This window comes from Trichocoleus sp. FACHB-591, from assembly GCF_014695845.1.
In the GTDB taxonomy this organism is placed as follows: Bacteria; Cyanobacteriota; Cyanobacteriia; order FACHB-46; family FACHB-46; genus Trichocoleus.
In genome coordinates, this window is sequence record NZ_JACJPA010000055.1 from 1 (window position 1) to 87,135 (window position 87,135).

76 protein-coding genes and 4 pseudogenes are annotated in these 87,135 nt (G+C 48.4%); 59 read left to right on the forward strand and 21 right to left on the reverse strand.

What is annotated here, in order from left to right; all coding sequences use genetic code 11:
* Positions 1–482: 482 nt before the first annotated feature.
* The 31 genes and pseudogenes from H6F90_RS11070 to H6F90_RS11200 all read left to right on the forward strand — a co-directional run bounded on the left by H6F90_RS11070 (position 483) and on the right by H6F90_RS11200 (position 29,522).
* Positions 483–1,664 carry a ScyD/ScyE family protein gene (locus tag H6F90_RS11070; RefSeq protein WP_190552596.1) on the forward strand — a complete coding sequence of 394 codons (1,182 nt, stop codon included), beginning with the start codon at positions 483–485 and terminating at the stop codon, positions 1,662–1,664.
* Positions 1,665–2,168: 504 nt separating this feature from the next.
* A complete protein-coding gene (locus H6F90_RS31490) occupies positions 2,169–2,261 on the forward strand; it encodes a transposase DNA-binding-containing protein (protein ID WP_190552597.1) in 93 nt (30 codons plus the stop codon).
* 12 nt (positions 2,262–2,273) lie between these two features.
* A complete protein-coding gene (locus H6F90_RS11080; RefSeq protein ID WP_190552539.1) occupies positions 2,274–2,762 on the forward strand; it encodes a hypothetical protein in 489 nt (162 codons plus the stop codon).
* Between the two features lie 581 nt (positions 2,763–3,343).
* The gene (locus H6F90_RS31495) at positions 3,344–3,616 is read left to right on the forward strand and encodes an IS1-like element transposase (protein WP_370587993.1); all 273 of its coding nucleotides are present in this window, start codon (positions 3,344–3,346) and stop codon (positions 3,614–3,616) included.
* Between the two features lie 37 nt (positions 3,617–3,653).
* A complete protein-coding gene (locus tag H6F90_RS30620) occupies positions 3,654–4,088 on the forward strand; it encodes an IS1 family transposase (protein ID WP_370587994.1) in 435 nt (144 codons plus the stop codon).
* Positions 4,066–4,977 carry a serine/threonine-protein kinase gene (locus H6F90_RS30000; protein ID WP_199295857.1) on the forward strand — a complete coding sequence of 304 codons (912 nt, stop codon included), beginning with the start codon at positions 4,066–4,068 and terminating at the stop codon, positions 4,975–4,977. The genes H6F90_RS30620 and H6F90_RS30000 overlap by 23 nt, the downstream gene beginning before the upstream one ends.
* Before the next feature lie 195 nt (positions 4,978–5,172).
* A pseudogene (locus H6F90_RS30010) lies at positions 5,173–6,765 on the forward strand (AAA family ATPase).
* Entirely contained in the window at positions 6,759–7,511 is a 753-nt protein-coding gene (locus tag H6F90_RS30015; protein WP_199295859.1) for a hypothetical protein, read from the forward strand. Before H6F90_RS30010 ends, H6F90_RS30015 begins: the two are co-directional and overlap by 7 nt.
* A 131-nt stretch (positions 7,512–7,642) precedes the next feature.
* Positions 7,643–10,183, forward strand: coding sequence for a PAS domain-containing protein (locus tag H6F90_RS30020; RefSeq protein WP_370587995.1), 2,541 nt, complete (start codon positions 7,643–7,645; stop codon positions 10,181–10,183).
* Positions 10,184–10,191: 8 nt separating this feature from the next.
* Entirely contained in the window at positions 10,192–10,821 is a 630-nt protein-coding gene (locus H6F90_RS11095; protein WP_190552540.1) for a response regulator transcription factor, read from the forward strand.
* A gap of 199 nt (positions 10,822–11,020) precedes the next feature.
* On the forward strand, positions 11,021–11,584 hold the full coding sequence (locus H6F90_RS11100) for a DsbA family protein (protein WP_190552541.1): 564 nt from the start codon (positions 11,021–11,023) through the stop codon (positions 11,582–11,584).
* A gap of 74 nt (positions 11,585–11,658) precedes the next feature.
* Positions 11,659–12,108: a cupin domain-containing protein gene (locus tag H6F90_RS11105; protein ID WP_190552542.1), complete on the forward strand. Its 450-nt coding sequence runs from the start codon at positions 11,659–11,661 to the stop codon at positions 12,106–12,108.
* A 112-nt stretch (positions 12,109–12,220) separates the two neighbouring features.
* Positions 12,221–12,688 carry a VOC family protein gene (locus H6F90_RS11110; protein WP_190552543.1) on the forward strand — a complete coding sequence of 156 codons (468 nt, stop codon included), beginning with the start codon at positions 12,221–12,223 and terminating at the stop codon, positions 12,686–12,688.
* Positions 12,689–12,749: 61 nt separating this feature from the next.
* Entirely contained in the window at positions 12,750–13,688 is a 939-nt protein-coding gene (locus H6F90_RS11115; RefSeq protein WP_190552544.1) for an NAD(P)-dependent oxidoreductase, read from the forward strand.
* An 80-nt stretch (positions 13,689–13,768) separates the two neighbouring features.
* A complete protein-coding gene (locus H6F90_RS11120; protein ID WP_190552545.1) occupies positions 13,769–14,353 on the forward strand; it encodes an NADPH-dependent FMN reductase in 585 nt (194 codons plus the stop codon).
* A 17-nt stretch (positions 14,354–14,370) separates the two neighbouring features.
* On the forward strand, positions 14,371–15,120 hold the full coding sequence (locus H6F90_RS11125; RefSeq protein WP_190552546.1) for an SDR family oxidoreductase: 750 nt from the start codon (positions 14,371–14,373) through the stop codon (positions 15,118–15,120).
* A 249-nt stretch (positions 15,121–15,369) separates the two neighbouring features.
* Complete coding sequence (locus tag H6F90_RS11130; protein WP_190442726.1) at positions 15,370–15,762, forward strand: cupin domain-containing protein; 393 nt, start codon at positions 15,370–15,372, stop codon at positions 15,760–15,762.
* Positions 15,763–15,875: 113 nt separating this feature from the next.
* A complete protein-coding gene (locus tag H6F90_RS11135; RefSeq protein WP_190442728.1) occupies positions 15,876–16,388 on the forward strand; it encodes a DUF2721 domain-containing protein in 513 nt (170 codons plus the stop codon).
* A gap of 311 nt (positions 16,389–16,699) precedes the next feature.
* Positions 16,700–17,566, forward strand: a complete 867-nt coding sequence (locus H6F90_RS11140) for an oxidoreductase (protein WP_190552547.1) — start codon at positions 16,700–16,702, stop codon at positions 17,564–17,566.
* Between the two features lie 52 nt (positions 17,567–17,618).
* Entirely contained in the window at positions 17,619–18,329 is a 711-nt protein-coding gene (locus H6F90_RS11145; protein WP_190552548.1) for an SDR family NAD(P)-dependent oxidoreductase, read from the forward strand.
* 4 nt (positions 18,330–18,333) lie between these two features.
* Entirely contained in the window at positions 18,334–18,663 is a 330-nt protein-coding gene (locus tag H6F90_RS11150; RefSeq protein WP_190552549.1) for an NIPSNAP family protein, read from the forward strand.
* A 91-nt stretch (positions 18,664–18,754) separates the two neighbouring features.
* Positions 18,755–19,063: a Rho-binding antiterminator gene (locus H6F90_RS11155; RefSeq protein ID WP_242024423.1), complete on the forward strand. Its 309-nt coding sequence runs from the start codon at positions 18,755–18,757 to the stop codon at positions 19,061–19,063.
* 96 nt (positions 19,064–19,159) lie between these two features.
* On the forward strand, positions 19,160–20,248 hold the full coding sequence (locus tag H6F90_RS11160) for a nitronate monooxygenase family protein (protein WP_190552550.1): 1,089 nt from the start codon (positions 19,160–19,162) through the stop codon (positions 20,246–20,248).
* 342 nt (positions 20,249–20,590) lie between these two features.
* The gene (locus H6F90_RS11165; RefSeq protein ID WP_242024427.1) at positions 20,591–21,241 is read left to right on the forward strand and encodes a VOC family protein; all 651 of its coding nucleotides are present in this window, start codon (positions 20,591–20,593) and stop codon (positions 21,239–21,241) included.
* Between the two features lie 217 nt (positions 21,242–21,458).
* Positions 21,459–22,766: an epoxide hydrolase family protein gene (locus H6F90_RS11170; RefSeq protein ID WP_190552599.1), complete on the forward strand. Its 1,308-nt coding sequence runs from the start codon at positions 21,459–21,461 to the stop codon at positions 22,764–22,766.
* An 83-nt stretch (positions 22,767–22,849) separates the two neighbouring features.
* Entirely contained in the window at positions 22,850–23,941 is a 1,092-nt protein-coding gene (locus H6F90_RS11175; protein WP_199295861.1) for a thioredoxin family protein, read from the forward strand.
* 66 nt (positions 23,942–24,007) lie between these two features.
* A complete protein-coding gene (locus H6F90_RS11180; protein ID WP_190552600.1) occupies positions 24,008–24,937 on the forward strand; it encodes an SDR family NAD(P)-dependent oxidoreductase in 930 nt (309 codons plus the stop codon).
* A 59-nt stretch (positions 24,938–24,996) separates the two neighbouring features.
* Positions 24,997–25,593, forward strand: a complete 597-nt coding sequence (locus H6F90_RS11185) for a redoxin domain-containing protein (protein ID WP_190552553.1) — start codon at positions 24,997–24,999, stop codon at positions 25,591–25,593.
* Between the two features lie 143 nt (positions 25,594–25,736).
* Positions 25,737–26,657 carry an alpha/beta fold hydrolase gene (locus H6F90_RS11190; RefSeq protein WP_199295863.1) on the forward strand — a complete coding sequence of 307 codons (921 nt, stop codon included), beginning with the start codon at positions 25,737–25,739 and terminating at the stop codon, positions 26,655–26,657.
* Between the two features lie 52 nt (positions 26,658–26,709).
* On the forward strand, positions 26,710–28,086 hold the full coding sequence (locus H6F90_RS11195; RefSeq protein WP_199295864.1) for an epoxide hydrolase family protein: 1,377 nt from the start codon (positions 26,710–26,712) through the stop codon (positions 28,084–28,086).
* A gap of 59 nt (positions 28,087–28,145) precedes the next feature.
* Positions 28,146–29,522, forward strand: coding sequence for an NAD(P)/FAD-dependent oxidoreductase (locus tag H6F90_RS11200; RefSeq protein WP_190552554.1), 1,377 nt, complete (start codon positions 28,146–28,148; stop codon positions 29,520–29,522).
* A gap of 296 nt (positions 29,523–29,818) precedes the next feature.
* On the opposite strand, the gene H6F90_RS11205 is transcribed toward H6F90_RS11200, so the two are convergent.
* From H6F90_RS11205 to H6F90_RS11220, 3 genes are all read right to left on the reverse strand, one after another.
* The gene (locus tag H6F90_RS11205) at positions 29,819–30,103 is read right to left on the reverse strand and encodes a hypothetical protein (RefSeq protein ID WP_190552555.1); all 285 of its coding nucleotides are present in this window, start codon (positions 30,101–30,103) and stop codon (positions 29,819–29,821) included.
* A gap of 6 nt (positions 30,104–30,109) precedes the next feature.
* A complete protein-coding gene (locus tag H6F90_RS11210; protein WP_206756171.1) occupies positions 30,110–31,381 on the reverse strand; it encodes a hypothetical protein in 1,272 nt (423 codons plus the stop codon).
* 565 nt (positions 31,382–31,946) lie between these two features.
* On the reverse strand, positions 31,947–32,117 hold the full coding sequence (locus tag H6F90_RS11220) for a transposase (protein ID WP_190552558.1): 171 nt from the start codon (positions 32,115–32,117) through the stop codon (positions 31,947–31,949).
* 178 nt (positions 32,118–32,295) lie between these two features.
* On the opposite strand from H6F90_RS11220, the gene fabG reads away from it, so the two are divergent.
* The 9 genes from fabG to pgl all read left to right on the forward strand — a co-directional run bounded on the left by fabG (position 32,296) and on the right by pgl (position 45,054).
* Positions 32,296–32,991, forward strand: a complete 696-nt coding sequence (gene fabG / locus H6F90_RS11225) for a 3-oxoacyl-ACP reductase FabG (protein ID WP_190552559.1) — start codon at positions 32,296–32,298, stop codon at positions 32,989–32,991.
* A gap of 77 nt (positions 32,992–33,068) precedes the next feature.
* Complete coding sequence (locus tag H6F90_RS11230; RefSeq protein ID WP_190552560.1) at positions 33,069–33,353, forward strand: hypothetical protein; 285 nt, start codon at positions 33,069–33,071, stop codon at positions 33,351–33,353.
* A gap of 692 nt (positions 33,354–34,045) precedes the next feature.
* Complete coding sequence (gene tkt, locus H6F90_RS11235; RefSeq protein WP_370587996.1) at positions 34,046–36,121, forward strand: transketolase; 2,076 nt, start codon at positions 34,046–34,048, stop codon at positions 36,119–36,121.
* Between the two features lie 477 nt (positions 36,122–36,598).
* Positions 36,599–39,478: a bifunctional transaldolase/phosoglucose isomerase gene (locus H6F90_RS11240; protein ID WP_190552561.1), complete on the forward strand. Its 2,880-nt coding sequence runs from the start codon at positions 36,599–36,601 to the stop codon at positions 39,476–39,478.
* Positions 39,479–39,558: 80 nt separating this feature from the next.
* On the forward strand, positions 39,559–40,626 hold the full coding sequence (gnd, locus tag H6F90_RS11245) for a phosphogluconate dehydrogenase (NAD(+)-dependent, decarboxylating) (protein WP_255524988.1): 1,068 nt from the start codon (positions 39,559–39,561) through the stop codon (positions 40,624–40,626).
* Positions 40,623–42,161 carry a glucose-6-phosphate dehydrogenase gene (zwf, locus tag H6F90_RS11250; RefSeq protein ID WP_190443439.1) on the forward strand — a complete coding sequence of 513 codons (1,539 nt, stop codon included), beginning with the start codon at positions 40,623–40,625 and terminating at the stop codon, positions 42,159–42,161. The genes gnd and zwf overlap by 4 nt, the downstream gene beginning before the upstream one ends.
* 70 nt (positions 42,162–42,231) lie before the next feature.
* Complete coding sequence (locus tag H6F90_RS11255) at positions 42,232–43,140, forward strand: Cof-type HAD-IIB family hydrolase (protein WP_190552562.1); 909 nt, start codon at positions 42,232–42,234, stop codon at positions 43,138–43,140.
* A gap of 166 nt (positions 43,141–43,306) precedes the next feature.
* Complete coding sequence (locus H6F90_RS11260; protein WP_190552563.1) at positions 43,307–44,254, forward strand: class I fructose-bisphosphate aldolase; 948 nt, start codon at positions 43,307–43,309, stop codon at positions 44,252–44,254.
* An 8-nt stretch (positions 44,255–44,262) separates the two neighbouring features.
* Positions 44,263–45,054 carry a 6-phosphogluconolactonase gene (gene pgl / locus H6F90_RS11265; RefSeq protein ID WP_206756172.1) on the forward strand — a complete coding sequence of 264 codons (792 nt, stop codon included), beginning with the start codon at positions 44,263–44,265 and terminating at the stop codon, positions 45,052–45,054.
* A gap of 14 nt (positions 45,055–45,068) precedes the next feature.
* Here pgl and H6F90_RS11270 read toward each other — a convergent pair whose 3' ends face one another.
* Entirely contained in the window at positions 45,069–45,212 is a 144-nt protein-coding gene (locus H6F90_RS11270; protein WP_190552607.1) for a hypothetical protein, read from the reverse strand.
* Position 45,213: 1 nt separating this feature from the next.
* A pseudogene (locus H6F90_RS30625) lies at positions 45,214–45,375 on the reverse strand (Tn3 family transposase); the annotation flags it as partial.
* Positions 45,376–45,528: 153 nt separating this feature from the next.
* Between H6F90_RS30625 and H6F90_RS11280 the strand changes: the two are divergent.
* The 5 genes from H6F90_RS11280 to H6F90_RS11300 all read left to right on the forward strand — a co-directional run bounded on the left by H6F90_RS11280 (position 45,529) and on the right by H6F90_RS11300 (position 53,557).
* Positions 45,529–46,311, forward strand: a complete 783-nt coding sequence (locus tag H6F90_RS11280) for a glucose 1-dehydrogenase (protein ID WP_190552566.1) — start codon at positions 45,529–45,531, stop codon at positions 46,309–46,311.
* A gap of 2 nt (positions 46,312–46,313) precedes the next feature.
* Positions 46,314–48,971, forward strand: a complete 2,658-nt coding sequence (locus H6F90_RS11285; protein ID WP_190552567.1) for a glucosidase — start codon at positions 46,314–46,316, stop codon at positions 48,969–48,971.
* Position 48,972: 1 nt separating this feature from the next.
* Complete coding sequence (locus tag H6F90_RS11290; protein ID WP_370587997.1) at positions 48,973–49,794, forward strand: MIP/aquaporin family protein; 822 nt, start codon at positions 48,973–48,975, stop codon at positions 49,792–49,794.
* Between the two features lie 113 nt (positions 49,795–49,907).
* Entirely contained in the window at positions 49,908–51,479 is a 1,572-nt protein-coding gene (locus H6F90_RS11295; protein ID WP_190552568.1) for a GMC oxidoreductase, read from the forward strand.
* A 44-nt stretch (positions 51,480–51,523) separates the two neighbouring features.
* On the forward strand, positions 51,524–53,557 hold the full coding sequence (locus H6F90_RS11300; RefSeq protein WP_190552569.1) for an amylo-alpha-1,6-glucosidase: 2,034 nt from the start codon (positions 51,524–51,526) through the stop codon (positions 53,555–53,557).
* 442 nt (positions 53,558–53,999) lie between these two features.
* Here the strand turns inward: H6F90_RS11300 and H6F90_RS11305 are convergent, their stop codons facing one another.
* The 5 genes and pseudogenes from H6F90_RS11305 to H6F90_RS11325 all read right to left on the reverse strand — a co-directional run bounded on the left by H6F90_RS11305 (position 54,000) and on the right by H6F90_RS11325 (position 56,405).
* Positions 54,000–54,485 carry a DUF1622 domain-containing protein gene (locus tag H6F90_RS11305; RefSeq protein WP_190552570.1) on the reverse strand — a complete coding sequence of 162 codons (486 nt, stop codon included), beginning with the start codon at positions 54,483–54,485 and terminating at the stop codon, positions 54,000–54,002.
* A gap of 264 nt (positions 54,486–54,749) precedes the next feature.
* Positions 54,750–54,947: pseudogene (locus H6F90_RS30630) on the reverse strand (LuxR C-terminal-related transcriptional regulator); the annotation flags it as partial.
* Positions 54,948–55,379: 432 nt separating this feature from the next.
* The gene (locus H6F90_RS11315; RefSeq protein WP_190552572.1) at positions 55,380–55,916 is read right to left on the reverse strand and encodes a hypothetical protein; all 537 of its coding nucleotides are present in this window, start codon (positions 55,914–55,916) and stop codon (positions 55,380–55,382) included.
* Positions 55,917–55,945: 29 nt separating this feature from the next.
* Positions 55,946–56,113, reverse strand: coding sequence for a hypothetical protein (locus H6F90_RS11320; protein ID WP_190552573.1), 168 nt, complete (start codon positions 56,111–56,113; stop codon positions 55,946–55,948).
* Between the two features lie 82 nt (positions 56,114–56,195).
* Positions 56,196–56,405 carry a hypothetical protein gene (locus H6F90_RS11325; RefSeq protein WP_190552574.1) on the reverse strand — a complete coding sequence of 70 codons (210 nt, stop codon included), beginning with the start codon at positions 56,403–56,405 and terminating at the stop codon, positions 56,196–56,198.
* A gap of 831 nt (positions 56,406–57,236) precedes the next feature.
* Here H6F90_RS11325 and H6F90_RS11330 point away from each other — a divergent pair.
* Positions 57,237–57,719: a DUF2721 domain-containing protein gene (locus H6F90_RS11330; protein WP_190552575.1), complete on the forward strand. Its 483-nt coding sequence runs from the start codon at positions 57,237–57,239 to the stop codon at positions 57,717–57,719.
* Between the two features lie 21 nt (positions 57,720–57,740).
* On the opposite strand, the pseudogene H6F90_RS11335 reads toward H6F90_RS11330, so the two are convergent.
* From H6F90_RS11335 to H6F90_RS11380, 10 genes and pseudogenes are all read right to left on the reverse strand, one after another.
* Positions 57,741–58,523: pseudogene (locus tag H6F90_RS11335) on the reverse strand (glycoside hydrolase 100 family protein).
* A gap of 181 nt (positions 58,524–58,704) precedes the next feature.
* Complete coding sequence (locus H6F90_RS11340; RefSeq protein ID WP_190552576.1) at positions 58,705–59,031, reverse strand: hypothetical protein; 327 nt, start codon at positions 59,029–59,031, stop codon at positions 58,705–58,707.
* 102 nt (positions 59,032–59,133) lie between these two features.
* On the reverse strand, positions 59,134–60,522 hold the full coding sequence (locus H6F90_RS11345) for a mercuric reductase (protein ID WP_199295866.1): 1,389 nt from the start codon (positions 60,520–60,522) through the stop codon (positions 59,134–59,136).
* Positions 60,523–60,567: 45 nt separating this feature from the next.
* Positions 60,568–60,729 carry a hypothetical protein gene (locus H6F90_RS11350; RefSeq protein ID WP_190552577.1) on the reverse strand — a complete coding sequence of 54 codons (162 nt, stop codon included), beginning with the start codon at positions 60,727–60,729 and terminating at the stop codon, positions 60,568–60,570.
* Between the two features lie 153 nt (positions 60,730–60,882).
* Positions 60,883–61,272 (reverse strand): flavodoxin domain-containing protein, encoded by a 390-nt coding sequence (locus tag H6F90_RS11355; RefSeq protein ID WP_370587998.1) that lies wholly within the window; start codon positions 61,270–61,272, stop codon positions 60,883–60,885.
* 62 nt (positions 61,273–61,334) lie between these two features.
* Positions 61,335–62,036: a dienelactone hydrolase family protein gene (locus H6F90_RS11360; protein WP_190552579.1), complete on the reverse strand. Its 702-nt coding sequence runs from the start codon at positions 62,034–62,036 to the stop codon at positions 61,335–61,337.
* Between the two features lie 38 nt (positions 62,037–62,074).
* On the reverse strand, positions 62,075–62,947 hold the full coding sequence (locus H6F90_RS11365; protein WP_190552580.1) for an alpha/beta fold hydrolase: 873 nt from the start codon (positions 62,945–62,947) through the stop codon (positions 62,075–62,077).
* Between the two features lie 62 nt (positions 62,948–63,009).
* Positions 63,010–63,579: a DUF981 family protein gene (locus tag H6F90_RS11370; protein ID WP_190552581.1), complete on the reverse strand. Its 570-nt coding sequence runs from the start codon at positions 63,577–63,579 to the stop codon at positions 63,010–63,012.
* A gap of 58 nt (positions 63,580–63,637) precedes the next feature.
* Positions 63,638–64,243, reverse strand: a complete 606-nt coding sequence (locus H6F90_RS11375; RefSeq protein ID WP_242024424.1) for a thioredoxin domain-containing protein — start codon at positions 64,241–64,243, stop codon at positions 63,638–63,640.
* A 198-nt stretch (positions 64,244–64,441) separates the two neighbouring features.
* Positions 64,442–65,053, reverse strand: coding sequence for a TetR/AcrR family transcriptional regulator (locus H6F90_RS11380; protein WP_190552582.1), 612 nt, complete (start codon positions 65,051–65,053; stop codon positions 64,442–64,444).
* An 89-nt stretch (positions 65,054–65,142) separates the two neighbouring features.
* Between H6F90_RS11380 and H6F90_RS11385 the strand changes: the two genes are divergently transcribed.
* From H6F90_RS11385 to H6F90_RS11445, 13 genes are all read left to right on the forward strand, one after another.
* Positions 65,143–71,121, forward strand: coding sequence for an AAA family ATPase (locus H6F90_RS11385; protein ID WP_190552583.1), 5,979 nt, complete (start codon positions 65,143–65,145; stop codon positions 71,119–71,121).
* 7 nt (positions 71,122–71,128) lie between these two features.
* The gene (locus H6F90_RS11390; protein ID WP_190443082.1) at positions 71,129–71,758 is read left to right on the forward strand and encodes a response regulator transcription factor; all 630 of its coding nucleotides are present in this window, start codon (positions 71,129–71,131) and stop codon (positions 71,756–71,758) included.
* 242 nt (positions 71,759–72,000) lie between these two features.
* Positions 72,001–72,654 (forward strand): MOSC domain-containing protein, encoded by a 654-nt coding sequence (locus H6F90_RS11395; protein ID WP_190552584.1) that lies wholly within the window; start codon positions 72,001–72,003, stop codon positions 72,652–72,654.
* A 53-nt stretch (positions 72,655–72,707) separates the two neighbouring features.
* Positions 72,708–73,283 carry a DUF981 family protein gene (locus H6F90_RS11400; RefSeq protein WP_190552585.1) on the forward strand — a complete coding sequence of 192 codons (576 nt, stop codon included), beginning with the start codon at positions 72,708–72,710 and terminating at the stop codon, positions 73,281–73,283.
* Positions 73,284–73,323: 40 nt separating this feature from the next.
* The gene (locus tag H6F90_RS11405) at positions 73,324–73,701 is read left to right on the forward strand and encodes a hypothetical protein (protein WP_190552586.1); all 378 of its coding nucleotides are present in this window, start codon (positions 73,324–73,326) and stop codon (positions 73,699–73,701) included.
* A 76-nt stretch (positions 73,702–73,777) separates the two neighbouring features.
* Positions 73,778–74,650 carry an alpha/beta fold hydrolase gene (locus tag H6F90_RS11410; RefSeq protein WP_190552587.1) on the forward strand — a complete coding sequence of 291 codons (873 nt, stop codon included), beginning with the start codon at positions 73,778–73,780 and terminating at the stop codon, positions 74,648–74,650.
* A 73-nt stretch (positions 74,651–74,723) separates the two neighbouring features.
* Positions 74,724–75,473: an SDR family oxidoreductase gene (locus tag H6F90_RS11415; protein WP_190552588.1), complete on the forward strand. Its 750-nt coding sequence runs from the start codon at positions 74,724–74,726 to the stop codon at positions 75,471–75,473.
* 63 nt (positions 75,474–75,536) lie between these two features.
* Positions 75,537–75,737: an SDR family oxidoreductase gene (locus H6F90_RS11420; RefSeq protein WP_370588000.1), complete on the forward strand. Its 201-nt coding sequence runs from the start codon at positions 75,537–75,539 to the stop codon at positions 75,735–75,737.
* A gap of 39 nt (positions 75,738–75,776) precedes the next feature.
* Positions 75,777–76,424 carry an isochorismatase family protein gene (locus H6F90_RS11425; protein ID WP_190552590.1) on the forward strand — a complete coding sequence of 216 codons (648 nt, stop codon included), beginning with the start codon at positions 75,777–75,779 and terminating at the stop codon, positions 76,422–76,424.
* Between the two features lie 7 nt (positions 76,425–76,431).
* Positions 76,432–79,089: a filamentous hemagglutinin N-terminal domain-containing protein gene (locus H6F90_RS11430; protein ID WP_190552591.1), complete on the forward strand. Its 2,658-nt coding sequence runs from the start codon at positions 76,432–76,434 to the stop codon at positions 79,087–79,089.
* A gap of 132 nt (positions 79,090–79,221) precedes the next feature.
* Positions 79,222–81,948: a CHAT domain-containing protein gene (locus H6F90_RS11435; RefSeq protein ID WP_190552592.1), complete on the forward strand. Its 2,727-nt coding sequence runs from the start codon at positions 79,222–79,224 to the stop codon at positions 81,946–81,948.
* Positions 81,949–81,988: 40 nt separating this feature from the next.
* Entirely contained in the window at positions 81,989–82,780 is a 792-nt protein-coding gene (locus H6F90_RS11440) for a DUF928 domain-containing protein (RefSeq protein ID WP_190552593.1), read from the forward strand.
* Positions 82,781–82,782: 2 nt separating this feature from the next.
* On the forward strand, positions 82,783–85,065 hold the full coding sequence (locus H6F90_RS11445; protein WP_190552594.1) for a CHASE2 domain-containing protein: 2,283 nt from the start codon (positions 82,783–82,785) through the stop codon (positions 85,063–85,065).
* Positions 85,066–85,126: 61 nt separating this feature from the next.
* Here the strand turns inward: H6F90_RS11445 and H6F90_RS11450 are convergent, their stop codons facing one another.
* Positions 85,127–86,869: a ShlB/FhaC/HecB family hemolysin secretion/activation protein gene (locus tag H6F90_RS11450; RefSeq protein ID WP_190552595.1), complete on the reverse strand. Its 1,743-nt coding sequence runs from the start codon at positions 86,867–86,869 to the stop codon at positions 85,127–85,129.
* Positions 86,870–87,135: the final 266 nt, after the last annotated feature.

The window sequence follows — 87,135 nt, forward strand, 5'->3', positions numbered from 1 at the left end:
GCAAAGCTTGCAGGCTTTGACGTTGGTAGGGAGTCGGCATCCCATCGAGCAAGTGATAGATTAGTTCTTGGGCGTGGGCAAGAATGTCCATTGTTCTTGCGGTCTATTAGTTTCACGCCCTTTCTGCCACCTTTTAAGCCTTGGTGCAAGATCTGAGATTTAGTCATCCTTACCCAATCACTTGTTTTTCTCAGACTTATGAGCTTTATGAGAGGGCTCCTCCTGCACCTCACATATTTGGCTGAGCTGCGAGCTGGTACGTATAGATACGTAATAAATACTTCATCAAAACTTTAAATAGTTATTATTTTAATCAAATATACTGATACAAGCAGAATTATTTGATAGTGGGTAGACAGGCCCTCTCTAATATTCATCTTTCCAAAAGGGCGATCGCCCTAATTTTTCGGTGATTTGCTCAGTGAAGCAAGTGCAAGCAGATTCAAAAAACATACTGAAACGTCGCACTTTGGAGATTATCTATGTTGAAGCACCTAACTGCCACAATCGGAGCAACTATTGTCGCTCTTAGTTTTGGAGACACAGCTCTGGCTGCGACCCTTAAAGTCATTGCAAGTAATTTAGATAACCCTAGAGGATTAACCATTGGCTCGAACGGTGCTCTCTATGTCACTGAAGCAGGACGGGGTGGTACGGGGCCGTGTATTCCCTCTCCAACAAATCCAAGCGCATCAGTTTGTTACGGCTCTACAGGAGCACTTACTCGCATTGAAAATGGCGTAGTGACTAGAGTCGTAACCGGATTGCCATCACTAGCAGCAGCCGATGGGAGCGAGGCAACCGGTGCCCATGATATTGCTTTTGATGCGACTGACCAACCTTATGTTCTCATTGGGCTGGGTAGTAATCCTGCTGTGCGGAGTACTTTAGGAGTGCCAGAGTTTGGACAATTGTTGAAAATTAATGCCCTTGATGGTGGCTCTAATTGGACTGCGATCGCTGACGTTGCAGCCTTTGAGAAAACTGAAAATCCTGATGGAGGCAGAGTAGATTCCAACCCTTACAGCTTTGTCATTCAAAACAACACCGCTTACGTTGCTGATGCAGGTGCTAACGCTCTGCTGAAGGCTAATCTGAATAATGGGGAAGTTGATCTAGCCTCAGTCTTTGATACTCGTCTAGTGACGAACCCATTTGGAGGTTCTGACATTCCGATGGAATCTGTACCCAATGCCGTGGCTAGTGGTTCTGATGGGACAGTCTATGTCGGTGAATTGACCGGATTTCCATTTCCCGTAGACGGTGCACGAGTCTATCGCGTTGCCAATGGTGTTCCTGAGGTTTTTGCCGAAGGCTTTACCAACATTATTGACTTAGATTTTGATGACAATGGAAATTTGTATGTTTTAGAGTATGCCACAAATGGTTTATTGTCCGGTGACCTCACAGGTGCATTAACTCGCCTCAACTCAGATGGAACACGCACAACCCTTTTGAGCGAGGGGTTGTTTGCCCCCACTTCATTCACGTTTGGAGAGAATGGGAATATCTTTATCGCGAACCGAGGAATTGCTGCGGGTCAAGGAGAAATCATCCAATTCAATTCCAATGATGATTCTCAATCGGTTCCTGAACCCTCAAGCTGGATTGGGTTGCTAGCGATCGCCTCTGTGGGAGGATTCTTGAAAGTGAGCCGACGCTAGAAGACAGTGATTGTCGGGATGCTTAATTTAGGTGCTATCCATTGTCACATCTTTTTTTACAAGTAGAATAATTCTAAAAAGGCTTACATGACATAGGGTTGAGCGATCGCTCCTCTCCCCCTACCGCCTTTGAGCGACCGCAAATTTAAGGAAAGTACATGCTTTCCATGACAAACCATCACGGCAGTTTCGCTAATCGAAGAGATATAGAGATCGCTTCAAGAAACCCCTAATGCTGACAGAAAGCGGTTGAATGTCTTTAGTTGTAAGGGTTTGAGGCCAATTGAGAAGAGTGGACTTTAACAAAAGTTCGTACTTTTGAGAGCGATCGCTTTCGGAAGTCGGGGATGCTGCCTAAAAAAGCTGAATAAGGATGGAAGTTTTGTGCGGTATGTTGTGGCAGTTGTTGCTGCACTCGGCATGTTCAATGCATATGCAATCCAATTCTGGGCTTATATCTAGGGTGTCAGTTGTGGTTAAGCGGGTGGAAGGAGTTAGAAATGAATTGGGGTCGCTGAGGAGTTATGGGATGTAGATTTAGGCGATGCGCGGCGAAATCGGAGGCTGGTGGGGATCGTGGAGGACTTAGTGGCATAGCCGAACGAAAGTGTGGCGCAAGCGAGTCGAGATGAAGCGGCGGTGCAAGGCGTGTATGAGTTTTGGGACAATGCGCGAGTCAGCGACCGTGAGATATTGAGCCCGCATCAGAGACTGACGGTCGAACGGACAGCAGGGCATCAAACCGTTTTAGCGATTCAGGATACGAGTGAAATGGATTATAGCGATCGCAAGGCGACGCGGGGATTAGGACCGATTAGTAATGCGAAAGCGCGCGGGTTGAAAGTGCATACGGTTTTGGCGGCAAGTGGCGAGGGAGTGCCGCTGGGGCTGTTGGGGCAGGAGGTGTCGGCACGATCGCTCAAAGGAGTTGGGAAGGAAGCGCGGAGTAGAGCGATTGCCGACAAAGAGAGTAAGAGATGGATCGAGAGTTTGGAGCTGAGCCAGACGTTAGTCCCGGCAGAGAAACAGTTAATTGCGATCGCGGATCGGGAGGCGGATATTTATGAGCTCTTCGCACATCCGCATCTGTTTTTCTAGGGCTTTTCAACCCGAACCCGAAGGCGATCGCTCTTCCAAATGCAAACTTTTGTTGCAATCTCGTCTCCCTAACTGGCTCTAAACCCTTACGCCTTTTGACATTCAACCCTTTTTGGGTACGCTCGTCTCATTTGTAACGCGATTTCAATCTCTCTTCTAGTTGCGAAACATACAGTCACGATCTTTCACATAAATCCTATACTTTCGTAAAATTTACGCTCGCTATAAGGGAAATTGGAAGAGGGCGCGATCGCTCAATTACCAGCTACGTAAGCATTTTGGTCATTATTTTATTTGTGAAGAAAGATGTGACGATGCATAGCTAATTGCGAAAAATACAGTCACATCCCTTCGCATAAATCCTGTACTTTCATAAAATTTGCCATCCCGGCCACCTGAGCGGATGAAGTGAAGAAAGATACGACAATGCACAGTTTTTTTTATTCATAATGGAATTCATGTAATTAACGGTATTACTCACGGCTTTCATTTGGAGAGAACTTTATGATTGCCTTGGTAGTGTTCTAGACTTGTGGATTTGGGCCAGAATGAAATCAGCTCACTTGCTCTAAATTCTAGCGATGGTCCTAGAGCCTATTTACTGTCCAAGTTGCACTAGCACTAACATTGTCAAACACGGAAAATCAACACAAGGAAAACAGCGATACAAGTGTCGCAACTTGGATTGCTCCCGTTCTACCTTCATCTTGAGATACTCCTACCTGGGCTATTTGCCTGAGGTCAAGCAAAGGATTAGTGAGATGGCAATCAATGGTAGTGGTATCCGCGATACAGCACGAGTGCTCAAGATTAGCCCCACGACGGTGATCGAAGAATTAAAAAAAAGATCGTGATCTCGAACAGGTGAATCGCTCGCTGTTGGAACAGAAGGTGAATTGCCCCCAGTCTGTGATGGTGGTGAAAGTGGATGAAGCGCAAATGGACGAAATGTGGAGCTTTGTGCAGTCTAAGAAACAGCAGCGCTGGCTTTGGTCAGCAATTGACCACCGAAGTGGCAAGATGCTGGCTTATGTCCTAGCCCCTCATGAGGATGCTGCTCTAGCCAAGCTCAGACAGCTTTTGCGTCCGTTTGGGTTAACCCACTTTTACACAGATGCTTGGGGGGCTTACTTACGATTACTTGACCCCCAAGAGCACACGGTGGGCAAAGCCAACACTCAGAAGATTGAACGCAAGCATTTGACCTTGAGAACTCGGATTAAGCGCTTAGCTCGTAAAACGATTTGTTTCTCCAAATCCATCTGGCTACATGATGTGGTCATTGGATTGTTCATTAATCGTCATGAGTTTGGTCGAGCCATTTGACTACTTCCACAGTTCTAGAACACTACCGATTGCCTTATCTGGAATTACTATCCAAAGCAAGACTTATGAGAGCTCAGCATCTTTAGTTTATAGAGGCTTCAGAGAGGAAGATAGTCAGGCAATCGTCATCAAACTGCTCAAGGAAAATTATCCTTCTCCTCAGGAATTAACACGCTACAGGCAGGAATATACCATTACCCGATCACTAGATGTAGAAGGTGTAATCAGAACCTACAGTCAAGAGGACTATCAACGTACGCTCGTCATTCTTCTAGAAGATTTTGGAGGAGAGTCCCTAGAGTATTGGATACAACAGTGCCGAGATAGTTTCTGCCCCATGCCTGTATCTAATTTTCTCAGGTTAGCGATCGCCATCACCGAGATTCTAGGCAGAATTCATACTGCGGGCGTGATTCACAAGGATATTAATCCTGGCAACATCGTTTTCAATCCCAATACTAGCGTTGTCAAAATTATCGACTTTGGGATTGCAACTCAATTCAACCGCACCAGTTCCACGTTCAAAAGTCCGCATGTATTGGAAGGCACTCTTGCTTATCTCTCTCCAGAGCAGACTGGGAGGATGAATCGGGCGATCGATTACCATACTAATTTTTACTCGCTCGGAGTAACGTTTTACGAATTACTCACTGGACAAGTGCCATTCCTGACAACAGATGTCCTGGAACTTGTTCACTGTCATCTTGCCAGACCCCCAATACCACCGCGTGAATTGAATCCTCAGATTCCCAAGCCAGTTTCAGACATTATCTTGAAACTGATGGCAAAGAATGCTGAGGATCGTTATCAAAGTGCTTGGGGCATCAAAGCGGATTTAGCAAATTGCGCTGATCAACTTAAAACAAGTGGTCAAATTAATTCCTTTTAACTGAGTCTGCAAGATGTTTCCGATCAATTTCAGATTCCACAAAAGCTATATGGACGAGAGGAGGAGATAGCAGCATTATTAGCGGCGTTTGAGAGAATCACTGGGAGAGAGGACACGCGGAGAAGAGAGGGAGATGCGGAGAGGGACGATACCCCCACGTCCCCGAATCTTCGTGTGCTCATGTCTTCTGAAATGATGTTGGTCAGCGGCTATTCTGGTGTTGGCAAGTCAGCGTTAGTACAAAAACTATACAGACCGATCACAGCAAGGCGCGGATATTTTATCTCAGGTAAGTTTGACCAGTTGCAGCGCAACATCCCTTACAGTGCCATTGTAGATGCCTTACGAAAACTGGTACAGCAGCTGCTGGGTGAACCGGATGAGCAAGTGAAACAATGGCGATCGCGTCTTCTCAATGCATTAGGAGGTAACGGGCAACTCATCATCGATGTAATTCCCGAAGTAGAACTGATTATTGGCAAGCAATTACCTGTACCAGACGTTGGAGCAACGGAAGCGCAAAATCGTTTTAATCGAGTTTTTTAGCAATTCATTCGGGCGTTTTGTTCTCAAGAACATCCGCTGGTCATCTTCCTCGATGATTTGCAGTGGCTCGATTCTGCCACGCTGAAGCTGATTGAACTGATGCTGCTTGATGAGCAAACTCAATACTTATTCCTAATCGGAGCGTATCGAGACAATGAAGTGAGCCCAACGCATTCTTTGGTACTGATGCTGGAAGAATTGCGACACCAAGGGACAATGCTGCATGAGATCGTGCTATCTCCGCTGGCGCTGGGTCCATTGAGTCAGCTGATTGCTAGCACGCTCCATCACAACACTGATACTGTTCGCCCTTTAGCTCAGTTGGTGCTGCGTAAAACAGAGGGCAACCCTTTCTTTGTGAATGAATTTTTGCGATCGCTGTACAGTGAAAACCTGTTGCGCTTTAATACCGAACAGCGAAGCTGGCAGTGGAATATTGCTCAAATTGGGGCTCAAAATATCACCGACAACGTCGTGGAATTGCTGCTCAAGTTGAGAAAACTGCCAGAAAACACTCAACATCTACTTCAATTAGCCGCCTGCATCGGAGCTGAATTTGATTTAGAGACGTTAGCGTTTAGCCCAGAGTCCAACTCCGAAGGAACCGTCCTTAAGCAATCGCCTAAAATAGTCTTTCAGGATTTGCTAGCAGCCATCCAAGCGGGACTCATTCAACCCATCTCTGAGCTAGACGAGAACCTGTTAGTTCAAGAGTATAAGTTCTTGCACGATCGCGTCCAGCAAGCTGCCTATGCTCTGATCGATGAGTCGCAGAAACAAGGGGTACATCTGCAAATCGGTCGTAATTTACTCGAAAAAATTTCGCTAGAGCGGACAACAGAGCGACTATTTGAAATTATTGATCATCTCAATCATGGGATTGCTCTAGCCACTGATCAAGCAGAACGAAATGAGATTGCCAAATCGAATTTGCAAGCAGGTCAGAAGGCAAAAGCAGCGATCGCCTATACGGTAGCGACAAAGTATTTAGCTACAGGTAGAGAATGGCTGGCAGCTTCTAGTTGGCAAATAAACTATGAGCTGACCTTGGAGCTATATTCAGAAACCACGGAAGTTGCATATTTGTGTGGCGAGTTTGAGCAGGTGGAATACTGGGCAGGAATTGTTCTGCAACAAGCAAAGACTATTCTGGATAAAGTGAAAGTCTATGAGGTCAAAATCCAAACCTGCATAGCGCAAAAAAACTACTCGAAGCCATTAAGATTGGACTACAAGTGTTGAAATTACTAGGTGTAGCTTTACCAGAGTCGCCTACACAGTTGGATATCCAGCAGCGACTGGAGAAAACAAAAGCATCTTGGCATGGAAAGAACATAGAGGACTTGAGTAATTTACCTGTCATGAAAGATGCTAAAAAGCTAGCAGACATGAGGTTATTATCAAGTTTATTTTCTGCGACCTTTATAGCAGCACCAGCATTGTTGCTGCTGACTGTATGCGAACAGGTGAATTTATCTATCAACCATGGCAATGTTTCGTTCTCTGCCTTTGTATATGCTAGTTACGGAACAATCTTAAATGGGATACTCCAAGATATCGAGTCGGCTTATCAATTTGGTTCTTTAGCTTTAAGCCTAGTGGAACAGTTAAATGCTGACTCAATCAACTATAGGACTTTTAATTTAGTTGCAGCAACAATACTTCATGGAAAAATTCATATCAGAGAAACCATTGGGCTTTTCCAAGCATCGTATGAAAACGCAGTAGAAAACGGAGATTTAGAATGGGGTGGCTACGCTGCACACAATAAATGTCTATATTTCTATTTCAATGGTCCGGAACTGATGGAGCTGGAACCGGAGATAAAGACCATTAGTAATACCATAGCTCGACTCAAGCAAGAAACAGTCTTGACTTGGTGCCAAACTCATCGGCAGGTAGTCCTGAACTTACTGGGACAGATAGAAAATCCTTGCCGTTTACAAGGTGTTGCTTACAATGAGGAGACATTACTACCGCTTAGTTAAGCCGCAAATGATAGAACTGGACTCCACATCTTTTATATTCACAAGCTTATCCTCTATTATCTGTTTAGGCAGTTTACTCAAGCAGTGGAAAATGCAGCCCAAGCCGAACAGTATTTGGATGGAGCAACTGGGTGGATAACGACCCCATGTTACATTTCTACGATTCTTTGGCACGGCTAGCAGTACATCCACTTGTTCGTCGTTCAGAACAAAAACACCTACTTCTCAAGGTGACAAGCAACCAAGAAAAGATGCAAATATGGGCGCATCAGGCTCCAATGAATCATCTACATAAATTTTATCTAGTTGAGGCAGAGAAAGCGCGAGTTTTGGGTCAGTTGTTTGAGGCAGAAGAGTTTTACGAACAAGCGATTCGAGGGGCTAGGGAGAATGAATATATTCAAGAAGAAGCATTAGCCTATGAATTAGCTGCAAAGCACTATCTAGCGCGAGGCAGAGAGAAAATTGCCCAGCTTTACATGAAAGAAGCGCACTACTGCTATGAACGCTGGGGAGCAACTGCAAAAGCCAAAGATTTAGAGACTTGCTATCCACAGTTTTTTCCTCAGTCACTAAATGTGGCTCCTGTGACAGTTCCCACCACTGCTGAAACTACTTCTAACACCTCACAGGTTGCTATCGATTTAGCAGCGGTGATGAAAGCATCACAAGCGATTTCAAGCGAGATTGAACTAGAACGATTACTTCATTCTTTGATGCAGAGTCTAGTTGAAAATGCTGGCGCGCAAACTGGATGTCTACTTTTGGAAGATGCAGGAGAATGGAAGATCGAAGCGACTTGTGAACTTAGTGAGGGCGCACAGGTCTGTGCAACGCGAGTGCTGCAATCGATTCCAATGACGAATTGTTTACCTGAATCCATTATTCAGTATGTAATTCGGACTCATGAATCGGTCATTCTCAATGATGCTACCCGTGAAGGTCATTTCATCAATGATCCCTATATTCAACGCCATCAAACGCAATCGGTTTTGTGTTTACCACTGCTGAACCAAACCAAGCTTGTGGGCATGTTGTATTTAGAAAATCAGTTGGCAACTGGAGTATTTTCACCAGAGCGATCGCAACTTTTAAGCTTACTATCTGCTCAAGCAGCAATTGCGATCGAGAATGCCAAATTGTACTCCGAGCAACGCACAAGCAAAAGTCAATTAGCGCAGTTCTTAGAAGCGATTCCAGTGGGCGTTGCAGTATTGGATGCAACGGGTCGCCCTTACTATGTCAATCAACGAGGCATTCAATTGATGGGAAAAGGCGTTGATCCTTCTGCCCCACCCGATCAAATCGCGGAGGTTTATCAACTGTATGTGTCGGGAACGAACCAAATCTATCCAAACGAGAACTTACCAATTGTTCGAGCATTGAGTGGCGAATATACCAGAATTGATGATATGGAAATTCTCCACCAACATAGAAGAATTCCAGTGGAGGGATGGGGCACTCCAGTATTTGATGAGCAGGGGAATGTGGCTTATGCGATCGCCACCTTTCAAGACATTACCGAACGCAAAAAAGCTGAGCAACTACTTGCTGACTACAACCGTACCTTGGAACAACAGGTTGCTGAGCGAACTGTGCTCCTCTCTCAGGAGATTGAAGAGCGCCAGCGAATAGAGACTGCCTTACGACAGAGTGAAGAACAACGCAGGTTGACAATGGACTTCAGCTACATTGGCAGTTGGAACTGGAATATTACTGAGAACACAGTGGACTGGGACGACAATCATGTGCGATTGCTGGGATTAGTTCCCAATGAAGTTGAGAGTAGCTATCAGGCATGGCGCGATCGTGTTCATCCAGAAGATATTGATCGAGTTGAGCAAGCCATTGAGACAGCCCTAGAAACCCATACCGATTTTGAAGCAGAATATCGAGTCATTTATCCAGATGGCAGCATTCATTGGTTAGTTGCCAGAGGTCGAGGCATTTACGACACAACCGGACAGCCTGTGCAAATGTTAGGAGTCATTCTTGATATTAGCGAACGGCGAGAGGCTGCACTACGTGAACGCAAACGTGCTGAGGAGGCTTCCGTTTTAGAAGAACGCAACCGCATGGCGCGAGAAATTCACGATACATTGGCACAGGCTTTTACAGGCATTTTGCTTCATGTCGGATCTGTAACACAAATGCTGGCAGATGATTCGGGATCTGCTCAAATATATCTAGAAAGGCTGGAAAAGATTGATGAATTAGCTCGAACTGGGCTGGCTGAAGCGCGTCGCTCAGTGGTAGCACTCCGTCCGCAACTTTTAGAAGCGAGTACTTTACAGAGTGCCCTGCATCGCCTCGTAATTCAAATGCAGTCAACTACTAAAACGACTTTAATCTATGAAAGCAAGGGCGTAGTTTACTCTCTACCGACCGAGGTGGAAAATCACTTACTACGGATTGGACAGGAAGCCTTAACAAACGCGATCAAATACGCCAATGCTAGTAAAATTCTGGTTGAGCTAGTGTATGACGATGCTCAATGTGTTCTGCGCGTTCAAGATGATGGACAGGGCTTCGGAGTTGGAAGCATTTCATCACTAGGTGGCTTTGGTTTGTTGGGAATGAGCGAGCGAGCAGAACGAATTGGTGCACACCTATCGATTCAAAGCCAACCTGGACAAGGAACAGAAATTGTTGTCATTGTCAATCGGGAGTGAAAATCATCATGAGTCAATCCACTAAAATTCGGGTTCTGATTGTTGATGATCACTCCCTCGTTACAGAAGGATTGACTAACATCATTAACTACGATCCAGAAATGACAGTGGTTGCTCAAGCAGAGGACGGACAACAGGCGATCGCCCAATACCGTGAACATCAGCCTGATGTCACCCTCATGGATTTACGCATGCCAAGAATGGCAGGGGTTGAAGCTATTACTGCAATTTGTGCTGAATTTAAGTCAGCTCGAATTATTGTGCTGACCACCTATAATGGCGATGAAGATATTTATCGAGGGTTGCAAGCAGGTGCCCAGGGATATCTGCTTAAAGATGCAAAACCAAATGAACTTTTGAATGCGATCCGCATCGTTCACAGCGGTCAGCAGTATGTTTCTTCGGCGGTGGCAAGTAAGCTGGTAGAGAGGATGAATAATCCCATACTCAGTGAACGAGAGCTAGAAGTGCTCCGTTTAATGGCGCAGGGATTGAGTAATCAAGACATTGGCACTGCTCTAAAGATTGGTGAGAGCACTGTCAAATCCCATGTGACTCGGATTTTGAGCAAGCTGGGAGTCAGCGATCGCACGCAAGCCGTCATTGTTGCGGTTAAACGTGGGCTTGTTAGTTTATAGGCTTGAGTTAAGACCTAGATTCATACTTTAGTTGGAGATAAGCTACTACCTTAGGTAGATTATTTCATCCATCTTATGTTGCATAAAATTATGAACTTTCAGTGGGCGACATGTAGGAGCCAACTCCCTATATTGGGTTCATGCAAACGCTAACAGCAACTGAGTTGCAGAGTTTAAGTTTGCTCGGCAGGTCTGAAATATGGCTAGCGATTGCGAACATCATTCCTTATTTGCCCCACCTTCAGTTCAGGATCACATTCAAGGTGTGCTAAGTGCCAGTGTTGTACTCATCCTGTATGGGGACTATGAATGTTTTCAAAGTGCAAAGACCTATCGGTTGATTAAAGCTGCTCAACAGCAGTTAAGCCCTTTCGAGGAGAATGATGTGTGCTTTATCTTTCGTCATTTCCCCCAAATACAGATTCATCCTCAGGCTCAGCGGGCAGCGGAAGCAGCGGAAGCAGCGGCAGTTCAAGGTCAGTTTTGGCAGATGCATGAGATGCTCTTTATCCATCAACAAGCCTTAGAGAATGGATACCTCGTGGAATATGCAAATCGTCTGGGACTTGACATTTCTCGATTTTTGCAAGACTTATCCAAAGGAGCTTATGTCGATCACATCATTGAAGACATTCAGGGTGGATATCGCAGTGGGGTAGAAGCTGCACCAGCTTTCTTTGTGAATGGGATTCGTTACTGCGAGCGTTGGACTATTGAGCAATTGATAGCAGCTCTTGTAGCAGCAACTAATCAACGTTTTTGATTGTTATGTGCAGCTAGCCTCAGTCGCATAGAAGCTGCATTGGTTGACACAGTTATCCCAAAGGTCTTCATCTCATGACACAATCTTTCTGGCTTTTTGGTTCTTGTCTCAGCATCGTTGCCGATCACACTACAACCGGAGGTCAATACGATCTGATTGAAGGCTATTTTCCGCCAGGTTCACAGACTCCTCCCCATCGCCACACCCGTTACTCCGAACAACTTTATGTACTGGAAGGTGAGTTCACGGTCTGGGCAGATGAGCACAAGGTCGTGTTAGGCGCAGGTGAAAGTTTCTTCATTCCTATCGGCACCACTCATGTTGTTGCCGCACTCAGCGAACAGCCAGCGCGCGGATTAGTCATTGCTGCCCCCAGTGCCTTTGCTCGGCTGATTGAAGCGGTGGGAACCCAGGATGAAACAGCAGCATCGGATATGGCTCTATTTGAGCGCATTAGTGCTGAAATAGGCGATGAAATTCTAGGTCCACCCGGAACTTTACCTGCCGTTGCGACGGAGATATAGCAACTTTATTGTCTTAACTCAAAGAGCTTCAGTGGTTTGCTTAATCGCGATCGCAGAAGCATGAAAAGCAACCAATCTAAACATCAAATTCACCAACTTAAAGGAGAACAAAATGACTAGCAATACTGTAAGCAGCCAAAACATGAAACTCGAAATTGTGGTGATCCCCGTTGCCGATGTTGATCGCTCCATAGACTTCTATAAAACGTTGGGATGGCGACTGGATGCCGACTTTCCTGGCGAGAATGGCTTCCGGGTGGTGCAATTGACTCCTCCCGGATCAGAGTGCTCAATCATCTTTGGCAAAGGAGTGTCTTTAGCCGAGCCAGGGTCAGTTCAGGGTCTGTACCTCATCGTTTACGACATTGAGGCCGCCCGCGCCGAACTGGTTGAGCGGGGTGTGGAGGTGAGTGAGATATTTCACGACATCGGCGGGATCTTCCACCACGCCGGAACCGAAGGACGCGTACCGGGTCCCGATCCAGAACGTCGCGACTATGCTTCCTATGCCTCGTTCAGTGATCCGGACGGCAACGGTTGGATACTTCAAGAGGTCAAGGTGCGGCTTCCTGGACGGTAACACTTCCGCTATCAACGCAATGTAGTGCCGTACTAGGCGACAAGTTTTGCAGGAGTCACAAATGAAGATTTTTGTTGCTGGGGGAACAGGAGCGATCGGTCGCCCACTACTGGACCAATTACTTACCAAAGGACACAACGTTGTAGCTCTGACCCGTTCTCCAGAAAGAGCACAGTCATTAGCGGCACAGGGAATCGAACCTGCGATCGCTGATGTATTCGACCCAGATGCAGTTAAAGCGGCTATTAACCAAACTCAACCAGAGGTGGTGATTGAACAACTCACCGCTCTACCCAAAACTTACAGCCGCGAATCAATGAGTGCAGCAGGGCCTCTGAATACGCGGATTCGGTTAGAGGGGGGTGCCAATGTGCTAGCGGCAGCACAGGCAGCAGGGGTGTGCCGTTACCTGAGACAGTCGGTCGCCTTCTGGGGAATTCCCGGTGATGGATTGGCAGATGAGGAAACACCGTTATCGCTGGATGCCTCCCCCGCCGTTGCCGCCGATGCTCGCCTCGTCACTGAGATTGAATACCGTTTGTTGGAATCCAATCTCGAAGGAATTGCCTTACGCTATGGTTTCTTCTACGGACCTGGCACCTGGTTCAACCCGGATGGTGATGTAGCACAACAGATACGGCAGCAACAGTTTCCAATTGTCGGCAATGGTGATGGCGTCTGGTCGTGGTTACACATCGAGGATGCCGCGATCGCCACGGTTGCAGCCGCAGAGCAGGGCAATTCTGGTGTTTATCTGATTGTGGATGATCAGCCTTTAGCGGTGCGCGACTGGCTGCCTGCATTTGCGCGATCGCTGAATGCTCCACCCCCGCCACGGGTATCCATTGAGGATGCTCTGGAACTAGAGGGGGGTGCGGACATTGTTTACTACCAGACTCAGATGCGAGGTGCCTCGAATGCCAAGGCAAAACGCGAACTGAATTTTCAACCGCGACCGTTGGAATGGATGGTTAGCACCGCCGTAGCTCATGCCAGTTAAAAGTTTTCACAACTCACTGCGGATGGTTCAAAACTCAACCAGCATAGACTTATCACGAGAAAACTAGAAAGGAGAAATTCATGACCACTACCAAAATTCTCGCTTTTGCCGGGAGTGCTCGCCAAGATTCTATCAATAAAAAACTGGTAAAAGTCGCCCTTGAAGGAGCGAAAGCCGCAGGTGCAGAGGTAACACACCTGGATTTCCGCGATCTGCCCATACCGCTCTACGATGGGGATTTGGAAGAGGCTGAGGGACTGCCAGAGAATGTCCTCAAGCTCAAGGCTTTGATGAAAGCGCATCAGGGTTTCCTCATTGCCTGCCCAGAATACAACAGTTCGATCACCCCACTCCTGAAAAATGCGATTGATTGGGCATCGCGTTCTGAACCGGGCGAACCTCCATTGGAGTGTTTCGCAGGCAAGGTTGCGGTGTTAATGAGTGCTTCTCCTGGAGCGTTGGGAGGCTTACGAGGATTAGTTCACGTCCGTTCCATTCTTGGCAATATTGGGGTTTTGGTGTTGCCCGATCAACAGGCAATTAGCATCCCTTATCAAGCGTTTGAGGAGAATGGCAATTTGAAGGATGAAGTTCAACAGACAAGTATCCTGCAACTTGGTAGCAAACTCGCAACGGTGACTGCCAAACTCAATTCCCCTATCTAATTATTAGAGGTTTTGCCATGAGAATTGTTGTTATTGGTGGCAGTGGGCTGATTGGCAAGAAGCTTGTGAGCAAGCTACAGGAGCTTGGACATGAGGCGACCGCAGCGTCCCCTTCTTCAGGTGTCAACGCTGTTACAGGTGAGGGATTGGCTGATGTGCTGGTAGGTGCCCAAGTTGTTGTCGATGTGACGAATTCACCCTCCTTTGAAGATGCGGCGGTGCTAGAGTTCTTCGAGAAGTCAACCCGGAACCTGTTAGCAGCAGAGGCAGACGCGAGTGTGACTCATCACGTTATGGTATCAATCGTCGGGGCCGATCGCATCCCGGATAGCGGCTATATGCGTGCGAAAGTCGCTCAGGAAAAGTTGATCCAGTTCGCAGCAATCCCCTATACAATCGTCCGCGCTACGCAGTTCTTTGAGTTCATCGAGACGATCATCTCTCAATTCCCCACTGATGGGCAAACAGTTCACTTGCCCTCTGCCTTTATCCAGCCCATCTGGTCAGATGACGTTGTTGACACGCTGGTTGATATCACACTGGGAGCGCCAGTAAATGGCATTATCGACTTAGCGGGTCCCGATCGGTTCCGTTTCGAGGAGATCATCCGCCAATTCCTGAGTACAACTCACGACTCACGCCAAGTGGTTGTAGACAGTCACGCCCGTTACTTTGGTGCAGCGTTGAACGATCAACTCGTTCCTCAGGGCAACTCGCGCATCGGCCCGACGCACTTCGAGAACTGGCTCAACCGCTCGATCGCTTAAAGATCAGCAATGAGAATTTAATGCTGACATCAGTTGAGTTGAAGACACAAAGTCCAACATCCCGCAACTGCTGAGTTTTACAAAGCTCAACCTATACAGATCTAACCAGCGATCGGCTTGTTCAGCATAAAAGCACATCAGATGAATTGATATCCACCAGCTTGTATTCACGTTTGTATTCACACAAGGAGAGCAGAAGTGTTGACTAGATTTTTCCATAAAGTTGTATTCATAACTCTCTCCTTATTCATGGCACTCTCCCTATTCATAACTCTCCCCGTATTCGCAGCTTCAACCGTGTTGGGTGAAAAGGTAACGTTGGTCTTCGACCATGCCCTTCCCAATGTCCCTGGCAAGAGCATGAAAGTCCAGGTGGTCGAATACGCGCCAGGTGTCTCGTCGATCCCTCACACCCATGCAGCCTCAGCTTTCATCTATGCAACAGTTCTGGAAGGTGCGGTTCGGAGCAAAATCAATGATAATCCAGAGCAGGTATATCACGCTGGTGAAAACTTTTTTGAATTACCTGGCGATCATCATCGTGTCAGCGCCAATGCCAGTGATACTGAATCCGCACGCCTCCTAGCAGTGCTTGTCGCCAATACCAATGAACAGAACCTGGTCATAAACGACAAAGAGTAAGACGCAAAATTGCAACGATTTTTACTACTGGGGGCGTTGTTAGTCACCGAATTCAACCCCACTGAAACCAAATAGAGATAGGGTTAACGCCTTATCCAAGGGAGTGTGGCATTATGTCGTCAATTGAGGAAGTGACAAAGACAATTAACCTGATCATTGCTCCTGTCGTCACGATCACGACTTGTGCCATCGTGGTAAACGGCTTGATTGTTCGGTACGGTTCCCTTGGCGATCGCCTACATGCCGTCAACCAAGAACTGAGCAACTTGCAGGAGTCGGATCTAGCTCCCAATGGGCACAAGGCTCAGAAGGTACAAGAACTTGAATCCCTGCTGAGGGATCTCCTGAGACACCATCATTTCGTGCATGATGCCCTTGTTCTTACTTATACTTCTATCCTAGTCTTTATGCTGGATATGTTGGTCATTTCCATAGCAGTTGCCACTAATGTTAATTGGCTAGCACAGATGGCACTGATAGTCTTTCTCAGTGGAGTTACCGTTCTATTTGGGGGAATGGTTTTGATTGCCTACGAGCTTCGCACATCTCACTATTCTATTCAATTAGAGGTGCATCGTACTTGCCGCCTGTGCCGCCACCAACACACTAAACTGGTAGGAAATTGAACTAGGAAGTTCTGGCAATTTCAGTGAGTCGGATGATAGCAACATCACCGTTGCCGCTATCACTCAACTTTATGTTTGTGAACAGGGCAATCCAGAATTACTTCATCTTGCAGCTCACCTGAAGCCTATCAGGTATAACGACTTCGCCTCCTACTGCTTTCTCCAATCCGAATGATTAAGTCGCGTTTTAACTCAAAGAACTTGAGTGGTTGGATTGAGCGATCGCAGAAGCATGAAATTAACCGAAATGGGCAGCAAGCTCACCGACCTAAAGCCAACACAATAGACAACCTCTTAAACAAGGACACACGATGAAAACGCAGAAAGTATGGTTAATTACCGGAGCTTCCAGGGGCTTTGGGTTAGAAATTGCCAGAGCAGCCTTAGCAGCGGGCGATCGCGTGGTAGGGACGGTTCGCAGTAATCCCGAACAACTCACCACTGCCCTTCAAAACCACCCGGATCTGCATGTTGTGCAGATGGATGTCACCCAAGAAGACCAAGTACAAGCGGCTGTCAGGCAAGGTATAGCCCGTTTCGAGCGGGTTGATATCTTAGTCAACAACGCCGGATATGGCATGGTCACGGCGATCGAAGAAGCCACGGATGCCGAAGTTCGCAAACAGTATGACACCAATGTGTTTGGTCTACTGAATGTGACTCGTGCGGTGTTGCCCTATCTGCGCCAGCGGAAATCCGGGCGGGTGATCAATATCTCGTCTTTGTTTGGCCACGATGTGGTTCCGGGCTGGGGATTGTACGGGTCCACTAAATTTGCGGTCGAAGGTATCTCGAAAGGGCTAGCAGCGGAACTGACACCGCTTGGCATCCATGTCACCGCAGTGGCTCCCGGTCTTTTTACGACTGACTTCCTAAGCACTGAATCTTATGTTGCCGCTAAAACCATTATTGCTGATTATCAGGCAACAGTAGGACCGATCCGCAGCGGAGCTGATGCGCTACACGGCAACCAACCCGGAGATCCAAAAAAGTTTGCTCAGGTGATTCTTCAACTCGCCAATACAGAACGTCCGCCACTGCATTTGCTCGTCGGGAAAGACGCGATCGCGATGTGCCAGAGCAACGCCGCAAAATTGGCCCAGGAAATCGAAGCATGGCTGCTAGTCGCGACTAGCACCGACCATGACCAGCGCATCACAGCTTCGATCATCGCCTGATCTGCAACATTTACACATCACTATTCAAACATCATTTCCAAAGGAGTTTTACATGAGCACTGAACAGAAAGTCGCTGTGATTACCGGCGCATCGCAGGGCATCGGTGCAGCCCTGGTTAAGGCATACCGCGATCGCAACTATCGGGTGATTGCGATCTCACGCTCAATTCAGCCATCGGACGATGATGAGATTCTCGCAGTGTCAGGTGACATTGCTGATCGAAAAACTGCCGAGCGTGCAATCATCGAAGGCGTGACCCGATTTGGGCGCATTGACACACTGGTCAACAACGCTGGCATCTTCATTGCCAAGCCGTTCACCGAGTACACCGAGGCAGACTACACAGCGTACCTGGGCACCAACATCACTGGATTCTTTCACATGACGCAACTCGCGATCGCCGAGATGGAGAAGCATGGCAGCGGTCATGTTGTGCAGATCTCAACGAGTCTGGTTGACAACCCGATCGCTGGCGTACCCTCTGTACTTGCATCACTGACGAAGGGTGGACTGAATGCTGCGACCCGATCACTGGCGATCGAGTATGCCAAGCGCGGTATCCGGGTGAACGCGATCGCGCTGGGTAACATCAAGACGCCAATGCATCCTGCCGAGACCCATGCACAGCTCGCTGCCATGCACCCAATCGATCGGATGGGCGAAATCTCTGACATCGTTGATGCGATCCTCTACCTCGAATCTGCCAACTTTGTAACGGGCGAAATCCTTCACGTGGATGGTGGTCAGAGTGCGGGGCATTAAAGGCATGATCTACGAATTACGTATTTATCACTCCATGCCCGGACGACTACCAGCACTAATTTCGCGCTTTCAAAATCACACGTTACAGATTTGGGAAAAGCATGGCATCCGTCAGGCTGGATTTTGGACAACGCTAATCGGCGAGAGCGAAAGTAACCAGCTTACCTACCTGCTTGTCTGGAACAGTGTGGCTGAGCGTGAGGAGCGCTGGAACGCATTCCTCACTGACCCTGAATGGATCGCGACCAAGACCGAAAGCGAGAAGGACGGTCCACTCGTGCAGAACATCCGCAACGAGTTGCTAGCACCGACCGCGTTTTCCTCAGTGAAGTGAGTGGGGGGGCGAGTAACGAGCAAGCTCATCAACCTAAAAAGAGAATGCGCCATTTTTTCTGCTCACTTACATCATCAGTCGAGAATCAACCATGAAACTGAACCCAGATTCAACTCAACACACCATTGTCGATACAGGCTCTTCTGATGCCTCTGCAAACTTGTATCAAGCGGTTAGCTGTAGTTTTTATGACGAGCTAGAGGCACTCGCTACCTTACATCGGATTTGTACGATCCGCTATCGCACAGAACCTGGTGAAGCAGCCAGTATAGAAGGCAAAATTATCGACCTCTATACTGCCAACAAAAGCGAATTCCTTAAGCTGCAAGATGGAACTGAAATTCGCCTCGATCGCTTGATTTCAGTAGATGGCAAGCCCGTCTCCTTTACAAACTACTAAATTATCTCGTTGTCCATCAATGACAAGGCATTGTCGTACTCTCTAGCAAGTTTCTGGAGGTTCCTATGCAACTGGTAAGGTATGTGAGAGGTATTTATGTGGCCTAAGACGGAACTGATAGATCTACTCAAGATCGCGCATCCAATCATTCAGGCTCCGATGGCTGGCGCTTCTACACCTGAGTTAGTTGCAGCTGTTTCTAATGCAGGAGGTCTAGGCTCATATGGCGGGGCGGCCACCCCACCAGCTAACCTTCGCTCCATTATCAGGCAAATTCGAGAGCTGACAGACCAACCCTTTGCAGTGAATTTGTTTGCTCCAGCCGTTGAAGCATATCAACTGATGCCTGAGCAGCAAACTCCCATGTCTGAGCTATTAACAAAATGGCACAACGAACTAAACGCCGGACCTGTGCCTGAACCAATCCCGATACTAGGACCATTCAGAGATCAATTTACTGTCCTGCTTGAGGAGAAAGTCCCTGTCTTTAGTTTCCACTTTGGACCTGCGCCCATTGAGGCAATTCATAAGATACACGCGATCGGCTCAATTGTATTGGCAACCGCGACCACCGTCCGCGAAGCCAAAGCTCTCGTCGAAGCAGGAGTCGATATCATCATCGCCCAGGGCTTTGAAGCTGGAGGCCATCGCGGCACCTTTGCAGTACCTTATGAACACGGATTGATTGGAACAGCTGCGTTAGTGCCACAGATAGCTGATGCGGTCTCGGTTCCGGTCGTGGCGGCGGGCGGAATCATGGATGCTCGTGGAATTGTTGCGGCATTTGCACTGGGGGCAAGCGGGGTACAGATGGGGACTGCCTTTCTCTCCTGCCCTGAAAACAACATCCCAGAAGTCTATCGGCAGGCAGTCCTCAAGTGTCAGGACGAAGACACAGTGATTACTGAAGTATTTTCCGGCAAGCCCGCCAGAGCTATCCGAAATCGATTTATCCATGAAATGGAAAACAACAAGGATAAAGTGCTGCCATTCCCGGCGCAGATGTCGATCGGGCGGGTTTTGCGTCAGACTTCTGCTCAACAATCAAATCCAGATTTTGTCAGTATGTGGGCAGGGCAGGGAACAGCCTTAACCGAAGCTCTCCCAGCAGGTGAGCTGATCGAAAAGATGATACAAGAATTTCTTGCCGTAACCGCTTCTTTACAGCTCAAATCATTAAGTTAAAAGTTCAGACTAAAGTCTATCTCTGCGCGACCGCTTGCAGTAGAACGCCAATTACGTTGTTGCTGAGAGTAAGAGTCTTATCACTATTACAAGAATTAGCCTTCACCGTACAATTCCACCCTTTGGTACATCAAAGCTAAATTCACTTGGATGTTGAAGATGTTGAAAGAAGGACAGACATTTAAATCGCGTTTTAACTCAAACAACTTCAGTGGTTTGCATTGGGCCGGAGCGCCTGACCCGCCAAAGGCGATCGCAGAAGAATGAAATGTAACCAATCTGAACAACCTTATTAACCAAAAGGAGAACAAGATGAGTAGCAATCAAGTAAACCGTCCAAACATGAAACTCGAAGTTGTGGTATTCACCGTTTCTGACGTGGAGCGCACGAAGGCATTCTACGAGAATCTTGGCTGGCGACTCGACATCGACATCGCGGCGGGCGGCTACCGCAACGTGCATGTGACGCCACCCCAGTCAGACGCCTCGATCATTTTCGGCCAGGGAGTCACTCCAGCCAATTCTGGCTCGGCACAAAATCTAGTTCTCGCAGTGGATGACTTGGACGCTGCCCGCAAAGACTTGAGCGATCGCGGTGTCAATGTGAGCGAGATCTTCCACTACGCTGGCGGTCCCTTTAACAACGCCGTGGAGAACCCGCGCATCAGCGGGCGCGACCCAGAAGGTCGTTCCTACTTCTCCTTTGCCTCGTTTGAAGACCCGGACGGGAACCTCTGGCTGCTCCAGGAAATCACAACGCGGCTTCCCGGTCGTTTATGGGACTCTCCACAAGCAGACGTTGCCACCTTGGCAACCCTTCTCCACGAGACGGCAGAGCGCCATGATTACTACGAGAAGACTCACGGCGAGCATCACTGGTGGGACTGGTATGCGCCCTATCTGAGTGCGCGTCAGAATGGCAGCAGTCCAGAAGAGGCAGCCGCCACTGCTGACCGTTACATGGAGGAAATTTTACCTGTTCTTTCCAAGTGATGCGGCCAGAATGACAGTTGCCAGGTTGAGTTCTGGACGACCTTTTCCTTGGTGAAGTGAGCGATGGGGTGAGCAACGGAACTTAAGCCCAGAACTCGCCCTACTATCAGAGCTAAGTAATGTGGGTAGACAATACATAACCTCAGTTAAATTTAATTAGAGATCAATGTTTAAAGAAATCAACCATCAACGCCGCCGCTTTTTGGGCATTGCGGCCATGACTATTGCGACTACACAGCTCGGTCGATTCAGTCCTGCGATCGCCCAATCGAGCCCAACAAAACCAAAGGAGACCCCCACAACTCAACCCGGAACCTCGCAGTCTACCGACACAACCGCAATTCGCCCCTTCCGTATCAACATGTCGGAAACAGCACTTATCGACCTTCGTCGCCGCATCGCGTCAACGCAATGGCCCGAAAAAGAGACTGTCACTGACCTATCACAGGGTTTACCACTCGCGACGATGCAAAAACTCGCGCGCCATTGGGCGACAGATTACAACTGGCGCAAGGTCGAGGCAAAGCTGAACGCTCTACCGCACTTCATCACCGAGATCGACGGACTAGACATTCATTTCATTCATGCTCGTTCGAGACACGAAAACGCGTTGCCGCTCATCGTCACGCACGGATGGCCCGGTTCGATCATCGAGCAGCTCAAGATTATCGATCCACTGATCAATCCCACAGCCTATGGAGGAAGTGCATCAGACGCTTTCCATGTGGTAGTTCCGTCGATGCCTGGCTATGGCTTCTCTGGCAAACCGACCACTACTGGTTGGGGCGTCGAGCGCATGGCAAGTGCCTGGGATGTGTTAATGAAGCGGCTGGGCTACACCCGCTACGTCGCTCAGGGTGGTGACTGGGGTGCGTTCGTTGTTGACCTGATGGGTGTGCAGGCACCTGCGGGATTGCTCGCCATCCACACCAACTATCCTGGGACAGTTCCAGCCGACATCGACAAGGCGCTCGTGGCAGGCGAACCGCCTCCATCCGGTCTGTCAGCTGAGGAAAGGCGCGCCTACGAGCAGCTAGATAGAACGTTGAAGCAAAGAGTTGCCTACGCCAAGTACATGGCATCGCGCCCGCAAACGTTGTACGGCATTGCAGATTCGCCCGTCGGTCTAGCCGCTTGGCTTCTCGACCACGATGATGCTGGTGGCCAGCCTGCTGCAGCGGTCGTCGAGGCTCTGAACCGAACCACAAGCACCACAGGCGAACTAACCCGAGACGAGATCCTCGATAACATTACGCTCTATTGGCTGACGAACACAGGAGTCTCCGCGTCTCGTCTCTATTGGGAATATAAGGGTGGCTTTTGGAACGCCAAGGGTGTCTCCATTCCAGCGGCGGTGAGTGTCTTTCCCGGCGAGGCATATCAGGCCCCACGAACCTGGACCGAGCAGGCTTATCCCAATCTCATTTATTACAACCAGCTCGACAAAGGTGGCCACTTTGCAGCCTGGGAGCAGCCAATGATCTTTGCTCAGGAACTCAGGGCGGGGTTCCGATCGCTGCGTTGAACCCCATATCAGAGAGAAGAGAACCGTCGAGGTTCTCTAATTCCACTGGACCTATCCGTATGCAACGACAGGGAGGTCAGTGCATGTCTAAAAAAATTAATCATAATCGCCGCTACTTTTTAACAACCATGCTTAAAACTATTGCTGCCGCTCCGCTTGGCATGCTTGGCTGCACCGCACAGCACGCTACGTCGGCAACGGCTGAGTTACCGATTGAAGGCGAACTGCCTTCGCTTGTCGGCGCGATCGCGTGGCTCAATTCGCAGCCCTTAACAGTTGACGAACTGCGTGGAAAAGTCGTGCTGATCAACTTCTGCACATATACCTGCATCAATTGGCTGCGCCAACTCCCTTATGTTCGCGCTTGGGCCGAGAAGTATCAAGATCAGGGACTAGTAGTGATTGGTGTACATACACCAGAGTTTGAATTCGAGAAGGATATCAATAATGTCCGCCGAGCGTTGAGGGAGATCAGAATTGACTATCCGATCGCCGTGGACAACGATTATGCCGTGTGGCGCGCGTTCGAGAACCATTATTGGCCAGCCCTTTATTTTATAGATACGCAAGGACGCATTCGTCATCATCACTTCGGCGAGGGAGAATACGAGCGATCGGAACAGGTCATTCAACAGCTCCTGTCTGAATCTGGAACTGGCCGTGTCGGTCAGGAAATGGTCAAAGTCGATGCTCGCGGTTTTGAAGCTGCCGCCGATTGGAACAGCCTGAAATCCCCTGAAAACTACCTTGGCTACGAAAGAACGGAGAATTTTACCTCTCCCGGTCACGCGGAGTTAAACAAGCCTCATTTATATACTGCCCCTGTGCAATTGAAACTTAATCAATGGGCACTTTCCGGCGATTGGACAATCGGCAGACAAGGCATTGTACTGAACCAGTCCGGCGGGCGGATTGCGTACCGCTTCCACGCCCGCGACCTGCATCTCGTTATGGGACCAACTGCGCCAGGAACATCCGTGCGGTTTCGCGTGCTCACAGACGGACAACCAGCAGTCGCGGCTTATGGACTTGATGTTGATGAGCAAGGCGAAGGCATAGTTACTAAACAGCGGTTGTACCAACTAATCCGACAGCCAAAGCCCATCCGCGATCGCCAGTTCGAGATCGAGTTTCTGGATTCTGGGGTAGAGGCTTTCGCGTTCACGTTCGGTTGATCACGCAAACAGATATGTTTTCGCGACGAGCGACAAGAAAGTGAACACAAGGTCAATGAAATGACGATGAAATCCACACATGACAGCCTAATCCTCATAACGGGAGCGGCAGGCGATATCGGTGCGATCGGTCGCAACCTCACTGCAATGTTGCTCGCTAAAGGGCATAAGGTGCGCGCCTTGGTTCGGCGGGAGGATGAACGCGCTGAAAGTCTGCGCCAGCTAGGGGCTGAGGTTGTGCAGGGCGATCTGACCGATCTTGCCTCGATGCACCGGGCGATCGAAGGTGTTAAGCGCATCTATTTCGGCATGTCGGTCTCGGCAGCGTATCTCGAAGCCACGGTCAACACTGCTGCGGTGGCGAAGCACCACGGCGTTGAGGCTTTCGTAAACATGTCGCAGATGACCGTGACGCAGATGAGCATTACCGAGACCACTGACAGCCCACAGCACAAGCTGCACTGGCTTGCAGAACAGGCATTGACGTGGTCGGGGTTACCAGTCGTAACAGTGCGTCCGACGGTCTTCCTCGAGAGTTTCTTCCTACGTCTCGCCGCTGCTGGCGTCCGGGACAACGACGAACTGGCGCTGCCGCTGGGGAACAGCAAAACCTCGCCGATCTCGGCAGTGGATGTGGCGCACGCCGTTTCCGTGATCCTAGACGCCCCTACCTCGCACATTGGTCAGGTTTACAATCTGACCGGATTTGAGTCGGCTGATCTGAACCATTATGCGCGCACGTTCTCCGAGGCACTGGGTCGAACGATCCGCTATCGTAACGTGCCGCTCTCCGGATGGACCGATACGCTGCGTGAGTTTGGGGTGCCAACGCACCTCCTTAACCACCTCGCGGTGATGGCCGAACTTCACGCGCAGGGGCGGTACGACCGCATGACGGACGACCTATTCAAGCTCACTGGCAAGACGCCGACGAGTATGTACGACTTCGTGAAATTGTACGCTGCTGAATTCACGCGGAGTCAAGTCGCGGCTTGAGGGGCTCTGTCGGTTCCTCTTACTAAGGTTATCAATTCCAACCAGAAAGGAGTTTTCGAATGCGCTCTGATATTGTTCCAGGGGCTGTCTTCCCCGACTACGAACTGCCCGACCACACCGCGAAACGTCGGAAGATCTCCGAGCTGCAAGGACAACATCCGATGGTTCTCGTCCTCAGCCGCGGAGGGTACTGCCCCAAAGACCGTCGGCAGGCTGAAGGGCTGGTTCAACTTCATCGTGAGATCGAGGTCGGCTATTGTCGGCTGGTCACGATTAGCACCGACAACATCACCGAGACAAATGAATATCGCAGCGGCGTCGGTGCCCACTGGCCTTTCCTCTCCGATGCGGGACGCAAAATCCAAAAAGACCTCGATATCGCCGAATACACAGACCCACTCCACAATCCTATGATCCCCTACACGATTGTCTTGGAACCGGGTCTGGTTATTTACAAGATCTACATGGGCTACTGGTTCTTCGGGCGACCCACTCTGGAAGAGCTGCGTCAGGACCTGCGCGCTGTTCTCAAGAAATGCCGACCGGACTGGGACATCACCACACCTGAACTGAAAGCGGCATGGCAGCAGGACCGCAAGGAACTCTTCTATCCGTACGGCAAAACCTATGCCCAATCGATCGGCGAACAAGATTAGAGATGGAATCAATATCCGATAAGATCAACCATCAACGACGCCGCTTTTTGGGCATTGCGGCTATGGCCATTGCGACTACACAGTTAGTCCGATTCGGTTCTGCGATCGCCCAATCCAACAAAACACAACCAGCTGCTCTGTCCATGATGAAGTCCGGAACAAACACATCATTCGGCTCACTAAAGCAGATCGATGCTGGTGTCTTGAATGTCGGATACGCTGAAGCGGGTCCCGCGAATGGTCGTCCAGTCATCCTCCTGCATGGATGGCCTTACGACATCCACAGCTATGTCGATGTCGCTCCTTTGTTGGCGTCGGCGGGGTACCGGGTGATCGTCCCGTATTTGCGGGGCTATGGCACGACCCGATTTCTTTCAAGCGAGACACCCCGCAATGGACAGCAGTCGGCGCTCGCGGTCGATATCATCGCGTTAATGGATGTGCTCAAGATCGAGAAGGCAGTCATCGCTGGTTATGATTGGGGCGCGCGCACCGCCAACATCATTGCGGCACTCTGGCCCGAACGCTGCAAAGCGCTTGTCTCCGTGAGCGGTTATTTGATCGGCAGCCTTAAAGCCAATAAGATGCCGCTGCCACCGCAGGCCGAACTCCAATGGTGGTACCAATTCTATTTTGCAACGGAACGAGGCAAGCTCGGCTACGAACAATATCGACACGATTTCAACAAGCTCATCTGGCGGCTTGCCTCACCAAAATGGAACTTTGATGACGCGACGTTCGATCGCAGCGCCACGTCCTTCAACAACCCAGATCACGTTGACATCGTCATCCACAACTACCGCTGGCGGCTTGGGCTAGCCGAAGGTGAGTCGAAGTATGACGAGTTTGAGAAGCGACTCGCCACATTCCCCATGATCACCGTACCTACCATCACGCTGGAGAGTGATGCCAACGGCGCACCACATCCAGATCCGAGTTCCTATGCCAAGAAATTCTCGGGCAAATATTCACACTGCACTATCAAAGGCGGCATTGGGCACAACTTGCCACAAGAAGCGCCACAGGAGTTTGCCAAAGCTGTCGTCGAAGTTAACGGTTACTGATCGGGTTTAGCCTGAGCTACGGAACGAACCATTTGCAGCAAAGAGAAAACGCATGACCAAATTGAAAGAAGGACGCTACAAAACTAAAACCCGCACCACAAGTACGTTTGTCCTGCTCTTGCGACTTCTCGTCATGCTCTTTGCAGCGATGGTGCTGCTAGCACTGCCCGTTCTCGTGCTGGCACACCAATCCGCTCAGACTCGCACACAAACCCACGTTGTGTCCGAGGCGATCGCAACTCAAGACAACACCATCCGCCCCTTTCGCGTCCACATTCAGCAGGAGGCGATCGACGATCTCCGCCGACGCATCGCGACGACCCGCTGGCCTGACAAGGAGACTGTCGCCGACCAGTCGCAGGGCGTGCAACTGACAACAATGAAAGAGCTGGTGCGCTACTGGGGAACGGAGTACGACTGGCGGAAAGCCGAGGCAAAGTTGAATGCCCTACCGCAGTTCGTCACGAATATCGACGGCCTAGACATTCACTTTATCCACGTCCGCTCCAAAAATCCGAACGCTTTGCCGTTGCTTGTCACGCACGGATGGCCCGGATCGGTCATTGAACAGCTAAAGATCATCGGCCCGCTGACCGACCCAACATCCTACGGAGGACGCCCAGAAGACGCCTTCGACTTGGTCATCCCATCAATTCCTGGCTATGGCTTCTCTGGCAAACCGACGGGCACCGGCTGGGACCCCGACCACATCGCACAAGCCTGGGCGGAACTGATGCAGCGCCTCGGCTACACCCGTTACGTTGCCCAGGGCGGCGACTGGGGCTCCCCCATCTCTATCGCGATGGCACGTCAGGCACCGCCAGGATTACTCGGCATCCACCTCAACTTGCCAGCGACGATTCCGCCCGACGTGGCAGCGGTGCTCGCCAGTGGCGGACCAGCGCCAGCAGGACTCTCCGAGAAGGAACGGGCAGCGTTCGACTCACTCGACACCTTCAATAAGAAGGAACGAGCCTACGCTGTGATCATGGGCACGCGTCCGCAGACGATCGGGTATGGCATAACGGACTCGCCGATCGGACTTGCGGCGTGGCTGCTCGGGCATCCAGGCTTCGCGCAGTGGACAAGCAGCAGCGATTCTGAAAAGTCCCCGACGAAAGACGAGGTGCTGGACGACATCACGATGTACTGGCTGACAAACAGCGCAGTCTCGTCAGCTCGGTTGTACTGGGAGAACAAGGCCAGCCTCTTGAACGCGATCGCACAGAAGACCGCGGAGATTTCCCTCCCGGTGGCCATCACGGTATTTCCGGGGGAGATATATCGGGCTCCAGAGACATGGGCTCGGCGCGCCTATCGCAACCTGATCTACTTCCATGAGGCCAACAAGGGCGGCCACTTCGCGGCTTGGGAGGAACCGCAGCTCTTCTCTGAGGAGATCCGCGCAGCGTTCAAGTCACTGCGTTAGGTTAAAACCAATTGATTCACCCGACAAACTGTAATGACCCGCTATCAACAGAGGTAACTATGGAAACAGCAGATGTGATTGTGATTGGCAGCGGTCAGGGCGGAGTTCCACTCGCGGCTGACTTTGCCAAAGCAGGCAAGAACGTCGTTCTATTTGAACGCGATGCGTTGGGTGGCAGTTGCATTAACTATGGTTGCACGCCTTCTAAAGCCTTTTTAGCCGCTGCCCATGCTGCAGGTCGCGCTCGACAAGCTGCAAAGCTAGGCATACACGCACAGGTTGAAGTCGATTTTTCTGTCGTGATGGAGCGGGTACGTGGCATTCGCAGCCAGTTTAACCAGGGCACTAAACGACGGCTAGAAAGTCCAGGGGTTCGAGTCGTCTGTGCTGAAGCCACTTTCACTGGAGAGCGGACGGTCAGCGGAGGAGGTGTGACGGTGCAGGCTCCGATCATCGTCATCAATACAGGAACATCCTCTAGTATTCCTGACATTCCTGGTTTAGCTGGAACGCCTTATCTCACCAACCGAAATTTCTTTGATTTGGAGCAGATTCCGCCTCGGTTGCTTGTAGTCGGCGGTGGCTACATTGCCTTGGAGTTAGGACAGGGAATGGCACGTTTAGGCAGCCAAACCGAATTAATTGTGCGGGGCGATCGCCTGCTAGCTCAAGAAGAATCTGATGTCAGTGCTATGCTTTTGGATGCATTTAGGCAAGATGGAATCGGACTGCATTTCAATGTGACCGTTAAGCAGGTCGCTTATACCAACGGTGTGTTTACCCTAGTGCTGAGTAATGGTGAAGTGCTCGATGGGGAAGCATTGCTAATTGCGATCGGGCGCAACCCGAATACTAGGGCATTAAATTCTGCGGTGACAGGTGTTGAACTAGATGAACAAGGTTTTATCAAAATCGACGATCAGTTTCAGACAACTTGCCCTGGCATTTATGCGATCGGAGACGTTGCCAAACAACCTGCTTTTACCCATGTGTCATGGGAAGACTATCGTCGCTTGAAAGCCATTCTATGTGGCGAACACCGGACACGCAGCGATCGGGTACTAGGCTATGCCATCTACACAGAGCCGCAAGTGGGTCGAGTGGGGATGACGTTAGAGCAGGCTCAGAAACAAGGCATTGCTGCCCGTGAAGTCACCCTGCCAATGGCTCACATCGCTCGCAGCATTGAGTGGGGGCACGATCTGGGTTTCTATCGCATGGTCATCGACACCGACACAAATCTGATTTTAGGAGCAACACTAGTTGGATACGAAGCGGCTGAACTCGTGCATGTCTTTTTGTCACTCATGGAAGCGAAAGCAACGTGGCAGGTACTCGAACAATCGGTTCACATTCACCCAACCTACGGTGAAGCATTGCCCAGTCTCGCTAGGCTACTCGTTGGGGATGATATGCCAACCTGTCCCAATATGTAAGAAAGGAGCAATTAATAACGACTAAGTAACTACTCAGGTTGAAGAACAGGGAAAAGAGGGTTTCCAGCAAACACTTGTTTCAGCGCATCTAGCACATCAATGCCTTGCTTTCTGAGGGTAGAAAGATAGCCTCGAATGCGATAAAACATCTGAGCGCCCTTGATGGAGCGGAAGCCTCCCAAAATCTTCTGCCTCAATTTGATTATGCGTAAATCTCGCTCCGCCTAATTGTTATCCCAAGAGATGCGCAACGAGCTTCAGATTGTAAAGACAGGGCTAGGTTTCAAGCCCTTCAGCTAATCCAGCACGTTTGAGGAAATGCCAAACAGACTCACTGGCCAGTGGCTGACCGCATGAGTCGCTGCATCTCTGTCCCAACGTTCTACCCAAGTTAATCGACGGTGCGCTCGTTGAGCCCGGGTGAGGAAGGAGGATTTTGATGTCATTGCCAGATGGGCGTTGGTAGCTTCAATCTTGATCTGATGGTGGCGCAATTGATAGATCAGATCGCGCCGCAGTCGAGTCCTGGGGAAGTCTAGCGACAGCACAGGCAAGGGAGGTTGAGAGGTGGGGTGTGACATTCCCCTCTAATGGTCCAACGAAGCCACTGGTTGTGCCTTCATTGGACCATTAGACAATTTTCGACGAATCACTGTAATTCGTCGCCCTCCACTGCCTTTGGACCCATCGGCTAAACACTGCGATTTCAGCGATACTCGCTGGCAAGTGCGAGGGTTGATGCCAAATAAAATCAGTAGGTCTCCCAATTGGCTCTGGCGGACTTCTCGTCGACACATAGCGTTGCCAGCAGGACATTGCAAGGTGCGCTCATCAAGGAGCGTGAAATCAGCACCCGCAAATTTACCTCGACTCCTAGCCCACGCTCCTGCCACTTGCATCGGACCGTAGTCAGCCGCATCTGCACTTGGGCAAGGAGCCTGTACCTGAGAGAGCACCAACGCTTCATCTAGAGCAGTAGCAGTGGTATCCGAATCGAGTGGCTCAGTCACAGCCGGAACCCATATAATTTGTCGCACGGCTTGAGGTTGGTCAGCCAAGCCTGCCCACAATCGCCAGTCCCACACCCACTGGCTCAATACTTGCCAGAACTCCTGCCCGTTGGGTTGCCAGCTGCACCATTGGTCACACTCTTGCTCGACATCTTCATCGCTCAATAGCTTTTCAAATCCACCGCGACCGTCATAAAGACTCAGGATGTCACATCCGCTGAGGCCGACTGGAGAATGAGAGGTGATAAACAGTTCATAGACAAAGTCTCCCATGAGTTTTCCCACACGATGCTTTCGCTCCGATAGGGAGGGGGTACGCATGACGATCAAGCACACTGGAAGGCTATAGCCTGCCCAAGTATCCTCCACAAATCCTAAATCAAACACCTCCCGCACTTGATGGCACTCTGGGTGTGACCATTGCTGGGCGGGTGTTTCCTGAAGACGAGTTTGAATGGCTTGATGCCTCAGAAGCTGGTAATCGCGGCAGCGGAGGAGATAGCCTAATTGATGCTGTTGAATTTGATTGACGAACCCAGGAGTACCATAGTAACCATCCAACCGGACAATCGCAGCCTGACCCGGCAACTGGTGATGTTGGAGATAGTGTCCAATGATGCCACAGGCGCGTTGCAAATCCGCTCCGGCTGTGCCGTTGCCAGGTGCACCAAAGGTGCCCAGCCATTCACTGGTGTGGGCTTGAGCGACTGAACTGCGAGTGCGCGTCGCCTCTACCTCGACTCCGACCAAGATATCCTTTAGCGGTCGCACTTTGGCTGTGACGACGAGCATTTGGATAGGACGAGGTACTGGCCAGAGAACGTTGCCGTGCCGCTTGATGAGTGCCATCGATATCGAACACATAGAAATGGTTGCCAGCGCGATCTATCAAGCCACCCTGCTGGCTGGAGCTGAAGCCATGCTCTAAGAGGTTCGCCTCAAACAAGGTTCGCAGTTGTTCCAAGGCGCTCGGATCAATATCCCTTAGAAATCGGCTTAATGTGGAGGCCACCGGACAGTGCTGCCATTGCCACACGGACATGACGATTGATTTGACACGTTTGAGCTGCTCAAAGAATTCTTCCAAGGTGCCCAGACCACGGACCGCATAAGCCAGCAGCAACAAGACAAAATCACACACTTCATACTGTCCCATCCGCCCTCGATGGACTCTGAGTTGAGTCTGTAGGCGCTCCAATAACCCCGTTGTCCTCCAGTATCCGCCGATTAACAGGACTTCTCCTAGCCAACTGGGAGTCACTGGATTGGCTTGCTCATTCGTGGTCAATTCAATTCCAACTACAGTAGTGCTGATTATCTCTGACATCGTGACTTGCCTCAACCCAAAGGCGAACGATGTCATTTTCTACGACCCAGCTCTGCCAGAACTCCTTTAGGCTCCCATATTCCAGCTTTACCATCTGAAGCTCGTTGCGCATCTCGTGGGCCGATAGAAGATGGCGTTCAACACCTCACGCAAGCTGACTTCTCGGAGTTTGCCGACGGGTTTTTGGGATGGTAATAAGGGGGTGATGCGTTGCCATTCCTCCTCCCTGAGGTTGCTGTCATAGTAGGGTTGGCTCATGATTTCGTTCCCAAGAGCTTGAATTCCTTAGGTACCACTCACTTTATGGTCTGAATTCGTTCTGCCTAACAACCTTTTACAAACACTTTCTCACTTAATTTGCTTCTTAACTTGTAAAACTTGGCTGTTCTAACTTTAATCAAAGTTGAAGAATGAGAATGTAATTTATGGAGTAATAATGAAAGACAAGTATGTGTTACTGACAGGAGGCACTGGTGGGTTGGGGTTAGGTGTCACTCCTGTTGTATTAGCACAAGGTGCGCTCGTCACAGTGCCTTATCGCAAAGCGAAAGAAATAGGGCGGATCAAAGATGCTATCTCCCCCACTACTCAAGACAGACTCCAATTTACTCCTGCTGATCTGCAAGATGAGCAAGCTGTTCAACAGCTAGTAGATAATATGCCGCGAGTCGATGTGTTGATCCATTTGGTTGGGGGTTTTGCGATCGGTAAAACCCATGAGTATCCTTTTGCTGATTGGCAACGGGACTTCGGGTTAAATCTCAACACAACCTTTTTACTCTGCAAGCATAGTCTACGACGTATGTTAGAGAACGGGTATGGACGGATTGTCACGGTTGGCTCCCGGGGGGCTGTAGAACCAGGCGGACAACTCGCAGCTTATAGTGCTTCCAAAGCTGGAGTGGTTGCCCTGACTAAGGCGATCGCTGAGGAAACCAAAGGAACCAACATTACAGCCAATGTGGTTCTACCCAGCATTATTGATACCCCTACCAATCGAGGAGCATTGGGAGCAGAGAACGCGCACAACTGGGTTAAACCTGAATCTTTAGCTCAAGTGATTTGTTTCTTAGCATCTGAAGCGGCTCAAGATGTTCGAGGGGCAGCAGTTCCAGTCTATGGCAGTGCTTAATGCTGTCAAGAATCGATTTTCTTCTAGACTAGAACGCCAACGAGTATCACTGTAAAAACCACCGGAGAATTATAGCCATGCATTTATCAGCTGACCCAGCAAATCCAACGCCCTCAACCATTGAGAAGAAACTTGCTCTGCTACGAAAGGTAAGAGATGAATTAGGCAGTGGAGACACGATTCGCCGTCTATTTTTTGGCGATTTGACACCCATTGCGCTCCAACCAGGAGGGGCTGGCACAGTCGTCCATCTCTATAACAAAGCTGACGATGTCACTATTGCTTATTGCGCCACCTACGACGTATTTTTGGCAGCCCGACCAGGACGAGTCACCGAATTTGATCCTGCCGAAATCAAGTAGGGTTATTATCTTCGCAAAGTCGTAAAAGCCAAGCCCCAAAAATCGCACGAACAGACGACATCTTCAACATCAAAGAATTTGATCGGCAAGTAATGTCTAGGCTTCTGTCTGTGGTGCTCTTGATTTACCTGCCCTCAACGGGTCAGTTTCTTAGCAATCTAGTTAGGTTAACCTGTTGGCAGATAACAGGTTAACCTAACTAGATACAAGCATACTTGTGTGAAGCAGCACCGTTGAAGGAAGATGCTGGAGTTTGAGCATAGAGTCACCCTACAGGGTAAAAGTTGGTAATCCTACCCAAATTTACCAGGTGTAGCTCTTTTTTTGCGAGCTCACTTGCTCACAGCCAAAATTTGCCAATGTGCGGTCCTCTCTCTACTTTGTGCTCAACTGCTCTTACCTGAGCGCGATCGCTGTGCCAATTGCGTAAGCCCTAAAGCTCTTAAGTCAGTTTCATTCGTCTTAAATTATCTATAACTGAGCAATCTTGGCTGGTTAGAAATTGGATCGTATTGCACACTGCAATGAGTTGCTGCTCTTGGATAACTTCAATGTAAATAATGAGCAGCGTATTTAGCCAGTAAAATCTTTCATTTTCCAAAAGCATTAGCACAAGTTAAAAATTAACGCTTAAAGGCGTTTTGTTGACATCGCTAATTCTTTCTATAAATCCTTAAAAAGGAGAGCAAGCAGTGATTGCCCAAACTCAAGCTTCAAATCAAACACAACTCGATGAGCTATGCGTTAACACGATTCGAACCTTATCGATGGACGCGGTGCAGCAGGCAAACTCTGGGCATCCAGGTACACCAATGGCATTAGCTCCCGTTGCTTACTGTTTGTGGCAGCGATTTTTACGGTTCGATCCCGATGATCCGATCTGGGCAAATCGCGATCGCTTTGTTTTATCGAACGGTCATGCTTCAATGCTGCTGTATTCGTTGTTGTATTTGACGGGTGTTAAAGCTGTTAATGCAAAGTACGAACAATTAGGTGAACCCTCCGTTACGCTCGATGATATTAAGCACTTCCGCCAACTGGATAGCAAATGCCCTGGACATCCTGAATATCGCTGGACTTCTGGCATTGAAACGACTACAGGACCATTGGGACAGGGTGTGGCGACAAGTGTAGGAATGGCGATCGCCAGACAATGGATGGCACAACACTTTAATCGTCCTGATTTTGAGTTATTTAACTACAACGTCTACGCCCTGTGTGGCGATGGCTGCATGATGGAGGGTATTTCCAACGAAGCCGCTTCTCTAGCTGGGCATTTAGGGCTCTCCAATCTCTGCTGGATTTATGATAACAACCACATCACGATCGAGGGGAATACCCATCTCACCTTTAGTGATGATATAGGCACTCGTTTTCTAGCTTACGGGTGGAACCTCATTCGCGTCAGTGATGCTAATGATTTAGAGATGCTGGAGCGAGCATTTCAAACCTTTCAGGAAACACACGATCGCCCCACGCTAATCATTGTCGATAGCCACATTGGCTATGGTGCGCCACATAGACATGATACCAGTGCAGCTCACGGGGACCCGCTAGGGGAAGAGGAAATTCGGTTAACGAAACGCAATTACGGCTGGTCTGAAGATGCTAAGTTTTTGGTGCCGGAGGGCGTACAAGCGCACTTTCAAAAGCACTTGGGGCAACGAGGACATCGTCTGCGCCAGAAGTGGATGCAAACCTTTGATGAGTACAGTGCCAAATATCCAGATCTGGCAGACCAACTCTATAAGATGCAGCATCGCCAACTTCCTGATGATTGGGAAACCACACTGCCAACGTTTCCTGCTGATGTCAAAGGGCTAGGGGGACGGGATGCCTCTGCCAGCGTGCTGAATGCGATCGCTCAGCAGATCCCCTGGTTAATTGGTGGTGCTGCCGATCTGGCTCCCTCAACGAAAACACGGCTCACCTTTGAGGGCGCGGGTGATTTTAGTGCAGACGATCGCAGTGGGCGTAACTTCCACTTTGGCATCCGCGAACATGCAATGGCAGCAATCCTCAACGGACTTTCATTGAGTAAAGTCCGTGCCTATGGCTCTGGATTCTTTATTTTCAGTGATTACTGTCGTCCCTCCATTCGCCTCAGTGCGCTGATGGAAATTCCGGTCATCTACATCTTCACGCATGACTCGATCGGGGTTGGCGAAGATGGTCCCACCCATCAACCTGTTGAACAGTTGGCATCACTGCGAGCAATTCCGGGATTGATTACTCTACGACCTGCCGACGCGAATGAAGTCGTAGAAGCTTGGCGAGTAATTATGCAATTGCAGCATCAACCTGTGGTGCTGGTGTTGTCTCGACAGGCATTACCGACGCTCGATCGTACCCAGTATGCGGCGGCATCCGGTTTGGCTAAAGGGGCTTATGTTCTGGCAGATGCGGAGAACGGCAAACCCGATGTATTACTGCTAGCAACCGGAAGCGAAGTTTCACTCTGCATTGCAGCGTATGAACAGCTTAAGACCGAAGGAATTAAGGCGCGAGTGGTGAGTATGCCTTCATGGGAGCTGTTTGAGCAGCAAAATCAGGACTACCGCGATAGTGTGATTCCACCCTCAATTACCGCCCGTGTTTGTGTGGAGCAAGCATCAACCTTTGGCTGGGGTGAGTATGTGGGTTCGAGAGGTGCTCGCATTGGTATGCACACATTTGGGGCTTCAGCACCGCTCAAAGAATTACAGCGTAAGTTTGGGTTTACTCCCGATAAAGTGATCGCAGCCGCAAAAGCTCAACTAACGATTTGATTCAGCAACACTCCAAACAAAAGCTTTCTCACATGAACTCCCTTGCACCTTACAAAACGATCCATCTGATACTCAACAACAGAGCCAGTGCAGCTTAACCAATGCTGTGAGCCAGCTGAGTATTTTGGGGTTGTTTACTGATTGGCTGCTTCTACTTCAAGCGTTGGAGTCGAAAGTCATGTGAGCAACAGCCAATCGGCTCTCATCAACAACAAATTGAGCGTTTAGAAAGGATTTAGAAAATTACGGCTCATCCAGAGATTTAAATCAGCTAAGGCATGCTTTAAAGCCATTCGATCCTCCCCAACCCTCTTTAAGAAGGAGCCTCTAAAGTCCCCCTTCTAGCGCAGCGGCGCGTTAGCGCGGGGATTTAGGGGGTCTCCATGACGAAAGCACTTATCCCAGCGCCTTTAAAGCGCTGACTAGTAAAAAATTTCAATTGAGTAATTCAGTCAACTCAACTAAGGACGTGAACTGATGGTTACTGCACCAGCATCAAAAACAAAGAATTCTCTACAAGCGTTACAATCCTACGGACAGTCGGTTTGGTTGGACTACATTCGTCGCAGTTTAATTAGCAGTGGTGAACTCCAACGTTTGATTGACAACGATGGATTACGGGGTGTGACCTCAAATCCTTCAATTTTTGAAAAAGCGATCGCAGGTAGCACCGATTATGACAGCGCTTTGTCAACCATTGAACAAAGCCATGATCGAGATGCCATGTCGCTCTATGAAACCTTCGCCATTGCCGATATTCAAGCAACGGCAGACCTCTTGAAACCGATTTATGAGCAAACCAAGTGGCGTGATGGTTACATTAGTCTAGAAGTTTCCCCCTATTTGGCAGATGATATACAGCAAACCATTTCTGAAGCCCGCCGACTATGGCAGGCAGTGGATCGTCCCAATGTGATGATTAAAGTGCCTGCGACCTCGGCTGGAATTCCCGCCATTCAACAACTCATTAGTGAAGGCATTAATGTGAATGTGACGCTGCTGTTTGCTCAGGATGTTTATGAGCAGGTTGCCAATGCCTTCATTACTGGTTTAGAGCTACTGGCCGCAAAAGGTGGAGACATCGGTCGCATTGCCAGCGTCGCTAGCTTCTTTGTTAGCCGAATTGATAACGCTATTGATAACCTGATCACGGCCCAACTCAAAACTGTTACCGATGCAGCGCAGCGTGATGTGCTCAAAGGGTTACTGGGCAACGTGGCGATCGCCAATGCTAAACTCGCTTATCAGCGTTATCAAACCATTTATCAATCGAGCCGCTGGCAGAAGTTATCCAGTCAAGGGGCACAAACCCAGCGATTGTTGTGGGCAAGTACAGGAACAAAGAATCCCCAATACAGCGATGTGCGGTATGTCGAAGAATTGATTGGCTCTGACACGGTAAATACAGTTCCGCCAGCCACGCTATCTGTCTTCCGCGCTCATGGGCAGCCGAGGTCTAGTTTGACTGAAAGTCTGGATGAGGCTCGATCGACTCTAGCAAACCTACAGCAAGCGGGAATCTCTTTACAACAGGTGACAGATCAGTTATTGGCAGAAGGTTTACAACTTTTCAGGAATGCCTTTGACCAATTGTTGAGTGCTGTCGAAGAAAAACGAACCGCGATTCTGGGCAACAAGCTTAACTCGCTCACCTATAAACTGCCCGAACCTTTGAACAAAGCTGTGCAAGCGTCTCTAGACGATTGGCAGCAGAACGGTAAGATTCGTCGTCTATGGGCGCGGGATGCAACGCTGTGGACAGGTACGGATGAAAACAAGTGGTTGGGCTGGCTCGGCATTACCGAAGACCAACTGGCGCACATTGACCACCTGAAGCAACTAGCGCAAGATGTTCAAGACCTGGAGTTTACTCATGTATTGCTACTGGGGATGGGTGGCTCGTCGCTCTGCCCAGAGGTGATGAAGCTGACCTTTGGTAACAAACAAGGCTTTCCAGAACTGCTGGTGCTTGATTCCACTGATCCAGCTCAAATCAAGGCGATCGAACGTCAAATTGACCTCACTCAAACCTTATTCATTGTGTCGAGCAAGTCTGGCGGTACGTTAGAGCCCAATATCTTTAAGCAGTATTTCTTTGATCAGGTGCAGAAACTTCTGGGTGCAGAGTCCGCAGGCAACCGTTTCATTGCTGTGACTGATCCGGGTTCTAAACTGCAACACATTGCCGAAGGCGATGACTTCCGCCATCTCTTCTTTGGTGTATCAAGTATTGGCGGTCGCTACTCTGCTCTATCAAACTTCGGCATGGTGCCTGCGGCAGCAATGGGTGTGGATGTGGCTAAGTTCCTGGATACGGCTGAAGTGATGGTACATTCTTGTGCGCCATCCGTTCCAGCCAAGGAGAATCCTGGCGTTGTGTTAGGCAATATTCTGGGCGTGCTGGCAAACCAGGGACGAGATAAAGTAACGCTGATTATGTCACCAGGAATTGCAGATTTAGGTGCCTGGCTAGAGCAACTGCTGGCAGAATCTACAGGTAAAGATGGGAAGGGATTGATCCCGGTCGATCAAGAACCGTTGGGGACTCCAGCCGTGTATGGAAATGACCGCATCTTTGCTTACATTCGCTTAGAGTCTGCGGCTGACTCAGCTCAAGATGCAGCAGTTACAGCGTTAGAGCAAGCAGGACAACCTGTTGTTCGTATTTCCATTGCCGCTCCCTATCAAATTGGTCAAGAGTTCTTCCGGTGGGAGATTGCAACAGCCGTGGCAGGTTCCATCATGGGTATCAATGCCTTTAATCAACCGGATGTGGAAGCCAGCAAAATTGTGACTCATCAGTTAACGACAGAGTATGAAAAATCTGGCACACTTCCATCGGAAACACCGATCGTGATTGAAGCAGGCATTCAATTATTTACAGATTCCAAAAATGCGGCTGCGCTGTTTAAGGCAGCAGGAACTGATCAATCGTTAGGTGGCTACCTGCGTGCTCACCTAAATCGGCTACACCAAGGAGATTATTGTGCACTCCTGGCATACATCGATCGCAACGATGCCCATCAAATACAATTGAAAATAATCCGAGAAACCATTCGAGATGCGAAGAAAGTGGCAACCTGCTTAGGGTTTGGTCCTCGCTTCTTGCACTCCACCGGACAGGCATACAAAGGTGGACCGAATAGCGGTGTGTTTCTCCAAATCACCTGTGATGATGCAACGGATATTCCAGTTCCTCAGCAGAAATATACCTTTGGTGTGGTGAAAGCTGCTCAAGCACGGGGAGATTTTCAAGTTTTAGTAGACCGCGATCGCCGGGCACTGCGAATTCATCTCAGCAAGGATGTGCAAGCAGGGCTATCTACACTGCAAACAGTAATCGAGCAAATTCTGTAAGTCATTCTGCATCAATCAGGCAATTGGTCAGGATGACAGAACGCTGTCACCACTAACCAATTGCCTTACTTCTAAACAACCTGTACTCCACAAAATTATCCTCACATTGGAGAACAACAATGCAACTTGGTGTCATTGGTCTGGGGCGCATGGGCGCTAATATTGTCCGCCGCTTGCTACGAAATAATCATGAATGTGTTGTGTTCAACCGCTCACCCAATAAGGTGAAACAACTCGCATCGGAAGGGGCGATCGGAGCTTACACCCTGGATGATCTTGTCCAAAAGCTCGATAAACCTCGTGCGATCTGGCTGATGGTGCCCGCCGGAGATCCCACTGAAGACATAGTGATGGAATTAGCTCAGAAGCTAGAAGCAGGCGACATTCTGATTGATGGTGGCAATTCTTATTACATTGATGATATTCGCCGGGCAAATGCGCTTGAATCCAAGGGAATTCATTACGTTGACATTGGAACCAGCGGCGGAGTGTGGGGGCTAGAACGTGGCTATTGCATGATGATTGGGGGACCGGAAACGGCTGTACAACATCTTGATCCCATTCTCAAAACTTTGGCACCCGGAGTTGGAACCATTGATCGCACCCCCAGTCGAGAAAAAGTAAGTGGTACGGCTGAGCAAGGCTATTTGCACTGTGGTTCCAGTGGTGCGGGTCATTTCGTCAAGATGGTGCATAACGGCATCGAATACGGAATCATGGCAGCCTACGCCGAGGGACTCAATATTTTGCATCACGCGAATGTAGGTAAACAGCAGCGGGCTGCCAGTGCTGAATCAACACCGCTCCGTAATCCAGAACACTACCAATACGACTTCAATTTGCCAGACGTTGCTGAGGTCTGGCGGCGCGGTAGCGTCATTGCTTCTTGGCTGCTGGATTTAACTGCGATCGCCCTGCTTCAAGATCCCCATCTCTCTACCTTTGCTGGTCGAATATCTGATTCTGGAGAAGGACGCTGGACGATTACAGCAGCGATCGATGAAGGTGCTCCCGCGCCCGTGCTGAGTGCTGCTGTCTATCAGCGCTTTAGCTCTAGAGGTGAGGATGAATTTGCAACTAAGTTGCTTTCTGCCATGCGCTATCAGTTCGGCGGACACATTGAAGAACATGCGGAGATTTCATCATGACGGTTGCCATTGCCTCTCATGCCGCAGTTGAACCTTTGGCTCATTCAGCTGGACCTTGCACGATCGTCATCTTTGGCGCTGCTGGAGATTTAACCAAGCGCTTATTGTTACCTGCACTCTACAACCTGAAGCGTAGTAATTTACTGCCACAGGAGTTTGCGATCGTGGGGGTGGCTCACACTCCCATCAGCCAGGATGACTTCCGCAGCAAACTCAATCGGGACATTCACGAATTCGCAACGGTTGCCGTCGATGATCAGCTTTGGCAGCAGTTTGAGCAGCGACTGTACTATCTTTCTGGTGAGTTTCAAGATGCGAAGATGTACCAGCAGCTGCACAATTTGCTGACTCAGGTAGACCAGGATTGTGGCACTCAAGGAAACTACCTATTTTACCTGGCAACCTCTTCTAACTTCTTCTGTGACATCATTGCCCAACTGGGTGCAGCCGGGTTAGTGCAGGAGGATAACGGGCACTGGCGGCGCGTCATCATTGAAAAACCATTTGGACATGATCTGGAGTCTGCCCGCAGCTTAAATCAAAACATCAGTCACGTGCTGAAGGAAAGCCAGATCTACCGCATCGATCATTACCTGGGTAAAGAAACCGTTCAGAATATCCTGGTATTTCGTTTTGGTAATGGACTATTTGAACCGATTTGGAATCGGGAACATATCGACCATGTGCAAATTACGGTGGCGGAGACAGTTGGCGTAGAGGGTAGAGGTAACTTCTACGAAGGGACGGGGGCAGTACGAGACATGATGCAAAACCATCTGTTTCAATTATTGACCATGATAACGATGGAACCTCCTGTCTCATTTGATGCCGATGCTGTACGCGATGAGAAGTCAAAATTGTTGAAGTCCGTTCAGCCCTTTACGGCCGAGATGGTGCAAACCCAGACAGTACAGGGGCAATACGGCGAAGGCACAGTGAATGGAAAGACGGTACCTGCCTATCGATCGGAACCACGGGTTGCTCCCGACTCGACCACTGAAACCTACGCTGCCTTAAAGCTCACCATTGATAATTGGCGCTGGGCTGGGGTGCCGTTTTATTTACGAACTGGAAAATGCTTATCCGCACGAGTCACTGAGGTTGTAGTCCAATTCAAGCAAGTGCCCTCCCTTCTGTTTCGGGATACCTCGATCGATCATTTGACGCCCAATTTTCTGGTACTTCGCATTCAACCGGATGAGGGCATTAGCTTTCAGCTTGGAGCTAAGATTCCTGGACCAACGATGCAGATAGGAGCGGTGAAGATGGATTTTTGCTACGCCGACTACTTTGGCACAACTCCTAGTACGGGGTATGAAACGCTGCTCTATGACTGCATGATCGGTGACGCTACTTTATTTCAGCGATCGGACAACGTCGAGCTAGGCTGGCGTATTGTGTCACCCATTCTCGATGTCTGGGCAGCAACATCGCCGCAAAACTTTCCTAATTACACTGCTGGCACCTGGGGGCCGACGCAAGCCGATGCACTACTAGAGCGAGATGGTCGGCAATGGCGGGTCGGTACAGCGTAAGAGAACTGTTCATCAGATAACGATAGCCTTTCGTACTCAAACTAAATTACGTTTCAACAACTTCCTCATTATGAGTCAAACCATTCAATCTTCTAAGATTTCTCTGCTGCTTGCAGATGTCGATGGGACGCTAGTGACCAAAGAAAAAATCTTGACCGATCGCACTCGTGCAGCCATTCATAAACTTTGGGATGCGGGCATTCGTTTCACGATTACCAGCGGTCGTCCGCCATTGGGTATGAAAACGATCGCTGATGAGCTAAAGCTGACAGAGCTAATTGCGGCATTTAATGGCGGTCTATTTGTCTACCCCGACTTCTCTACCCTAGAGGAAAACGTCTTACCCACAACCATTACTCAAGATGTGATCAAGATGATTGCTGACCATCATCTTGATGTCTGGATCTATCGCGGTAAGGATTGGTTCGTGCATGAGCGGCATGGTCCTCACGTCGATCGTGAAGAGTGGACCGTTAAGTTTTCACCTACGGTTGTTTCTAGTTTCGACGGTTTACTCGATAACGTTATCAAAATTGTTGGCGTTAGCGATGACTTGGATGCTGTTGCTCACTGCGAAACCGATGTTCAGCAGACGTTTAGCCCGCATGTTCACTGTCGGGCAGGAGCCAGTTCAGGTGGCGGCGAGCAAGTGTCTGCGGCTCGCTCTCAGCCTTATTATCTGGATGTAACTCATCCACAAGCTAACAAAGGGGCTGTTGTTGATCGCCTCTCACACCTGCTCGGAATTCCTAGACAGGAGATTGCCACGATTGGAGACATGCTCAATGATGTGCCAATGTTTGAACGCAGTGGGTTGAGCATTGCCATGGGTAATGCGAGTGCAGACGTGCAGCAACAGGCTCAGTATGTAACCACTTCTTATGAAGAGGAGGGATTTGCTAATGCGGTCGAATGGTTCATCCTGGGCAAGCGCACAGCTACAGAAATTCCCAAAAGCCGTCTTCGACCAACGGTTTAGCTCTGGAATGGATGGAACAGTCTGTCTCTGCTGTTCTAGTCCACTCCTTCGCCATATCCGTGACCATCAAGTGCATTGGTTTTGCCGAAGTTGCTGGCAGGATATGCCGTGAAGAGCGGAAGAAAGATTTTATTGGACCAGACTTTGAACATTTAGGAGAAACACAATGACTCAGCGAGTAAAAGAAATTCTCAGTTGGTATGGCAGTGATAATCCTGGAACGCTGACTAATTTGAGCCGTTTGCTCAATCACGGTAAATTAGCAGGCACCGGAAAACTAGTGATTCTGCCAGTTGATCAGGGCTTTGAGCATGGTCCAGCCCGCAGTTTTGCCCCGAATCCACCCGCTTATGATCCTCGTTATCATTTTGAGTTGGCGATCGCAGCTGGATGTAATGCTTACGCTGCACCGTTAGGGTTTTTGGAAGCAGGAGCGCGAGAATTTGCTGGTGAAATTCCTCTGATTCTGAAAGCCAATGATCACGATGCGCTGTTAGATGAATCTGACCCGATGCAAGCGTTAACGGGCAGTGTACAGGATGCGTTGAGATTAGGCTGCGTTGGTATCGGCTTCACCATCTATCCCGGTTCAGCCCATCGGTTTGAGATGTATGACCAGATTCGAGCCTATGCCGAAGAAGCGAAGCGGAATGGATTGGTTGTGGTGATTTGGTCGTACGCCCGTGGATCGGGTTTAAGCAAAACGGGTGAGAGAGCGATCGACGTGATTGGGTATGCAGCTCAGATTGCGGCTCAGTTGGGAGCTCACATTATCAAGGTGAAACTGCCGAACGAGCATATCGAGCAGGAGGCAGCACGCAAGGTATATGAACAAGAGCAAATCCCGATCGCAACGTTATCTGAACGGGTGCATCATGTGGTGCAATGTACCTTTAACGGACGACGAATTGTCATCTTCTCGGGTGGAGAGACCAACAGTGATGATGCCCTTCTGAATGAAATTCGAGCGATTCATGCGGGCCACGGATTTGGCTCAATTATTGGACGCAATTCATTTCAACGTTCAAAACCAGATGCGTTGCGGTTACTCAACGCCATCATGGACATTTACAACACTCACCCATCCCATGCTCCAATTCCAGTTTTGAAATAAAGGGAACGATGATGCAAAAATTAATCCGATCTCAGATGAAGCCCGAAATTCAAGTTTTTGCCAAGCTTGAAGCGCTGACGCATGCTGCTGCTACTGAGTTTGTGCAAAAAGCCCAGCAAGCGATTCAAGCACAAGGACGATTCACGGTCGCCCTCTCCGGTGGCTCAACTCCCAAAAGTCTTTACGCACTGTTGGCAACTCAACTCTGGCGTGATCAAATCTCCTGGAATCAAGTCCACCTATTTTGGGGTGATGAACGTCACGTTCCACCAAATGATTCCAGTAGCAACTTTCGGATGGCACAAGAGCAATTGCTGTTTCAAGTTCCGATTCCACAGGAAAACGTGCATCGCATTAAAGCTGAAAATTCAGATGCTCAAGCAGTTGCTGCTGAATATGAACGAGACCTGAAACAATTTTTTCAACTCGGTGAACATGAATTTCCTCGCTTCGATTTAGTGTTGTTGGGGATGGGGGCTAACGGACACACCGCCTCTCTATTTCCTGGCACTGCTGCGGTTCATGAGCAAACTCGTTTAGTCGTTGCACCCTGGGTGGAAGAGTTGAACAGCGATCGCATTACCTTAACGCCACCTGTGATTAACAACGCGAATACAATCATCTTCTTTGTCACTGGAGTAGAGAAAGCTACAACGCTGAAAGCAGTGTTGGAAGGACAGCATCAACCCGATCGCTTACCTGCTCAAATCGTTCATCCGGCTCAAGGAAATGTGATATGGATGGTCGATCAAGTGGCAGCAAGGTTGCTATCCACTGCTGTTTCATTAACCCCCGACTAAATCATGCAACCCATTCAATCTTCCAAATCAGCGGTGATTGCAGGTCTATCTTGTCTGCTGATTTCAATCGATTGGAAGAAGAAGCGCACATAAAGATTGACATGGTCATAAATGAGTGGCACCAAGGTTTTGAGTTCATTCACTCCCATTTGCTGCATCTATGCAGTCATTGGCGCTATTCCAGTTTATGACGGCACTCAAGCCTTCCTGAATCTCCTGATGAATACGCTCATCGTGCAAGTAACGACACAAAAAGATCGTTTTGATAGCTCTCCCTAGCTTAACCAAAACTGGGTGCTTGACATTGTTGCGGGTGAACTGAATCTTTAACTTCTTCAACTTATGCTGTGATGCAAGCAAATCGTCGCGATTTGAGTTTTCTGAAACTTTGCTTGATGCTTCAACGAAACATTTCAAAAGTTTTCAACCTATCCGTTCCTTCTTGATCGAATCAACACCATCATTGGAGTAAGTATGAAGCTAGAAGGCCAAGTTGCGTTGGTTACGGGTAGCAGCCAGGGAATTGGACAGGCGATCGCCATTCGTCTCGCCCAAGAAGGAGCGAGCGTTGTGATTAACTACCGTTCTCATCCAGAGGGGGCAGAGGAAACCCTCTCAAAGGTAAAAGCAGCGGGTGGTCAATGTCATATGGTCGATGGCTTCACCGTTCAAGCCGATACGGGTATGGTTGCTGACGTGCAGCGCATGATTGCAGACAGCATCACTCACTTTGGCAAACTAGACATTCTAGTCAACAATGCTGGAATCGAGAAGAACGCAGACTTTTGGGATGTGACTGAGGCAGACTATGATGCCGTCATGAATGTGAACTTAAAGGGTGTATTTTTTGCCACTCAATCCTTTGCCAAACATTTGATGGAGACGAAGCATCCTGGCAAGGTGATCAATATCAGTTCGGTTCACGAAGAATTGCCCTTTCCTCACTTTGCGGCTTATTGTGCCAGTAAGGGTGGCTTAAAAATGCTGGCTCGTAATCTTGCGGTTGAGCTAGCTCCCTTTGGGATCACGATTAATAATGTGGCACCCGGTGCGATCGAGACACCCATCAACACCAAGCTACTAAACGATCCAGAAAAATTAGGCGCACTGCTGAGCAACATTCCGCTAAGGCGATTAGGCAAACCGGCAGATGTGGCCTCGATTGTCACGTTTCTCGCATCGGCTGAGTCTGACTATGTGACTGGAACCACTTTCTTTGTTGATGGTGGATTGTTGTGGAACTACCAGGAGCAGTAGTTATGACTCCAGAAGAAGTTCGATTACAGCAAGACCGGGAGCGGACTGCCTACTGGAAACGTTGGGGTCCTTATCTCAGTGAACGGCAGTGGGGAACCGTGCGAGAAGATTACAGTCCCTATGGTGCTGCCTGGGATTATTTTTCCCATGAACAGTCGCGATCGCGCACCTACCGCTGGGGTGAAGACGGCATTGCAGGCATCTCAGACAGTCGGCAGCGGTTATGTTTTGCGATCGCGCTTTGGAATGGGAATGATCCCATCTTAAAAGAACGGCTGTTTGGCTTAACTGGCCCAGAGGGCAATCACGGTGAGGATGTCAAGGAGTATTATTTTTACCTCGACAATACACCTACTCATTCTTACATGAAGTGCCTGTATAAGTATCCACAGCAGGCATTTCCCTATACTCAACTGGTAGAAGAAAACCGTCACAGAAGCAAAACCGAGCCAGAATTTGAGCTGCTGGATACTGGAATTTTTGCGGAGAATCGCTACTTTGATGTGTTTGTGGAATACGCCAAAGCCTCACCTGATGATATTTTGATTCAGGTGGCGATCGCCAATCGTAGCTCCGAAACACACACATTGCATTTATTGCCAACGCTCTGGTTTCGCAACACCTGGGATTGGAATCCGGAGAGTAAAAAACCATTCATTAAAGTTGTGAATGAGCAAGAGTTCAGCGTGGTTGAAGCGATTCATCCAACTTTGGGAACTCGTTGGCTTTATTGCGAAAGGGGCGCAGGCTTACTCTTCACAGATAATGAAACGAACTACGAGCGACTATTTAGTGTTCGCAATACCTCGCCTTATGTGAAAGATGGCATCAATGATTATGTTGTCGAGGGACAGCAGGATGCCGTGAATGGCGATCGCATCGGCACTAAGTTTGCGGCTCACTATCAGCTATCGCTCGCACCGGGAGAAACAAAAACTATTCGCCTACGCCTGAGCGATGTTGCAACAATTGCTGAGCCGTTTGGAGCAGAATTCACTCATCTTTTTGAGACACGCAAACAGGAAGCCGATGAGTTTTATCAGCGAATTTCTCCTTTTCCAATGTCGGAAGATGAACGCAACATTCAGCGGCAGGCATTTGCAGGCTTACTGTGGAGCAAACAGTACTATCACTATGTGGTGCAAGACTGGTTAAATGGCGATTCTGGGCAACCACAACCACCCGCTGAACGCAAAGAAGGACGCAACCGTGAGTGGAGCCACTTGTTCAGCGAAGATATCCTTTCGATGCCCGACAAATGGGAATATCCCTGGTTTGCCGCCTGGGATCTGGCGTTTCACCTGATTCCGTTGGTGGTCATTGACCCCGATTTTGCCAAGCTGCAACTCGATCGCCTGACTCGCGAATGGTATATGCAGCCCAACGGTCAGCTACCCGCCTATGAATGGGCGTTTAGTGATGTGAATCCTCCTGTGCAGGCATGGGCAGCGCTGCGAGTGTATCAGATTGAGCAAAAGTCTTATGGACGTAGCGACCGCCAGTTCCTTCAGCGGGTCTTTCACAAACTGCTGCTCAACTTCACTTGGTGGGTCAATCGCAAAGATGTAGCGGGCAAGAATGTGTTTCAGGGTGGTTTCCTGGGACTGGATAACATTGGAGTATTCGATCGCAGCAAGGAGTTGCCTACAGGCGGCTATCTCAATCAGGCAGACGGCACCAGTTGGATGGGAATGTATTGCTTAAATATGCTGGCGATCGCTCTGGAACTGGCAAAGGAAGATAAATCTTACGAAGATATTGCCAGCAAATTTTTTGAACACTTTCTCTATATTGCTGATGCGATCGATGGCATTGGGGATACCAACATTGCATTGTGGAATGAAGAAGATGGGTTCTACTATGATGCACTGCAATTGCCACAAGGGCAGCAGTTGCCGCTCAAAGTGCGATCGATGGTGGGGTTAATTCCCCTTTATGCCGTGACGGTTCTGGAATTAGAAACATTGGAACAATTTCCAGGTTTTAAAAAGCGGATGCAGTGGTTTATTCAAAATCGTCCGGACTTGAAAAACAATATTGCCTGCATGGAAACTCCGGGTATGGGGGCCAGACGATTGTTGTCGATTGTGTACGACGCAAAGCTAAAGCGAATTTTGCAACGAATGTTAGATGAAGACGAGTTCTTCAGTCCTTACGGCATTCGAGCGATTTCTAAATATCATCAGGAACATCCTTACGTACTGGAATGCTCTGGAGCTAGCTACTATGTCTACTATGAACCGGCAGAATCAACGACTGGTTTATTCGGCGGCAATTCCAATTGGCGTGGACCGATCTGGTTTCCAGTAAATTATCTAATTATTGAAGCGCTTTGGCAGTTTCACAGCTATTTCGGTGATGAGTTTAAGGTGGAATGTCCCACCGGTTCAGGGCAGGAAATGACGCTGCGGGAAGTGGCGACCGCCCTCTCTCACCGTTTAGTTGCCCTGTTTGAGCAAAATGAGTCAGGTCGCCGTCCGATCTATGGCGGCTTAGAAACCTTTCAATCAGACCCGCACTGGCGCAATTACATTCTGTTTCACGAATATTTTCACGGTGACAACGGTGCAGGGTTAGGGGCCAGTCACCAAACCGGATGGACAGGATTAATTGCTGCCATGATCCTCCAAAATGCTGAACATCGGGCACAGGGAGATTAGGGTGAACACGCTGAAGCAGCATTGGCCCGAATACCTAATGGAAGCGGCACTGCTGGGGTTGTTTATGATCTCTGCGGGGGTGTTCACGGTGATCTTTGAGTATCCCAACTCACCAATTCATCAAGCGATCGCCAATGCCGATTTGCGCCGATTGTTGATTGGTGTAGCAATGGGAATGACGGCGATCGCCCTGATTTATTCTCCTTGGGGCAAACAATCCGGCGCACACATGAACCCTGCCGTCACCCTCACCTTTTACCGACTTGGCAAAGTAAAACGACAGGATGCTGCTTTCTACGTTCTATTTCAGTGCTTGGGTGGAGTGCTGGGAATTTATCTAGTCGTCCTGGCTTTGAGGAATGGATTCACCCAACCGCCTGTCAACTACATTGTTACGGTACCAGGAGCAATGGGCTGGCTTGCTGCTTTATTAGGTGAGTTTGTAATTGCTTTCATCTTGATGCTTACCGTTTTACTCACCAGTAACCACAAGAAATTCAGCCGCTATACAGGCATTTTTTCCGGTTCTCTGGTGATGCTCTATGTCTTTTTAGAAGCGCCGCTCTCCGGGTTTGGCATGAACCCCGCTCGCAGTTTTGCCTCCGCTTTTCCTGCCCAAATCTGGACAGCATTTCCGCTCTATATTTTTGCTCCCCTAGTTGGAATGTTTTCTGCTGCCGAATTGTATCTGTCTATGTTTGGACAACGTGCCGTCAAGTGCGCCAAACTCAACCATCATACGCACAAACGCTGTATTTTTCACTGCAACTATAACCAGGAAGGTGAGGTTGATTTGAGCGATCGTTTAAGTAGGTTAGGTTGAGCTTTGCAAAACTCAACCTCAAGGTTCTGAACGTTAGCAACATTCTACGTGTTGGGTTTCATCCCTCAACCCAAGCTGCCTCTTCTTACTTCTTATTTCTAAGAGAATTACTTATGACCGTCAACACTGACTACGACATTATCATTATTGGCACAGGTGCAGGAGGTGGCACGCTGGCTCATCGGCTTGCTCCTACTGGGAAGAAGATTTTGATCTTAGAGCGTGGGAGTTTCTTACCGCGTGAGAAAGCGAATTGGAATGCTAAAGAGGTTTATCAGAAAGAGCGCTACCACACCGATGAGATGTGGTACAACCTTGGGGGCAAATCCTTTCGCCCAGGTGTAGGGTATTGGGTTGGTGGCAATACTAAAGTTTACGGTGCGGCACTCCTGCGAATGCGCGAGAAAGACTTTGATACAGTCGCTCACCATGAGGGAGTTTCCTCTGCTTGGCCCTTAAAATATCGAGATTTTGAGTCTTATTACACAGAAGCAGAAAAACTCTATAACGTGCACGGGTTGCAGGGTGAAGACCCGACTGAGCCACCGATGAGTGAAGGCTATCCCCATCCTCCTGTGAGTCATGAACCTCGAATGCAGGATATGAGTGATGGTTTTCGGCAGCAGGGCTTACATCCCTTTCACTTACCATTAGGAATTAAGCTGGATGAGGTAAATCCAGAGTTTAGTCCCTGCATTCGTTGTAATACTTGTGATGGGTTTCCCTGCCTGGTTCATGCCAAAGCCGATGCCGATGTAAACGCAGTGCGTCCGGCTCAACAGCACAATAATGTCACTTTAATAACACAAGCTAAAGTAGTGCGGCTACACACCAGCGCATCAGGGCGAGAAGTGACTAGGGTCGAGACAGAGATTGAGGGACAATCGCAGCTTTTCACCAGTAACACTGTCGTGGTTTCCTGTGGCGCAATTAACTCGGCGCTTTTACTCTTGCGTTCTGCGAGTGATCAGCACCCTGATGGTTTGGCAAATCGTTCAAACCAGGTGGGACGTAACCTTATGAAGCATTTGGCAACGGCAATTCTGGCACTCAGTACCAAGCCAAACCCAGCCGTCTATCAAAAGACGATCGCCATTAATGATTTCTATTGGGGGGAGCCAGATTTTCCTTATCCAATGGGACAAATCCAAAATACGGGCAATGTGTTGGGGGATATGATTCCGGCTGAAACACCTGCTGTATTAGCACCGCTTGTCAAACTGGTTCCGGGTTTCGGCCTTGAACAAATTGCCAGTCATTCAACGGGATGGTGGTTACAGTCTGAAGATTTACCCGATCCAGACAATCGAGTTCGGGTAATGGATGACAAGGTCTGTTTGGAATACAAACCGAACAATACAAAAGCACACGATCGCCTGGTGCAACGCTGGATCAAAGTATTGGAGACCAATGATCACTCGATGCAGCCCTTTATCATTCCAATGGGTATTTATCCGCGTAACAGTATCCCTTTACAGGCAGTAGGGCATCAGTGCGGCACCTGTCGTTTGGGTGAAGATCCAACGACCTCCGTGCTTGACCTTAACTGTCGCACCCATGATATAGACAATCTCTATGTAGTAGACGGCAGTTTCTTTCCCTCAAATTCTGGCGTGAATCCCACACTGACAATTATTGCGAATGCGCTGCGGGTCGCGGATCACTTACAAGACCGGATGAAATAACATCCTAAACAATTGGGTTGGTGTTGCACAAAGACTTTTTACAGATGGATATTGAATTTGGGCGAGAAATCTGCGGTACGCTGCCAACAGCCGAATCGCGAGAATGGCTAGTCACCAACGGTATTGGTGGATATGCCTCTGGCACAGTTGCAGGACTGCTGACCCGTCGCTATCATGGCTTACTCATTGCTACACTAAATCCGCCATTAGGGCGTACCTTGTTAGTCACTAAACTGGATGAGACTGTTCAATACAATGGACAATCTTATTTGCTTTTTACGAATCGTTGGACAGGTGGCACAGTCAGTCCGGTGGGGTATCATCACATCGAGCGATTTTTCCTAGATGGGACTACTCCTGTTTGGCAGTTTGGCTTTAGCGATGTCCAGCTTGAAAAACGAATCTGGATGCAGCTTGGGAGCAATACCACCTATGTGCAGTACACGTTGAGTCGCGCCACGCAACCGCTGCAACTGACGCTACAGGCGTTTGTTAACTATCGCGACTATCACGGCAGCACTCAGAGCAATGGATGGCAAATGAGTGTTGAAGCGATCGCTCAGGGCATCCAAATCACTGCTTTTCCGGGTGCAGCTCCAGTTTATTTACTCAGCAATTCTGCCAGCGTAACTCCTGCTCACGACTGGTATTATAGCTTTGATTTGGCAGCAGAGCGCGATCGCGGATTGAGCGATCGTGAAGACCATCTCCATGCTGCAACTTTTACTATCACGCTCGAACCAGCGTCATCTTTCACAATCGTGGTTAGCACCGAACCGCAACTCGATTTAGAGGGTGAAAGCGCCCTCAAATTAAAAACGGCTCATGAGCAAAAGTTAATTCAACTGTTTGAAATCAGCCGTCCGATTCACGCTGAGAAAACTCCAGACTGGATTCATCGACTGGTGTTAGCTGCCGACCAGTTTATCGTTGATCGCCCTTCATCCAATGACCCCGTGGGCGAAACTATCATTGCTGGCTATCACTGGTTTGGCGATTGGGGACGCGACACGATGATTAGTCTACCAGGACTGGCGCTGTCTACGGGTCGTCCAGAAATCGCCCGATCGATTCTTCGGACCTTTGCTCAATATGTTGATCAGGGGATGTTGCCCAATCGCTTTCCCGATGCTGGAGAAGCCCCCGAATACAACACAGTTGATGCAACGCTCTGGTACTTTGAAGCCATCCGCCAATACTACTGTGCAACAGAAGATGATAGTCTGCTGCGTGACCTGTTTCCTGTGTTGGCAGATGTAATTGACTGGCACTGTCGCGGCACTCGTTACAATATTCACCTCGATGCGTCCGATGGCTTGCTCTATGCTGGAGCAGCGGGCGTGCAGCTTACCTGGATGGATGCCAAAGTTAATAATCAGGTGATTACCCCTCGGATTGGCAAGCCGATTGAGATCAATGCGCTCTGGTATAACGCTCTTCGTACTATGGCAAAGTTTGCGCAGCAGACTGGCAAACCCTACCAGGACTATGAAGCGATCGCCAATCGTACCTTAGCTAAGTTCTCTCGCTTTTGGAATGAAGCAACTGGATACTGCTACGACGTAATTGATGCACCGAATGGAGACGATGACTCGCTGCGACCCAACCAAATTTTTGCTGTGTCTTTACCTCAAAGTCCACTCACGCCATCTCAACAGCGGCAAGTGGTAGATGTATGTGGAAAAAAACTGCTCACCTCTCATGGGTTGCGATCGCTCTCTCCTGACCATCCCGATTATGCAGGACACTATGTTGGAAATGGGCCTGAACGCGATCGCGTTTACCATCAGGGAACCGTTTGGGGTTGGCTACTCGGAGCTTTTGCCTTGGCACATCTGCGGGTTTACAACAATCCAGCACAGGCGCAGAAGCTCCTGGAACCATTGGTAAACCATCTCACCACACATGGACTGGGAAACCTTAGTGAAATTTTTGATGGTGATGCTCCCATGACGGCAAGAGGCTGCATTGCCCAAGCGTGGACAGTTGCCGAAGTTTTGCGTGCTTGGTCAGCCATTGATGACCATCACCACTGCGTCCGAAATGTGACCCCCACCCAAAACAAAATTGGTAAATAACTCGACTGTAACTGCTATCAATTGGGACAGGATTGAGGTTCGAAGCTGCAGTGCTGCTATGATGTGGCTCGAGACAACCCTCAAAAGCACTGAAGGCAAGCAAAGCAAATAACAGCCGCTGCGGCTCAACACTTCGACAATTCAGCAATTCTCAGATAAGAATAATTCTTACTTAAACATCTGATTTCAGTGGCTTCAAACGGCTAGACCCTGCATTCTGTCGTTCAGGTGATCAGGCATAAAAGTCTTTGAAAGTCCTAGTATTAGTACAAACGTTTCAAAATGAAAATTGCTGTCGACAAGTGCCACAACGCTCAAAACCTTAAGGGTTAGTGCTGTTTCTAACATCAGTTCTTTCCCAAACGATCAGCGCTATCTGAGCGATCGCCTTGTATTGTCCATCGACTCGACACTGAGAATATCTCGACTCATCGTTCCTCCATCACGATAGGTTTCTCTGGACAACTAGTTGTTCTCCTTGTCGAATTTCTCGCTCTAAGAAGTAGTTGAGCAATGTTCGCAACAACACGATCGCGCCTAGGTTTAAAATATCTTGGCGCGTCGGAGCAACTGCTGTGAGAAGAATATCGCTGGCAACGGTAAATTCCAAACCTAACGCCAATACCCGCCCCAGTTGCAGGCGAATCACTTTGGTGGCATCGGGCTGCTGCCTCCGCGAGAGTAGTTGGCGGATGTAACTCAAAAGACCGCGCATGATCGCCTCACCAATGACAATGGCTGCGGCAATTTCTGCCCCTGCCGCTAAATAGCTAACGATGACTTTCAGCCATGCCTCTAATAGACTGACTGACTCGGCAGTCTGGTTGTTCTGCCCTGCATTCAAGCTCAGCAGCAGCACCAAGCCTAAAATGAGAAAGAGTGGCAACAGCAAGTTGATCAGGGACTCTCGCGACGGATCTTGTTTCATACACTTCTACAACTGTGTCGTAAATATTTCTTAGTGGCGAACGACATACCTCACTGAGACAGTTCTGTTGCAAAATAAGTTGGCGGTAAGGTAGGAAAACCTTCAACTCTTGCATCTAGCTTTTCTATGTCTAATGCATTTCTATTCAAATGGCGGCGCTTTGTACCTGAAATCGTCCTGTTCAATGTTTGGTGGTACTTGAAGAACGTAACCGCTAGGAATATCATGATCTCGTTATCAACCGGATTGAGCAGCATCAACTCCCTAGCAAACTAGACCGGATCGAAGTGCCCGAATTGCTGCTTGAGTTCGATCATCGGCACAAAGCTTTTTGAGAATATTGCGGACATGGATTTTGACTGTACCTTCAGCAATATGTAGCTTTTCAGCAATCATAGGATTGCGATAGCCATCCACAATCAGTTGTAATACCTCTAATTCACGTTGAGTTAACGGTTCGGCAGCAATAACTTGCATGTATTCTGGTTCAATGGCTCGAATTGCAACCGTCTTAATAGAATTGGTGTCATCGGATTGATCTGAATAAATATGTTGCAACAATTCAGCAGTTTCTTGAGCAACATGGGTGAGAGCGTGATTTAGAGGAAAATCAACTTGAGATAAAATATTGAGAGGTTTGGAATTACCTTTGATTAATAATAGATTAGAGGACATAAGGCTATCTCCAATGATAGAGTTTGAAACATCGGCAGATTCACTAGTTGATAGAACACCGTGAATGAGAGTGACTAGCACAATTAGTGCGACAACAATGTAGATGCGATCGTGGCTCTTGAAGCGATGGTAATCACATACCCTAAAGCAGCTCCGATCGTATAGCGATGATCTACACCAAACCGCAGAAATTTAGATAGTTCCGTACTAGTGAGTAACCTATGCTCTCAATTGTTGACTAATATGGCTTTCGTTTAAGCCCAACCGCTGAAACAGGCGATCGTACTCTCTTAATTGCTGCTTCAATTCGAGCAAATCTTCAACAATCTGTTCGAACTCAATTTTCTGTAACATCAAGGTTGCATGAGCTGATGCATCAAGTTTTACATCATTTACTTCATTACCCCTAGACGAAGCGTAGTCACCAGTTTCTAGTGATAAGTTAAAAGCCCGGAAGAATATTTTCAGCGTGCCTTTATCGACTTTGACTTCGCAACTTAACAATCGACTGACAGTACGTTTATCAAGAAGAGATCGGGCACTCAACTCTTCATAGGTGTGGCGCTCACCGTATTCGGTGTGTAATACTCCCGCTTGAACCAACTTTTGCCATCCTCGCTGGGACAGGAACACGCCTCGGTTACGACTAGGTTTTTCAGAGCAACGATGTGATTGGGGGCGATCAAGCTTATGTTGCCAATGGTAGGCATTCATTGAAGCAGTAGAAATAAGTTCAGCATGTGGAAGTTGAGTCATTGATTTTACCTCAATTTTCTGATTGGTTTTCAATATGCCATCAGATCGATCCAGGATTTTCGCTCTGGAATGGCTGAGGCATCAAACTTTGCTACACCAATGGCGGAACCTTGTTGTAGCGCCTCAGTTTCGGTTAAATCGACATGCGCCAGTTCCAGATTAATGAATAGGAAAGGGTGACGCGAGAGCCAAAGCATTGGAACATTCAGGCAAATTCCAACCCAATGTAGCCACTGCCAAGTACGATCAGGTGCTCAAATAACTGTTTTAGCTCCATGATCATCTCCTCGTTGAAAATCCAGCTTCTTTGAGCCCAGGCATGAGTGGAATCAACACCATTGTTTTAGCGGCAATGTAAGCGAAATTGTTGTAGGTGTCGCCAATCATGTTTGAACTGTGTTTCACTAAAGCGGTCTTATGTCCACTGACGACCAGCGCAGGGGCTAAAGTTTTACCTGCTGTATGTAATACCACCGACGATAATGTCATCGTAGTATTCGGTGTCCATTTGTACCTCAGTTGCCTCGAACTTAATATAGGCAATTGACGCTTACTTGTCGTCCCCTCAGAGTTGGTACTTCTACACAATCAAATGGTGATAAATCAAGCTATCTCAAAGTAGAAAATTGACTCCAACTAAAGTTGGAGTATGGATTTGAACTAAAGTACGACCATAAGTATTACAGTTGTACTTGTTGGGATGATGTTTGAGATTGCTTACGGTAGTGGTAGCAAAAGGCAACTACTGGATGAGCTTTACGCCAGTAAGACCAATGAAGAACATGTTCGAGCGACCAAACTTTTAGAAATCAAAGTTTCCAAACTCAACACTTCATCTCCCAAATGCTCGACTTGATAATAATCTTCGGGCTGCTTTGAACACTGCTATAGGCCCAATTAGAGTCAAAAGGAGAGAGCTGTTATCAGCTTCAATCATTGGTTCTACTTGAGCACGAAGAACTGTCAGAAATACCTAAGCCGCTAAAACTAGAGTCATGTGCTAATGCCATTCCTGGCAGGGACGCACCTCATAATCCCCTAATCCCAATGGACAACTCAAGCAGATCGAATTCCAGGATTCCAGACCGATTTCAACATTTGTTGAGCCAGTTTCAGTTTGGCTGCAAAAGGCGACTCTCTAAGTGACCTGTCGTGCCACAATATGATCTTGTACACCGACCGACTGTTCTCCCTGTTTAAGGAGTCCAGTTTCATCGATCGCCATAATCCCATTTGAATCGATAGCAGTATTCTTTTCGGTCTTTGGCTTATCGGTTTGGCAAACTCTTCCAGTTTTTAAGCAAAAAGTGAATAGTAGTGATGAGTGCAGTGGATCTTGCTCAAACCATTCAACTAATTATTGCTCCAGTCGTGATGATTACAGCCTGCGTGTTGTTTCAAAATGGAGTTTTGGCACGATATACCAGCATCGGCCAACGAATTCGATTGCTGTCTCACGAGCGATTTGAACTAGTGATGTCTGATAGAGCCAGGGACACATTCAACTTAGGACGACTGCAAGCAATCGATCGCCAGCTTCCTATCCTGACTCATCGTCATCGACTGATTCAAAGATCAGCCTTGTTAGCTTATGGTGCAACCGCCATTTTTATTCTAACTATGTTTGTGATCGCGTTATCCGTTGCGCTCAAGACAGGAACAGTGGGAACGATCGCATTGATATTGTTCCTAATTGGTACAGGAATTTTGCTAATAGGCATATTCTGCATCGGACTAGAAATCCGAATATCTCATCGGGCAATTTGCTATGAAGTTCGTCAGATCGCCTTATTAGGGAAATAAGTCCCTTTCATAGGTAAGCTTCTAAGTTAGGCAGGCATCTATGACTGAATCTTCGTCAAAACTCATCAAAGCAAGGGGATTAGGATTTTCCAGCAACGCTTTAGAAACTAGAAAAGCGGCGATCGTCCAGGTCTGATATTTTCGAGCTTCTTTGCCAATCAGTTTCCCAGACCTGCCGTCATAGTATTCGGGCCATTGATCAGGCAACAAGCGTTTCTCTGCGATTTCTAGTGCTTTTTGAGCCAAGTCATCTCTGCCCATTTTCAATGTTGCTGCGGTTAGAAACCAGAGTAAAACTGGCGAACTGCCGCCATTGTGGTAAGACCAGGGAATATTTTTAGGATCACAACCCGTGATGATTTTCCAGTCTTAGCCTTCCACAGCTGGGAAGCAAATTTTTAGCGGCATGTATCCAATCAGATCTTGCCAGTGCTGTTCAATTAGATTCACAATCGCCTCGGATTGTTGCACCGTTGCAAATGAAACAATTACTGACATTAAGTTGCCAAGTCCAATCAAATATTCTGTCCCCGATTGCACTTCCACTTTAAAACTAGCAGGGTAAAGTCCCTGTCCAGGGTTAAAACAATCTAGCTGTCGTTCGCAACTCTGAAGCCCCAACACCGGCACTAAAAAGTTACGAACAATATCTGGTTTGCCCTGCATCGGGAAAAAGAGAGCAGAGGAAACAAAGTCACGCACGAAACACTGATCATAATTGAGCGCCTTCACCTCGGGATCACGAGCAGCGACCGTTCCAATGGGCTGGTTGTGATAATAAAGAATGGCAGCTTCTAGCGCTATTTAGGCTTCGATCAATGCTTCTGCCGACATGTATTCTCCCTTTACAAGATGCTTTGCTCCAGTTGCTCTGCGCTCTACAACAAAATGCCAAGGGGTTTTAGTGCTTCTAGCAAACCGGATAGAAAACGCCTGCCCAGATTATCTAGAACTATGTCGGCCCCCTGTCCTTCTGCTCAAGCATCTACTCGTTCAACAAAACAACAACTTTAACTGCCCTAACATAGGTAACCAATGGCATTGGCCGCATTGTCACTAGCTCATCTGCTAAACCTGCTTCATCCTTAACCAACTTATTTCTCAGGCACCACCATGTATTCGGCATAAGCTCCCGACTCAGCAACACCGCGATCAGGTAGCTTGGGACATCACTCATTAGCCAATTCACACCATCCAAACGCAGATAGGGATCAAGATGATTGAGACCAGTTACCAGAATATTGATACGAACCTCACCAGCTTTAGGCTCAGGCGTACCAATATTCAACATAGTCAAAGGCATCTGGTTCATCAAATTTTCTGGTGACAGCAGCTTTCATCGCTCTACTTCAGGTACAATTTAATTTCGCTGCAATATTTCCATTACTGTTAAGAACCTACACTTGTTGCCTGCTTAAACCTTTGAAAACAGCATATTTAATCCTTCAGTCATTGTGGGATGAGTCAAAACTGCATCACGCAGAACGGTGTAAGGCATTTGAGCTTGCATTACCATTTGCACTGTCGAAATCACTTCCCCTGCTTCATGACAAAACAGTGAACAACCGAGAATCCGACCTGTCTCGGTATCGACGATCGCCTTCATCAGTCCATCGGTTTGACTTTGTGTTACCGCTCGCATAATGCCTGAGGCATCCAGCTTCGCCACTCGGATGGCATACCCTTGTTGCTGTGCTTCAGTTTCAGTCAGCCCCACATGGGCCAGTTCTGGGTCGATGAACAGACAGGATGGCACCAATCGATCTTGAGTGCTGCGGTTGCCACCATCCATAAGATTCGCTTTGACAATCCGATAATCGTCCAGTGCCACATGAGTATATTGTGGTCCCCCATTGATATCGCCTAATGCCCAGATATTCGGTACGTTCGTCTCTAGGCGATCGTTGACTGGAATAAACCCACGCTCATCGGTCGCTACACCAGCAGCAACTAAGTTCAAGGCATCGGTAGTAGGCGCACGACCCACAGCAACGAGCAGATGCGAACCCTGGAGAGTTATATTCTGCTCAGCGATTTGAATTTGCAGTTCAGTCGCATTACCAGAGCGATCGGCTTTTAACACCTTCGCCTTCAGCAAGAATTCAACGCCGTCTCGTTCCAGTAACCTTTGAACGGCGATTGCAATATCAGGATCGTGCTGTGACAGAATTTGCTCACTCTGCCCAATCACAGTGACGCGAGAGCCAAAGCGCCGGAACATTTGGGCAAACTCCAACCCAATGTAACCACTTCCAAGCACCATCAGGTGCTCAGGCAACTGTTCTAGCTCCATGATCGACTTACTGGTCAAAAAACCAGCTTCTTTGAGTCCCGGCACGGATGGAATCAACGGTTGCGTGCCTGTATTGATAAACAATCGCTCTGCGGTGAGGTATCGAGTCGTTCCTTCATCTGTTGCCACTTCAATTGTTTTAGGTGCGACAAAGCGAGCGGTGCCAATGATCAGATTGTCCTCCAATGCAGTGTGCAAGTTGTTGAAATTGATGGGTCGTAGGGAATGCACGACCGATCGTTTGCGCTGAATCACTGCCGTCATATCAACCGTGGGCGGTGCCGTCTTGATGCCATAGGCAGCGCTGTTTCGCACCATATGTGCCACCTCTGCACTTGCCACTATCGTTTTGCTGGGAATGCAGGCGATATTAGGGCACGAGCCACCAATCATGTTTAAACTCCGTTCCACCAGAGCGGTTTTGCGTCCGTTTGCGACTAGTGCAGGTGCCAGTGTTTTACCCGCTTTGCCACCACCGATAATAATGTCGTCGTAGTATTGGGTATCCATGTCTATCTCCTTTGCGTTGGACGCTACTTCATTCGACAATGGGGATTACTTCACAGCAGAGCTTGCCGCTTCAACAATCGGGTTGACAACCTCTCTTGGATGAAATATAAGGCACATGGCATGCTGGGATCTGAATTGTTTTAGCGTCGATTCAGGTTGCCAAAATTGCTTCAAATCAGGGTTGATTGCCTGCTCTTCATGAGACATGAGATGCCATGAGGAAATTATCTGCCAAACTGTGCTGTCTACCATAGCTGTCCCGTCTGATAGAGAAGTAAAGGGATTTTGTACAACGGTGACTGAATAGCCATCTTGTCGCAAAGGCGGAATGACATGTGGCCATGCTATACATCAATCCAGCTACCATGAATAAGAACGAGCGTTAATTTCCTGGAACGTGGGGTTATTTTCAACAAAGTTATTTAACAGCGCCAGCATGGTCAGCTCAGCACCACCGCCTGTATTGCCGTAACCGCCACCCGCCGCAAAGACAGCACCTACCTTCCCAATCAGGCTATCTTTAATCCAAAGAGGACCACAGACTTGATCGATAAATTTTTTCACGCGCCAGTCTGGACTCCCCATGTGGACAGGGGAACCCACAATGACAGCATCACTGGCGATGACATCATCTTCAGCAAACTTGACCACCACGTCAGCCCCTGGAATTGATGTCACACCAGACACGACCGCTTTTGCCATCTTCTCGGTATTGCCGTAATCTGTTGCGTAAACGATTAAAACCTTCACCTTCTATCTCACATTTGTTGAAGTTGATATTTGTCTGTCAATCAAATCGCATTTAAGTTTTGCTACCCTAAATGCTGTTCTAAAAACGCTAAAGTGCGATCGCCTGCTAATTCTGCGGCTTCTTGTCGATAAGTGGAACTGTTCATACGACTAAACCCATGACTGACTCCTGCATAGCGATAAATGGTAACTAGCGGATTATCTTTCAGTTGATGCTGAATGGTCGTTTGAGCGTCTGGTGACACATACTCATCATTTCCAGCCATGTGCAATATCAGCGGTTTCTGAATCTTTATCGCCTCAGCTAAATTCTGGTCAATGTCAACCCCGTAGTAACTGACGTTGGCATCCGCATCAGTTCGCGTTGCCATGAAATAGGCCAGTTTACCACCTAAACAAAAGCCCACACTTCCGACTTTACCTGTGCTGCTGGGATACTGCCGCAGAAAAGACAGGGTTGCCTTCAGGTCTTCTACGCCGCTATCTAGATCAAACGATCCAAGTAGCTCAAAAGCTTTAGCCCACTGCTTCTCATCTTCAGGATCAAGTTGCACATTGGGTTCCAGTCGCCAATACAAATCTGGTACGAGCACCAAATAACCTGCCTTAGCAAAATCATCGGCAGTCTGCCGCATAATAGAATTGACTCCAAGAACTTCTTGAATTAGCACAATTCCTGCACGAGGCTGAGTACTGGGTGTGGCTAGATAGGCGCTAAAACTGCCCCCAAGCAAGGCTGGAATAGTTACCGTTTGAGCTGTCATGGTGTCCTTCCTTGACAATTTGCTGTTATCGTTCGCACTCAGCAGACAGGAATGGTTTGCAGCCGTGATGTGAGAAATTCACGCATGTAGTCTGCGATCGCCTCTCCATATTCTTCTAGAGCAAAATGTCCAGTATCGAGTAGATAAAACTCAATATCTTTCAGGTCGCGCTGATAGGGATAAGCCCCTTCGGCAGGGAAGATGTCGTCATTCTTGCCCCAGACAACTAGCGTAGAGGGTTGATAGCTGCGGAAATACTCCTGCCATTGGGGATAGAGCGGTGGATTCGTTCGATAGTCATAAAACAGCGCCATTTGAATCTCAACGTTTCCAGGGCGATCGAGGAAGAGTTGATCCATATTCCAGGTGTCAGGGCTGATTGCTTCAGGATTACGAGCGCCGTTGATATATTGCCACTTCGTTCCTTCCAGGGTGAGAAAGTCTCTTAGTGGTTTAGCATTCTCAGGAGAAGGATTTTGCCAATATATCTTCATCGGTGCCGTAAACTCCCGCAGTCCCTCCTCATAGGCATTGCCGTTTTGCACAATCAACGCTTGCACTCGCTCTGGATATTTAGTGGCAATGCGATATCCAATCGGAGCCCCATAATCCATCATATAAAGGCTGTATTTTTCTAAAGCGATCGCGGCAATGAATTTCTCCACGATCTCCGCTAGGTGATCAAACGTGTAGTCAAACTCATCTACCGTGGGCATAGAACTGTTGCCGAAGCCCGGATAATCCGGTGCAATCAGATGGAATTTATCAGCAAGCACAGGCATGAGATTGCGGAACATGTGAGAGGAGGTCGGGAAGCCGTGCAACAGCAAAATCGTTGGATTGTCACGGGAACCAGCTTCTCGATAAAAGATATCTAAACTATCGATCGCGATCGTGCGATATGTGATCATGGAACGCCCCCTAGTAGGCTTATTGGTTTGTTGAAGGCAAAACTGTGGTGCATTTACGGCAACTACTTTGGCATGGGTTGCCACGTCGAGAAGTTAGCAAGGTGTGCCCAGTAAGAACTCAATCCAATAAATGTAAAGATGAGAGTTGCCGCAATGAATACAATTGCTCCAACACTTCGCAGGAGCCGATTTTTCTGGAAATAGAGCGTCGGGGCAGAAAAAACTCCTCCTAGACCAACTAGAATGAACCCAATTCCTGCCAACAGGGAAATCGGTATTGCGCCTAGGTTGATGATGCGAAAGCCAATGATAAGCGATACAAGTCCTGCAAAGAAGCCATAAACGCCCAGGGTCAGTAGGTCCAAACCCATTGCTAGAGTTAGTGAAGTTCCAGCGAATAGAATGCCAAATAGAACTGTTGTTTCACCGAAGGCAATATTGAAACTACCAATCACAGGCCAGGTTAACGTCATGTGTAAGCCAGTGGCTAAAGCGATCGCACCCACGACCCCAAAGCCTGGAATCCAGCGTCTCTGGTTTGACTCACCCAGACCAAAGTAGACATAGGCAGCGAGAAGAGCGAGTCCAGCCGCCAGGTTAATGAGCATGAGTGTGATGTAATCGATAAACATGAGATCTCCTATAAATGCTCGGTTTTATAGACATGTAGATAAAGATTGTGGAATGCTATTAATTGCCCGAATCAGTGATAATAGCTGTCATCAAAGGATCAATGGCCCAGCGATCGCGATACCGCCTCCCATTGATAAACAGGACTGGAGCAGCTTCGACGCCACTTTGCATTCCGCTGGTAATATCCTCATGGATGCGATCGCGGTATACTTGTCTACTGATGGCTCGCAAAAACTGGCAGACATCAAGCCCCAAATGATCGGCATACTCCACCAGATAGCCGCTTCCTAAGGCTTGCTGATGGGTGAATAGCATATCGTGCATCTGCCAGAACTGCCCCTGTGCCCCTGCTGCTAGGGCTGCTGCCGCTGCCTTTTGAGCTTGAGGATGTATTTGGGCTTGAGGAAACTGCCGAAACACAAAACATAGATGATTTTCCGCAGTGGAGGTGCCATTAAGCTGTCTTTGAATTGTCTTAATTAAGGTGTGAAGTTCTCCACACTCAAGACACTGATAATCTCCATACTCAATGAGCACCACTTTGGCATCGAGTTCTCCTTGGCGGTAGTCTCGCTCAGAAGGCGGTAGCACTAACGGGTTGCGTTCACTCTGTGTCTCCATTGGAGAATCGTCAGATGCTTCTTCAGAAATATCGTGACCCATACTAAACCTGAGAAGCAAAGAGGTTTCATCGTACGAGAAGCACTGTGAAATCTCTTTGCCTCAGCCCTAGAACTGTTTGTATGACCCTAATTTAAGGGCCTAACTCCAATCTGTCTTCCATTCAAAGTCCATTGTTGGAGCCATACAACGATCAATCTTTGGGTAATCAAAGGTATTGGCTTGATGTCAAACTTAAGTTCATAGATTGGAACAAGCTTGCAAGGCCATCTCAACCACCTGTAGGAGTTCTGCACGGCTCGCTCCACTGGAGGCTTGGACGGACATGCCAAAGTTGACAGTTAGGACAAAGCGGGCCAAGGCAGCAGGGTCAGTATCAGACGGCAAATCCCCTTCGGCGATCGCACGGGCAAAGCGATCGCAAATTGTTGCCTCGATTAATATTCGGCGTTCTGCCAGTTCTTGATAGAGTGGATCGCTTGGATCAGCACATGAAAGCACAGTTTGGGCATAGAGGCATCTTGGCGGATTGTCTGGATTCGTCAGCAAATCAACCACCCCATACATCATTCGCTCGATCACTTTACGGGCAGTCGGCTCCTTTAGAGCTTGGGCCATGTAGGGTGTTTGTTGCTCTTGGTAAAGATCGAGCACCTTACGAAATAGAGTTTCCTTATTACCAAAAGCCGCATAGAGGCTGGGACGGTTAATCCCCATTGCCTCCGTGAGTTCGGTCAAGGATGTTCCCAGATAGCCCTTGCGCCAAAACACCTGTAGAGCTTTTTCTAAGGCTTCGTCGATATCGAAAGCGCGAGGACGTCCCTGAGCAGTGTGAAGTTTTCTCGTTTCCATACTGTTCAGTATAAAACTTTCTTGACACCCCAAGTTAAGCAGGAGATACTTTCTGTACCGATTGGTAAATAAATTACAGGCTAGTAATTATGATTTCCTTACCAAACGTCATTGTTCAAGGAAAGCTTTACGAAAGCCGCAACTCTCTGGTTTACCGAGGGATTAGAAAATCAGATCACTTGCCGATCATCCTCAAAGTTCTTAAGCAAGACTATCCCACTCCATCCGAACTGATTCGTTATAAGCAGGAATATGAAATCACCCAATCACTTAATCTTGAGGGAGTGATCAAAGCTTACGCACAGCAGGATTATCAAAGAACGCTCGTCATTCTTCTAGAAGATTTTGGTGGCGAGTCCTTAGAAAAATGGATTCGGGACGCTGCTAAGTCATACTGCCCCATGCCTCTACCTGAGTTTCTGCGTTTTGCAATTACGGTTACGAAGATCTTGGGGGACATTCATACTGCCAACGTAATTCATAAAGATATCAACCCCAGTAATATCGTGCTCAATCCCCAAACGGGACAAGTTAAAGTTATCGATTTTGGTATTTCTACACGTCTGGGTCGCACTAATCCTACCTTTAACAACCCCCATATTCTAGAAGGTACTTTAGCGTACATTTCCCCAGAGCAAACTGGGCGCATGAACCGCTCGCTGGATTATCGCACTGATTTTTATTCCCTCGGTATCACCTTCTACGAACTGCTCACTGGACAGTTACCGTTTCCTACCACTGACATTCTTGAATTAGTTCATTGTCACATCGCCAAACAACCTGTGCCGCCGCATGAGTTGAATGCAGAGATTCCTAAAGCCATGTCAGATATGGTTTTAAAGCTGATGGCGAAAAATGCGGAAGATCGCTATCAGAGTGCATGGGGCATCAAAGCGGATTTAGAACTCTGTGCTCAGCAGTTAACAGAAACAGGTCTAATAGGTAACTTGCAGCTGGGGTTGCATGATGTTTCTGATCAGTTTCAAATTCCCCAAAAATTGTATGGACGCAGCGCAGAGATTGCGGCCCTACTGGCATCATTTGACAGAGTGGCCGCAAGAATTAAAACAGGGATAACAGAAATAAAAAGGGAAGAAAACACAGGGGATATAGATATCTCTCGTTCCTCGATTCCTATACCTTCTGAAATGTTGCTCGTCTCTGGCTATGCTGGTGTTGGCAAATCAGCTCTGGTTCAGGAACTTTACAAACCTATCACAGCAAGACGTGGCTATTTTGTCTCTGGTAAGTTTGATCAATTGCAGCGCAATATTCCCTATAGTGCGATCGCCCAAGCCCTACAAAAATTGGTGCAACAACTGCTAGGTGAACCGGATGAGCAGTTGCAACGGTGGCGATCGCGCCTACTTGCAGCGTTAGGAAGCAATGGGCAACTAGTTGTTGATGTGATTCCTGAATTGGAATTGATTGTGGGCAAACAGCCCCCTGTCATAGAAGTGGGAGCAACGGAAGCACAGAATCGTTTCAATCGCATCTTTCAGCAATTTTTACGGGTGTTTTGTTCAGAGTCACATCCTTTAGTCATCTTTTTAGATGACTTGCAGTGGATCGACTTCGCCACACTGAAGCTAATTGAACTGATGTTACTGGATGAACAAGCTCAATCGCTATTTTTGATTGGAGCCTATCGAGATAATGAAGTACATCCAACTCATCTATTGACTTTAGCGCTAGAGAGCTTACGGAAACAGGGAGCGGTGTTTCAAGAAATTGTTCTTCAACCTTTAATGCTAGAACCGTTAAGCCAGTTGCTTGCTGAGACACTACATCAGGATGTTGAAACCGTTCGTTCTCTAGCTCAGTTAGTATTGCGTAAAACCGAGGGCAACCCTTTCTTTGTCAATGAATTTTTGCGAATGTTGTATGGCGAAAATCTGTTGACCTTTGATGCTGCACACCGAAGTTGGCAGTGGAACATTGCTCAGATTGAAGCCCAGAATATCACTGATAATGTTGTAGATCTGATGCTAGTCAAGTTGAAGAAACTGCCAGAGGACACGCAGCGTCTTTTGCGGCTAGCCGCTTGTATTGGATCTGAATTTGATTTGGATACTTTAGCGCTTGTTTGTGAGCAGTCTTCCAACGGAGTATTTCGAGATTTGCTGCCAGCGCTCCAGGAAGGATTTATTCAGCCTCTCTCTGAATTAGATCAAGACCTATTATTTCAGCAATACAAGTTCCTGCACGATCGCGTCCAGCAAACTGCTTATGCTTTGATTGATCCATCACAAAAACACATTATTCATCTGCAAATTGGTCGCAATCTCCTCGAAAAAACTTTATTAGAACCTCTGTCAGACTGGCTATTTGAAATTGTGGATCATCTCAATCATGGGATTGAGCTCGTCATCGATGCTGCCGAACGAATCGAGATTGCTAAATTGAATTTGATGGCAGGTCAGAAAGCAAAAGGAGCGATCGCCTACAGAGCGGCAAAAAAATATTTAGCTCAAGGAAGAGAATGGCTAACATTTTCTAGCTGGCAGAGTCATTATAACCTAACCTTAGAGTTGTATATAGAAACCACAGAAGTTTCGTATTTATGTGGTGAGTTTGAAGATGTAGAGCAGTGGGCAGGAGTTGCTCTGATAGAAGCCAAAACGGTTCTCGATAGCGTAAAGCTCTACGAAATTAAAGTTCAAGCATACATCGCGCAGAAACAGCTAGTAAAAGCCATTAACACTGCATTACAAGTTTTGCAGCAGCTAGGAATTAGTTTCCCTAAAACGCCCACCCCATCGGAAATTCGCCGTGAACTAGACGCGACTACATCTCTTTTTGACAATTGCCAGATCGGGGACTTAATCCATTTGCCAGAAATGATCGAACTGGAAAAATTGGCGGCGATGCGAATCCTATCCAGCATCACGATCGCTGCCCAAATCACTGCTCCTAATTTAACACCGCTGCTTGCATCCAAACAGGTCAACCTATCTATTCTGTATGGCAATGCATTTGTGTCTTCCTTTGCTTACGCCACCTTTGGGTTAATTCTTTGTGGTGTGGTCGGAAACATACAGTCTGGCTATGAGTTCGGACAGCTTGCTCTAAGGCTGCTATCACAGTGTCATACCCATGCCTTGAAAGCCAGGACTTTGAATATCGTAAATAATTTTATTATTCACTGGAAAGAACATGCTAGAGAGCTATTGAAGCCTTTGTTAGAAGGCTATCAAAGCGGGCTAGAAACTGGAGATTTAGAATTTGCTGCCTATTGTGCTTATACTTACTGCTTTCAATCCTATGCGAATGGAAAAGAACTCATAGAAGTTGAACACGATATGGCGACCTATGGAGAAGCAATTCGTCAAATTAAGCAAGAAACAGCATATACCTGGAATCAGATATTTCGGCAAGCCATCATAAACTTGACAGGACAATCGGCCAATCCAACCCAACTAGTTGGCGAATCCTACAATGAGGACAATGAACTACCAAAATACGAATCCGGAAATGATGGAAGTAGCATCTTTTCTGTCTATTTTAACAAACTTTTCCTATGCTACCTATTTTCTGAATATGCTCAAGCTGTTGAAAATGGAGTCATCGCGGGAAGTTATCTGATCCGGTTAACAGGCACATCCCTTGAGCCTCTGTACTATCTCTATATTTCTCTAGCAAGACTTGCAATATATCCTGAAAGCAGCAATCAAGTGCAGGAGGAACTTCTCCAAGAAGTTACCCTAAGCCAGGAGAAAATGAAGCTATGGACACATCATGCGCCAATGAATTATTTGCATAAATATGATTTAGTTCAAGCAGAGACGGCACAAGTTTTGGGGCAGTGGTTTGAGGCGGAAGAGTTTTATGAACAAGCGATTCAAGGAGCTAGGGAGAATGAATATATTCAGGAAGAGGCATTAGCATACGAATTGGCTGCAAAACATTATTTGGCACGTGGTCGCGAAAAGTTTGCTCAAACCTACATGAAAGAAGCTCACTACTGTTATGAACGTTGGGGAGCCACAGCGAAGGTGAAAGATTTAGAAACTCGCTACCCACAGTTCTTTCCTCAATCGTCGGATGCAGCTTCGCCAACTCATAAAACTTCTGTAAACACCTCTAATCGCGCAGACCTTACTTTAGATTTAGCGGCTGTGCTGAAAGCCTCTCAGGCCATATCCAGTGAAATTGAATTGGATCAGTTGCTCCGCTCCTTAATGCAAATTTTAATCGAGACTGCTGGGGCTCAAACCGGATGCTTGATTTTGGAAAATGCAGGTGAGTGGGCGATCGCTGCGGCTTGTGAACTGAGCGAAGGGGAGAAGGTCTGTGCTACCCGAGTACCACAATCGCTCTCAACTGCAAATCGCTTACCTGAATCTATTATTCAATATGTGATTCGGACTCACGAATCTGTCATCTTAAATGACGCTACTCGTGAAGGCAATTTTATTCATGATCCCTATATTCAGAACCATCAAACTCAATCACTACTCTGTTTGCCGCTGCTGAATCAAAGTAAACTCGTGGGTGTGCTGTATCTCGAAAATCAATTGGCAACCGGAGCCTTTTCACCAGAGCGATCGCAGGTTTTGAATCTACTATCGACCCAGGCCGCGATCGCCATTGAAAATGCCAAACTTTACTCCAAGCTTCGCACAAGTGAAAGCCACATGACACAATTTTTAGAAGCCGTTCAAGTGGGAATTGGGGTATTAGATGCAACAGGCCGCCCTTACTATGTCAATCAACGGGGAATTCAATTATTGGGAAAAGGTATTGACCCTGTCGCCTCACCAGACTATTTTTCAGAGATCTATCAAGTTTATCTATCAGGCACCGATCAGATATATCCAACTGAGAAAATGCCAATCGTCCGAGCGCTGAATGGTGAACGCACTAGGATTGATGATATGGAGATTCATCAAAACGACAAAATCATTCCAGTTGAAGTCTGGGGAACCCCAGTCTTTGACGAACAGGGTAATGTGACATATGCGATCGCAGCCTTTCAAGACATTACGGAACGTAGACAAACCGAACAACTCCTAACCGATTACAACCGTACCTTAGAGCAACAAGTGGCGGAACGGACGGTAGCCCTACAGAGAAGCGAAGCCGAACTGCGTCATCGAGAACAAGAATTACGACTGATCACCGACGCTCTCCCCGCTCTGGTTGCCTATGTAGATGCCAATCGTCGCTATCAATTTATCAACCGTACTTATGAGGTCTGGTTTAGTCGCAGTCGAGACGAAATCTTAGGTAAATACATCCATGAATTGCTGGATGAAGCGGTTTATCAGAGAGTTGAACCGTTTATTCATCAAGTATTTACAGGGCAAACTGTAAGCCTGGAAGCAGAAGTTCCCTTCCCAGTGGGTAAAAAGTCCATCAGTGCTACCTTGATCCCCGATTTTGATGTCAATGCTCAAGTGAGAGGATTCTACAGCCTCATCACAGACATCAGCGACCAAAAACGTGCCGAAGAAGCCTCCATTCTAGAAGAGCGCAACCGCATGGCGCGAGAAATTCACGATACATTGGCGCAAGCCTTTACAGGCATTCTGCTGCATACTGGAGCAGCGACAGAGTTAATGACCAAGAAACCAGAGACTGCTCAGGCACACCTGGAAACTGTGGATGAATTAGCCCGCACCGGGCTAGCTGAAGCTCGCCGATCCGTGACGACCCTCCGACCTAAATTGTTGGAGGAGGGAAACTTGTATCATGCGCTCAATCATCTAACTCATCAAATGAAGTCTTCCACAAAGACTCATCTCACCTGTCAAATCATTGGTAAAGTTTATGCTTTACTACCCGATGTGGAAAATAACCTGTTACGTATCGGGCAAGAAGCCTTAACCAACGCCATTAAATATGCCAACGCCACTGAAATTTGTATTGAGTTGGTGTACGAGAAGACGCAATGTCTATTACGAGTGAAAGATGATGGACAAGGGTTTGAAGTGGAAGTATACCCAACTCAGGGATTTGGTTTACTGGGGATGAGTGAACGGGTTGAGCAGATTGGCGGTGAATTAACCATCAGCAGCCAGCCGAATCAAGGTACAGAAATCATTGTCATCGTAAACCGGGAGTAAGCATCTCATGAGTCAACCAGCGACTATCCAGGTTCTGCTTGTGGATGATCATGCCATTGTCCAACAGGGATTGGCAGCTATCATCAATGAAGAATCGGATATGGCTGTGATTGGTCAGGCCAAGAATGGGGTTGAGGCAGTTCAGTTGTTCCGTCAAGTGCAACCCGACGTGACCTTAATGGACTTGCGGATGCCACAAATGGGAGGGGTGGAAGCAATTACGGCAATTTGCACTGAGTTCAATACCGCTCGCATCATTGTATTGACTACCTATGACGGAGATGAGGACATCTATCGGGGGTTAAGGGCAGGTTCAAAGGGCTATTTGCTTAAAGACTGTAAACCTAATGAACTCAGAACTGCGATTCGTACAGTTCATGAGGGGCTACAATATATTCCTCCTCATGTTGGGGCTAAGTTAGCACAGCGCATGACCCATCCAGAGCTGACCGATCGCGAATTAGAGGTGCTTCAGTTGGTCGCTCAGGGGATGAGCAATCTGGAAATCGGTGCTGCTTTGAGCATTACTGAAAGCACTGTCAAGTCCAACATCAACCGCATCTTAAGCAAGTTAGGCGCTAAAGACCGCACCCAGGCTACCATCATTGCCTTAAAGCGAGGAATTGCCAGTCTGTAAAGCCTGTCATATCGACTTAAGTTTGATTTCAAGTTGAACTTAAGTTCAATGCCAACCCAATACTTCAGGTTGCTTCATGATTGATCGTTCTGTGGATTCAAGTATGGACCCTGAATGGACGACAGATTTGAGTTAGACCCTTAAATTAGGGTCATGCAAACGGTTGCAGAGATTGAAGTGAAGAATATGGACGGCTGGAGAAGGCTGCCATTGCCTCACGACCCAAAGCTGTGGAGCTGAAAATGAAACTCATCTCTGTCAATGTGGGACTGCCACGAGAAGTGACCTGGAAAGGGAAAACAGTGAGAACTGGAATCTTCAAAGAGCCAGTCCCAGCCAGTACAAGGGTGATGGTGCGATCGCTGAATTTAGACGGAGATGGACAGGCTGACCTCTCGGTTCATGGCGGATTAGACAAAGCAATTTATGTCTATCCGTTCGAGCATTATGATTACTGGCACGCTGAGTTGCCTGACACAGACCTAACGCTAGGCATTTTTGGTGAAAATCTCACAATCACTGGACTGAGAGAAGACGAAGTAAACATTGGCGATCGCTTTCAGGTTGGCACAGTCAAACTGATGGTGACACAACCTCGCCTCCCCTGCTACAAACTGGGGATTCGGTTTGGGCGACCCGATATGGTAAAGCGATTTCTCGCCAGTCGTCGCACTGGATTTTACTTTTCCGTTTTGCAAGAAGGAGAAGTCGGAACGGGAGACACTCTAGAGTTGGTGAGCCGAGATAACAACAGGATCACGGTTGCCGACATCACTCAGCTTTATGTGCGTGAGGAAAACAATCCAGAGCTACTTCACCGCGCAACTCAACTCGAAGCTTTACCCAAAAGTTGGCGCGACTATTTCCAGGAACAAAGTCGTCGTCAGGATGGGTAGATTAACTCAATTTTTACCTAAACTTCGCTAAAACCGAACATGTGGGAGATCTTATGTTTATCGATTACCTCACACTCATGCTCATTAACCTGGCGGCTGGACTCGCTCTATTAGCTGCCTATGTCTATTTTGGTCTGGGTGAGCCAAATCAGAGACGCTGGATTCCAGGCTTTGGGGTTGTCGGTGGGATCGCGCTAGCCACTGGCTTACACATGACATTTACCTGGCCCATTATTGGTAGTTTTAATATTGCCTTTGGTGAAACAACGGTTCTGTTTGGCGTTCTCTTCGTCGGCACTTCACTCGCTCTGGCAATGGGTTGGGACCTACTGACCCTCGCTGCTTATGGCTTCTTTGCCGGGCTTGTATCGCTGCTCATTGGCTTGCGGATCATCAACCTGGGAATCACACAACTTCCTCTACTAACAGGCATTGGGTTCATTTTAGTGGGCCTAGGAGGAATTTTTTCTGCTCCGACGCTCTATTTCAAAGAAAACCGATTCTTGCGAACGATTGGAGCAATTGTGTTAATTGTGGCAGCTCTTATCTTTGCTTTTATTGGATTGAGTGCCTACTGGGGACATCTTGCTGACTTCTCGACATGGCAACCCCGAACCCTGACAAAATAGCTACGTTTCTATTGCAATTCATTACGCTCTTCTGCAAATAATGAAAACTCTTCTGAAAAGAGCCGCCTTATTTCTGGCTCTGCCAACCAGCGTCTTAGTTAATTTCTTTTTACCTGCCTTTGCCGATTCTACAGCTGGCATCATCCTGAGCACGAGATGCCAAGGTGATCACAACATCAATATTTGGCAGAACTCTACTTCCGGTGAACTGCTCTATCGCGCGACTAGTCCCTACGGCAATTTGAGTTTGGGCAGAGGAACTAGCCAAGCAACGGAAGGTGTTCGAGTGTATAGGTTTCGGAACAAAAGTTATGAATATTGGGTGTGGGATGGCACGTTGGATAACCCACAGTCCGGAACTTTAGAAGTGTATAAAAACAACCGAATCTTGCTACAGCAACCCTGTACGAAAATCTAAATCCTCTAGTAGGGTTCTTCATTCTCTTAAAACCCACTGCTTGCGATCCCTCAACAACTTTACAAGGGGTAATTTCATGACTACGTTTCACACGGTTGCGATCGATGGTCTAGATATCTTTTATCGAGAAGCTGGCTCCCGTGACAACCCAACAATTCTACTGTTGCACGGCTTCCCGACCTCCTCTCATATGTTTCGCAATCTCATGCCTGCGCTTAGCGATCGCTTCCATTTGGTTGCCCCAGATTATCCGGGTTACGGCAACAGCTCCATGCCAACCGTAAATGAGTTTGACTACACCTTTGATCGCCTGGCTGAGATTGTAGAGAAATTTATTGCCGCGATCGATCTCAAGCAATATAGCCTCTACGTGATGGATTATGGTGCTCCGATTGGCTACCGCATTGCAGCTAAATATCCAGAGCAAGTAGAAGCCCTGATTGTCCAAAACGGCAATGCCTACGAGGAAGGTCTGCGCGAATTTTGGGATCCAATCAAGGCATACTGGCAAGAGCGTTCTCCTGAAAATGCGGATCAGCTCAGACCCTTTTTCACGCTGGAAACGACAAAGTGGCAATATACCAACGGTGTCCGCAGTCTTGAAGCGATCAGCCCTGACAACTGGAATATAGATCAACATTTCCTCGATCGCCCCGGAAATGTTGATATTCAACTGGCGTTGTTTTATAGCTATGGCAGCAACCCGCCGCTCTATCCGCAATGGCAGGAGTATTTCCGCAAATATCAACCCCCTACACTGATTGTTTGGGGTCAGAACGACTACATTTTCCCGGCTGAAGGCGCTTATCCCTACAAGAACGATCTGCAAACGCTGGAGTTTCATTTACTTGATACGGGACATTTTGCCCTGGAAGAGGAAGGAGAGGCGATCGCAGGCCATATCCGTCGCTTTATGACCACTCATGTTAAAGAACGGACGAGATTGTAGAGATTACGTTCTCATTTCTCATCTTCCACTTGTTACAGACAACTCTTTCAAACTCAACAATTAAGGCATCATCATGCAAAAATTAGAAGGAAAAGTTGCTCTTGTTACTGGCGGCACCAGCGGTATCGGTCTTGCTACTGCCAAAGGCTTTGTCGCTGAAGGTGCCTATGTCTTCATCACAGGTCGCCGCCAGACTGAACTGGATGCTGCCGCAGAAGCGATCGGTAAAAACGTTACAGGTGTTCAGAGTGATGCCTCTAAGATGGAAGACCTCGATCGCCTATTCGCCACAATCCAGCAAGAGCAAGGACACCTCGATGTAATCTTCGCCAATGCGGGCGGTGGAGAAGTCGCCCCACTTGGAGCCATCACTGAAGAACACTTTGACAAAACGTTCAACACGAACGTCAAAGGTCTATTGTTCACTGTGCAGAAGGCACTGCCCCTGTTGCCAGAGGGGGCTTCCATCATTCTGAACGCCTCGATTACTTCTATAACAGGTACCCCAGCCTTCAGCGTTTACAGTGCTACCAAAGCTGCTGTGCGATCATTTGCCCGTAATTGGATACTCGACCTCAAAGAGCGCAAGATTCGCGTCAATGCTATCAGTCCTGGTGTCGTGCCCACTCCTGGCTACAACCTGATGGGACTAAGTGATGAGCAGGTGCAGGCATTCATAGAAGGCCAAGCCGCCACTATCCCTCTGGGACGAGTCGGCACGCCTGATGAGATTGCCAAAGCCGTTGTCTTTCTCGCTTCAGATGACAGCAGCTTTGTCAACGGTATTGAGCTGTTTGTCGATGGCGGCATGGCACAGATTTGAAGCGCGATCGCAAGCGGCCAACTCACCTAATAACGGTGAGAATCTTCAAGGAGTGTCAACTCGATCAATCCTGGAATCGTGGAAATGGAGGGCATACAAGCAGCGGGAGTGATCGGGAGCGATTACCAAAAACAGGTTGAAGCGCTAACCCCACTGGGTCGAATCGGACAACCGCAGGACATCGCACCTGCTGCTGTCTTCTTCACATCCTCCGATTCAGCCTGGATCACTGGGGAAACGCTCCACATCGCGGGTGGTATTTAACGAGGAGAACCGTGAACATCAACAAGCAAAGGAAAAAACGTGAACATCAACCAGAATGACACCGCAGTAGTCGTCATCGATCCGCAAAATGATGTCTTGAGCGAAACAGGTGTCTCCTGGGATTTGGTGGGTGACAGTGTTAAGGAGAACAAGACCATCGAGAACATCGAACGCATCTTCAAAGCCGCTAAGCACAATAAATTTGAGGTCTTCATCTCCCCCCACTATTATTACCCCACCGACTACGCCTGGAAATTTGCCGGAACCGTGGAGCAAATGATGCTCAAATCCAGAGAGTTCGAGCGCAAAGGTGCATTGAGCCTTGATGGTTTCTTGGGTTCTGGTGCTGACTGGCTCGATCGCTACAAGCCCTTCATTGAAGATAGCAAGACGATTGTGGTCAGCCCTCATAAAGCCTATGGACCGCAGAGCAACGACCTCGTTTTGCAACTGCGTAAGCGCAACATCAGCAAAATTATTCTGCTCGGAATGCTGGCAAATATTTGTGTTGAAGCTCACCTACGCGACCTGATCGAACAGGGATTTGAGGTTACCGTCATCAAGGACGCAACGGCTGCCCCTCGACATCCGGAGCTAGGCGACGGCTATAAGGCAGCATTAATCAACTTTGGGTATATCGCCAATGCAGTGCTGTCTACGGACGATGTTATAGAAGCAATGGCGTAACGGTGTGATGACGCGGTGGCTCGATTCCTTTATCTTGACTTTAGCGATCGCGCCAAGAGTAACCTTCTGCCGCTCGCAACTATGGAACGAGGACAGCAAAATGAACCGATCGCCCTTAAAAGTGTGGATTTTGACAACCAGTATCGTGAGCGCATTGCTTTATACTCAACCGATCACTGCTCAAGTCATTCCTGACACTACACTCCCTGTGGGAGAGCGATCGCAAGTTTCTGGCAATACAAGAAGTACTCAGATTGATGGTGGGGCAAGACGGGGTGGCAATCTGTTCCACAGCTTCAGCCAGTTTTCGATGCCAACTGGAGGCTCTGCCCACTTCAACAATGCGGCTGAGGTGCAAAATATTTTCAGTCGCGTTACAGGTGGGTCGGCCTCCAATATTGATGGCGTAATTCGGGCAAATGGCACTGCAAATCTGTTTTTGTTCAATCCTCATGGCATCCTGTTTGGTCCCAATGCTTCGCTCAATATTGGTGGCTCGTTTGTTGCCAGCACAGCCAGCAGCATCGACTTTGTCGATAATTTTCAGTACAGCGCCACGAACCCTCAAATGACACCGCTGTTAACTGTTAGTGTTCCAGTTGGGTTGCAGATGGGAGCTAATCCGGGGCAAATTGAGGTGCAGGGGAATGGATACGATTTATCTGCTCAAGTTCCTATTCTTTCCTCTATTGTCAAAGGTGATAGTACAGCAGGGTTGCGGGTGCTAGGAGGTCAGACCCTGGCCTTAATTGGAGGGGATATAAACATTGCTGGCGGCACGCTGACGGCAGAGCAAGGCCGAATCGAGTTAGGCAGTGCCCGCGATGGGCAAGTGGGCCTTGGTGATGGCTTTGTCCTCAGCTACCCAGAAGTACAAAACTTTGGTGATATTCGTTTATCGCAACAGGCGTTAGCCTATGCGAGTGGGAGCAGTTCAATTCAGGTACAAGGAAATCAAGTCTCGCTAGCAGATGGGTCACTGCTGTTGATTCAAAACCAAAGGGCTCAAGCGGGAGGAAGTATCAAAGTAAATGCTGCCCAGTCGCTAGAACTGAGCGGAATAAGCCCAGATGGTAGGTTCTCAGCTGGCTTGACTAGCCAAACTACTGGGCTTGGAAGTGGGGCAGACATTACAGTTTCGACTAGGCAGTTAGCTGTTCGGGATGGGGCAGGAATAGCCACTAATTCCTTCAGTTCTGCCAAGACGGGCAACATAACTGTGCAAGCTTCTGATTCAGTACAACTTATTGGGTTTTCATTCATTAATCCTATTTTTCTTAGCAGCATCGCTACTAAAGCTTTTGGCTCTGGAGTTGGAGGAACGGTAACGGTATCAACAGGGCGGTTAGTTGCTTTAGATGGAGGAAGCGTATCATCTCCCAATTATGGAACTGGCAGGGGTGGTACTGTGGTGGTAAATGCAACTGAAGCAGTAGAACTGATGGGGAAGTCCCTCTTTTCCTCTCCCAGCACTGTGACCTCCACCTCGCTCAATGCTGGAGATGCTGGGGTAGTTACTATTAACACGGCGAGGCTAGTGGTTCAAAAGGGAGGCAGTGTTACTTCTTCCGTCTTAGCAACTGGTAACGGTGGCAGTGTCACCATCAATGCCACGGAGTCTGTTGAGGTCAGTGGTACAGTACCCGGTGCTCTTCCCAGTTATATAGGTTCGGCTGCCCCTATTGCGCCTACAGCCTTACGACAAGCTTATGGGTTGCCTGACACACCGAATGGAAATTCAGGCAACGTGACCATTAATACGCCTTTTTTGAGCATCAATGATGGTGCAAGTATCACTGTCAGCAATGATGGAACTGGGAGTGCTGGCATATTGCGGGTGAATGCCAACTCGATTTCTCTAGACCGTGACAGTTCAATTACAGCCGCTACTGCCTCTGGTGAAGGTGGGAACCTTGATCTCAATGTGCAAGGTGTTCTGCTGCTGCGAAACAGTAGTCAAATCACTGCTTCGGCGGGTGGTAATGGTAATGGCGGTAACATCGAAATTAATGCAAGCTCGATTGTTTCTGTACCCACTGAAAATAACGACATTCGTGCTAATTCTGTGAACGCTCGTGGCGGTAACATCTCGATTAATGCCTCTGGCATCTTTGGCATCCAGCCTCGACCTCAAGACACACCTCTAAGCGACATCACCGCGACCGGAGCCAAGTCTGCCTTAAGTGGCAGCGTCCAACTCAACATCAATCAACTTGACCCCACTTCTGGCTTAATCGGGCTACCCACAACGATCGTCGATTCAGCGCGCCTGATTGCTCAAGGATGTCCTGCCAATCAGGGCGACTCGTTCATTATTAGTGGTCGCGGGGGCTTGCCGCCCAATCCTGAACAACAGTTAGATGATGATGCCAACTGGCAAGACCGCCGTAGGTTAGTTGTGGCACAGCAGCAGACGGATAGTGGTGAAGAGGGCAGCAGTCAGCAGCTAAAGGCAGAGGATACGGACACAAAGAGACACAGGGAATTCCTTGATTCAACATCCAACAGTCAACATTCAGAGATTTCCTCTCCCACCCATCCCTCAATTACCGAAGCGATCGCCTGGCAAGTGGCTCCTACTGGAGAGATAATTCTGATTCCTAACACACCTAACCAAGTTAGGCAGGATTCGGTGGACCATCTAACCCTCTGCCAGAGAAGCTAAAGAACGGTTTGAGTAAGGTTAACTTATCTATTTTGTTTAGTCTGATTTTGCAAAATCTTTGATAATGATGTAATAACCCAGCTAGCAATAGATATCTATTGATATCAGTAATGAAAGGAGCCAAACGAGTAGATGCATCAGGAGCGCTGGGGCAGGCGAATCCATCGAGGAGAATCCATCGTACAAGGGCTCTTTTCAGAAAAAGGATGGCGACAATTCCTGCATTTTGTTGTGTTGGGGCTGTTCATCGCTGTTAGCCTTCATGCAGAGATTGTAGTTGGATTCCAAGAGAGTGGTAACTGGAAGGTAGAGAATACAGAGCAAATTAGGATCACATCCAATTCCCTACCATCTTTTACAATTTCTCCTTCCGCCCAAGTGCAGCAAGCCGAAGCGCACTACCAGGCAGGGCAGCTGTCAGAAGCAATCGCCCTCTGGCAAAAGGCTGCAACCCGCTACGAGGCGAAAGGCGATCGCCTCAATCAAGCGTTGGTTCTCAGTTTTCTTGCCACTGCCTGGGCAGACTTGGGGTCTTGGATGCAAGCGAATGATGCCATCGATCGAGCGACCTCGCTGTTAAACGCCCAACATCCGGCAGCTAATCCCGACATCTCACCCGTTCGCGCCCAAGTGCTCACCGTTCAAGGAGAGCTACAGCTGACTCAAGGTCAAGCAGCCGCAGCATTGGAAACGTGGCGACAGGCTGAGACGGCCTACCGCCACACCAACGATACCAGCGGTATCTTGGGCACTCAGATCAACCAAGCGAGGGCGTTGCAGTCAGAAGGGCTTTACAGACGAGCCACAACGCTGCTCACCCAAGTAGAACAATCCCTGCAAAACCAGCCCGATTCCAGACTTAAGGTAGCGGGATTACGGAATCTAGGCAAGATGCTGCGGTTAGGCGGCGATCTGGCTCAATCTCGGGTGGTCTTGGAAAAGAGCTTGGCGATCGCTCTTAAGCTTCGAGACGATACCGCTAAATCTGCATCTGACATCAATGGCATTCAGCTCAGCTTAGCTAACACAACTCGCGCTCAAGGAGAAACCGATACTGCACTCGCATTCTACCAACAGGCAGCAATCGCAGCTCCCTCGCTCACCACAAAAACGCAAGTTCAACTGGCTCAGTTCAGTTTGCTGGTTGAAGCGGAGCGACTGACAGACGCGCAACACTTGTGGTCAGAAATACAATCCCAGATCGCTGATTTGCCCCCTGGTCGTCTAGCTATTTATGCCCGCATTAATCTGGCTCAAAACCTAGTCAGAATGAGAGGCAGAGAGGTAGAAAGAGCAGGGGAGATATCTTCTGATCATCTCAGCACCTCAGCCCAAGAACTCGCTGCTGCGGTTCAACAAGCTCGTAGCATGGGCGATCGTCGGGCTGAATCTTATGCCCTTGGCACTTTAGGCAGTTTGTATGAAACGACCCATCAATGGGACAGTGCTAGAACCCTAACGCAACAAGCGCTGAGTTTGGCTCAGTCTATTGATGCGCCCAGTGTGGTCTATCAGTGGCAGTGGCAGCTCGGACGAATTTTCTGTCAAGATACACAACCCTGCACTGCCACTGGAGGTCTGCAAAACGCAACGGCTGCCTATGCAGAAGCGGTTAAAACCTTGCAATCCCTCCGCAGTGATATAGCTGCAATCAACCAAGAGGTGCAGTTCTCGTTTCGAGAAAGCGTTGAACCCGTCTACCGACAATTTGTGGAACTGCTGTTGCAATCAGACAGCAATGCACCCAGCCAGGAAAACTTGAAACAAGCGCGTGAGGTGATCGAAGCCCTGCAATTAGCAGAACTGGATAATTTCTTTCGAGAAGCCTGTGTCAATGCTCGTCCCGTCAAAATCGATCAAATCGATCCGCAGGCTGCCGTCATTTATCCAATCATTTTGCCCAACCAGCTGGCAGTGATCCTGGCGTTACCTAATCAACCCTTGCGCTATCACAAAACTCTACTAGCTCAAACCGAAGTAGAGCACATCCTTGCCCAAATGCGTCAATCTCTTAGACCCACCGCCTTTGTAGAAGATTGGTTGCCCGCGGCTCAACAGGTTTACGATCTACTCCTGCGTCCCGTGAAGACTGAGCTGGCGGCAAGTGGGATTAAAACCCTTGTGTTTGTGCCTGATGGCTGGCTGCGGAGTTTGCCAATGGCAGTCCTCCACGACGGTCAGCATTATCTGATTGAAAACTATGCAGTTGCGCTTACTCCTGGTTTACATCTACTGCAACCCCAACCGCTCGATCGCCCACGACTGCATGGGCTACTGGCAGGATTGAGTCAAGCTCGCGAAAGCTTTCCAGCGTTGCCGAATGTTACAGTCGAAATTAATCAAATCAACACAGAAATTTCAGCTCAGGTGCTGCTGAATCAGGCGTTTACCAATCGATCGCTGCAAACCCAAATTGACTCTACTCCTTCGTCCATCGTTCATTTAGCAACACATGGTCAGTTTAGCTCGAAGGCTGAAGATACCTTTATTTTGGCGTGGGATGGACGCATCAATGTTAAACAATTGGATCAACTGCTCCGGGTGAGAGAGGGAAACTCCAACCCCATCGAACTGCTGGTTTTGAGCGCTTGCCAGACTGCAACGGGCGATAGTCGAGCGGCGCTGGGGATGGCAGGAGTCGCAATGCGATCGGGGGCACGCAGTACCCTGGCTTCACTCTGGTCAGTTGGCGATCGCTCTACTGCACTGCTCATGATTGAGTTTTATCGGGAGTTAGGTAAACCTGGAATGACGAAGGCTGAAGCTCTGCGTCGGGCTCAAGTTAGTTTGTTGCACCAAGAGGATTACAACTCTCCTTACTACTGGTCGCCGTTTGTTCTGCTAGGAAATTGGCTCTAAAAAACTTTCGCTTTAAAGACCTCACTTCTTTAAAAACATTATGTCTTGTATCAAATCTTTGTTCTGCTATACATCCATCAGCCTTGCCCTAGCCTCGGAACTGGCGATCGCGCTCAACCTGACTGTCACCATTACTCCTAGCACCGCAACAACGCTGTCTGAAAATGGAAAACGTTCAGTATATCAGCAAGCACGCAAGCCAAGCCCTCCGCCGCCGCCTACGAATCCGGGTAGCTCAGCCGCAGGGGGGCGACGTAATCCCACTGCTTGCCCTCAAGATGCAGTGGCGGAAACCACCCGTCCGTCCTTAACAGCCTTTAGCCCAACAAGCAAACCAGGCTTAACCGTAGCAGCACATCCCACATTCCTGGTATATGTACCCAAAACCAGTGCTAAAACTGCCGAATTTAGCCTTCGAAATCGAGCGGCTCAAGGGATTTACCGAACGACGATCGCCTTGAGCAATACTCCCGATATCATCAGCATCACCTTGCCCGATCAGGTAGCGCCTTTAGAGATTGGCAGGACATATGTATGGTCGTTTGCAGTCATTTGCAACCCAACGGATCGCGTTGCTGATCAATTTGTTACAGGCATCGTACAACGAACGAAGCTTAGTCTGGCTCGCTTACGTCAAATTGAGCAAACACCCCCCAGACAGCGCCTTGTCCTGTACCAGGAGGATCGCATTTGGTATGATCCCCTCGCTCTCCTGTTCGAGTTAAAGCGCAGCCAAACCAATGATTCAGACATCAGCAGAGCTTGGCGTGAATTTTTGCAAGCGGGCGGAATGGAGACGATGATGAATATCAGCCCAGCCAGACCCAGATAACTTTGTTGAGCGATCGCGTTTATCCTATGTGGACAATCCTGAAGCAGTTTATTTGGCGATGGCGTGGAGTTCTGGTAACTGCTCCCAGCATTGCTGGAGGATTGCTGATTCTGCGATTTGCCGGAGCACTACAGTTGATGGAGCTGGTGGCACTTGACCAGATGTTCCGCCTGCGTCACTTTGAACCGGCTGATCCCCGGATTGTCCTTGTTACCGTGGATGAGTCAGACATCAAGCAACTTGGACGGTGGCCCATGTCTGATGCGGTGCTGGCTCAGTTAATTTCATCCATCAAACAACAGCAGCCGAGAGTCATTGGTCTGGATATCTTTCGAGATCTACCTGTCGAACCCGGTCATCAAGACCTGATCAACGTTTTCATCTCTACCCCTAATCTCATTGGGATTGAGAAAGTGATTCAAACGGCTCAGGGTGAGGTGATTCAAGCACCTCCAGCCTTAAAGCGGCGGGATCAGGTCAGCGCCATTGATCTTCTCTTAGATATCGATGGCACAATTCGCCGCAGTTTATTGTACTTAAGCAACAAGGACGGGCGAGCAATTGCCACCCTAGGAGCACAACTAGCCTTTGTGTATCTCAGAGATGAAGGTATCGAGCTAGAAACGATCGACTCCAGTCAAGGTCAGTTCCGATTAGGCCGAGCCGCATTCACTTCTTTGCGGTCCAACGATGGGGGTTATGTGGGCGTTGATGCGGGTGGATATCAAATTCTGTCAAACTTCCCCAAATTCCTAAACGATTTCCATACCATCTCAATGACAGATGTGTTGCGAGGTCGCATACCCAAAAACTTAATGCGCGATCGCATTGTTTTGATTGGATTAACGGCTGAGAGCATTGAAGACAAATTTTTCACCTCTTACACCACTGACTTGATTGCAGCCCCCCCTGGTGTCGCAGTTCATGCTTTATTAACGAGTCAATTGCTCAGTGCGGCTTTAGAGGGTCGCCCTCTGTTGAGCGTCTGGTCAGAACCGATTGAATGGCTATGGATCATTTTTTGGTCTGCGATCGGAGCCATCATCGGGTGGATATCTCGATCGCCTCGCCAAGCAGCATTTAGAGTCGTTTTATTGGCAATTGTGCTTTTAGGCAGTGCATACGGCCTGTTTCTCGCGGGTTGGTGGATTATTATCATTCCCTCCCTGCTGGCCCTCACGACTTCTGCCATAACCAGCAGCAGCTACCTACTGTGGGACAATCTGAAGGAGTATGCCCGCACCCTAGAGCAAAGGGTGGAAGAGCGGACTCTCAAACTAGAGCAAGAAATTGCGGAACGAAAGCAGGCAGAAGAGACCCTGAGCCAACAAAAACAACTCTTGCAAGCGATCGTAGAGCATATCCCTGTCATGATTACGCTCTATGATGCAGAGGGAGAAATCGAATTTGTCAATCATCAGTTTGAGCAAACCTTGGGATGGTCAACCGCAGATCTGCACCATATTGACCTAATTGCTGAATGTTGTTTCAATTCGGAACAGCAGCAGATTCTAGACCATATGTTAGCCGCAACTGGCACTTGGTCAGACCTTAAAATCAGAACCAAAGACGAGCGTGTGGTCAACACCGCGTGGGCAAATATTCGGCTTCCCAATGGTATGAATGTTGGTATTGGGCAAGACATTAGCGATCGCAAACGAGCTGAAGCAGCCTCCATTTTGGAAGAACGCAACCGGATGGCGAGAGAAATTCACGATACGCTAGCGCAGGCGTTTACAGGCATTCTGCTGCATGTTGGAGCGGCAACCGAAATCATGACCAGAAAAACAGAGGCTGCACAAGCACATCTGGAAACTGTGGATGAATTAGCTCGCACTGGGCTGGCTGAAGCCCGCCGATCAGTCGCGGCGCTGCGACCCAAACTCTTAGAAGAGGGAGATTTATTTAGCGCCCTCAAACATCTAGTCAATCAAATGAAATCTTCTACGAAGACTCAAATCACCTGTCAAATCATGGGTGGAGTCTATGCTTTACCACCTGATGTGGAAAATAATCTCTTACGCATTGGCCAAGAAGCCTTAACCAACGCGATTAAATATGCCCAAGCCACTGAAATTTGGGTTGAGTTAGTGTACGAGGAGACGCAATGTCTATTACGAGTTAAAGATGATGGACAGGGCTTTGAAGTGGATCAAGTATATCTAACGAAGGGATTTGGTTTACTGGGGATGAGTGAGCGGGTTGATCAGATTGGCGCTGAATTAATCATCCATAGTCAGCCTGATCAGGGCACGGAAATCATTGTGGTGGTGAATCGAGAGTAGGTCCATGAGCCAATCAGCAGGCAATTCCGTTGTTCCGTCAAGCGCAACCAGAAACTCTGGCTCAAAATGGGTTGTACAGGATGGAGAAGTAAAGTCCATTTTCTTGCCAAGTTTCCTTGCTCGCATCAACCGAAACCAAAGGAATCCCCCAATCTAATCGAGCGGTGAGGCGATCGCCCATTTGCCAGCGTAGTCCCAAGCCAACTGATGCCAGCGTATTCGTAGCAGGTTCTTCGCGATCGCCCCGATTCCAAGCGGTGCCAAAGTCAACAAAGGGAGTCAGTTGTAAGACGCTATCCCACCGACGAATCCGAGCAATCGGCAGCCGCACCTCAGCTGAGGCAAACAACCCATTGTCAGCGAGCAACAAATCTTGTCGATAGCTACGTACCGTTTCTAGCCCACCTAAACCGATCTGCTCTAGTGGTACCAGCGATCGCTCAGCCAGTTGCACATCGGTTCGCAGCAACAACAATGTGTCTGGAGCCAGCAGCCTGACCCACTGCCCCTGCCCTCGCCATGAGAAAAAATGGCTATCTGGTCCGGTGTCGCTAAGGGTGGCATCTAGAGCATCCAGACCCAAACTAAATTGAGAGCGAGCCGCAAACACTTGTCGGTTACTGCGTCGCGTCCACTCCTGAAAAAACCGTAAGGCGGAGATGCGGGTTTTACCTTGCTCATCCGCTCCTAAGGCAGGAAACGGAATATCTCCACCCAATAACGAAGCTTGACTCTCACGCCGACTGGCGGTGAAGCCAATGGCAAATTCTTCGCGAGGGGTTTCGACGAGCGGTTGGCGCAGGGTTAGTTCGTAATAGCGAGAGTTGGCATCAATATCGAGCTGGTCAAACGGCTCTTCTACCACCTGGCTGGACGAGGTGCCGTAAGCCAAATTTAGGGTGCCATTATGAGCATTCAGGGGTAAGGTGTAGCTGGCGTCGAGGGAGTTGCTACCAGCTGTATTGGTGTAAGCGGCACTAAGACTATCTCCCAGCCCTAGTAAGTTGGCTTCACTGAGTTGTAATCGCCGCCGAAACGTCCCCACGCTGGGCGATCGCCCATTATCCAGTGTTATCTGTGTATTAAAAGTCTCTGCCTCGGTGACTCGAACCTCTAACAAATTTTCGCCAGGTCTGGTTCCCGCAGATAATTCGGCTGAGAGGCTCTCGATCAGGGGATTGAGTTGCAATAGTTGTAGCGCTTCGAGTAAGCGATCGCGGTTCAGTGGCTGTTGGGTAGCGATCGCCAATCGACTCTGCACATAGGTTGGCTTTAACCGCCGCGTTCCGGTGATTATAATCTCTTCTAGCGTTCCTTCTACGATTTGAATCGTGACCACGCCATTACGTAATTGCTGGGGTGGAATGTAGGCCCCCGAAGTGATGTAACCGCGTTCTACATACAGTTGAGTTAGAGCTGAACGCGCCTGAAATAACTCTGCGAGGGAAATGGGGCGCTGAGTAAACGCTTGAGTTACCGCTGTCAATTCTGCGGGACTGAAAACAGTACTACCCACCACTTCAAATCGCTCCACAGTAATGGTAGCAGGCACGTTCTCTAGTGGGGGTTGTGGTTGAGTGACGTTAGGACTAGAAGTCGGGGGTCGCAGCAACTCTTCTGGCGGTGGTAAGACAGGAGAAGGTTGAGGCGTTTCTGGGATGGGGATATTGCGGGATGGAGGTTTTAAGATATCCGGTGGTGGGAAAGAAGCTTGGCTAAGAACTAGTTGTGAAGCAAAAGTTGGATTTTTATCTACAGTTTGGGCTGGCAACGGATTGGCTGTAGTGCTACTAATCAATAGCATCCAACCCAAATGCCACAAATCTTTTCTCAAATGAGGATAAAGTGCAATTCTTGTGAACACTACAAGCCAGAGCTCGATCCTATAAAATATAGCCCCTGCCTCGCATCAACTAATTTTCGCCTTCGCGTCAATTATATGTAGAACGAGCAGAGCCTAGTAGTTCACCACGGTGATTATGACAGGCTGGGAGCGGGATAGAGGCGCTTGAATTTGGTACGAGCATCCCCGGTAGAAAAGCACCAATTGACCGTCGCTTGGTTCTGATT

What these genes read in the sequence shown, in the direction of transcription:
- H6F90_RS11070 (WP_190552596.1), top strand. Translation starts at nt 483, where the DNA reads ATGTTGAAGCACCTAACTGCCACAATCGGAGCAACTATTGTCGCTCTT.
- H6F90_RS31495 (WP_370587993.1), top strand. Translation starts at nt 3,344, where the DNA reads ATGGTCCTAGAGCCTATTTACTGTCCAAGTTGCACTAGCACTAACATT.
- H6F90_RS30000 (WP_199295857.1), top strand. Translation starts at nt 4,066, where the DNA reads ATGAGTTTGGTCGAGCCATTTGACTACTTCCACAGTTCTAGAACACTA.
- H6F90_RS11095 (WP_190552540.1), top strand. Translation starts at nt 10,192, where the DNA reads ATGAGTCAATCCACTAAAATTCGGGTTCTGATTGTTGATGATCACTCC.
- H6F90_RS11100 (WP_190552541.1), top strand. Translation starts at nt 11,021, where the DNA reads ATGGCTAGCGATTGCGAACATCATTCCTTATTTGCCCCACCTTCAGTT.
- H6F90_RS11105 (WP_190552542.1), top strand. Translation starts at nt 11,659, where the DNA reads ATGACACAATCTTTCTGGCTTTTTGGTTCTTGTCTCAGCATCGTTGCC.
- H6F90_RS11110 (WP_190552543.1), top strand. Translation starts at nt 12,221, where the DNA reads ATGACTAGCAATACTGTAAGCAGCCAAAACATGAAACTCGAAATTGTG.
- H6F90_RS11115 (WP_190552544.1), top strand. Translation starts at nt 12,750, where the DNA reads ATGAAGATTTTTGTTGCTGGGGGAACAGGAGCGATCGGTCGCCCACTA.
- H6F90_RS11120 (WP_190552545.1), top strand. Translation starts at nt 13,769, where the DNA reads ATGACCACTACCAAAATTCTCGCTTTTGCCGGGAGTGCTCGCCAAGAT.
- H6F90_RS11125 (WP_190552546.1), top strand. Translation starts at nt 14,371, where the DNA reads ATGAGAATTGTTGTTATTGGTGGCAGTGGGCTGATTGGCAAGAAGCTT.
- H6F90_RS11130 (WP_190442726.1), top strand. Translation starts at nt 15,370, where the DNA reads ATGGCACTCTCCCTATTCATAACTCTCCCCGTATTCGCAGCTTCAACC.
- H6F90_RS11135 (WP_190442728.1), top strand. Translation starts at nt 15,876, where the DNA reads ATGTCGTCAATTGAGGAAGTGACAAAGACAATTAACCTGATCATTGCT.
- H6F90_RS11140 (WP_190552547.1), top strand. Translation starts at nt 16,700, where the DNA reads ATGAAAACGCAGAAAGTATGGTTAATTACCGGAGCTTCCAGGGGCTTT.
- H6F90_RS11145 (WP_190552548.1), top strand. Translation starts at nt 17,619, where the DNA reads ATGAGCACTGAACAGAAAGTCGCTGTGATTACCGGCGCATCGCAGGGC.
- H6F90_RS11150 (WP_190552549.1), top strand. Translation starts at nt 18,334, where the DNA reads ATGATCTACGAATTACGTATTTATCACTCCATGCCCGGACGACTACCA.
- H6F90_RS11155 (WP_242024423.1), top strand. Translation starts at nt 18,755, where the DNA reads ATGAAACTGAACCCAGATTCAACTCAACACACCATTGTCGATACAGGC.
- H6F90_RS11160 (WP_190552550.1), top strand. Translation starts at nt 19,160, where the DNA reads ATGTGGCCTAAGACGGAACTGATAGATCTACTCAAGATCGCGCATCCA.
- H6F90_RS11165 (WP_242024427.1), top strand. Translation starts at nt 20,591, where the DNA reads ATGAAACTCGAAGTTGTGGTATTCACCGTTTCTGACGTGGAGCGCACG.
- H6F90_RS11170 (WP_190552599.1), top strand. Translation starts at nt 21,459, where the DNA reads ATGACTATTGCGACTACACAGCTCGGTCGATTCAGTCCTGCGATCGCC.
- H6F90_RS11175 (WP_199295861.1), top strand. Translation starts at nt 22,850, where the DNA reads ATGTCTAAAAAAATTAATCATAATCGCCGCTACTTTTTAACAACCATG.
- H6F90_RS11180 (WP_190552600.1), top strand. Translation starts at nt 24,008, where the DNA reads ATGAAATCCACACATGACAGCCTAATCCTCATAACGGGAGCGGCAGGC.
- H6F90_RS11185 (WP_190552553.1), top strand. Translation starts at nt 24,997, where the DNA reads ATGCGCTCTGATATTGTTCCAGGGGCTGTCTTCCCCGACTACGAACTG.
- H6F90_RS11190 (WP_199295863.1), top strand. Translation starts at nt 25,737, where the DNA reads ATGATGAAGTCCGGAACAAACACATCATTCGGCTCACTAAAGCAGATC.
- H6F90_RS11195 (WP_199295864.1), top strand. Translation starts at nt 26,710, where the DNA reads ATGACCAAATTGAAAGAAGGACGCTACAAAACTAAAACCCGCACCACA.
- H6F90_RS11200 (WP_190552554.1), top strand. Translation starts at nt 28,146, where the DNA reads ATGGAAACAGCAGATGTGATTGTGATTGGCAGCGGTCAGGGCGGAGTT.
- H6F90_RS11205 (WP_190552555.1), bottom strand. Translation starts at nt 30,103, where the DNA reads ATGTCACACCCCACCTCTCAACCTCCCTTGCCTGTGCTGTCGCTAGAC.
- H6F90_RS11210 (WP_206756171.1), bottom strand. Translation starts at nt 31,381, where the DNA reads ATGGCACTCATCAAGCGGCACGGCAACGTTCTCTGGCCAGTACCTCGT.
- H6F90_RS11220 (WP_190552558.1), bottom strand. Translation starts at nt 32,117, where the DNA reads ATGAGCCAACCCTACTATGACAGCAACCTCAGGGAGGAGGAATGGCAA.
- fabG (WP_190552559.1), top strand. Translation starts at nt 32,296, where the DNA reads ATGAAAGACAAGTATGTGTTACTGACAGGAGGCACTGGTGGGTTGGGG.
- H6F90_RS11230 (WP_190552560.1), top strand. Translation starts at nt 33,069, where the DNA reads ATGCATTTATCAGCTGACCCAGCAAATCCAACGCCCTCAACCATTGAG.
- H6F90_RS11240 (WP_190552561.1), top strand. Translation starts at nt 36,599, where the DNA reads ATGGTTACTGCACCAGCATCAAAAACAAAGAATTCTCTACAAGCGTTA.
- zwf (WP_190443439.1), top strand. Translation starts at nt 40,623, where the DNA reads ATGACGGTTGCCATTGCCTCTCATGCCGCAGTTGAACCTTTGGCTCAT.
- H6F90_RS11255 (WP_190552562.1), top strand. Translation starts at nt 42,232, where the DNA reads ATGAGTCAAACCATTCAATCTTCTAAGATTTCTCTGCTGCTTGCAGAT.
- H6F90_RS11260 (WP_190552563.1), top strand. Translation starts at nt 43,307, where the DNA reads ATGACTCAGCGAGTAAAAGAAATTCTCAGTTGGTATGGCAGTGATAAT.
- pgl (WP_206756172.1), top strand. Translation starts at nt 44,263, where the DNA reads ATGATGCAAAAATTAATCCGATCTCAGATGAAGCCCGAAATTCAAGTT.
- H6F90_RS11270 (WP_190552607.1), bottom strand. Translation starts at nt 45,212, where the DNA reads ATGCAGCAAATGGGAGTGAATGAACTCAAAACCTTGGTGCCACTCATT.
- H6F90_RS11280 (WP_190552566.1), top strand. Translation starts at nt 45,529, where the DNA reads ATGAAGCTAGAAGGCCAAGTTGCGTTGGTTACGGGTAGCAGCCAGGGA.
- H6F90_RS11285 (WP_190552567.1), top strand. Translation starts at nt 46,314, where the DNA reads ATGACTCCAGAAGAAGTTCGATTACAGCAAGACCGGGAGCGGACTGCC.
- H6F90_RS11295 (WP_190552568.1), top strand. Translation starts at nt 49,908, where the DNA reads ATGACCGTCAACACTGACTACGACATTATCATTATTGGCACAGGTGCA.
- H6F90_RS11300 (WP_190552569.1), top strand. Translation starts at nt 51,524, where the DNA reads ATGGATATTGAATTTGGGCGAGAAATCTGCGGTACGCTGCCAACAGCC.
- H6F90_RS11305 (WP_190552570.1), bottom strand. Translation starts at nt 54,485, where the DNA reads ATGAAACAAGATCCGTCGCGAGAGTCCCTGATCAACTTGCTGTTGCCA.
- H6F90_RS11315 (WP_190552572.1), bottom strand. Translation starts at nt 55,916, where the DNA reads ATGACTCAACTTCCACATGCTGAACTTATTTCTACTGCTTCAATGAAT.
- H6F90_RS11320 (WP_190552573.1), bottom strand. Translation starts at nt 56,113, where the DNA reads ATGCTTTGGCTCTCGCGTCACCCTTTCCTATTCATTAATCTGGAACTG.
- H6F90_RS11325 (WP_190552574.1), bottom strand. Translation starts at nt 56,405, where the DNA reads ATGACATTATCGTCGGTGGTATTACATACAGCAGGTAAAACTTTAGCC.
- H6F90_RS11330 (WP_190552575.1), top strand. Translation starts at nt 57,237, where the DNA reads ATGAGTGCAGTGGATCTTGCTCAAACCATTCAACTAATTATTGCTCCA.
- H6F90_RS11340 (WP_190552576.1), bottom strand. Translation starts at nt 59,031, where the DNA reads ATGAACCAGATGCCTTTGACTATGTTGAATATTGGTACGCCTGAGCCT.
- H6F90_RS11345 (WP_199295866.1), bottom strand. Translation starts at nt 60,522, where the DNA reads ATGGATACCCAATACTACGACGACATTATTATCGGTGGTGGCAAAGCG.
- H6F90_RS11350 (WP_190552577.1), bottom strand. Translation starts at nt 60,729, where the DNA reads ATGTCTCATGAAGAGCAGGCAATCAACCCTGATTTGAAGCAATTTTGG.
- H6F90_RS11360 (WP_190552579.1), bottom strand. Translation starts at nt 62,036, where the DNA reads ATGACAGCTCAAACGGTAACTATTCCAGCCTTGCTTGGGGGCAGTTTT.
- H6F90_RS11365 (WP_190552580.1), bottom strand. Translation starts at nt 62,947, where the DNA reads ATGATCACATATCGCACGATCGCGATCGATAGTTTAGATATCTTTTAT.
- H6F90_RS11370 (WP_190552581.1), bottom strand. Translation starts at nt 63,579, where the DNA reads ATGTTTATCGATTACATCACACTCATGCTCATTAACCTGGCGGCTGGA.
- H6F90_RS11375 (WP_242024424.1), bottom strand. Translation starts at nt 64,243, where the DNA reads ATGGGTCACGATATTTCTGAAGAAGCATCTGACGATTCTCCAATGGAG.
- H6F90_RS11380 (WP_190552582.1), bottom strand. Translation starts at nt 65,053, where the DNA reads ATGGAAACGAGAAAACTTCACACTGCTCAGGGACGTCCTCGCGCTTTC.
- H6F90_RS11385 (WP_190552583.1), top strand. Translation starts at nt 65,143, where the DNA reads ATGATTTCCTTACCAAACGTCATTGTTCAAGGAAAGCTTTACGAAAGC.
- H6F90_RS11390 (WP_190443082.1), top strand. Translation starts at nt 71,129, where the DNA reads ATGAGTCAACCAGCGACTATCCAGGTTCTGCTTGTGGATGATCATGCC.
- H6F90_RS11395 (WP_190552584.1), top strand. Translation starts at nt 72,001, where the DNA reads ATGAAACTCATCTCTGTCAATGTGGGACTGCCACGAGAAGTGACCTGG.
- H6F90_RS11400 (WP_190552585.1), top strand. Translation starts at nt 72,708, where the DNA reads ATGTTTATCGATTACCTCACACTCATGCTCATTAACCTGGCGGCTGGA.
- H6F90_RS11405 (WP_190552586.1), top strand. Translation starts at nt 73,324, where the DNA reads ATGAAAACTCTTCTGAAAAGAGCCGCCTTATTTCTGGCTCTGCCAACC.
- H6F90_RS11410 (WP_190552587.1), top strand. Translation starts at nt 73,778, where the DNA reads ATGACTACGTTTCACACGGTTGCGATCGATGGTCTAGATATCTTTTAT.
- H6F90_RS11415 (WP_190552588.1), top strand. Translation starts at nt 74,724, where the DNA reads ATGCAAAAATTAGAAGGAAAAGTTGCTCTTGTTACTGGCGGCACCAGC.
- H6F90_RS11430 (WP_190552591.1), top strand. Translation starts at nt 76,432, where the DNA reads ATGACGCGGTGGCTCGATTCCTTTATCTTGACTTTAGCGATCGCGCCA.
- H6F90_RS11435 (WP_190552592.1), top strand. Translation starts at nt 79,222, where the DNA reads ATGCATCAGGAGCGCTGGGGCAGGCGAATCCATCGAGGAGAATCCATC.
- H6F90_RS11440 (WP_190552593.1), top strand. Translation starts at nt 81,989, where the DNA reads ATGTCTTGTATCAAATCTTTGTTCTGCTATACATCCATCAGCCTTGCC.
- H6F90_RS11450 (WP_190552595.1), bottom strand. Translation starts at nt 86,869, where the DNA reads ATGCTATTGATTAGTAGCACTACAGCCAATCCGTTGCCAGCCCAAACT.